Annotated in this window: 97 protein-coding genes (2 of these 97 cut by a window edge); 32 read left to right on the top strand and 65 right to left on the bottom strand. The window is 47.2% G+C overall.

The features are described 5' to 3' along the window. The 3 genes from U9J37_RS00760 to guaB form a co-directional block, all read right to left on the bottom strand. Nucleotides 1-1184 carry the 5' portion of a chitinase gene (locus U9J37_RS00760; protein WP_005471493.1) on the bottom strand. Its footprint begins 514 nt before the window's first position, so the window shows 1184 of its 1698 coding nt (coding positions 1-1184); it begins with the start codon at nucleotides 1182-1184; the stop codon falls past the left edge of the window. Between the two features lie 208 nt (nucleotides 1185-1392). Further along, the gene (gene guaA / locus U9J37_RS00755; RefSeq protein WP_005471582.1) at nucleotides 1393-2946 is read right to left on the bottom strand and encodes a glutamine-hydrolyzing GMP synthase; all 1554 of its coding nucleotides are present in this window, start codon (nucleotides 2944-2946) and stop codon (nucleotides 1393-1395) included. A gap of 115 nt (nucleotides 2947-3061) precedes the next feature. Beyond that, a complete protein-coding gene (guaB, locus tag U9J37_RS00750) occupies nucleotides 3062-4525 on the bottom strand; it encodes an IMP dehydrogenase (RefSeq protein ID WP_005471456.1) in 1464 nt (487 codons plus the stop codon). A 232-nt stretch (nucleotides 4526-4757) separates the two neighbouring features. Between guaB and xseA the strand changes: the two genes are divergently transcribed. After that, the gene (gene xseA / locus U9J37_RS00745; protein ID WP_005471551.1) at nucleotides 4758-6089 is read left to right on the top strand and encodes an exodeoxyribonuclease VII large subunit; all 1332 of its coding nucleotides are present in this window, start codon (nucleotides 4758-4760) and stop codon (nucleotides 6087-6089) included. Nucleotides 6090-6099: 10 nt separating this feature from the next. On the opposite strand, the gene U9J37_RS00740 is transcribed toward xseA, so the two are convergent. The 3 genes from U9J37_RS00740 to U9J37_RS00730 form a co-directional block, all read right to left on the bottom strand. Beyond that, complete coding sequence (locus U9J37_RS00740) at nucleotides 6100-6321, bottom strand: zinc ribbon domain-containing protein (RefSeq protein WP_005471497.1); 222 nt, start codon at nucleotides 6319-6321, stop codon at nucleotides 6100-6102. Between the two features lie 332 nt (nucleotides 6322-6653). Further along, the gene (locus tag U9J37_RS00735) at nucleotides 6654-7325 is read right to left on the bottom strand and encodes a response regulator (protein WP_005471477.1); all 672 of its coding nucleotides are present in this window, start codon (nucleotides 7323-7325) and stop codon (nucleotides 6654-6656) included. Further along, the gene (locus U9J37_RS00730) at nucleotides 7318-8904 is read right to left on the bottom strand and encodes an ATP-binding protein (protein ID WP_005471527.1); all 1587 of its coding nucleotides are present in this window, start codon (nucleotides 8902-8904) and stop codon (nucleotides 7318-7320) included. The genes U9J37_RS00735 and U9J37_RS00730 overlap by 8 nt, the downstream gene beginning before the upstream one ends. A gap of 270 nt (nucleotides 8905-9174) precedes the next feature. Between U9J37_RS00730 and U9J37_RS00725 the strand changes: the two genes are divergently transcribed. Further along, nucleotides 9175-10581 carry a DASS family sodium-coupled anion symporter gene (locus tag U9J37_RS00725; protein WP_043886829.1) on the top strand — a complete coding sequence of 469 codons (1407 nt, stop codon included), beginning with the start codon at nucleotides 9175-9177 and terminating at the stop codon, nucleotides 10579-10581. 38 nt (nucleotides 10582-10619) lie between these two features. Here the strand turns inward: U9J37_RS00725 and U9J37_RS00720 are convergent, their stop codons facing one another. The 12 genes from U9J37_RS00720 to U9J37_RS00665 all read right to left on the bottom strand — a co-directional run bounded on the left by U9J37_RS00720 (nucleotide 10620) and on the right by U9J37_RS00665 (nucleotide 23008). Then, nucleotides 10620-11495, bottom strand: coding sequence for a hypothetical protein (locus tag U9J37_RS00720; protein WP_005471498.1), 876 nt, complete (start codon nucleotides 11493-11495; stop codon nucleotides 10620-10622). An 88-nt stretch (nucleotides 11496-11583) separates the two neighbouring features. After that, nucleotides 11584-13068, bottom strand: a complete 1485-nt coding sequence (gene der, locus U9J37_RS00715) for a ribosome biogenesis GTPase Der (RefSeq protein ID WP_005471526.1) — start codon at nucleotides 13066-13068, stop codon at nucleotides 11584-11586. Nucleotides 13069-13236: 168 nt separating this feature from the next. Further along, nucleotides 13237-14400 (bottom strand): outer membrane protein assembly factor BamB, encoded by a 1164-nt coding sequence (bamB, locus tag U9J37_RS00710; protein WP_005471467.1) that lies wholly within the window; start codon nucleotides 14398-14400, stop codon nucleotides 13237-13239. A gap of 10 nt (nucleotides 14401-14410) precedes the next feature. Further along, nucleotides 14411-15025: a YfgM family protein gene (locus tag U9J37_RS00705; protein ID WP_005471593.1), complete on the bottom strand. Its 615-nt coding sequence runs from the start codon at nucleotides 15023-15025 to the stop codon at nucleotides 14411-14413. Between the two features lie 57 nt (nucleotides 15026-15082). Then, the gene (hisS, locus tag U9J37_RS00700; RefSeq protein WP_005471530.1) at nucleotides 15083-16351 is read right to left on the bottom strand and encodes a histidine--tRNA ligase; all 1269 of its coding nucleotides are present in this window, start codon (nucleotides 16349-16351) and stop codon (nucleotides 15083-15085) included. A gap of 46 nt (nucleotides 16352-16397) precedes the next feature. Next, on the bottom strand, nucleotides 16398-17516 hold the full coding sequence (ispG, locus tag U9J37_RS00695) for a flavodoxin-dependent (E)-4-hydroxy-3-methylbut-2-enyl-diphosphate synthase (RefSeq protein WP_005471599.1): 1119 nt from the start codon (nucleotides 17514-17516) through the stop codon (nucleotides 16398-16400). 8 nt (nucleotides 17517-17524) lie between these two features. Beyond that, nucleotides 17525-18469 (bottom strand): cytoskeleton protein RodZ, encoded by a 945-nt coding sequence (rodZ, locus tag U9J37_RS00690; RefSeq protein ID WP_005471460.1) that lies wholly within the window; start codon nucleotides 18467-18469, stop codon nucleotides 17525-17527. 323 nt (nucleotides 18470-18792) lie between these two features. Then, a complete protein-coding gene (locus U9J37_RS00685) occupies nucleotides 18793-19917 on the bottom strand; it encodes a dual-specificity RNA methyltransferase RlmN (protein ID WP_005471486.1) in 1125 nt (374 codons plus the stop codon). Nucleotides 19918-20088: 171 nt separating this feature from the next. Next, nucleotides 20089-20517: a cysteine desulfurase sulfur acceptor subunit CsdE gene (gene csdE / locus U9J37_RS00680; protein ID WP_005471553.1), complete on the bottom strand. Its 429-nt coding sequence runs from the start codon at nucleotides 20515-20517 to the stop codon at nucleotides 20089-20091. A gap of 18 nt (nucleotides 20518-20535) precedes the next feature. After that, nucleotides 20536-21345, bottom strand: coding sequence for a tRNA cyclic N6-threonylcarbamoyladenosine(37) synthase TcdA (tcdA, locus tag U9J37_RS00675; protein WP_005471489.1), 810 nt, complete (start codon nucleotides 21343-21345; stop codon nucleotides 20536-20538). An 85-nt stretch (nucleotides 21346-21430) separates the two neighbouring features. Then, nucleotides 21431-22534, bottom strand: coding sequence for a murein transglycosylase A (gene mltA, locus U9J37_RS00670; RefSeq protein WP_005471473.1), 1104 nt, complete (start codon nucleotides 22532-22534; stop codon nucleotides 21431-21433). Between the two features lie 69 nt (nucleotides 22535-22603). Continuing rightward, nucleotides 22604-23008, bottom strand: a complete 405-nt coding sequence (locus U9J37_RS00665; RefSeq protein WP_005471439.1) for a DUF2850 domain-containing protein — start codon at nucleotides 23006-23008, stop codon at nucleotides 22604-22606. A gap of 236 nt (nucleotides 23009-23244) precedes the next feature. Between U9J37_RS00665 and argA the strand changes: the two genes are divergently transcribed. Together argA and U9J37_RS00655 are read left to right on the top strand one after the other, a co-directional pair. Continuing rightward, complete coding sequence (gene argA / locus U9J37_RS00660) at nucleotides 23245-24582, top strand: amino-acid N-acetyltransferase (protein WP_005471480.1); 1338 nt, start codon at nucleotides 23245-23247, stop codon at nucleotides 24580-24582. A gap of 204 nt (nucleotides 24583-24786) precedes the next feature. Further along, on the top strand, nucleotides 24787-24966 hold the full coding sequence (locus U9J37_RS00655) for a hypothetical protein (protein ID WP_038139940.1): 180 nt from the start codon (nucleotides 24787-24789) through the stop codon (nucleotides 24964-24966). Between the two features lie 42 nt (nucleotides 24967-25008). On the opposite strand, the gene recD is transcribed toward U9J37_RS00655, so the two are convergent. From recD to U9J37_RS00635, 4 genes are all read right to left on the bottom strand, one after another. Beyond that, nucleotides 25009-27102 carry an exodeoxyribonuclease V subunit alpha gene (gene recD, locus U9J37_RS00650; protein WP_005471459.1) on the bottom strand — a complete coding sequence of 698 codons (2094 nt, stop codon included), beginning with the start codon at nucleotides 27100-27102 and terminating at the stop codon, nucleotides 25009-25011. Then, nucleotides 27102-30722 (bottom strand): exodeoxyribonuclease V subunit beta, encoded by a 3621-nt coding sequence (gene recB, locus U9J37_RS00645; RefSeq protein ID WP_043886832.1) that lies wholly within the window; start codon nucleotides 30720-30722, stop codon nucleotides 27102-27104. The genes recD and recB overlap by 1 nt, the downstream gene beginning before the upstream one ends. Nucleotides 30723-30986: 264 nt before the next feature. After that, complete coding sequence (recC, locus tag U9J37_RS00640; RefSeq protein WP_005471524.1) at nucleotides 30987-34433, bottom strand: exodeoxyribonuclease V subunit gamma; 3447 nt, start codon at nucleotides 34431-34433, stop codon at nucleotides 30987-30989. Nucleotides 34434-34588: 155 nt separating this feature from the next. After that, the gene (locus U9J37_RS00635) at nucleotides 34589-35566 is read right to left on the bottom strand and encodes a TDT family transporter (RefSeq protein WP_005471442.1); all 978 of its coding nucleotides are present in this window, start codon (nucleotides 35564-35566) and stop codon (nucleotides 34589-34591) included. Nucleotides 35567-35670: 104 nt separating this feature from the next. Between U9J37_RS00635 and U9J37_RS00630 the strand changes: the two genes are divergently transcribed. From U9J37_RS00630 to ppk2, 4 genes are all read left to right on the top strand, one after another. Further along, nucleotides 35671-36573: a LysR substrate-binding domain-containing protein gene (locus tag U9J37_RS00630; RefSeq protein WP_005471506.1), complete on the top strand. Its 903-nt coding sequence runs from the start codon at nucleotides 35671-35673 to the stop codon at nucleotides 36571-36573. A 124-nt stretch (nucleotides 36574-36697) separates the two neighbouring features. Then, on the top strand, nucleotides 36698-37003 hold the full coding sequence (locus U9J37_RS00625; RefSeq protein ID WP_005471483.1) for a YebG family protein: 306 nt from the start codon (nucleotides 36698-36700) through the stop codon (nucleotides 37001-37003). Nucleotides 37004-37142: 139 nt separating this feature from the next. Beyond that, on the top strand, nucleotides 37143-37895 hold the full coding sequence (locus U9J37_RS00620) for a copper homeostasis protein CutC (RefSeq protein ID WP_005471491.1): 753 nt from the start codon (nucleotides 37143-37145) through the stop codon (nucleotides 37893-37895). Nucleotides 37896-37962: 67 nt separating this feature from the next. Then, complete coding sequence (gene ppk2, locus U9J37_RS00615; RefSeq protein WP_005471453.1) at nucleotides 37963-38739, top strand: polyphosphate kinase 2; 777 nt, start codon at nucleotides 37963-37965, stop codon at nucleotides 38737-38739. A 5-nt stretch (nucleotides 38740-38744) separates the two neighbouring features. On the opposite strand, the gene phoU is transcribed toward ppk2, so the two are convergent. Genes phoU through U9J37_RS00595 form a run of 4 tightly spaced genes read right to left on the bottom strand, consistent with a single transcriptional unit; the run spans nucleotide 38745 to nucleotide 44146 of the window. Beyond that, nucleotides 38745-39443, bottom strand: coding sequence for a phosphate signaling complex protein PhoU (phoU, locus tag U9J37_RS00610; protein WP_005471437.1), 699 nt, complete (start codon nucleotides 39441-39443; stop codon nucleotides 38745-38747). A gap of 27 nt (nucleotides 39444-39470) precedes the next feature. Continuing rightward, entirely contained in the window at nucleotides 39471-40289 is an 819-nt protein-coding gene (pstB, locus tag U9J37_RS00605) for a phosphate ABC transporter ATP-binding protein PstB (RefSeq protein WP_005471455.1), read from the bottom strand. Nucleotides 40290-40292: 3 nt separating this feature from the next. Continuing rightward, nucleotides 40293-41936, bottom strand: coding sequence for a phosphate ABC transporter permease PstA (gene pstA / locus U9J37_RS00600; RefSeq protein ID WP_043886833.1), 1644 nt, complete (start codon nucleotides 41934-41936; stop codon nucleotides 40293-40295). Nucleotides 41937-41962: 26 nt separating this feature from the next. Then, nucleotides 41963-44146, bottom strand: coding sequence for an ABC transporter permease subunit (locus tag U9J37_RS00595; protein WP_005471555.1), 2184 nt, complete (start codon nucleotides 44144-44146; stop codon nucleotides 41963-41965). Nucleotides 44147-44345: 199 nt separating this feature from the next. On the opposite strand from U9J37_RS00595, the gene ppk1 reads away from it, so the two are divergent. Beyond that, nucleotides 44346-46463, top strand: coding sequence for a polyphosphate kinase 1 (gene ppk1, locus U9J37_RS00590; RefSeq protein ID WP_005471573.1), 2118 nt, complete (start codon nucleotides 44346-44348; stop codon nucleotides 46461-46463). Further along, nucleotides 46438-47937, top strand: coding sequence for an exopolyphosphatase (gene ppx / locus U9J37_RS00585; RefSeq protein ID WP_005471508.1), 1500 nt, complete (start codon nucleotides 46438-46440; stop codon nucleotides 47935-47937). The genes ppk1 and ppx overlap by 26 nt, the downstream gene beginning before the upstream one ends. A gap of 25 nt (nucleotides 47938-47962) precedes the next feature. Here the strand turns inward: ppx and U9J37_RS00580 are convergent, their stop codons facing one another. The 3 genes from U9J37_RS00580 to phoB are packed head-to-tail and all read right to left on the bottom strand — an operon-like array spanning nucleotide 47963 to nucleotide 50939. After that, nucleotides 47963-48919, bottom strand: coding sequence for a PstS family phosphate ABC transporter substrate-binding protein (locus U9J37_RS00580; RefSeq protein ID WP_005471450.1), 957 nt, complete (start codon nucleotides 48917-48919; stop codon nucleotides 47963-47965). After that, on the bottom strand, nucleotides 48919-50217 hold the full coding sequence (gene phoR, locus U9J37_RS00575) for a phosphate regulon sensor histidine kinase PhoR (RefSeq protein ID WP_005471446.1): 1299 nt from the start codon (nucleotides 50215-50217) through the stop codon (nucleotides 48919-48921). The genes U9J37_RS00580 and phoR overlap by 1 nt, the downstream gene beginning before the upstream one ends. 32 nt (nucleotides 50218-50249) lie before the next feature. Further along, nucleotides 50250-50939 (bottom strand): phosphate regulon transcriptional regulator PhoB, encoded by a 690-nt coding sequence (gene phoB, locus U9J37_RS00570; protein WP_004747931.1) that lies wholly within the window; start codon nucleotides 50937-50939, stop codon nucleotides 50250-50252. Between the two features lie 207 nt (nucleotides 50940-51146). Here phoB and rdgC point away from each other — a divergent pair, with 207 nt between their 5' ends. The 3 genes from rdgC (at nucleotide 51147) to U9J37_RS00555 (ending at nucleotide 53880) form a co-directional block, all read left to right on the top strand. Continuing rightward, on the top strand, nucleotides 51147-52061 hold the full coding sequence (rdgC, locus tag U9J37_RS00565; protein ID WP_005471494.1) for a recombination-associated protein RdgC: 915 nt from the start codon (nucleotides 51147-51149) through the stop codon (nucleotides 52059-52061). A gap of 164 nt (nucleotides 52062-52225) precedes the next feature. Further along, nucleotides 52226-53623: a prephenate-dependent tRNA uridine(34) hydroxylase TrhP gene (gene yegQ, locus U9J37_RS00560; protein WP_005471458.1), complete on the top strand. Its 1398-nt coding sequence runs from the start codon at nucleotides 52226-52228 to the stop codon at nucleotides 53621-53623. A gap of 2 nt (nucleotides 53624-53625) precedes the next feature. After that, nucleotides 53626-53880 (top strand): YfhL family 4Fe-4S dicluster ferredoxin, encoded by a 255-nt coding sequence (locus U9J37_RS00555; RefSeq protein WP_005471547.1) that lies wholly within the window; start codon nucleotides 53626-53628, stop codon nucleotides 53878-53880. Between the two features lie 48 nt (nucleotides 53881-53928). Here U9J37_RS00555 and U9J37_RS00550 read toward each other — a convergent pair whose 3' ends face one another. The 10 genes from U9J37_RS00550 to queA all read right to left on the bottom strand — a co-directional run bounded on the left by U9J37_RS00550 (nucleotide 53929) and on the right by queA (nucleotide 64179). After that, the gene (locus tag U9J37_RS00550; protein ID WP_005471445.1) at nucleotides 53929-54921 is read right to left on the bottom strand and encodes a cytochrome d ubiquinol oxidase subunit II; all 993 of its coding nucleotides are present in this window, start codon (nucleotides 54919-54921) and stop codon (nucleotides 53929-53931) included. 2 nt (nucleotides 54922-54923) lie between these two features. Further along, nucleotides 54924-56255, bottom strand: coding sequence for a cytochrome ubiquinol oxidase subunit I (locus tag U9J37_RS00545; RefSeq protein WP_005471513.1), 1332 nt, complete (start codon nucleotides 56253-56255; stop codon nucleotides 54924-54926). A 322-nt stretch (nucleotides 56256-56577) separates the two neighbouring features. Further along, entirely contained in the window at nucleotides 56578-57435 is an 858-nt protein-coding gene (gene mepA / locus U9J37_RS00540; protein ID WP_005471495.1) for a penicillin-insensitive murein endopeptidase, read from the bottom strand. A gap of 48 nt (nucleotides 57436-57483) precedes the next feature. Beyond that, on the bottom strand, nucleotides 57484-57816 hold the full coding sequence (locus U9J37_RS00535; protein WP_005471597.1) for a DUF1904 domain-containing protein: 333 nt from the start codon (nucleotides 57814-57816) through the stop codon (nucleotides 57484-57486). Between the two features lie 106 nt (nucleotides 57817-57922). Next, nucleotides 57923-58414, bottom strand: coding sequence for a hypothetical protein (locus U9J37_RS00530; RefSeq protein WP_005471540.1), 492 nt, complete (start codon nucleotides 58412-58414; stop codon nucleotides 57923-57925). 65 nt (nucleotides 58415-58479) lie between these two features. Then, nucleotides 58480-59427 carry a protein translocase subunit SecF gene (gene secF / locus U9J37_RS00525; protein ID WP_005471464.1) on the bottom strand — a complete coding sequence of 316 codons (948 nt, stop codon included), beginning with the start codon at nucleotides 59425-59427 and terminating at the stop codon, nucleotides 58480-58482. Between the two features lie 14 nt (nucleotides 59428-59441). After that, nucleotides 59442-61298 carry a protein translocase subunit SecD gene (gene secD, locus U9J37_RS00520; protein WP_083794649.1) on the bottom strand — a complete coding sequence of 619 codons (1857 nt, stop codon included), beginning with the start codon at nucleotides 61296-61298 and terminating at the stop codon, nucleotides 59442-59444. A 20-nt stretch (nucleotides 61299-61318) separates the two neighbouring features. Further along, the gene (yajC, locus tag U9J37_RS00515) at nucleotides 61319-61648 is read right to left on the bottom strand and encodes a preprotein translocase subunit YajC (protein WP_004747918.1); all 330 of its coding nucleotides are present in this window, start codon (nucleotides 61646-61648) and stop codon (nucleotides 61319-61321) included. Nucleotides 61649-61823: 175 nt separating this feature from the next. After that, entirely contained in the window at nucleotides 61824-62960 is a 1137-nt protein-coding gene (tgt, locus tag U9J37_RS00510; RefSeq protein WP_005471490.1) for a tRNA guanosine(34) transglycosylase Tgt, read from the bottom strand. A gap of 166 nt (nucleotides 62961-63126) precedes the next feature. After that, nucleotides 63127-64179 (bottom strand): tRNA preQ1(34) S-adenosylmethionine ribosyltransferase-isomerase QueA, encoded by a 1053-nt coding sequence (gene queA / locus U9J37_RS00505; protein ID WP_038139897.1) that lies wholly within the window; start codon nucleotides 64177-64179, stop codon nucleotides 63127-63129. 308 nt (nucleotides 64180-64487) lie between these two features. Between queA and U9J37_RS00500 the strand changes: the two genes are divergently transcribed. Next, a complete protein-coding gene (locus U9J37_RS00500) occupies nucleotides 64488-64928 on the top strand; it encodes a CBS domain-containing protein (protein WP_005471529.1) in 441 nt (146 codons plus the stop codon). Nucleotides 64929-65244: 316 nt separating this feature from the next. Beyond that, nucleotides 65245-67185, top strand: a complete 1941-nt coding sequence (locus U9J37_RS00495; protein ID WP_005471566.1) for a HAMP domain-containing methyl-accepting chemotaxis protein — start codon at nucleotides 65245-65247, stop codon at nucleotides 67183-67185. Nucleotides 67186-67317: 132 nt separating this feature from the next. Here U9J37_RS00495 and aceA read toward each other — a convergent pair whose 3' ends face one another. From aceA to U9J37_RS00480, 3 genes are all read right to left on the bottom strand, one after another. After that, nucleotides 67318-68631 (bottom strand): isocitrate lyase, encoded by a 1314-nt coding sequence (aceA, locus tag U9J37_RS00490; RefSeq protein ID WP_005471528.1) that lies wholly within the window; start codon nucleotides 68629-68631, stop codon nucleotides 67318-67320. A gap of 120 nt (nucleotides 68632-68751) precedes the next feature. Beyond that, nucleotides 68752-70398, bottom strand: coding sequence for a malate synthase A (gene aceB, locus U9J37_RS00485; RefSeq protein WP_005471531.1), 1647 nt, complete (start codon nucleotides 70396-70398; stop codon nucleotides 68752-68754). Between the two features lie 620 nt (nucleotides 70399-71018). Further along, the gene (locus U9J37_RS00480; protein ID WP_005471575.1) at nucleotides 71019-71924 is read right to left on the bottom strand and encodes a hydrogen peroxide-inducible genes activator; all 906 of its coding nucleotides are present in this window, start codon (nucleotides 71922-71924) and stop codon (nucleotides 71019-71021) included. A 199-nt stretch (nucleotides 71925-72123) separates the two neighbouring features. On the opposite strand from U9J37_RS00480, the gene U9J37_RS00475 reads away from it, so the two are divergent. Together U9J37_RS00475 and dapD are read left to right on the top strand one after the other, a co-directional pair. Then, complete coding sequence (locus U9J37_RS00475; RefSeq protein WP_005471449.1) at nucleotides 72124-72732, top strand: peroxiredoxin C; 609 nt, start codon at nucleotides 72124-72126, stop codon at nucleotides 72730-72732. Between the two features lie 330 nt (nucleotides 72733-73062). Next, the gene (gene dapD / locus U9J37_RS00470; RefSeq protein ID WP_005471438.1) at nucleotides 73063-74094 is read left to right on the top strand and encodes a 2,3,4,5-tetrahydropyridine-2,6-dicarboxylate N-succinyltransferase; all 1032 of its coding nucleotides are present in this window, start codon (nucleotides 73063-73065) and stop codon (nucleotides 74092-74094) included. A gap of 114 nt (nucleotides 74095-74208) precedes the next feature. Here the strand turns inward: dapD and glpT are convergent, their stop codons facing one another. Further along, entirely contained in the window at nucleotides 74209-75573 is a 1365-nt protein-coding gene (gene glpT, locus U9J37_RS00465) for a glycerol-3-phosphate transporter (protein ID WP_005471482.1), read from the bottom strand. 356 nt (nucleotides 75574-75929) lie between these two features. Further along, complete coding sequence (locus U9J37_RS00460; RefSeq protein ID WP_005471444.1) at nucleotides 75930-76439, bottom strand: DUF2867 domain-containing protein; 510 nt, start codon at nucleotides 76437-76439, stop codon at nucleotides 75930-75932. 308 nt (nucleotides 76440-76747) lie between these two features. Between U9J37_RS00460 and U9J37_RS00455 the strand changes: the two genes are divergently transcribed. The 5 genes from U9J37_RS00455 (at nucleotide 76748) to glpD (ending at nucleotide 82797) form a co-directional block, all read left to right on the top strand. Continuing rightward, nucleotides 76748-77272, top strand: a complete 525-nt coding sequence (locus U9J37_RS00455; protein ID WP_038215435.1) for a TetR/AcrR family transcriptional regulator — start codon at nucleotides 76748-76750, stop codon at nucleotides 77270-77272. Nucleotides 77273-77696: 424 nt separating this feature from the next. Next, a complete protein-coding gene (locus U9J37_RS00450) occupies nucleotides 77697-78548 on the top strand; it encodes an MIP/aquaporin family protein (RefSeq protein WP_005471468.1) in 852 nt (283 codons plus the stop codon). Nucleotides 78549-78604: 56 nt separating this feature from the next. Then, the gene (glpK, locus tag U9J37_RS00445; protein ID WP_005471471.1) at nucleotides 78605-80125 is read left to right on the top strand and encodes a glycerol kinase GlpK; all 1521 of its coding nucleotides are present in this window, start codon (nucleotides 78605-78607) and stop codon (nucleotides 80123-80125) included. Nucleotides 80126-80289: 164 nt separating this feature from the next. Then, the gene (locus U9J37_RS00440; RefSeq protein ID WP_038139885.1) at nucleotides 80290-81057 is read left to right on the top strand and encodes a DeoR/GlpR family transcriptional regulator; all 768 of its coding nucleotides are present in this window, start codon (nucleotides 80290-80292) and stop codon (nucleotides 81055-81057) included. Nucleotides 81058-81243: 186 nt separating this feature from the next. Next, nucleotides 81244-82797 carry a glycerol-3-phosphate dehydrogenase gene (glpD, locus tag U9J37_RS00435; RefSeq protein WP_005471556.1) on the top strand — a complete coding sequence of 518 codons (1554 nt, stop codon included), beginning with the start codon at nucleotides 81244-81246 and terminating at the stop codon, nucleotides 82795-82797. Between the two features lie 70 nt (nucleotides 82798-82867). Here glpD and U9J37_RS00430 read toward each other — a convergent pair whose 3' ends face one another. Further along, complete coding sequence (locus U9J37_RS00430) at nucleotides 82868-84052, bottom strand: NnrS family protein (RefSeq protein WP_005471441.1); 1185 nt, start codon at nucleotides 84050-84052, stop codon at nucleotides 82868-82870. A 251-nt stretch (nucleotides 84053-84303) separates the two neighbouring features. Between U9J37_RS00430 and U9J37_RS00425 the strand changes: the two genes are divergently transcribed. Next, nucleotides 84304-84864 carry a gamma-glutamylcyclotransferase family protein gene (locus tag U9J37_RS00425; RefSeq protein ID WP_005471538.1) on the top strand — a complete coding sequence of 187 codons (561 nt, stop codon included), beginning with the start codon at nucleotides 84304-84306 and terminating at the stop codon, nucleotides 84862-84864. Between the two features lie 87 nt (nucleotides 84865-84951). Here U9J37_RS00425 and U9J37_RS00420 read toward each other — a convergent pair whose 3' ends face one another. Further along, nucleotides 84952-85833 carry an aldo/keto reductase gene (locus U9J37_RS00420; RefSeq protein WP_005471598.1) on the bottom strand — a complete coding sequence of 294 codons (882 nt, stop codon included), beginning with the start codon at nucleotides 85831-85833 and terminating at the stop codon, nucleotides 84952-84954. A gap of 193 nt (nucleotides 85834-86026) precedes the next feature. On the opposite strand from U9J37_RS00420, the gene U9J37_RS00415 reads away from it, so the two are divergent. The 5 genes from U9J37_RS00415 (at nucleotide 86027) to U9J37_RS00395 (ending at nucleotide 91267) form a co-directional block, all read left to right on the top strand. After that, complete coding sequence (locus U9J37_RS00415; protein WP_005471433.1) at nucleotides 86027-86965, top strand: LysR family transcriptional regulator; 939 nt, start codon at nucleotides 86027-86029, stop codon at nucleotides 86963-86965. A gap of 3 nt (nucleotides 86966-86968) precedes the next feature. Further along, the gene (locus U9J37_RS00410) at nucleotides 86969-87313 is read left to right on the top strand and encodes a ribosome recycling factor family protein (protein WP_005471448.1); all 345 of its coding nucleotides are present in this window, start codon (nucleotides 86969-86971) and stop codon (nucleotides 87311-87313) included. Nucleotides 87314-87381: 68 nt separating this feature from the next. Further along, entirely contained in the window at nucleotides 87382-88224 is an 843-nt protein-coding gene (locus U9J37_RS00405) for an SGNH/GDSL hydrolase family protein (RefSeq protein WP_005471503.1), read from the top strand. A gap of 254 nt (nucleotides 88225-88478) precedes the next feature. After that, nucleotides 88479-89822, top strand: a complete 1344-nt coding sequence (locus tag U9J37_RS00400; RefSeq protein ID WP_005471549.1) for an MATE family efflux transporter — start codon at nucleotides 88479-88481, stop codon at nucleotides 89820-89822. A gap of 362 nt (nucleotides 89823-90184) precedes the next feature. Further along, the gene (locus tag U9J37_RS00395) at nucleotides 90185-91267 is read left to right on the top strand and encodes a phosphatase PAP2 family protein (RefSeq protein ID WP_157607825.1); all 1083 of its coding nucleotides are present in this window, start codon (nucleotides 90185-90187) and stop codon (nucleotides 91265-91267) included. Here the strand turns inward: U9J37_RS00395 and U9J37_RS00390 are convergent. Continuing rightward, a complete protein-coding gene (locus U9J37_RS00390; protein ID WP_005471487.1) occupies nucleotides 91264-92172 on the bottom strand; it encodes a LysR family transcriptional regulator in 909 nt (302 codons plus the stop codon). The genes U9J37_RS00395 and U9J37_RS00390 overlap by 4 nt on opposite strands. A gap of 104 nt (nucleotides 92173-92276) precedes the next feature. Between U9J37_RS00390 and chrA the strand changes: the two genes are divergently transcribed. Continuing rightward, nucleotides 92277-93422 carry a chromate efflux transporter gene (gene chrA / locus U9J37_RS00385; RefSeq protein ID WP_005471570.1) on the top strand — a complete coding sequence of 382 codons (1146 nt, stop codon included), beginning with the start codon at nucleotides 92277-92279 and terminating at the stop codon, nucleotides 93420-93422. A 42-nt stretch (nucleotides 93423-93464) separates the two neighbouring features. Here chrA and U9J37_RS00380 read toward each other — a convergent pair whose 3' ends face one another. The 15 genes from U9J37_RS00380 to U9J37_RS00310 form a co-directional block, all read right to left on the bottom strand. Then, on the bottom strand, nucleotides 93465-94475 hold the full coding sequence (locus U9J37_RS00380) for a tetratricopeptide repeat protein (protein ID WP_005471492.1): 1011 nt from the start codon (nucleotides 94473-94475) through the stop codon (nucleotides 93465-93467). A 2-nt stretch (nucleotides 94476-94477) separates the two neighbouring features. Then, nucleotides 94478-95422: a type II secretion system F family protein gene (locus U9J37_RS00375; protein WP_005471436.1), complete on the bottom strand. Its 945-nt coding sequence runs from the start codon at nucleotides 95420-95422 to the stop codon at nucleotides 94478-94480. A 1-nt stretch (nucleotide 95423) separates the two neighbouring features. Continuing rightward, nucleotides 95424-96392, bottom strand: coding sequence for a type II secretion system F family protein (locus U9J37_RS00370; RefSeq protein ID WP_005471463.1), 969 nt, complete (start codon nucleotides 96390-96392; stop codon nucleotides 95424-95426). Nucleotides 96393-96404: 12 nt separating this feature from the next. Further along, entirely contained in the window at nucleotides 96405-97874 is a 1470-nt protein-coding gene (locus U9J37_RS00365; protein WP_005471544.1) for a TadA family conjugal transfer-associated ATPase, read from the bottom strand. Between the two features lie 26 nt (nucleotides 97875-97900). Then, nucleotides 97901-99127, bottom strand: coding sequence for an AAA family ATPase (locus tag U9J37_RS00360; RefSeq protein WP_005471481.1), 1227 nt, complete (start codon nucleotides 99125-99127; stop codon nucleotides 97901-97903). A gap of 9 nt (nucleotides 99128-99136) precedes the next feature. Then, nucleotides 99137-99622, bottom strand: a complete 486-nt coding sequence (locus U9J37_RS00355; RefSeq protein ID WP_005471469.1) for a TadE/TadG family type IV pilus assembly protein — start codon at nucleotides 99620-99622, stop codon at nucleotides 99137-99139. Beyond that, nucleotides 99619-100050: a TadE/TadG family type IV pilus assembly protein gene (locus U9J37_RS00350; protein ID WP_039482788.1), complete on the bottom strand. Its 432-nt coding sequence runs from the start codon at nucleotides 100048-100050 to the stop codon at nucleotides 99619-99621. Before U9J37_RS00350 ends, U9J37_RS00355 begins: the two co-directional genes overlap by 4 nt. Continuing rightward, nucleotides 100047-101264, bottom strand: a complete 1218-nt coding sequence (locus U9J37_RS00345) for a Tad domain-containing protein (protein WP_043886838.1) — start codon at nucleotides 101262-101264, stop codon at nucleotides 100047-100049. Before U9J37_RS00345 ends, U9J37_RS00350 begins: the two co-directional genes overlap by 4 nt. A 16-nt stretch (nucleotides 101265-101280) precedes the next feature. After that, nucleotides 101281-101547: a hypothetical protein gene (locus tag U9J37_RS00340; protein ID WP_005471443.1), complete on the bottom strand. Its 267-nt coding sequence runs from the start codon at nucleotides 101545-101547 to the stop codon at nucleotides 101281-101283. An 8-nt stretch (nucleotides 101548-101555) separates the two neighbouring features. After that, entirely contained in the window at nucleotides 101556-103019 is a 1464-nt protein-coding gene (locus U9J37_RS00335) for a type II and III secretion system protein family protein (RefSeq protein ID WP_005471514.1), read from the bottom strand. Nucleotides 103020-103027: 8 nt separating this feature from the next. Further along, the gene (gene cpaB, locus U9J37_RS00330) at nucleotides 103028-103771 is read right to left on the bottom strand and encodes a Flp pilus assembly protein CpaB (RefSeq protein ID WP_038189671.1); all 744 of its coding nucleotides are present in this window, start codon (nucleotides 103769-103771) and stop codon (nucleotides 103028-103030) included. Continuing rightward, nucleotides 103768-105114, bottom strand: a complete 1347-nt coding sequence (locus U9J37_RS00325; RefSeq protein WP_005471543.1) for an ATP-binding protein — start codon at nucleotides 105112-105114, stop codon at nucleotides 103768-103770. The genes cpaB and U9J37_RS00325 overlap by 4 nt, the downstream gene beginning before the upstream one ends. A gap of 25 nt (nucleotides 105115-105139) precedes the next feature. After that, nucleotides 105140-105646 (bottom strand): A24 family peptidase, encoded by a 507-nt coding sequence (locus U9J37_RS00320; protein ID WP_005471580.1) that lies wholly within the window; start codon nucleotides 105644-105646, stop codon nucleotides 105140-105142. Between the two features lie 22 nt (nucleotides 105647-105668). Next, entirely contained in the window at nucleotides 105669-105833 is a 165-nt protein-coding gene (locus tag U9J37_RS00315) for a Flp family type IVb pilin (protein WP_179944629.1), read from the bottom strand. Nucleotides 105834-105954: 121 nt separating this feature from the next. Further along, nucleotides 105955-106119: a Flp family type IVb pilin gene (locus U9J37_RS00310; protein ID WP_005471504.1), complete on the bottom strand. Its 165-nt coding sequence runs from the start codon at nucleotides 106117-106119 to the stop codon at nucleotides 105955-105957. A gap of 469 nt (nucleotides 106120-106588) precedes the next feature. Here U9J37_RS00310 and U9J37_RS00305 point away from each other — a divergent pair, with 469 nt between their 5' ends. The 3 genes from U9J37_RS00305 (at nucleotide 106589) to U9J37_RS00295 (ending at nucleotide 110140) form a co-directional block, all read left to right on the top strand. Beyond that, the gene (locus U9J37_RS00305) at nucleotides 106589-107326 is read left to right on the top strand and encodes a helix-turn-helix domain-containing protein (protein ID WP_005471435.1); all 738 of its coding nucleotides are present in this window, start codon (nucleotides 106589-106591) and stop codon (nucleotides 107324-107326) included. Between the two features lie 128 nt (nucleotides 107327-107454). Continuing rightward, entirely contained in the window at nucleotides 107455-109140 is a 1686-nt protein-coding gene (locus tag U9J37_RS00300; protein ID WP_005471590.1) for an AMP-binding protein, read from the top strand. 94 nt (nucleotides 109141-109234) lie between these two features. Then, nucleotides 109235-110140 carry a LysR substrate-binding domain-containing protein gene (locus U9J37_RS00295; RefSeq protein WP_005471562.1) on the top strand — a complete coding sequence of 302 codons (906 nt, stop codon included), beginning with the start codon at nucleotides 109235-109237 and terminating at the stop codon, nucleotides 110138-110140. Between the two features lie 40 nt (nucleotides 110141-110180). On the opposite strand, the gene U9J37_RS00290 is transcribed toward U9J37_RS00295, so the two are convergent. The 3 genes from U9J37_RS00290 to U9J37_RS00280 all read right to left on the bottom strand — a co-directional run. Then, the gene (locus U9J37_RS00290; protein ID WP_005471520.1) at nucleotides 110181-111215 is read right to left on the bottom strand and encodes an ABC transporter substrate-binding protein; all 1035 of its coding nucleotides are present in this window, start codon (nucleotides 111213-111215) and stop codon (nucleotides 110181-110183) included. A 221-nt stretch (nucleotides 111216-111436) separates the two neighbouring features. Next, nucleotides 111437-113524, bottom strand: coding sequence for an elongation factor G (fusA, locus tag U9J37_RS00285; protein WP_038139855.1), 2088 nt, complete (start codon nucleotides 113522-113524; stop codon nucleotides 111437-111439). A gap of 646 nt (nucleotides 113525-114170) precedes the next feature. Continuing rightward, on the bottom strand, nucleotides 114171-115343 hold the 3' portion of the coding sequence (locus tag U9J37_RS00280) for a GGDEF domain-containing protein (RefSeq protein WP_322413851.1). 459 nt of this gene lie beyond the right edge of the window; only the last 1173 of its 1632 coding nucleotides appear in the window; its start codon lies off the right edge, out of view — the gene reads right to left on this strand; its stop codon occupies nucleotides 114171-114173.

The following is a 115343-nucleotide window of genomic DNA, read 5'->3' as shown; positions in this document are numbered from 1 at the left end:
AAGGCAGAGTATGCCGTTTGGAATCCAACCAATTCACATTCAAATGAGTAACCACCAGGGCGATCAGCGTAGTACTTCCAGTTGCCATCCCAGTTGGTGTAAAGCACATCGGTCGCACCATTTAAGTTCAAGCTACCGTATGGAGTTTGTTGCCAACAGGTGTTCTTTTCATCTGCGCCAATAGGGATTTGGTAATGCGCTGCCAAGCCTTCCCAGTAGCGAATTCGGTTAACTGGCTGGCCTTTATCTTTATTTTGCTCACCACACTCGATACCGCCGTTGATGATATTGATTGTGGTACCAAAACCGTAGCCGATACCTGCATCAATTTCGCGTTGAGAAGGGGTCCACGTTTTATCAATCACGTGCAGCATCGCTGGTTTTGGTGCTTGCGGAGTTAAAAAGAACCACACCGCAGAAGCAAGGTTCAACCATGAATCTGCGACCAAACCCGGGTTGTTTAGTAACACAGATGCGTCTCCGTCAAACATTACCTCAGAGAACGCGCCGTAGTTAAAGTGGTAAGAAAGCTGTTTTGCCCCACGCCCAAAGTAGCCCTGCCCTGCGGCACATGGCCATTTTCTGTTTTGCCAATCGTTTTGACCGCAGCCAGTGGTGTAGCCTTCTTGACCTTCAGACCAACCCATTTCACGGACATGAACCAAAGCTTGTTGCCACTCTTCTAGTGCCTGAGGGTTATCTGAGGTGTTGTCTTTGGCAATGTGGCCGCCCGTCTCTTGCGCAAAATGAGCAAAAGCAGTCACGATAGAGCGCTTACAAATCGCATCAGAATCACGGCCATCGGTATACTCCGCACAAAACGCTGGGAACTTACCAATCGCTTTTAAAAATCGAGTATAGGTGTATTCTGGAGCGGCCATCTGAGTAAGAAAATCCCACTCAGCTCGTGGAAAAACGCGTTCTGCGCGCTTAACGTTATCTGGGTTGGTGGCGAGCCCAGCATCGATCGCATCGACCACGGTATTTGGTGCCGTTCTTAGTGCTTGCGACCATATGCCGTACATCGGGTTTGACGTTTTTTGCTGCTCCGCTGCCGTAATGTCTGCGCGTGAGACCACGTAGCCTGTAGGGTTCTGTGGATCAGGTTGAATATTCATTGCCGCCCAAGCAGAAGAGCTCATACTCAACGCGCTGGCTACAGCAATAATAGGTAGGGTTTTCATTATTTTACAACTCCTTTCGTTTCGAAGTTGTATGAGAATAGTTGAGGAGAGATCCGAATAGACTCAATCAAAAGTCAACTTGCGAGGCAAGGCCAAAAGCAACGTAATAAACCTTTACCTGTGTCGTAAGAATCGATAGCTGGGTTCAAAAAAACCAGCCCGAGGGCTGGTTTCATATGTGCTTAATTACGTTCAATTTTCAGCAGAATTATTCCCACTCAATTGTCGCTGGTGGCTTACCAGAAATGTCGTAAACGACACGGGAAATACCGTCAACTTCGTTGATAATGCGGTTAGAAACCTTACCTAAGAAGTCATATGGTAGGTGCGCCCAATGCGCTGTCATAAAGTCGATTGTTTCAACTGCACGTAGCGATACAACCCAATCGTACTTACGGCCATCGCCCATTACGCCAACCGAACGTACTGGTAGGAATACCGTGAACGCTTGAGAGACTTTGTTGTACAGGTCAGCAGCATGTAGCTCTTCAATGAAGATAGCGTCTGCGCGACGTAGCAAGTCACAGTACTCTTTCTTGATTTCGCCAAGAACGCGAACACCTAGACCTGGACCTGGGAATGGGTGGCGGTAAAGCATGTTGTAAGGCAAGCCTAGTTCTAGACCGATCTTACGTACTTCATCTTTGAACAGCTCGCGTAGCGGCTCAACAAGGCCCATTTCCATATCGTCTGGCAGACCGCCAACATTATGGTGAGACTTGATGACATGCGCTTTACCTGTCTTAGATGCTGCTGACTCGATAACGTCTGGGTAGATAGTGCCCTGAGCAAGCCATTTAGCATTTTTCAGCTTCTTAGACTCTTCATCAAATACATCTACGAATACGTGACCAATTGTCTTACGCTTCTCTTCTGGATCAGATTTGCCTTCAAGTGCTTTTAGGAAGCGCTCTTCTGCATCTACTTTAATGATGTTTAGACCGAACTGGTCGCCAAACATATCCATTACTTGCTGACCTTCGTTCAAACGAAGTAGACCGTTATCAACAAATACACACGTTAGCTTGTCGCCGATTGCGCGGTGAACCAACATAGCAACAACCGATGAATCAACACCACCAGAAAGACCTAGGATCACTTCGTCGTCACCCACTTGTTCTTTAATACGAGCAACCGCATCTTCGATGATGGATTCTGAAGTCCAAAGACGCTCACAGCCACATACGCCAAGAACAAAGTTCTCTAGCATTTGCAGACCGTTTTTAGTGTGCGTTACTTCTGGGTGGAACTGAACGCCGTAGTATTTCTTCTCTTCGTTCGCCATCGCAGCGTAAGGACACGTGTCTGTCTCGCCAACTTTCACGAAACCTTGAGGGATTTCTACTACTTTATCACCGTGGCTCATCCAAACGTCTTGTGATGCTTCTAGATCTTTAAAGATCGAAGACTCACCAGAAACCTGAACCGCTGCGTAACCGAATTCACGCTCATCAGACGTTGAAACTTTACCACCTAGCTGCTCTGCCATGGTTTGCATGCCGTAACATACACCAAGAACAGGAACACCTGAGTCAAATACATATTGAGGAGCGCGTGGAGAGTTGTCTTCTGTAACACTCTCAGGCCCACCAGATAGGATGATGCCATCTGGGTTGAATTCACGAATATCCGCTTCTTCTACATCCCAGCTCCAAAGCTCACAGTAAACGCCGATTTCACGTACGCGGCGTGCTACTAGTTGAGTGTACTGAGAACCGAAGTCCAAGATCAGAATACGTTGGTCATGGATATTTTTAGTCATTTTGAGCAGTCTTATAAGCTAGGTTATTAAAACGGAGGCGAGTGTACTCGCCTCTTCTTAATGCTTCAAGGAAAAAAGCAAACGTTTACGTTAGGTGTATAAATCTCTAGCGAGATTAACCTAGACGGTAGTTTGGTGCTTCCTTGGTGATTTGAACGTCGTGTACATGAGACTCTTTCATGCCTGCACCTGAGATACGTACAAATTCAGCTTTAGTACGCATATCTTCAATAGTTGCAGAGCCTGTTAGACCCATGCTTGAACGTAGACCACCCATTTGTTGGTGAACGATCTCTTTTAGGCGACCTTTGTATGCGATACGGCCTTCGATACCTTCTGGTACTAGCTTGTCTGCTGCGTTGTCAGACTGGAAGTAACGGTCAGAAGAACCTTGAGACATAGCGCCAAGTGAACCCATGCCGCGGTAAGCTTTGTATGAGCGGCCGTTGTATAGAATTACTTCGCCTGGTGCTTCTTCAGTACCTGCGAACATTGAACCAACCATGACACAAGATGCGCCCGCTACGATTGCTTTACAGATGTCACCTGAGAAACGAATACCACCGTCAGCGATCACTGGAATACCGTACTCGTTTGCCACTTCTGCAGCATCTGCGATTGCAGTAACTTGAGGAACACCCACACCCGTTACGATACGAGTTGTACAGATAGAGCCAGGGCCAATACCCACTTTCACTGCGCTTACGCCAGCTTCGATAAGTGCTTTGGCACCTGCGCCTGTCGCAACGTTACCACCGATGATGTCTAGATCTGGGTATGCTGCGCGAGTTTCGCGGATACGGTTAAGAACACCTTCAGAGTGACCGTGTGAAGAGTCGATAAGTAGTACGTCAACGCCTGCTTCAACTAGAGCTTTAACACGTTCTTCGTTACCAGCGCCAGCGCCAACTGCTGCGCCGACGCGTAGACGACCTTGTGCATCTTTACATGCATTAGGCTTACGCTCTGCTTTGTGGAAATCTTTTGCGGTGATCATACCGGTTAGTTGGAACTCATCATTCACAACCAGTACTTTCTCTACGCGCGCTTTGTGCATTTTCTCTTGAACTTCTTCGCGAGTTGCACCTTCTTTTACCGCTGCAAGGCGCTCTTTTGGCGTCATTACAACTTCAACTTTCTTAGAAAGGTCTGTAACAAAGCGAACGTCACGGCCAGTAATGATACCAACAAGTTCATTGTTGTCCGTCACTACTGGGAAGCCTGCAAAACCGTGCTTTTCTGTAAGTGCAACAACATCTGCAATTGTCGCATCCGGATTTACGGTTACTGGGTGAGAAACCACGCCCGCTTCGTAAATCTTCACCTGGTGAACCATCTGAGCTTGCTGCTCAATCGACATGTTCTTGTGGATAAAGCCAATGCCACCCTCTTGCGCTAGCGCGATTGCTAGACGAGCTTCAGTAACAGTGTCCATAGACGCTGAAATCATTGGGATGTTTAGGGTGATGTTCTTAGTAAGCTGAGTGCGAAGATCAGCTGTGTTTGGGAGAACGGTGGAGTGTGCTGGCACAAGGAGTACGTCATCGAATGTCAGCGCTTCTTTGGCAATTCTTAGCATTTGCAATATCTCACAATTAGAGGAGTAAAAAGAACAATCCAATCTCATCGTTTCGCATAATGAGGGTAACCAATTTTAGGTTGTTGGCTACATTTGGATTAGATATTGCGGACGGATTATACGGCTTACGTAATCGCTTGACCACAAATTTTTTAATTTTTTTCTTGCATTTACCCCCTTGCTATGTATTATATTGCCGCTAATTTCCATACTCACGTCTACGGAATTAGTCTTGTCTTCTCTGACCAATCAAAATATCTTCACGGTTTCTCGTCTTAATTCTGAAGTACGCCTGTTACTAGAAAATGAAATGGGTATCGTTTGGTTGGTGGGTGAAATCTCTAACTTCTCCGCTCCAGTTTCTGGACACTGGTACCTGACTCTTAAAGATTCTCGCGCTCAAGTAAAATGCGCCATGTTTCGTGGTAACAATCGCCGTGTAACCTTCAAGCCGCAAAATGGTAATCAAGTATTGGTTAAAGCCCGTTTATCGCTTTACGAGCCTCGTGGTGACTACCAACTGATTATTGAAAGCATGCAGCCTGAAGGTGATGGGCGATTACAACAGCAGTTTGATGAGCTAAAAATGAAGCTAGCGGGAGAAGGCTTGTTTGCTCAAACCAATAAGCAGCCTTTGCCAGAGCATCCAAAATGCGTGGGTATTGTCACCTCTAAAACTGGGGCGGCACTTTTCGATATTCTTGATGTACTTAAACGTCGCGATCCTTCTCTTCCTGTCGTCATCTACCCGACCATGGTGCAAGGTGAAGAGGCGGCTATTCAGATTGCTCAAGCAATTGGTTGTGCCAATAGCCGAAATGAATGTGATGTATTGATTGTCGGTCGTGGTGGAGGCTCCTTAGAAGACCTTTGGTGTTTCAATAATGAAATCTTGGCACGAACGATAGCAGCGAGCCAAATTCCAATCATCAGTGCCGTTGGGCATGAGATTGATGTCACCATCGCCGATTTTGTTGCCGATATGCGCGCACCTACGCCTTCTGCTGCAGCAGAGTTAGTTAGCCGCGACAACAGTCATAAAGATCAAGTCATTACAAGCCACCAGCATAAGCTCGCCAGTGCAATGCGCCACTACCTATCGCAACATAAGCAAACCAATGCAAGTCTACTGCATCGCTTAGAAAAGCAGCATCCTCGTCATCAGCTGCAACGCCAAAGCCAGCAACTGGATGATCTGGACATGCGCCTACAGCGAGGGATGGAGCGCTATCTCAGCGGCCGAGCTCAGAAGATTGAACGCCAGCAGCATAAACTGCAGCTTCATTCACCTATCAAGCGCCTCAATGAACAAGCCTCTTCACTGCAAAGGCTCGAACAAAAACTGTTGGATGCGATGGATAGAAAACTGCTGAACACGCGCCATCAACTGGCTTTGGCTGCAGAAAAACTGGATACGGTTAACCCACTCGCTACACTCAAGCGCGGCTATTCAATTACACAAAATCAACAAGGCGACGTCATTACTAAGGCGTCACAAACCAAAACGGGCGACACCTTGGTCACCCGTTTGTCTGATGGTGAAATTCGTTCCACCGTCCATTAAGCGCCGCTCTCTAATTAGCTTGAAACTCGAAGCGCACTCGAGATTTAGACTTCAACTCGTTGCAAGTATTGCAAAAATAGTTCGCCGCACCACACGCTTGCAGTTTTTCTAGCTGCGCATTGCAGTCTGGGCAAAAACCGACTTTTGTATAATCGATATCGCATTGATTACAGTGGTAATGCCCTTGCCACTCCAACTCTTGCTCACATGTTGGACAATGATTTTCGTTCATTGGTGACCCCTTAATTCTTTATTTACTTGTCACTTTAAGGTTTTGTACCCTTGATACTATGATCTGGCTCATAGGCAAATCAATCACTCTCCTCTCTAACTCACACAGAATTAAAGATCGAAACAAGATCATCGGCTAAATCCATTTTGATCAGCGATCTGCCTCAATAAGAATATTTATATCACCACACACCGAAAGCATAAGTTACATGTGCTGCATTTGGATTTAAAAAAGAATAAAACACTAATTACAGTTACACTGGAAGAAAAATTAGAATTTAATAAAAAGATCGTATTTTAGAAACCTTGATTTACAGATACCCGTAATTCAAGTTATAGCTCGAAACGTATCCGGCGGTAAATCCGCGTAGGGCGCCCTACCTTTCCATGAGCCAAAAAGGCTTCAAGCTCGCCTTGCTCTACACCTTTATCTAGATAACGTCTTGCGGTGCTCTTGCTGATAGAAAAACTCTCAGCGATCGCACTAACGCTGAGCTCCACATTAGCATGATAAAACTCATCCAAAATCTGCTTCAAAGTATGGGCATCGGTTGACGACTTTTTGTTACTCGGCACTCCTTTCTGAAACAACGCATCAAGCTCTCCTTGCGCAAGGCTTATTCCATGACTCAAGGTGTGTTGAACCAGCGCGAACTTCTCTAAACTTTGTGCAAAGCGTTGATAATCGAGTGGTTTGACCAAATAATCGAGTGCGCCGCAACGCAACGCTTTTTGCACGGTTTCAACATCGTTCGCCGCAGTCACTAAAATGCTTTCCGGCGGGTTGGGAAGTTTGCGCATCTGTTGCAGAAAATCAATTCCTAAACCATCCGGAAGGTAATTATCGATAATCACGAGATCGAAAACGGTTTGCGCCAGTTTGGAGTGCGCTTGGGCAAGATTCTCCGCAATCGCTAACACCTGAAACCGATTATCTCGGCTAATAAATTGGCTGTGCAACGCAGCGATATTTCGGTCATCTTCAATAATCAGTACATTAAACACCTTGTTCCTCCGGAAAATAGACCGTAAACACGGTTTCATCACAATCACTATCCATTTCCATGTATCCACCAGCTTCTTCGACAATCGACTGGACCAAATGCAAGCCAATGCCATGATCACGGAACTCACCTTTCGTGGTGTATCCAAGCTGGCATAAAACATCCAGCCCAACATTAATCACTGGCCCATTATTGGCAACAGCCAGTATGCGCTCGTATTCCGTTTGATACATTGCAATGCGGATTTGCCCATTATCTACCCGATGAAGTGCCTCTATGCTGTTGCTGACCAAATTTCCGACTAGGGTACTGAGCAGTTGTTCATCCAGCTTGCTAGGCAGTGAACGCCATCCATTTAACTCGTTGAGATCAACATGAATACCACGCTCTGACGCTTTACCTAAGTTGGCAAGTAACAATCCCGACACCAAAGGTAGAGACTGCAACTGAGCGAGTCTATCCATATTGGCTTGGCTTTCTTGCGCCTGTGACAACAATACTTCTAACGCTTGTTCAGCGTGGCCAAGTTGCAATAACCCCGTCACCGTCGATAACTTGTTCTGATATTCATGCCGAGTAACGCGAATTGAGTCTAGATAACTGCTCACTTGGGAAATTTTGTTCGAAAGCAGCTGCAACTCTTTTTGCGCCCGCAAGCTAAACACCGCCCCGTCACTACGATGATCGACTTGCAGGGTGACTCTTGTTAGCACCAGGTTCATGCCATTTACCCGAACAAGCTGGTCGATAAAGTCCTCTCCCGACAAGGCAAATGCAGCGCTATCAGGAATGTAGAATTCAACAGGCAGAGGAAGCGTCGCATCAGGTGGAATACTCAGTAGCTGCCTTGCGCTGTCATTTGCGAGATAAATCTCCCCGCGACAGTTAACCGCAACCAGTCCCTCATGAGCAGCTTGCAAGACACCTTGATTGGTGCGTAATGCTTGCTGTAGCTGCCAGGGCTCCAAATGCTGCATTTTGTCACGCACATAGCGTGAGAATCGCCATGCGGCTAGGCCTGAAACAAGTAAACTGAAGCCAGCAAATAAAAGGAGCGGAGAGAGCATTTGATCGTTGAGAACCGCGATGGATTGCTTCAAGTAACCCACTTTGATCATCCCAATAACTTCACCTTTGTGGCCAAAAAGCGGAGTAATGTAGCGCACCGAAGGGCCAAGTGAGCCAACGCTATGTGATAGATAAGACTCCCCCGTTTCAAGAGCATGTTCGATGTCGCCACCGACAACTGGAAAACCGATTCGGCTTTTTACGGGGTGTGCTAAGCGAATACCGTTTTTATCGCTCACGGTAATAAAATCAGCATCGGTCGCTTTTTGCAGCTGCTCCACAATACTTGTCACCGCAGCGGCGTCTTGCCTAGCCACGGCATCAAGCAGTGATGGCAGACGCGACAGTTGTTGAGACTGAACTTGCGCTCTGAGCGCGACTTGCTCTGCCAACACTTGGTTCAAGCGCTCCGTGCTCATTAGCCACCATCCAACAGAGCCCAAAGAAAGTGCGCCGCACAACAGCAGAGTCAAATGCATGGTAAAAGAGCGAGGGAATAGTTGTGTTGCCATGAGATCTTTTTCTTACTCAATAATTTCATAGAATACGGTCAAATCGACACAACTTCAGCGCTATTGATGGTGAAGTTGAACAAGATCCCAGTAATAACGTTAATGGCTTTTATTATTTTAATCACCCTTATCTCACCCTTTTTTCAAACAGAGTTAGGACTCGATTTGATAGTTTAAAAGCCAAAACCTCGAGCGGTCAGCTTTTTGATTTACAACAGGTTTCCATCTTCTACCACTGAGTAAGTTAGCAAAAAAACTAAGGAGTTTATTATGCTGACTTCAAGCAATATACGGCTACTCATGCTGGTCATTATCGGCGCTATTTTATGGTTTAGCCCAGTCCCTGAGGGGCTTACGCTTCAGGCTTGGCACATGATGACCATCTTCGTGGTCACGGTTCTGAGTTTGATCATCGCTCCACTGCCACTTGGAGCGATGGCTTTGATGGGATTGACCGCCGCGACACTATTGGATGTGCTCCCGATACGCACCGCATTAACCGGGTTTGCTCATCCAACGATTTGGATGATCGCCGCGGCATTCTTCATTTCGCGTGGCTTCATCAGCACAGGGTTTGGGCGACGCGTCGGCTATTGGTTTATCGCTAAACTGGGCAACAGTTCACTCGGATTAGCTTACGGACTGGTGTTGACCGATTTGCTGTTTGCACCTGCAACACCGAGTACCACCGCTCGCTGTGGCGGGATCATCTCTCCCCTATTTCGCTCAGTAGCCAGCGCTTACGACTCGGATCCTGAAAAAGGCACAGAAAACAAAATCGGCGCATTTCTTGTTCAATGTATTTTCCAATGTAATGCGATTACCTGTGCCATGTTCTTAACGTCTATGGCAGGCAACCCTCTGGCTGCTAACTTTGCTAAAGAGCAAGGTGTCGAAATCACTTGGGCGGGTTGGGCAATTGCCGCCATCGTACCTGGGCTTGTGTGTCTGTTTTTAATCCCGTTAGTGATGTACTACGTCTTTCCACCTAAACTGAAGAAAACCCCGGAAATGCGCCTGATTGCGCGCCAAAAACTGCAAGAAATGGGCGCAATGACACGCGATGAATGGATGGTGTGCATCACCTTTATCGGCATGGTGAGTCTTTGGGTTTTAGGTCCTACACTTGGTATTCACTCAACGGTAACCGCACTACTCGGCTTGGTCTTTTTGTTGATCACTCGAACCATCACTTGGGATGCAGTTCTTCAAGAGAAAGAAGCGTGGCATACCATCACTTGGTTTGCGGTCTTGGTGATGATGGCCGCTCAGCTCAACAAGCTCGGCTTTATCGCTTGGTTTGGTGACATCGTGGGTAATTCTTTGTCAGGATTTGAATGGGGGATGACCTTAGTCGTGCTGCTGCTGGTCTACTACTACAGCCACTATTTGATGGCCAGTGCCATGGCGCACATCAGTGCCATGTACTCGGCGTTCCTAGCCATTGCGATCGCAGCGGGTGCACCGCCAATGCTGGCTGCCATTGTGTTGGGTATTTTTAGTAACCTTTATATGTCAACCACCCATTACTCCTCTGGCCCTGCACCGATTCTGTTTGGCGCAGGTTTCTTGAGCCTAAAGAACTGGTGGAAGATAGGATTCGTTTTCTCGCTCATCGTTATTCCTGTGTTCTTATTCATCGGCGGGGCTTGGTGGAAGCTTCTAGGAATGTGGTAATCACGCAAAGCCCGCTGATGAAACAGCGGGCTTTTCCTTTACGACGCCGCTTTCGCCATCACGCGTGTATCCATTTCAATGTTCTGCTCATCTAATTGAGTCAAAGTTACTGAGATTTGCTCATAAACATCTAACGATGTTGCGTGGGTTCCGCCACAAGGGATCTCTGCCAACTGAGCTTCGTTAAGATCGCAGCGCCAGTAGCGCGAATCAGTGAGCGCATCCCCATCGCAGAAAACCTCAATACTCGATGGCAAGGTAAGCCACAACCGAACTTGCTCATTAACTCGACTCTCGATTGACTTCAAATCAGCCACGACATCCGCACTATTGAGGCCGCGCTTACGCAGTGTCTTTCCTAAGCGGTACTTGTCGAGGCAGCGATCTTCGGTCACAAAACTGGTTTCTTGTGCGTAACTGTTGAAGTCGTAGTAACCATGAGGATCTTTTCGGTCTGCATCCTTTCGCCAATACTGGCCTTCAACCAAGACTTTATTGAGTGCTAAATAGGCAATATGACCCGCACTGTGGCCTCGGCTCAGCGCATCTTGATAATGCTTATCAACGTTAAGCTCAACGTTTTCACCAACAGATAACTCCAACACGCCTTTATTTAAACAGTGGACGACCACAAACGCCCAACCTGCTTCGTTTCGCTTCACAGGGATCGCTTGACCGACATACAGCTCATTAGTCGCAAGCTCTACCGCCCCGACTTGGCAATCAACGACTGGACAACCGTTGAGTTGACCGCGATCGGCAGGATGGTCTGGCCAAATATGACTTACTGGGTGAAATGGCGTTTTATCAGTCACCACGTAGAGCAACTCCTCCTCTTGCTTGAGCAATTGAACCTTAGCGTCAAGCTGCCAGAGGTTGTGACAAAATTGGGTTATGGTTGGAGTAACTTGCATGCATTAACCTTTAAATACAAAAAAGCGCCACTGGAGAACAACGGCGCTTTTTACAATATATAAAATCTCTAGAAATTATCCGCTAGAGTTACTTCTTACGATTCTTCATCACACTCATTAGGCGCTTGCGTTTGCGCTCTTGAGAGAGTGTCATCTTATTCGACTTGCCTTCAAACGGGTTATCGCTGTTTTGGAAGATGATACGAATTGGCGTGCCCATGATCTCTAATGACTTACGGAAGTAGTTCATCAGATAGCGCTTGTACGAATCAGGCAGATCGTTTACTTGGTTACCGTGAATAACAACGATAGGCGGGTTGTAACCACCAGCGTGTGCATATTTCAGCTTAACACGGCGACCACGAACCATTGGCGGTTGGTGATCTTCTGTTGCCATCTTCATGATACGAGTTAGAACAGACGTACCAACACGTGTCGTCGCCGACTTATACGCTTCTTGTACCGATTCAAATAGGTGACCAACGCCTGTACCGTGCAATGCTGAGATGAAGTGAATACGCGCGAAATCAACGAAGCCTAAACGACGGTCGAGTTCCTTTTTCACGTGCTCTTTCACGTCCATATCCAGACCATCCCACTTGTTGACCGCAATAACAATTGAACGGCCAGCGTTTAGGGCAAAGCCAAGTAGGCTTAAGTCTTGATCTGAGATGTTTTCACGAGCATCGATAACAAGAAGCACGACGTTCGCATCTTCTACCGCTTTTAGCGTTTTAACAACCGAGAACTTCTCTACCGTTTCATTGATACGGGTACGACGACGAACACCTGCAGTATCGATCAGTACGTACTCACGGCCATCACGTTCCATCGGAATATAGATAGAATCACGCGTTGTGCCTGGCATGTCGTAGACAACCACTCGTTCTTCACCAAGAATACGGTTAGTAAGTGTCGATTTACCTACGTTTGGACGACCGATGATTGCTAACTTGATAGGTTGATCCTGCAGACGAGTAAACTCTTCTTCAGCTTCTTCTTCGCTGTAATCTAGCTTCTCTTCTTCGTCTTCAAACTCAGTCAAATCTTCGAGTTCGCCTTTGCTCTCATCCAGTAGCTTCTCGGCAAACGGATTCAAGGCTAGCTCGATCAATGCGGTCACGCCACGTCCGTGCGCTGCGGCAATTTGATACATGTTCTCTACACCAAGTTGCCAGAACTCTGCACTTGCTGCGTCAGCATCGATACCATCAACCTTGTTCACCACAAGCATGGATGGCTTTTCAAGTTTACGCAGGTGCTTGGCGATCGCTTCATCCGCAGCCGTTAAGCCAGCGCGACCGTCCACCATAAATAGCACTACGTCAGCTTCATCAATTGCTGCCAGCGACTGCTGTGCCATTTTGGTTTCTACACCTTCTTCCGTACCATCAATACCGCCGGTATCGATAACGATAAATTCGTGTTCACCAAGCTTGGCTTGGCCATATTTACGGTCACGAGTTAAGCCAGGGAAGTCCGCAACCAAAGCGTCACGAGTGCGAGTCAGTCGGTTAAACAACGTTGATTTACCAACGTTTGGACGCCCTACTAGAGCAACAACAGGTACCATAACAACCTCTACAATATACTTTTCTTTATGTAGTTATAGGTAACAATTCGCCTAAAATCATACTTACAGCAATTTACCTATAACCACACATAACTTCTTGTTTTCAAAACAAACAAACGGCTCCCAACTGTTACCAGCTAGGAGCCGAATGTGAATTATATCACACGATTACTCGTTGATCGTCAGTTTCTTTACATTGCCGTCACGCGTGGTAAGCACATAACCACCAGGAATAACCACTGGCGGTACAGCAAAACCACTGCTGTCGACAAGCTGCTTAGAAACAAACTCACCACTGTTGCGATCAATCCAGTACAAGTACCCTTCATTATCACCCACAACCACATAACCGTTAATCACTGTTGGTGCGGTTAATAGACGGTGCTCGAGACGCTCATTTTTCCACAGCTCAGTACCGCTTCGAGCATCAAATGCCGCGAGGTGATCTTTGTCTGTGACGACAAACAAACGGCTGCCGTCACTGGCAATATCGGTTGCTGATGAGTAATTGCGCTTCCAAGCCGGTTTACCCGAGCGCAAATCGATCGCAGTCAATTGGCCGTTATAGCCAATGATGTACAACGTGCTGCCCAATACAAGTGGCGTGGCATCAACATCAACTAGACGATCAATTTCGGTCGCACCTTGCGGTAAGCCAATAGGTTGTTGCCAAATTAGCTGACCACGTTCAGCAATCGCGGCAGCAAGACGACCATTTGCCGTGCCCCAGAATACCCCACCAGAAACGGTAACAGGAGCACTGTTGCCACGTAGAGTCAGGTTTGGAACTTCGGTACTAATGGCCCATTTTTGATTGCCGTCTTTTTGGTCAAGCGCGAGTACCGTACCTTCATTGGTATGAACAATGACAAGGTTGCTGTCTGTGGCTGGCGCAGCGAGTACTTCACCATCTACCGCAACACGCCAATTAAGTTCACCGGTTTCTTCATTTAGGGCAATCACTTCACCGTTTTCGCTACCGATAAAGAGTTGGCCGTAACCAGCAGTGATACCACCCGCAAGACGCGGAGAAACACCCTCAGCTTTGATGGTTTGCTCCCACAGCGTTTTCCCTGTTTCTGGGTCTAGCGCTTTAACCTTACCGTCACGACTTGCGACAAACACTTTGCCATAAGCATATTCTGGTGAAAGCTTGGAGTAGTAAGTGTCAACACCATTTCCAATGGAGTTGCTCCATACACCGCTTGGTGTGAACTCACTGTCTACCTGAGGGACAGGCGCCATGACAATGGTATCTTCTTCACTTGCACAACCTGCAAGAACACCGGTCAATACGGCCACTGCAAGTGCTTTTTTCAGCATTTCCTTCATGCTTTCGCCCTTACTTGGCTAGGTCATCCAACTTCATCTGTAGCGTCTGGCTCGCATCACCTGACTGCTGTGCTTCGGTGTAAGCTGCGTAAGCCGCTTGCTCGTCACCCTTGCGCAGTAGAATGTCGCCTTTTTGCTCTGCCACACGACCAGCCCAGCTTTCATCTGTAATAGCAGCAAGTTCACTTAATGCCGCATCAAAGTTACCTTGCTCAGCTTTCAGACGTGCTAGACGGTAATTGATCACCGACAGTACTGCCTCATCTTTGGTTGCCGTTTTTGCCCACTCGAGCTGCGCAAGCGCTTCGTCTAGATTGTTCGCTTCAACTTGTACTTTAGCCAGTTGCAATGCTGCTAGTACGGCATATTGCGTCTCTTTATTTGCATCAATAAAGCTCTGTACTGCTGCTTCACCCGCCGCACCGTTCGCAGCCAACTCTTGAACCGCTTGAGTGTAGCTTTCAGATGCCGCTTCTTGAGCCGCCGTCACCGAATCTTGATAGTATCGCCATCCGAACAGGCCACCAAGGCCAAGAACCGCGCCGAAAATAACGGCTTTACCGTTCTCTTTCCACCAATCTTTGATTGCTTCTACTTGTTGTTCTTCAGAATCGTAGAGTTCCACTTCCTGTCCTCTTACATCAAAAGTGGCAGCCTTAACTGCCACTCAAAAATCAAAAAATTAAACCAGTTCAGCCAGTTTAGCGACAACATCTGCTTGGCTCAGGGTATCTTGCGTACCGCCAATCAGATCCTTAACCACGACGGTATTGTCGGCAACTTCGTTCTCACCAAGAACGAGCGCAACCGCAGCACCTACTTTATCAGCGCGCTTAAACTGCTTCTTAAAGTTACCACCACCAAAGTGGCTCATTACACGTAATCCTGGTACTTGCTCACGTAGCGTTTCAGCCAGCTTCATACCCGCTAGCATGGTGCCTTCGCCCGCTGTAACCATGTACACATCAACACTGCGACGAACGTCAGTCAGTTCAAGCGTTTCTAGCATAAGCACCAAACGCTCTAGACCCATTGCGAAGCCAACCGCTGGTGTTGCTTTACCGCCAAGTTGCTCAACCAAACCGTCGTAACGACCACCGCCACATACTGTGCCTTGAGCACCTAGGCTTTCTGTGATCCACTCAAATACCGTGCGGTTGTAGTAATCCAAACCACGAACTAAACGCTCGTTAACTGTGTATTCGATACCTGCAGCGTCCAGAAGTTCACAAAGACCAGCAAAATGTTCTTTTGACTCTTCGCCTAGGTAATCAGACAAACGTGGCGCATCGCCAAGGATGGCTTGAACGTCTGGGTTCTTGGTATCCAAAACACGCAGCGGGTTTGTGTGCATGCGACGTTTGCAGTCGTCATCAAGGATATCAATATGCTGCTCAAGGAACTCAATCAATGCGGTACGGTAGTTAGCACGATCTTCTAGAGAGCCTATCGAATTCAGCTCTAAGCGAACATGCTTGTCGATGCCCAGCTCACGCCATAGACGAGCTGTCATCATAATAAGTTCTGCGTCAACATCTGGCCCCTCTAGACCAAACACTTCCACGCCACATTGGTGGAACTGACGGTAACGACCTTTTTGCGGACGCTCATGACGGAACATTGGTCCCATGTACCATAGACGTTGCTCATCACGGTTGATAAGGCTGTTTTCGATGCACGAACGTACACAGCCCGCAGTGCCTTCAGGACGTAGCGTTAGGCTGTCACCATTGCGGTCTTCAAACGTGTACATCTCTTTTTCAACCACGTCGGTCACTTCACCGATAGCGCGGCTAAATAGATGTGTCATCTCAACGATTGGCATGCGCACTTCGTTATAACCGTAGGCGCTGATTACGTTTTTCACTGTGTTTTCTAACTTTTGCCACAGTGGTGATTGAGTTGGGAGGCAGTCATTCATGCCTCGAATTGCTTGGATTTTCTTTGCCACAGTTGTTTACCGTAAAGTTGTCACCGTAATTTACGTTACGTTGAGATTAATCTTGTACTTTGATGTCAATACGATTCGATTCATCAAGCGTTGACGCTTTCGCTCGAATTTTTGCTTCCAGTTGATTGACGAGATCGTTGTTGTCAAAACGTTCTTTTTGACGTTTGCCATCTTCGTAGAAAGCACTCTTTTTATTGCTGCCCGCTAAACCAAGGTGAGAAACTTCTGCTTCACCAGGGCCATTCACGACACATCCGATAATAGAAACATCCATCGGGGTAATGATGTCTTCTAGACGCTCTTCAAGTGCGTTGACCGTGCCAATAACATCAAACTCTTGGCGTGAACAACTTGGACAAGCAATAAAGTTAATTCCGCGAGAGCGAATGCGCAGCGATTTAAGAATATCAAAACCGACTTTGATCTCTTCAACCGGGTTTGCCGCTAGCGAGATACGCAGCGTGTCACCAATGCCTTCCGCGAGTAGCATTCCTAAACCAACCGAGGATTTCACAGCGCCAGCACGAGCACCACCGGCTTCGGTAATACCTAAGTGAAGTGGCTGGTCGATCTTTTTGGCGAGCAAGCGGTATGAATCTACTGCAAGGAAAACATCCGATGCTTTGACACTCACTTTGAACTGGTCAAAGTTCAAACGGTCAAGAATATCAACGTGACGCATTGCTGACTCAACCAACGCTTCTGGTGTCGGCTCACCGTATTTCATCTGGATATCTTTCTCCAGAGAGCCACCATTCACGCCAATTCGGATGGGGATGTTTTTGTCACGAGCACAATCGACAACTGAACGAATTCGATCTTCGTTACCAATGTTGCCAGGGTTGATACGTAAACAGTCAACGCCGTATTCAGCAACTTTAAGCGCAATTCGGTAGTCAAAGTGGATGTCCGCGACTAACGGTACGTTCACTTGTTGTTTGATCTGCTTAAACGCTTCAGCGGCGTCCATGGTCGGTACGGAGACACGAACAATGTCCGCACCCACATTTTCCAGTGCACGGATTTGAGCAACAGTTGCTTCCACATCTGTTGTTCGAGTGTTTGTCATAGACTGCACCGCGATAGGTGCGCCGTCACCAATAGGCACATCGCCCACATAGATACGAGTCGATGGGCGACGTTTGATAGGAGATTCGTATTGCATAGTAATTTCTAAGGTAAGGTGAATCTTGCTACTTTGCCTGAAGTATACCCAGAAAGGTCGACAGGTTCACTTGCTAATGTCATTGAAACGTTTTCAGGCGCGCCTAAAACCAGTTTGTAAGGTAATTCGCCGCTCAACTCCAACGTTTCGCCTGCTTTCTTAACCCCAGTCGAAACGGTTTTGCCCGATTTGTCTTTTACTTGAATCCAGCAGTCACCTTCAAAAGTCATGACCAATAGGTTGGCCGCAACTTGAGGAACAGATTCTTCGACCGGCTCAGCTACTTCAGCGATTTCCTCCGCAGGCGTTACTTGCTCTTGTTGAGCCGTCTCTTGCGCGGTGTCAACGGTTTCTGAAGCTGGTACTTCAGCTACTGGCTCCTGAAGATTTGGCTCTTCAGCGACATTGAGTTCTGTTTCGTGATCGACCTCTGGAATGATTGAAGCAGGCAGCTCTGTCATTTGAGCGTTTTCAAGTTGCTGCTCGAGCTCAAGTTCTTGCTCAGTAACTTCCGTTAAATCCACAATGGAAGACTGTTGATTCTGCCACCACCAAACGGAGGAGATACCAACGATAACAAGAAGGATTCCCCAAGTAATGATCATGATTCTGCTGTCGTGTTTTTCACGCTTGGTCTGACGCGAAAAACTCTGCATTGGCTGTTCTTCGGTCTCAACCTTGTTGTGCTGCGCATACGCTGCAAGCACTTCTGACTCATCAAGTCCGACGGCCTTAGCGTAAGAGCGAAGGTAACCCTTAGTGAAAGTGGCAACAAGGTCGGTAGTAAACTGGTTACTCTCGATACTTTCGATGATCGAGACACGCAAACGCAAGCGATCGGCGATTTGCTTTTGGCTAAGTCCTAGTTGTTCTCGTTTTTGTTTTAGCAGCGTCCCTGCTTCGACGGCAGACTGAGTCTGCTCTGGTGCTGTCATGTCTTTTTCAGCTGTCATGGTCGTAATGGTTCTCTTGACTGAATGAGCGCGGTTTTCATCACTTTTGTTATTCGTTATGGGTAGTGACACATTGGGCCGACTCAATAATTATTCGCTGGAGCCTAACGCTCCGAATCAAACAACACTCCACAAAATTTCAAAGATGACTCTTTAGAGCGTTAACTATCAATTCTAATAGATATCAAGGATGAAACAACACAAGAGATGTGCATAATTTACAGTCAGCTCAAGGTTTTTCCGTAATTTGACACAATATCTGTGTCCCGATGTAACAAAAAAGCCAGAGCTAGGCTCTGGCTGTACAACTTTAGACTTAAGTATTACACCGCTTTTACTTCGATGGTGTCACCTTTCGCCGCTTTGATCATCGCAGTTCGTTTAGTACGGTCAATGACATCCCCGACTAATTGACCACACGCTGCATCGATATCATCACCACGCGTTTTACGAATCGTCACTGTGTGTTCGTATTGCATCAATGTCTTTTGGAAGCGATCGATTCGTGAATTACTTGGCTTCTTGTACGGTGACCCAGGGTATGGGTTAAACGGAATCAAGTTAATCTTACAAGGCGTATCTTTCATCAGCTCAGCAAGTTCGCGGGCGTGATCCATATCATCGTTAACGTGATCAAGCAGTACGTATTCAACCGTCACTTTACCACGGTTCGCATTAGAAGAGGCGATGTAACGACGCACTGACGCAAGGAAATCTTGGATATCCCAACGATCGTTGATAGGCATGATCTCACTGCGAAGCTTGTCATTTGGCGCATGAAGAGAAATCGCCAGCGCGACGTCAATTTTGCCTGTCATTTGATCTAGGCCAGAAACAACACCCGATGTTGATACGGTCACGCGACGCTTAGATAAACCAAAGCCTAAGTCATCGAGCATGATTTCCAGAGCGGGAATCAAGTTCTTCATGTTAAGCAGTGGCTCACCCATCCCCATCATTACGACGTTAGTAATAGGACGGCGGCCCGTCTCTTTCTCTAGACCAATTTCACGTGCAGCACGCCAAACCTGACCAATGATTTCTGACACTTTTAGGTTACGGTTGAAACCCTGTTGCGCAGTTGAACAGAATTTACATTCAAGAGCACAGCCAACCTGAGATGACACACACAATGTCGCACGGTCATCTTCTGGAATGTAGACCGTTTCAACGTCTTGGTCGCCGACTTTCATCGCCCATTTGATGGTGCCATCCGAAGAATGCTGAGCTTCAGCAACCGTTGGCGCTTTGATTTCGCAGCGGTGTTGCAACTTCTCACGGAGCTTCTTGTTAATGTTGGTCATGTTGTCGAAGTTATCGACCCCGAAATGGTAGATCCACTTCATAACCTGATCTGCACGGAACGCCTTCTCGCCGAGTTCATCAGCAAAGAACTTACGCATACCTTGGCGATCAAAGTCGAGTAGATTGATTTTTTCAGTGGTCATGTGGCCTCTCAAGCGACGGAACATTAATTAAGGGCGCGAATTGTACAGCCTTTATGCAGGGACAACAAGGGTTGTAAAGCCACGTATTTTTTAAGACTTTAATATCAAAGCGATTAAATTTCGTACAGAAACAAACAACCCGCCAATTCGGCGGGTTGTGGTGATCAATCGTTACTGGGCGATCTGTTGAATTTGCTCCACAATCGCTTTCAAGCCATTACCTCTTGAAGGGCTTAAGTGAGCGATCAAGCCGAGCTTGTCAAAGTAGTCGTCTACATCAAATGCCTGAATCTCTTGAACACTCTTACCATCGTAGGCGGCCATCACCAATGCAATTAAGCCGCGAACAATTCGCGCGTCTGAATCAGCGCAGAAGTACCATTTACCGTCCACTTGTTGGCTAACAAGCCATACTTGGCTCTCACAGCCAGATACTGTCACTTGATCTGACTTCAACGCATCCGACATGATCGGCAGCTTTTTACCCCATTGAATCACCTGGCGGTAGCGGTCTTCCCAGCCTTTAAAACCTTGCATGGTTTGAACGATATCATCAGCGCTAATTTCTTGACCAAATGGCGACTTTGCAAAGGGGGACATTCTTTTCTCCAAACTCGATTACTTACTGTATTTCTGAATCAGTTTTTCTACGATGCGTGAAACCGCGACAAAACCAAATGTCGCCGTCACCACTGTCGCAGCACCAAAACCGCTGGCACAATCCATACGCTTCGGTCCTTCTGCCGTAGATTTCACACCGCACACACTGCCATCTGGCTGTGGATACTTAAGTTGTTCGGTCGAGAAGACACAGTCGATCCCAAACTTACGTGCAGGATTGGTTGGAAAGTTATGATGGCGACGCAAAGTATCTTTGATCTTTTTCGCCAACGGGTCTTGAATGGTCTTGGTTAAATCGGCCACTTTTATCTGTGTTGGGTCGATTTGTCCGCCAGCTCCACCAGTTGTAATCACTTTGATTTTATTGCTGCGGCAATACGCCAATAGTGATGCCTTGGCTTTTACACTATCTATCGCATCAAGCACGTAGTCATATTCTTTACTCAAATACTCATGCTGGTTATCAGGCGTAATAAAGTCATCGATCAAATTCACTTTGCACTCAGGGTTGATAAGCTTTACACGCTCTGCCATGACTTCAATCTTGCTTTGCCCTACCGTTCCAGACATCGCATGAATCTGGCGGTTAATATTGGTCACGCAGACGTCATCCATATCGATAAGGGTTAGCTCACCAACGCCTGTTCTAGCTAAAGCTTCGACCGCCCAAGAGCCCACTCCACCAATACCAATGACACAGACATGCGCTGCGCGCAGGATGTCTACCTCACTGTGACCATAAAGGCGGCGAGTACCACCAAATCGTTGGTTGTAGTTGTCAGAAGCTGGAGTGTCGAGTTCGCGCATGGTGCTATCTTCCGCTAGGTTCGAGTACAAAAACAAAGAGTGCGATTTATACGCACTCTTTATTGAAAAGTCTAGATGAGAACGCCTATTGTAGATTCTCTGGCGGCAATGCCCAAGGCGCTTGCGTGGCAGTGCCCTCTAGGCCTAATTTCCACACTCGACCAAAATGCTTGTAGTGACCAGCTTCAGTGCCCGCTCTTGGCCCCATTCCATGGTAGAGGTCAAGGTGGTTCTGTTTCACCGCACCACCGGTATCAAGCACAATCAGTAAGCGTAATTGGTGAGCACCGCTCCAAGTGCCATCCGGTTTGAGTAACGGCACCTCGGCTAAAATAGGGGTGCCCATCGGGAAGATAGAACGATCGCCCGCCACCGACGCCATAGGCAACAGTGGGATCCCTGCGGAACCTGTCACAGGTGCATCAGCTCTAGGGCTAAAGAATACATAAGACGGGTTTTGCTCTAACAACTCACGGACCGTCGCTTCATCATTGGCAAGCACCCACTCCTTTATGGCTTTCATCGACATTTTCTCGCGTGGGACTTCACCACGCTCAATCAGCACTCGACCAATACTAACGTAGGCCTTGTTGTTTTTACCGCCGTAGGCAAAGTATTCAAGTGTGTCGTCATCTTCAAAATGAACAAAGCCACTCCCCTGAACTTCCATTAAAAAGGGATCGATCATGTTGGCTGCATAACCGAGCTCAAGCCCTAACCCTTCCAATGCACCTGAATAGATTTCAGCGCGAGTTGGGCACTCGACCTCACAGTTGGGTTTGCGATACACAGGGTATTTATATGTTTCGTTCGGTTGGTGGCGCAGCTCCATAACTGGCGAAAAGTAGCCTGTAAAAAGCACATTACCTTGTTTGTCACCGCCACCTAATTGCGCGGTTTGAATACCAAATTGGCTTAGCTCGCTTGGCTCACCACTTAGCAACACCCACTCATTGAGCTTCTCGTAGAGCGGTTGATACAACGCAGCCATGGACGGGGAATTCACAACCACTTGCTCGGCTTGACGGTGGAACTCGGTAAAATCACGCGGCTTGTCGGACTCGACCACTGCCGTTTTATTCAAAATCGAATTGAATTCACCATCACGATATTGTTGAGCTCGCTCGGTTGGTTGTGCGCAGCCAAATAGTACGGTGGCTGCAACGATAGGAAGATATTTTTTTAACACAGGTTAGATTCCTCTCCAGCAATGGGCTCAGCATGACAAACTGAGCCAAATTGCGCAATCAAAGAGAGGTTAACGAATGTTATTTTTGAATTTTTCTGACAAACGAAACACGGGTTGATAATGCGCCTGGGAGACTAACTTCATCTCACTAAAGGATTCATTGAGCATTTTATAACGGCGAACGGAGTCTCCGACGCGATACTCAACGAACTGACCATCAAAGCTGAACTCTGTATCGACAATACCGCCGTTGATGGAAACGCCATTCGGTCCCAAGGTGAACTCTTCGGCAGAATAGAGCGCTACATCTTGCTCAATCCAAGTGCCAAATACGCTCGACTTAGGAAACGTGACCGAAAGATAGTGTTGATACAGAGGAATAGACAGCGCGACCACTGCAGCGAATACCGCGATAAAAAGCAGTTGAATCGTACGCTCGACTATTTTCTTTTTATAAGAACTCGAATTGTCCACTTTGTTCTTGACCGTTGCGCTACTGATAAGCTCACCTTCTACTAGTGTACGACGAAATCAGGCCATAAGTTGGTTCAATACCAACATACCGGACATGTTGGGTCATTCTATACCACTTAACGATAAACAGAACCACTCTCTGTAAATAGCTTTTTGACAATTGTTCCAAAATACCGCTTGCCCAAAAAGGAATAAAATTGCAGTATTATTAAATATAAATTCACTCAAGTCGTACCATGAAAATAAGAAACACAGCACTCGTAAAAGGATTCAGACAGTCCGTTCCTTATGTTAACGCACACCGCGGTAAAACCATGGTCATCATGCTGGGCGGTGAAGCGGTCGCAGATGGGAATTTTTCAAACATTATTAGCGATTTAGCTTTGTTACATAGCCTTGGGGTTAAGATCGTCTTAGTCCATGGTGCTCGCCCGCAGATCAATGCCATCTTACAGCAAAATAACCACAACTCACCCTATCACAAAGGCATTCGAGTGACCGATGAAACGTCACTCAACTATGTCATGCAAGCGTCTGGGCAACTTCAGCTAGCCATCACAGCGCAACTTTCGATGAGCTTAAGCAATACGCCTATGGCAGGCACTCAACTGAATGTGGTGAGTGGAAACTTTATTATCTCTCAGCCATTGGGCGTTGATGACGGCATTGATTACTGCCACAGTGGTCGTATTCGTCGCATCGATGTGGAAGGCATCAACAGAATGCTCGATCAAGGCTCTATTGTCTTGCTCGGTCCAATCGCGAGCTCGGTAACTGGGGAGTCATTTAATCTCCTCTCTGAAGAGGTTGCGACTCAAGTCGCGATCAAACTCAAAGCAGACAAACTGATCGGCTTTTGTTCTGAGCAAGGCATTATTGATGAAAACGGAGATGCGGTCGCGGAGCTCTTCCCTCGCGAAGCCGAGCAAATACTGCAAAAACTAGAACAAGATATCGACGCAAGCAGCGATAACTCTTCAGGTACATTGCGCTTTCTTCGAGCGGCCATCTCAGCATGTCATGCTGGTGTACCTCGTAGCCACTTAGTCAGCTATAAAGTCGACGGAGCCTTAGTACAAGAGCTGTTCTCATTAGACGGAATCGGCACCCAAGTGGTTCAAGCCAGTGCTGAACAAGTCAGACAAGCGGATATTGATGATATCGGGGGGATTTTGGATTTGATTCGCCCATTAGAAGAGCAAGGCATTTTGGTGCGCCGCTCTCGTGAACAGCTTGAGCAAGAGATCCACCAGTTCACCATTATCGAGAAAGATGGTTTGATCATTGGCTGCGCAGCACTCTACCCGTACCCTGAAGAGAAAATGGCGGAAATGGCTTGTGTCGCGATCCACCCGGAATATCGCGATGGGAACCGTGGTTTGCTGCTGTTTAACCACATGCGTCTACAATCAAAAGCGCAAGGCATTAAGCAGATATTTGTGTTGACGACACACAGCCTACATTGGTTCAGGGAACAGGGTTTCCATGAAATGGATGTCAACTTTCTACCTTCACAGAAGCAAAACTTGTACAACTACCAAAGAAAGTCCAAAGTGCTTGCGATCGAGCTCTAGGTTATGAAATTCTCACATTGGAGACATAATTTCATAAAATTGACATAAAAAACCTACTTTATTCCCTTTATTTCATATCTTCATTTGGTTAAAATTTCGGCTCCTTGTTCAAGGAGCCCATGGGACTCATCTCTACTTAACTTTTCAAGTTAGGTTGCACGGATTGCTTTAGGTTGATAACAACGTCACTAAGAGCACTATTCGATGAAAACTATTATTTGTAACTCAGTCCAGAGCTTTTGGGATATGGCGGACAATGAACTGCTAGAAGGCTTAGATGTACACTGTGTCTTTCCCGTTACGGAAGGTTTGAAAGCCTTTATCTTGAACTACCAAGAAAAGTATCAAATCCGCAGTATCTCTTTTTCAACCGCTCTTGCTTAAACGCTGCACACTCATTTCGCTAACCAGGGATGGTTAAGCGCCTCACTCACTCAGACGCTTTATTAGACCACTCGCCCGTTCAGTTTGAACTCGAATACCTCGCTTCATCACTCGCTCATCGATATACAAACTCAAACGCTTTTTAGCTCGGGTAATACCGGTATAAATAAGTTCTCGAGTCAGTATTGGCGTAAAGTCTGGCGGTAGGATCATTAGCGTATGCTCGAACTCACTTCCCTGAGATTTATGGATCGTCATAGCGTACGCCGTTTCATGCTCGGGCACTCGGCTCGGTAACACCGCTTTGACACTGCCATCAGGTAACTCAAAGAAGACTTTCAGCTTGCCCTCTTGTTCATCGCGAATGCACAGCCCAATGTCACCATTGTACAGACCCAGCGCGTGATCGTTTCGCGTCACCATCACTGGCCTACCGTGATACCAAAGCTCGTCTTGAACTTGAATTAGCTTGCGATTAAGTAACGCTCGCTCAATGCGCTGGTTTAATCCAGATACGCCAAAGTCACCTTCGCGAATCGCGCACAAAAGTCGGCATCGGCTAAAGGCGTCCAGTGCCGCTTTCGCCATTTGCTTGGTAGTTTCAAGCTTACCGGTTTCAGGATGAGGCAATGTCTGCTCAATACGCTTTAAGTAAACGCGATACTCACTCACCAAGCTCTGAACCATCTGACTGTAGTGTTGGCTATCAATGGGGAATTTAGCGATGTCAGTAAACTCTTTTTGCCAAACCCAATCCACTTGCTGTGCCGAGCCCGCATTGATCGCTTTCGCTAGCTGACCGATCCCCGAACGAGCGTCAAATCGGTAGCTTTTTTGTAGCATGCATAAGCTATCGGCAATGGTCGCGGCGTTATGATGGCTATGTGCCAAGGTTTGATATCCCGTCAGTTGGCTGATCTGCTGAGCTTGAGCACTGCCATAGCCAAATTGATGGAATGAGCAGATATCACCAAGCACCGCCCCCGCTTCCACTGAGGCCAGCTGATCCTTGTCCCCTAGCAATATCAGTCGCGCATGTTTGGGCAGAGCGTCGACCAATTTGTACATCATAGGCAAATCGACCATTGACGCTTCATCGACAACCAAAATATCGAGGTGTAACGGGTTGTTTTGGTTATGGCGAAATTCAGCGCTGTTTGGCAAAGCGCCCAACAAGCGATGAAGCGTGCTTGCATCGGTTGGAATCGCCTCTTTGAGCTTAGGGTCAACGGGTAACTGTGAGATGGCTTTACCTATTGACTCAGTCAATCGCGCTGCGGCTTTGCCCGTTGGCGCAACCAGTTTGATGGTCGGCACATCGCCAGATTGTTTAGCCTGTTCGATAAGCGCTGCCAGTAATTTGGTCACCGTCGTCGTTTTGCCCGTACCAGGTCCACCCGAAATAACTGCGAATTGACGCGTTAATGCCACCGCCGCCGCCACTTTTTGCCAGTTTACACACGCAGCCTGTGGGACAAGTTCATCGAGCACTGATAATTGCTCGATGGTTCGCACCTCTGCGAGCTTTTGGCCTATGGCAGACCAATCGATCTGTTCCTCTGCCACCACGTCCAAATGGTCACACACTAACTGCTGCCTTTGAACTGCAGTCAGAGAAGGGTAATTTTTAATACTTTCATACAAATAGCGATAATTTCTGGCAAACAAATGATTAAGAAGTTCAGTCAGCTTTTGCTGTTCAGCGGGCTTTAGGATCATGGGTGTCCCAAAGCTATTTAACCGCTCAGCCAACGTCACTTCGTAATGCCAATAACGATGCAGATAAAGCCGTTCGCCATCAAAGACCAATGGCAGGGCTTGGGCACTTTTTGCCACCCATGGCGAGCTTTCTAGCAGTTTGATCCAGTCAACACCGACTAATAATAAGTTCAGCGCCATTGCACCGTCACCAAACAAGCCCAGTTTACTCGCCAAGTCGACAGCTTGACCTTCCCCATCAAACAGCGGCAAACAGACATGGCCTTTGCCCAATTCGCTACTGACCACACCGGATATAAACGCCAACGCTTCATCATTGGATTGAGCGTAAATAAATCGCGCAAACTGATAGTCCAATTGACGTAATGAACCTTTGTGAGCAAGCTGTTCTAATGTTGAAATGAGTGGTGATGCCATCAGATTAACTCCCCCTGACCTGCACTGTTGTATTTGGTATCAATGGGTAAGCCGTCAATCAAGCGATCCATATCATCGAGAAACTCCAAGCTCGGTTTTGCCGAGAAGATACCATGGCTGCTCTCGCCGTCCATACCACGTAAAAATAGGTAGTAAACGCCACCAAAATGTTGCTGATAATCGTAGTTGGGCAAGCGGCTACGCAAGAAACGGTGCAGCGCCAATGCATAAATCTGGTACTGCAAGTCGTAGCGGTGATCGGCCATCGCGGCTTTTAGCGCCTCGCCATGATAGTAAGAAACATCGTCCCCCAAATGGTTCGATTTCCAGTCCAAGACGTAGTATTTACCCTTGTCTTCAAAGACCAAATCGATAAAGCCCTTTAGCATCCCTTGTACGTTTTGAAAACCAAGATCCCCCGCTTTCGCCGAGAGCGGATCGTGACGTTGAATAACGCGATTTAAGGCGGGTGCTGATAACACTTCAATCGGCAGTAAAAACTCCATCTCAACCAGTCGTTGTGATGGCTTTTTCTGATTCAAGATGATCGATTTGCCGTCTAACGGTGTGGCTAATACGGTATCAATCAGCGACTGCAAAATAGGTAGCCAACTTGGATCTAATTGCTCACTCTCCATTAACGTGATGATCGCTTGTTGATTCTCTTCACTGCTGGCTGGCTGAGTGAATTCAATCTCTTCAAATAAGCTATGCAAGAACGTCCCCGGCCTTGCGCCACGTGGGAAGGTAAAGATCGTCTGCTCAGGCTCTAAAAGCTCGTCTTCGTCTTGCTCACCGGATGAGTCCACATCCAGACGCATCAAATCACTTAGCGCATCATCACCATGGTGGCTGTGTCCTTGCTTCACTAAGCCAGAATAACTGGTGATCCGCCAGTTTCGGTCGATACTTTGCGCCAAGGTGCGAGCGTGAAGCGTCTCTGTTTCTGTCGCCACAACGTGCAACGGCGCCTCATGCTCATCAGGTAACCCTGTGCAAACCACTGGCTCCAACGCTTCAACCTGAGCTTGAATCGCTTGCGCCAAATCATTGATTCCACCTTCTTGCCCGTCTTGAAGAAGATAGCCCATCGCACTGTGGTGAACGCCGGTTGGCTCCTTGGTTGAGCGTCCATTTCTCAGCGGTGCAGCGCCAATAAAACAGCCATAGACCGCACGCGTCAATGCAACATAAATCAAGCGGAGATCCTCCGCTAAACGCTCTTTATCCGCTTGCTTGAGGGATGCTTCATGCTTAGTAATATCGAGAATGGTTCTGTCTTGAGTCGCGTCGTAGTATTTGGCCTCGCTTGCTTCGCGGTAACTGAGCACAAAAGGTAAAAAGACTAAGTCATATTCCAAACCTTTCGACTTATGAATCGTCACAATCTGGACGAGGTTACGTTCAGATTCTAAGCGTTGGATTTGGTCTTCGCTGCCCCCGAGCCCATTTTGTGCATCGCTGATCGCTTGCGCCAACCAACGCAGTAACCCATGGTCACTGTCCAGTTCTGTACTGGCTTGCTGCAACAATTCGCCGATGTGCATCAAGTCGGTCAGGTTACGCTCACCGTTGTCTTCTTCGAGAAGTCGTTCTGCAATGTGACGTTTGCTCATCACACTACGCAGCATAGGTAGCACACCTCGCTGAACCCAAAGCTTACGATACTCTTTGAACTCATTGATGGCGCTTTCCCACTCATTTTCATCGTTGTTGAGCTTGTCTAGGGTTCCGGCATCTAAGGCAAACAGTTCAGACGCCAAACTCGCTCGCAGCGCCCGATCATTTTCCGGCGTCAGCACCGCTTGCAGCATACGTTGTAAGTCCGCCGCCACCACCGAGGTGAATACGCTGTCTCGGTTAGAAAGGTAGACACTGGCGATCCCTTGTTTCGCCAATGCCTCCTTCACCATTCGTCCTTCGCTGCCAGTTCTCACCAGCACCGCAATGTCGCCGGCTTGAACTGCATGCGCTCCTTTACCATCTTCAAAGTGGGCTTCACCAATTTGCGCCGCTGAAAGAATGGTTTGAATTTGGTCCGCCGTTGCTTTCGCCATTGCCGACAAATATTCCCCTTTTGGCAGTGGCTTTTCGTCGGCATCTTGCAGCCAATACGTCAGCGCGGGTTGCTTTTGGCCTGCCATAGTCCAAACCCTTTTTTCAGCGTTTGGACTGTGGTTAACAGGAAGAAAGGGAATGTCTTGGTCGTAGATAAATGGACTTGTTGGCAAAGAGAAAATTTGGTTGACCGCCGCGACCATATCCGCGCTCGAACGCCAGTTAGTGCCCAAGGTGAAATGGGAAGAGACCTGATTTCTTGCTTTGATGTAAGTAAAAATATCAGCGCCGCGAAAACCATAGATGGCTTGTTTCGGGTCACCGATCATAAACAAGCCAAACTGAGGATAATCGAGGTAGATTCGGCTAAAAATGCTGTATTGTAGTGGATCGGTATCTTGAAACTCATCGATCATCGCTACCGGATACAAGGTGCGAATTCGCTCAGCAAGTAAGCCCATTTCATCACCGTCTATCGATGCCGATAGCTGGGTGAGTAAATCGTCAAATGATAGCCACTGCTTCTGCTGTTTCGCGCTGGCAAGCATTTCGCGGCAATGTTCAATCGCGTGCGCCAAGATCGGCGCTTTTAAGCTGATTGGATTGGCAAGAAAATCGTCAATCGCGATAAAAGTATCGTGCTGCGGCGCACTGCCTTTCGGCGTTTTTTCTATCAATACGGTTTGGGCAAACTTTTCCAGCTTATCAGGATAGTCATAACTGACCGTCTCAGTGCTGGCCCAGACATTGACGGCCTCTAGCCATGCTGGCAGCGACTTTTTGCTGTAGCTACGCTTGTTGATGTCAGACTCACTGATCAACGCTAAATAGTCATCTTGTCCAGATCGCCACTGCGCTTTAAGCGCATCAATCGCCGCAAGGTTTTGTTGATGAAGGTCCGCTAAACTGCCCTGCATGGCTTTCACCGACAATGCAAGCGGCGCTCCGGTTAGGTAATTGGACACTTCCGACAGCAATGCAGCTGGCGATCCCCAAATTCGGCGCACTTCACCTGCCAATTGAATCGGCAGAGGATAAAAATTACGTCGCCAGTAGTCGGCAACAATTTGCGCTTTTAGGTGGCTTTCATCGGTCACAAATTCGTTGTTAAATCGACTGCCAGATTCAAAGGCGTTTTGAGTCAACATTCTTTGGCAAAAGCCGTGGATGGTGTAGACCGCCGCTTCGTCCATCTGCCGTTCTGCTTGCAGAAGAATGTTAGCCGCCTGCTTGTGATCGTCAATCTCTTCAAGCAAGGGCTGAATCACAGGGTCATGAGTTTGGCCTCGGGCAAAGGCTAATCTAGCATCATGGATTCGCGCTCGAATTCGATCTCGTAGCTCCGCGGTTGCCGCCTCGGTAAACGTTACAACTAAAATTTGATCGACCGTTAACGGAGTTTGATGTTGGGTTTCTGAACTACCGTGCCCCAATAACAACCGCAAATAGAGACCCGCGATGGTAAAGGTTTTACCTGTACCCGCAGAAGCCTCAATCAGACGTGCGCCATGAAGAGGAAAAGTCATGGTATTTAGCGGAGTCACCATAGACGATGCAGTCATAGAATATTTGCCCTTTGAATGTAAAGCCGACAACCAACTGTGATCCCGGCTTAAAAATGCGACTTATTAATAAATATCCTTTAAAAGTGAGAGTTTTATGCGATCCCTCTCACAGCAGAATATTATTCTAACCGTTAGTATGCGCCCCACGTGTTGAGCAGCCATCTGTGCTGCAAGAGACCAACCGAATCATGGTCCCTCTGACCTGTGGCCGTACAGCGAACGCCCTACACTATAATGATTTACTGGCGGCCACCTACTTTCTTATTCCAACTCATCATTTGATTTCACCATGAGCCTTGGTGCTTGAATCACCCTTACTGATATGTCTCGAGCTTTGGTCGCCAACTCTTCGTTCCAAGCGGGCCAAATCCGGGAAATGTATGCATTGTTGCCTTCACCAGTCGCCATATAACTGTCGTTGAAGACGTCCGCCATTTTCTTGCGTGACTTTTCTTCATCGTCCACCCAATTCCCTCGACTAAATCCAGCCTCAATACAAGCCAATGCCGTTTTCGGGAAATAGCACAAAGGCTCGGTCATCCCTTGGTAGAACAGGCCAATGAGCTCAGCCAGCAGAGCTTTCGCTTGCTGTGCATCTTCCATTGCTGGGTAAACTAAATGCACCACGCCTTCTTTGCGATCGTATCCGATCATATGCGTTCGCTTGGCATGCCCCATTGCAGACATAGCAAGGTGATCAATCCATGCCGACAGGTAATCTTGTGAGCGGATTTGACCACTGCGAAAACGAATCAGCCCCGACTGATAAAGCTGGGTAAGCCAACCAGTAAACAGCACGGGCTTGTTCTCTCCTAACACATCAAACTCAAGCTTGACTTCAAGATCGTCAGCGGCAGATTGGCACAAGAAGCCAATCTTCTCGACCAACTCTTCGGTTTGGACACGGTTGGTTTCAAACTCGATATCGCCAAATGCGCCAACGGGCAATTTGCCTTGCGCACGTTGGGTAGCGATAAATTGCTCTATCACGGTTTGGCTATCTTGTTGCGGCTCTAATAACGCAGCTAGCAAGCTGTCTCGAATTTGGTAGCTCTCTAGCCCTCCAAGCACGAATGGCTCATCATCTTCCATAACAGGTAATGGCGGCTCAAACATCACTTTTAGACGGCGGTTAAAGAAATATTGCACAGGCAATCGCCAGAAACGCTGCAACTCAACGAGATCCAGCTCCAGTGGGTAAGTGGCATCCAGAAGATAATCTTCAAGCTGGCGATTAAACAGACCACTTTGCTGCCCTTGCCGATTGGCCGCGGGTAACCACTCTTTCGCATAGCTTGGCTGCGTGCCAATAAATGCGGTTGGGCTGAACGGCACCATCGAATGATGGGAGATTAAGGAAGCCAACAAACGATCACCCGATTCATCGCACGCCAGTGCCTGATCGCCTTCTAAGCAGTAGTTTTGATGGCAATACTCCAACAACTCTGAGACCAGCACCGAAGGGACGCGCTCAGTGTTGTCTTGAATCGAGCGTCCCACATAGCTGATGTATAACGTCTGCTGCGCAGAGAGCATCGCTTCTAAGAACAGATAGCGGTCATCATCTCGGCGAGATCGATCGCCGGGCTTTGCTCGCCCTGTCATCAAATCAAAACCTTCAGGTGGCATTGAACGCGGATACACACCGTCATTCATGCCCAGCAAACAGACCGTTCTAAACGGTATTGAGCGCATCGGCATCAAGGTACAGAAGTTCACTTGACCCGCGAGGAAGCGCTGGCTCACTCTGGTCCCCGAAAGCTTGTTTTGCAAATACTGAGTGATAACCGAAGGGGTTAGATCTTGTTCAAACGCGGCGTCACTTAATTGTTCTTTTAACGCCGATAACGTATCGCGAATAGACTTTAATGCAACTTCACCTTCTAATTCTACCGAGAAGAAATCATCGAGAAGATGCGTTAAGGTTTCCCGCCACGCGTCAATCGACTGAGTCAGGCTGAGTTGGGCCCGGTATGCCTCGATACACTGAATAAAGTGCGCCAGTTTCCCTGCCAACTCAGCGCCCATTCCTTGCACTTCGTTATAGGGGGCAAGCGCGCCATTCGCCCCATTGAACAAACCCGCCGATTCAGGCATTGCGTAGCCAAGCAGCATACGCTCGATGCCAAACTGCCACGTATTTTGCTGAGTGTCTGGCAACTCAAATTCGCGCCCTGTGGCTCTATTTAGCCCCCAGCGAATCCCCGACTCCTCGACCCACTGCTTAGCCTGAATGAAGTCATCTTCCGTCAAACCAAAACGAGCCAAAATAGCGGGTGTTTCTAACAGCTCCAATAGTTCAGAAGCAAGACAACGTGTGTTGGGCAAGTTCACCAGTTGCATGAAAGCGTTGAGAATGGGGCTCTCTTGATCGGCGGTTCGGTCAGAAATAGAGTAAGGAATAAAGCGCTCACCCGGCGCATTACCAAACACCGCCTGAATCGCAGGACTGTAAGCATTGATGTCTGCCACCATCACGATGATATCGCGTGGTTTCAGCGTTGGATCCGCATCAAACATCCCTAGCAACTGATCATGAAGCACTTCTACTTCGCGCATTGGGCTATGGCAAGCGTGCAAAGATACGGAGTTGTCCCCACCAATAACGACTTGCTTATGCTGGCTGGTTTCAAGCTGCTCATCGTCTTGATGCTCTTCTAGATTGAGAATGTCGGCTTGCAGTTGATGGAGCAGAGAATCTCGCTCAACATCAACAAAGGCTTCAATCTCGTTCGATTCAAGTTGCGATAGTAAGTACATGTTGTCACGGCCAAGTTTGCCCATGGACGCCAACAAACTGTTGCCGACAACGTCAGTGTGCAGCTCATCATCTAGGTTATCGTCAATCCCGCCTTTTAGCTGTGCGGACTCACCTTCCAGTTCAGAGTGGTTCTCTTTCCAAACCAGATGTTTACGATGTTTCGCCGCCAAACGCGCAAGGTATTTTCTGTCTCGCACTTCCCCCCAGTAATAACGGCACGGGTTGGTAAACATAAGGTGGACGTCAATGTGCTCACCAATCGCTTTCAAAGCATCCATATAACGGGGTGGAAGCGAAGTAATACCGAAGACAAACAGACGCTTAGGCAGATGTGAAAAGTCACCGTTATAGTTTTCCAAGGTGTCGATAAAATGCTCGTACAGATTGGCGCGATGGTAAGGTGATTGGTCTAACGCGATGGTATGGTCATACAGCGCTTGCCACAAAATGGGCTGCCATGGGTGCTCCTCTTCCAGTTCTAGAACAGGCTGACCTGCTTCCCAACTGGCGATCCACTCCGGTCTGTACACCAAATAGCCATCAAAGATATCGGCAATTTTCTCGGACAGTTGATAGAGCTTGCTGCTGTCTTGATCCTTGTCCAAGTAGCGGCGCAGCGGTTCAAATTCCGCTTGTGCCAGCATGTCAGGCAAGATACGCATCAACTTCCAAGTCATCGCTTCTTTATTAAAGGCACTGCGTTTGGGAACGTCAGGCAACACTTCAGTAAACATGTTCCAGATGAAGGTCGCTGGCAGCGGAAACTCAATGTTGGCAGCAACACCAAACTCTTTGGCAAGCTCCATCTTCAGCCACTGCGACATACCCGGGCTTTGCACCAGAATTTGCTCGGCTTCAAAAGGGTTTTCTAGTGGATTGAGTCTTACCAGCTCAACGAGGAGTGACTTTAAAACATCGACTTGATTGGAATGGTAAACAGTAAACAAAATGTACTCACGCTGATCTTGCCCTAATTAGGATTGAGACTAGCACAAGCAAGACGGTTAGCAGAGCACTATAAGCGTATGATTTGGCTCGAATCAAAATAGCCGCTCAACCCTTGAACAAGTTGAGCGGCAACTCAGATCCTACAAAAGCTATTCTAAGGGCGGGCAGTCAAACCCAAAGCCTGACTGACTGGTCGATAAAAGGCCAAGTAACGCAGTGCCACGTAGCTCACCACCGCGGTCGCGATGACCAGTTCAAACCCAGCAAGCCAGTGAACTTGGCAAACATACTCTGCCGCTACGCCAACGTGTTCCATCCATGCTGCAAGTTTATAGAGCGCCGTTGAGCCGATCACCATTGGGAAGGTAAACGCCGCATAGCCAGGACTAAATGGCAATCTCAGTAGTTTAAAGAAGGCCAGATAGATAATCGCAGTCATTAATACCGCAATACCAAACAGCAGGCCCACGATCACTGGTGAAGGCTCGCTACTCACCGTTAGGTAGCCCGCCAATGATAAGCTAGCAGGCGCCGCAAGAATTGCCATTGTCGGTTTAGCCGCATCAGGAATTTCCTGACTGAACATAAAGCGATAAATCATCATGGGTAGCATGACCGCATACGCCAACATACCAAACATCAAGGCACCATTAGCAACACCGCTCAGTGCAGGGTTACCTGAAAACGATACATCGGCAACGATAATGCCTACCGGTGGTACAAACCAGCTCGGAACCATATGGTGTAGCTCAAAGTCCTTAGCGCGGTGGTAAAGAAAACTCACCAAAAAGACAACGTGTAAACCAACGGCCACCAGCCACAGTCCATCTCCTAGCATCGGATGAAAGTGCCCCAAAGAGTTAGACACAACCATGGTGCCCATCGCGAAGGTCGGCACCACACTGCCCACGACAGGGTGCGCTAAATCTTCACGCAACAAATGACGGTGAAAAAGAAATTTAACGGCTAGCACAATGAGCAACACACTCGCTAGCGTAGCTCCTGTCCATTGCGCATAACCATTAAACGACGCGGCGTTTTCCCAACACCAACCTAAACTGGCAATCCCTAGCGCTAAGCCAGCCATTGGGGTTGGCGCACCCATCACTTTTGCTTTTGCTGCTTTAATCATTGTTGCCTCACACACTCTTTGTTTAGGCGTTCAGTTTACGCTTGCCAAACGTTCGAAAACATCTAATTATTTAAAACACTCGTTCAACCAAACTAAACGACCTTATGGCAGCCAATATTTCGCTCAAACAACTCAAAGTGTTTATCACGATTACTCAGCACGAGACGCTCACCTCCGCGTCTGAAGCGCTGTTTCTATCCAAAGCCGCCGTCAGTATGGCGCTCTCAGAGCTCGAGAAACAGATCGGCCACTCCCTATTTGACCGGGTAAACAACCGTCTTATTCTCAATCAAGAGGGGCAGAAGTTACTGCCATTGGCTGATGAGCTTATTGAGCGAGCGCAAGATATTGAACAGCTCTTCGATAACGACCAAACCTTGTCGGGCGAGCTGAAAATTGGCGCCAGTGACACCATAGGCAACCAAGTCGCGCCTTATCTGCTTAGTGATTTTCGTCAACAGACACAACACAGGTCGCAAAGCTTGTTTATCTCCAACTCAGCGTTGATCTGCGAAAAGTTGGTCGACTATGAGCTCGATCTCGCGTTAATCGAAGGGAAGACCTTGCATCCGCAATTAATCTCTCAGCAGTTCAGTGAAGATGAAATGTGCGTAATCTGCCCACCAGATTCCCCGCTCGTGAAACAAACTCACGTTCGCGTGGGCGACTTAGAAAGCAGCGAGTGGATACTCCGAGAGCCAGGCTCGGGCTCAAGAGAGTTTTTCCTTCGCGTGATAGCGCCTCGCCTTGAGCATTGGCATGAGTCCTTTCAGCTCAATACCACCGAAGCATTGATTAATAGTGTTTCAGCAGGGTTGGGGTTGGGCTGTTTGTCGAGGTTATCCGCTGAGCCCGCCATTCAAGATGGCCGCGTTGTTGAGCTCAAGTTGCCTCTCGATATGAAAAGACGCTACTGGTTGCTGGTTCATAAAGAGAAGTATCAAAGCCCACTGCTGAAAACCTTTATCGAGTTTTGCTATCAGTGGCGGAAAGACTCAACAAGTTAGACAGCGCGGGCACAAAGAGTAGCCACTTGGATCTCAGAATCACCGCATCATCTAGACTTAATTGGTCAAAAACTGTATAAAAAGCCAGTAATGATTTTGATAAATTTTGACTAGAGGACCAACCATGGCTGTAATCGTCAAGTACGTGGTAGAACGCAATGGAGAAGAGAAAATGACTTTTACCTCTAAAGCGGAAGCTGACGCATATGACAAAATGCTTGATATGGCGGATGAGCTGTTCGAGCTACTGGGTAAAAGTGACCTGCTAGAAGACGAAGGCAAGCAAGAAGACTTGGCGATGTTCCTAGCTCAAAACAAAGAAGAAGTGCTATATGCACTTGGAGCGAAGCGCAAGCCAGCTCCAAAGAAAGCAAAGAAAGTTGAAGCAGTCGAAAATACTGCTGACGAGCCGCAAGAAGACGCCGCTTAATCAACCTCCAAAATGCACTCAAGCCTCAGCACTACGCTGGGGCTTTTGTTTTAGGGAAAGTAAATTCTTCAGCTTTACCCTAATACCTGATGAGTCCTCGCGCTATGATTGAGACAGTTTCCTGCTATCGAGAATCCCGATGAACCATCATATCGAAGTCTGTATCGACAACTTAGAATCCCTCAATCAAGCCATTCAAGGTGGCGCAACTCGAATAGAGCTCTGCTCCTCCCTTGCTTTAGGCGGACTGACGCCGAGCTTTGGTTTTATGAAAAAAGCAGCGCAGATTTCCACCGTTCCGGTCTATGCCATGATTCGTCCTCGCCAAGGGGATTTTCTTTACGATCAAGACGATATTGATGCCATGCTACTCGACATTGAAGCAGCGGCAGAAGCGGGCTTACAAGGCATCGTGTTTGGTGTGTTGAATGCCGACGGCACAATCAACATCGCTTTGTCTCAACAAATCATGGACCGCGCCAACCTGTATGGCTTAGGAACAACCTTCCATCGAGCCATTGATCAATGCAGTAATTACCGCGAAGCCATTGAGCAAATCGCAACACTAGGCTGTGAACGTATACTCACCTCTGGACTCTCGGAAAATGTTGAACAAGGCATTGATGTGCTCGCAGAAATGGTGCGCTTAGCCGACGGGCGTGTCTCTATCATGGCAGGCGCCGGATTAAACGATAGCAACGTGGTTCAAATCGTTACGAAGACTGGCGTGAGAGAGGTTCACCTTTCAGGTAAGTCGACTCGTCGCAGTCACATGGCGCACGCCGACAGTAAAGCCAAGATGGGTGCTAATGACGTGGATGACTTCACCATTCCGGTTACCTGCGCAGACAAAATTCAAAAGGTCGTAAAGGCTCTCAGTTCTCAGCGGTAATTCTTATCTTACTCGGCTCTAGTGCTAACATATTGATAGTTAGAGCAGCCGCAGTAGGGAGAAGCAGATGGCGAAACTGGATAAAAAGTTTTACGAGAACGAACTCGAGAAGCTTCAAGTCGAACTGGTCAAGCTACAAGAGTGGGTTAAGCAAGAAGGTCTGAAGGTCGTTGTTATCTTCGAAGGACGAGACGCTGCCGGTAAAGGCGGTGTCATTAAACGCATCACCGAAAAACTCAACCCACGTATTTGTCGAATTGCCGCGCTGCCCACTCCAACCGAAAAAGAGAAAACCCAATGGTACTTTCAACGTTACGTGGCACACTTACCTGCCGCTGGAGAAATCGTATTGTTTGACCGCAGTTGGTACAACCGCGCGGGTGTAGAGAAAGTGATGGGCTTTTGCAGTGATGATCAATACGACGAGTTCCTGCGCTCATGCCCTGAGTTCGAACGCATGTTGCAGCGTTCTGGGATTATTCTGCTCAAGTATTGGTTTTCCGTATCCGATGAAGAGCAAGAAAAACGCTTTTTAGGACGCATCAACACCCCAATCAAGCGCTGGAAGTTCAGCCCCATGGACTTAGAGTCACGCAACCGCTGGGCTGAATACTCAGAGGCTAAAGACAAAATGTTCGCCTATACCGATACCAAGCATTGCCCTTGGTGGGTGGTCCCTTCTGATGATAAAAAACGCGCTCGCCTCAACTGCATCAGTCACCTTTTGAGCCAAATTGATTATCACGAAGTAGAATACCCTGCCGTAGAACTACCTGAATTAAACAAAGAAGGGTATATTCGAGCGCCTATTGAAGACCAAACGTTTGTCCCCGAAAAGTATTAGAAATTTTATTTCAACGCATCATCAATACTTTGTTCGCCCAAGTGGCGAACATCTTTGCCTTTGACAAAGTAGATGATGTACTCACAAATGTTTTGACAACGATCGCCCACGCGCTCAATCGCACGCGCAGACCACATGACCTGCAAGATATTCGGAATGTTCTTAGGATCTTCCATCATGTAGGTCATTAGCTGGCGAATGACCGCTTCATATTCCGCGTCTATCTTGTCATCAAGCTTATACACTTCAGCGGCGGCATCGACATCCATTCGTGCAAAGGCATCCAGCACTTGGTGTAACATGGCAATGGCTTGGCGACACAAGGGTTCAAGCGACACTTGAAACTGACGCTCTTTAGAAGATGGGCTCTCTATCGCAACATAGGCGATTTTCGTCGCCACATCCCCAATACGCTCAAGGTCGGTGATGGTTTTGATGATCGCCATAATGAGGCGCAAATCTTTGGCCGTTGGCTGACGCTTGGCAATGATCCGAGTGCAAGCTTCGTCAATCGACACTTCCATCGCGTTCACTTTATGATCATCGCGGACCACTTTGCGCGCTAACTCAATGTCTTCTTTGTGCAGAGCTTGCATCGCAAACGACAATTGCTGCTCTACTAATCCGCCCATAGTAAGAACATGGGTTCGAATGGATTCGAGTTCGACATTAAATTGACCTGAAATATGGCGCCCAAAGTTCATTAATTATCCTTAAATCCTATAAGTGTATTAACCGTATCTACCTGTAATATAGTCTTCGGTCTGCTTTTTCAATGGTGAGGTAAAAATAGAGTCAGTATCTGAGTACTCTATCAACTTACCCATGTGGATGAACGCCGTATGATCGCTCACACGAGCTGCCTGCTGCATGTTGTGCGTGACGATCACAACCGTGTACTTGGTTTTTAAATCATTGATCAGCTCTTCAATGGTTAGCGTCGAAATCGGGTCCAACGCGGATGTTGGCTCATCCAATAATAAAACCTCGGGCTCAATCGCAATCGCTCTTGCAATCACCAAACGCTGCTGCTGACCGCCAGACAAACCAAACGCATTTTCGTGTAATCGGTCTTTAACCTCATCCCACAAAGCGGCGGATCGGAGCGAACGCTCTACTGCATCATCCAAGACTCGGCTATTTTTAATGCCTTGAAGACGCAAGCCATAAACAACGTTTTCATAGATCGATTTCGGGAATGGATTCGGTCTTTGAAACACCATGCCAACTCGGCGACGTAAGGTGGCGACATCAACGTCAGCGTCATAGACATTTTTATTGTGCAGTTTTACTTTGCCAGATACCTGACACCCTTCCACTAAGTCGTTCATACGATTGATGCAGCGAAGCAGCGTCGACTTACCGCAACCTGACGGGCCGATAAACGCAGTCACCTGACCTTTCGGGATTCGCATCGAAATATCGGTGAGCGCCTGAGCATTTTGATAGAACAAGTTAAGCCCCTCGATCGAAATCGAGGTCTGCTCATCGCTCAAATTATTTACATCTAATGGCGGCTGATAGCCCAATGTTTGATCGACTGAAAACATGCTCTAATCTTGTCCTAATGTGCGGTATTTTTCACGCAAGTTATTACGAATACTGATTGCCGTTAAGTTAAGTCCAATGATGACCGTCACGAGCAAGAAAGAGGTCGCATAAACCAACGGTCTTGCTGCCTCAATATTGGTGGTTTGAAAGCCAACATCGTAGATATGAAAGCCTAGGTGCATAAACTTTCTTTCTAAGTGTAGAAACGGAAACTGACTATCAACAGGCAGTGTCGAAGCCAACTTAACCACACCAACGAGCATCAATGGCGCCACTTCGCCCGCTGCGCGAGCAACCGCAAGAATAAGTCCGGTGATAATTGCAGGGCTTGCCATAGGCAGAACGATACGCCACATGGTTTCAAATTGCGTCGCACCCAACGCCAGTGAACCATGTCTAACGGAGCTTGGGATTCGAGTTAACCCTTCCTCAGTCGCGACAATCACGACAGGAAGTGTCAACACCGCAAGTGTCAATGCCGACCACAACAGACCCGGAGTACCAAAGGTCGGCGATGGTAAATGCTCGGTGTAAAACAACGCATCAATTGAGCCACCTAAGGTGTAGACAAAAAAGCCCAAACCAAACACACCGTATACAATCGATGGGACACCTGCAAGGTTAATCACTGCCACACGGATGATTCGTGTAAATGCGTTGTTCTTCGCGTACTCATGAAGATACACCGCCGCAATAACCCCTAACGGCATCACAACGATCGACATGATCAGTACCATCAAAACCGTACCAAACATTGCAGGGAAAACCCCACCTTCAGAGTTGGACTCACGAGGGTCGCTAGACAAGAACTTCCACGCTTGCTGTGCCCAATGGCCAATTTTATCCAACATCGACATCTGATTCGGATACCAAATATCGAGAATATCGCTCAAAGGAATTCGGTATTGATCGCCATGCATATCTTCAATCACCAGCCCTTGTTCGAGCAGTTGCGATCTCAATCGATCTAACTCGGCTTCCATATCAACAAGTTGCTGGCTGATGATACGGGTCTGCGTGTCGTAGCGGGTGATAAAGGCTTGATCGAGTTTTCCATTCAACTCTCGTCGGCGTTTCTCCAAGCGCAATTGCTCAGCTTGACCACTCAAGACACGAATTTGCTTGGTGACCAATCGATCAATGTCGTCACGCAGCTCACCTGCAAAAGCCAAACCGCGAGTAATATAGGTTAAATGATCGCCAGAAACCTCTTCACCGTGATAGTAGCCACGAGGGATACCAAAGAAGTCTCCCCCACGCGTCCGCTCCACTACAGCCCAGCCTTGCGGTCGCGTTGCTTCGAGCAAGTCTAATTCCAACAGTGAGATAAAATCCGCAGGGTAGATATCTCGGTTGGCCACCTTGATACTGAGACGTTTGACCTGCCCTTTTTCTTCTACCGTCGCGGGCAGAATAATGTCCATCTCTCGCAAGTGGCTTATAGGTACATACTCTTCGGCGTAGAGTTGACCCACTAGACTATCCCCTTGCTGGGTTTGCCATTGATAAAGTGGCGCTGGCCAAAAGTAAGAGAGCCCCTTCCAGCCAATCAGCAATAACAGCCCCAACACAGACAACAAGCTGATGCTCACCGCACCGCCTGTTAACCATATCCAAGGTGAACCCGATTTTAGCCACTTAAACACAAATAACGCTTCCCACAAAAATTCGATTACAACGCACGGTATTTCTCTCTCAATCGTTGTCTTACCCACTCAGCGATTGAGTTCACTGCAAAGGTGAAAATCAGCAAAATTAACGCAGCCAAAAATAGAATTCGATAATGGGAGCTTCCAACCTCAGACTCAGGCATTTCTACCGCGATAGTCGCAGACAAGGTACGCATCCCTTCAAGAATATTCCAATCCATAATTGGTGTGTTACCTGTCGCCATCAGGACAATCATGGTCTCGCCTACTGCACGCCCAAGCCCCATCATGATGGCTGAAAAAATTCCCGGACTGGCTGTAAGTAGAACAACGTGAATGAGGGTCTGCCAAGGCGTCGCTCCCAAAGCGAGGGAGCCATCCGACAAGTGCTTTGGCACAGAGAAAATGGCATCTTCGGCGATGGTAAAAATCGTGGGAATCACAGCAAAACCCATCGCAAAGCCAACCACCAAAGCGTTGCGCTGATCAAAATCAATGCCGTGCTCTGCAAGATAGACGCGCACATCGCCAGCGAAAAGCCACTGCTCGATGTTGGCACTTTGAGAAAGAATGATGACAGCCAACACGACGATCACTGGCATCAAGATCATCGCATGCAATCCATTGGGAAAACGTCCTACCCAAGCGCGTGGCAACTTGTGCCAAATCGCACCAACAATAACGGTCGACAGTGGTAAAAACAGCATCAAAGCAATAACTGCAGCAAGATTGCGCTCAACGATGGGCGCAAACCAAAGCCCGGCTAAGAAGCCGATAATCACCGTAGGCAGTGCCTCCATGAGTTCAATCGAAGGTTTCACGACGCGGCGCATTTTCGGCGTCATAAAATAGGCGGTGTAGATCGCGCCAAATACTGCAATTGGCACAGCAAACAGCATCGCAAACGCCGCCGCTTTCAAGGTACCAAACGCTATCGGAACCAAGCTGAACTTAGCTTCGAACTCATCGTTGGCGGAAGTGGTTTGCCATACATACTGTGGCTCAGGGTAGCTTTCATACCAGACTTTCTGCCAAAGCGACGAAACTGAAATTTCAGGAAACGGATTATCAATACCTGCTAACGAAATGGTCGAGCCGGTAATCGCAACCAGATACTTTTCATTGCTCGACATCGCCGCGAGATCGGGCGCTTTATCGTAGGCGCGGTTGAACATCACCAGTTTTTCGCTCGTGGTGTAATGGCTTTGCACCGTGCCGTTGATGTAGAAACTGTAAAAACCTTTGCGATAAATATCGGGCAGGAGAAATTGCAGCTCAGATGCCAACTTAAATTCGCGGATATGGGTTAAGTTTCGCTGGCCATCTTCGAGCACATCAAACCATTGCGAGACCAGCCCATCAGCATGACTGACCAACAAAGAATACGCTCCGCTGAGTAGGTTAATATCGGTCACCGCGTGCTTTTCTTGACCGAGGCTTAAGTCTACGACCTCACGAGTAATAAACTCAGATTCTGTCTTTTTCGCGACCACCAGCTCAGAGCCGCTACGCAGATACAGGGTCGAACCATCCGGAGTCAATAAAATTTGGTCTAAGTTAGGAAAGGGGACATTGAAACGATAGCGCTGCTCTTGACCTTGTGCGTTGAGCCACTGCACTACCACCGACTTGTCCGCAAAAAAGCCAGCCAAGGTCGGAGAAGCGTCAACGGAGAAACTCAGAGCGGTCAGTGGCGAGGATTCATTAAAGCGTAAAGCCGTCTTAAACGTTTCAACTCTCGGCTTAAAAACACGCGCTTGCCCTTCTAGGGTGCTGTTCATTTCTGGACGAAAGATTTGAACTTCTCCAGCTTCATTGGCAAAGGCAAACCAGCCTTGAGAAGCCACCGACTGAGCAAACAATGGAAAGTCTGAAGCAACACTCTGACGAAATTCCGGCGAGTCAGATTGGGCATCTAATCGCCAAAAGTCCACATTGCCGTCACGCGACACCACAAACGCATGCTCGCCATAATCGTCCACGCCCAGCGCGAGTGATTGAGTGTGGTGAATGTTTTTGCGGGCGATATTTGGGGAAAATTGGGCATCAGCAAACAGAGGCAAGACCATCATCGCCAGATAGACGAAGATCAAAACGAGAGCCGCCAAAACGCCGACTCCTCCGGTCGATACTGCAAGCCGAACAAAACGATCTTTAATTAGTCGCTTACGATCACGTTCTCGCAATGAAAATTCGGCTTTAGCCATTTGTCCCACTTAACTAGATTTGCCCAGACGTATAATATTTAATTTAGGTGACAATTATATTACAGATCGCATTAAACTGCTGAAAACAATGCAATAAAAAATTGCAATAAAAATGTCACACAAAGATCTTAATTTGCTTACGCTTAAAGGGAATCGCCCCCCTCACTCTCTTCGTCAGTCAGGTTAAAAAGGTACGTTCATGAGCGCAGAAAAACTCTACATCGAAAAGGAATTGAGCTGGTTATCATTCAATGAGCGAGTCCTCCAAGAAGCGGCAGACAAAGACGTACCCTTGATTGAGAGAATTCGTTTTTTAGGCATATTCTCCAATAACTTAGATGAGTTCTATAAAGTCAGATTCGCCGACGTTAAACGCCGAATTTTGATTAACCAAGAGCGTGGCGGCAATGATAATTCCAAACACCTGCTGACGAAAATGCAGACCAAAGCGCTGCGACTCAATGAACGTTTTGATGAGCTCTACGCAGACTTGATCAGAGAGATGGCGAGACGTCGAATCTTTCTCGTAAACGAGACGCAGCTGGATGAAGTGCAACAAAAGTGGGTCAAAAAATATTTCAGTAATGAGGTGCTTCCGCATATCACCCCACTGTTACTCCGTGAAGATATCGATGTGCTGCAGTTCCTCAAAGATGAATACGCCTACATCGCTGTCGATTTACATAAAGAAGAACAGAGCGATTACGCGCTTATTGAAATCCCCACCGATCACCTACCGCGCTTTGTTATGGTTCCAGAACAAAAGGGCAAGCGGCGCAAAACCATCATCTTACTCGACAACATTATTCGTTACTGTTTAGACGAACTGTTTAGTGGCTTCTTCGATTACGACGAGCTCAATGGCTACGCCGTGAAAATGACTCGCGACGCCGAATACGATCTGAGCCATGAAGTGGAACACAGTCTGCTTGAACAAATGTCTGAGGGGTTAAGTCAGCGCCTGACCGCGATGCCAGTGCGTTTCGTTTATGAACGTGATATGCCAAGCGAAATGCTCGATTTCTTATGTGATAAATTGCAAATCTCCAACTACGACAGCTTGATCCCTGGTGGTCGCTACCACAACTTCAAAGACTTTATCGGCTTCCCTAACGTTGGACGTGACTACCTCGAAAACAAACCTCTGCCGCCGATGAAATGCGCCGACTTCGACGGCTATGCCAACAAGTTCGATGCGATCAAAAATCAAGATATTCTGCTCTACTACCCGTATCACACCTTTGAACATATCTCTGAATTGGTACGCCAAGCTTCATTCGACCCTAAGGTTCTGAGCATCAAAATCAACATTTACCGTGTCGCAAAACACTCTCGTTTGATGAACTCGCTCATCGATGCGGTTCACAACGGTAAACAGGTCACCGTGGTAGTTGAGCTGCAAGCTCGTTTCGACGAAGAAGCCAACATCGAGTGGGCGCGAATCCTCACCGACGCTGGAGTACACGTAATTTTCGGCGCGCCCGGTTTGAAGATTCACTCAAAACTTCTTCTCATCAGCCGCCGTGAAGAAGAAGAGATCGTACGCTACGCTCACATTGGTACGGGTAACTTCCATGAGAAAACCGCTCGCATCTACACTGACTTTGCCCTGCTAACCGCGGACCCAGAAATCACCAATGAGGTGCGTAGCGTCTTCGGTTACATTGAAAACCCATACCGCCCCGTCAAGTTTGAACACCTGATTGTGTCACCACGCAACTCGCGCAAGCAGTTATATCGTCTTATTGATGCAGAGATTGCAAACGCGAAAATCGGCAAACCGGCGTCAATCACCCTAAAAGTGAACAACTTGGTGGATAAGGGGCTTATCAACAAACTCTACGGCGCGAGCGCTTCTGGAGTTGAAGTGAATATGATCATTCGCGGAATGTGTTCTCTGGTTCCGGGCGTCGAAGGGATCAGTGACAACATCAAAATCATCAGTATTGTTGACCGCTTCTTAGAGCATCCTAGGGTGCTCGTCACACACAACGATGGTGACCCGCAGGTTTACATTTCTTCCGCCGACTGGATGACTCGCAACATCGATCACCGAATTGAAGTAACCGCGCCAGTTCGTGACCCACGTCTTAAACAACGCATTATTGATATCATTAACATTCACTTTACCGATACAGTAAAGGCGCGTTGGATAGACAAAGAAATGAGCAATACCTATGTTCCGCGTGGAAATCGCAAGAAACTTCGCTCACAAATTGCCATTTACGACTATCTTAAACAAGTAGAGAAACAAACGAAAAATCAAAAACGTAAACAGCAGTCGGAGAGTTATGACTCAAGCACAGGAAATTCGTGATGTTGCTGCGATAGACCTTGGTTCCAACAGTTTCCATATGGTGGTAGCTCGTGTCGTCGACCAAGATTTGCAACTCGTTAGCCGCCACAAACAGCGTGTTCATCTCGCTTCAGGCCTTGATGCGCAAAAAAATTTAGACAATGCCGCCATTGAACGTGGGCTTGAATGCTTAACCATGTTTGCTGAACGCCTACAAGGGTTTGACGTCGAAAACGTCCGCATAGCCGCCACCCATACATTGCGCCAAGCAAACAACGCGCACATTTTCCTCCAACGAGCGAAAGAGGTATTGCCCTTCCCCATCGAAGTGATCCCGGGTGTCGAAGAAGCCCGTCTGATCTATTTAGGTGTCGCGCATACCCAACCAGAATCCGACTCCAAACTGGTCGTTGATATCGGCGGTGGCAGTACGGAGATGATCATAGGCAAAGGGTTCGAGCCAGAGCTTATCAACAGCAAACAGATGGGCTGCGTGAGCTACACCAACCGTTATTTCGCAAACAGCAAACTGTCCAAAAAGAACTTTGCGCAGGCCACCCTTGCCGCCGAGCAGCGTCTTGAATCCATTGCATCACGCTATCGTAAAAAAGCTTGGGACATCGCTTTTGGTTCTTCAGGAACCATCAAAGCTATCCGTGAAGTGTTGATTGGCATGGGCCATGACGATGGCATTGTCACCAGCAAACGCCTAGACAAACTGATTGAAAAGTTGTGTGAATGGCAAACCATTGATGAGATCGAACTTGATGGTTTAACACCGGAAAGAAAACCGGTTTTTGCTGCTGGCGTCGCCATTTTGTCTGCCATATTCAAAGCGCTCAAGATTTCAGAAATGCATTTTTCTCAAGGCGCATTGAGAGAGGGCTTACTGTTTGAGATGGAAGACAACTTCAAGCGTTCGGATATTCGTATGCGAACCACCGAAAATCTGGCCAGTAAGCATCTAGTGGATTTAGAGCATGCTGCGCGCGTCAAAGGACAAGCGCAAGAGTTTCTGCAACAAGTCCACCAAGTCTTGGGTATTAAACGCAGCTCTGAGCTGTTTGACTTGCTAGACTGGGGAGCATTACTGCACGAAGTCGGCTTAAGTATCAGCTTGCAAGCGTTTCACCGTCATTCCGCGTATATTTTGCGCCATACCTATATGCCCGGCTTCAACCAAGAACAGCAACGCGTGTTGGCGATGTTAGTACGATTCCAACGTAAAGCCCTTAAACTTCACGAGATGGAAGAGTTCTCTCTATTCAAGAAGAAAGATGTTATCGGCTTAATCCGCGTCTTGCGACTGGCGATTTTGGTCCACGGTCAGCGCAATGATGACCCACTTCCGGAGCTTGAGTTGTCGATTGAAGGAGATACTTGGACACTCACCTCAAAAGATGAGCAGTGGCTGCAAAACAACCTTCTGCTTCACGCTGACCTAATGACAGAACAGCAGCAGTGGGAAAATGCTGGGTGGGCGTTAAACTTTTAAACCTGAGTGGCCGCTAACTGATCGGTTAGCGGTCGCGCTTAATACCTACTTTCTTGAGCTCTTGCTCCGCTAATTCTGCGGAAATAGGGATGTAGCCATCCTTCTTCACCAACGCTTGACCCTGCACCGAGAAAATGAAACGAATGAACTCTCGTTCGATGGGAGAAAGCGGTTTAGAGGGATGTTTATTCACGTAAACATAAAGGTAACGTGAAAGTGGGTACTTACCTGAAAGAATATTCTCTTGGCTTGCTTGTATGTAGTCGGCGCCATTTTTGGCTACTGGCAGTAACTTTACTCCCGACACCTGATAGCCGACCCCAGAATAGCCAATGGTGTTGATAGCAGAAGCCACCGACTGTACCACAGAAGCCGATCCAGGCTGCTCATTGACGCTGTTCTTAAAGTCACCACCACACAAAGCATTGTTCTTAAAGTAACCATACGTTCCTGATACGGAATTACGGCCAAACAACTGAATGCTACGCTTGGCCCATTGATAATCTAACCCCAACTCTGACCACGTCTCGACGGGCGCATTAGCACCGCAACGCAGCGTGGCAGAGAAAATACTATCGAGCTGAGAGAAGTTCAGCCCTTTGATCGGGTTGTCTCGATGAACAAAAATGCCGATCGCATCGATCGCGACGCGTAACTCTGTCGGCTTATAACCATGCGCTCGCTCGAACGCTTCGATTTCTCGATTTCGCATTGGGCGACTCATCGGGCCAAATTGTGCCGTACGTTCGGTCAAGGCTGGCGGTGCCGTCGATGAACCTGACGCTTGAACCTGACCATAAACGCTCGGGTACTGCTGCTTAAACTCTTCAACCCAAAGCGTTGTCATGCCTGCTAACGTGTCGGACCCTACACTGGTCAAAGTGCCTGTGACGCCCGGCACTTTTGTGTACTCAGACAATTCAGCAGCATGAGCAGAAAGAGCCAAAACAGAAGATAGAATCGTAGTAAGCACTAACTTCATTAACTCACCACCAAACGCTGTGGCAAGATAAATGAGAACTTACTCCCCACTCCCACTTCGCTCTGAATTTCTAGATGAGAATCGTGGTGGGTCAACGCATGCTTCACAATGGCTAGGCCAAGACCACTACCACCAGTATCGCGAGAACGTGCTTTATCAACACGGTAGAAACGCTCTGTTAAGCGATGCAAGTGTTGGGGCTCGATACCATCACCCTTATCTTCCACTTCTAAATGCGCGCCTTGAGGCGTTTGATACCAGCGAACGTAAACCTCAGCGCCTGCGGGCGTATACTTCACGGCATTGTAGACAAGGTTGGAAATCGCACTGCGCAGTTGGTCCTCATCGGCAAACACTCGCAATCCAGTATCTACTTCAAATCGGAGTTGGTGCCCCTGTTCGCCACTAAGGCTCGCCGCCTCTTTTTCAAGCACATCGAGCATTGCAGGAACATTCACGACTTCATCGAGTTCGTGCATCGGCGCCGCTTCAATCTTGGATAAGGTCAGCAGTTGGTTCACCAAACTGTTCATTCGGTTGAGCTGCTCCGTCATCACACCGTGAGCTTTCGGCCACATAGGCCCAACGACCATATCTGGGTCTTCCGTCATCTCGAGATAACCTTGCAGTACCGTCATTGGTGTGCGCAGTTCATGGGAGACATTGGCAAAGAAGTTGCGACGCATACCCTCAAGCTGCTTAAGCTGAGTCACATCACGTACCACCATCAGGTGCTCGCCTTCTGTGTAAGGCACAATACGCAACTCGAGCATACGCTCAACATTGAGTGGCGAACGCATTTCGAGTGGCTCGGCGAAATTCTGTTTATTGAGGTACTTAATAAAGTCTGGCGTGCGGATCAAATTTGAGATGGGCTGACCCGTATCATCGGGCCATTTAAAGCCTAAGAGATGCTGTGCGAGCTTATTACACCACACAATGTTGCCTTCGCTACGAAAAACCACGACTGCATCGGGCAGAGATTCAGCACCGTTGCGAAAACGGCGAATAAGATTGGTCAGCTCTTTGCGCTTTTTGCGTTGGCGCTGCTGTAAGCGGTAGATGCCATTAAAAAGCGACTCCCAGTTTCCAGACCCTGAAGGTGGCGTTAGGCGCTTTTCATCCCACAACCAAGCGGACAAGCGCATTTGATTATGCAAGTGCCATCCAAGCTGCAATACCGTTGCTGCCAACAGCAACCAAGGCATGTAACCAAAAATCCAGCCCACGATAACCCAAGGGGCGTAAAAAAAAGCCAGCTCCCAGGCTAGCTTCTTCCAAGTTAACCGCTCTACCACCTAATACTCCGTGTTTCGAATTCGTCTCTCAATTACGCTTTGGTCGAGAAACGGTAGCCTGCACCGCGCACTGTTTGGATCAGCTTATCATGACCGGCGGCTTCTAAGGCTTTACGTAAACGACGAATGTGAACATCAACAGTACGATCTTCGACATACACGTTGGTGCCCCATACGTTGTTAAGCAATTGCTCACGACTATACACGCGCTCTTGGTGCGTCATAAAGAAGTGCAACATTTTAAATTCAGTCGGTCCCATATCGAGCGCTTCATCATTCGCGGTCACGCGGTGAGAAACTGGGTCTAATTTAAGACCTTGGACATCAATGACGTCTTCTAGCGCCGTAGGTGTAACGCGACGAATCACCGCTTTTAGTCGAGCCACCAGCTCTTTCGGTGAAAATGGCTTAGTAATGTAATCATCCGCACCCACTTCCAAGCCGCGAACTTTGTCTTCCTCTTCACCACGCGCAGTCAACATCACGACTGGGATATTACGCGTCAGCTCTTCACGCTTCATGTGCTTAATGAAGTTGATACCACTGCCACCAGGTAGCATCCAATCTAGCAGTACTAGATCTGGGAAGGGTTCAGCCAATTTAGTTACCGCAGAGTCGTAATCTTCCGCTTCTACTGCTTGGTAACCTTTTTGCTCAAGAACAAAGCATAGCATTTCGCGAATTGGCGCTTCGTCTTCAACAACCAGAATCCTTCTAGACATAATTGAATAACCTTTGTTTTAGTTGAATTTAATCGGGCATTAACCCTTTGCAACGATAAGCATTATTACTAGCAATTATGACACTTTTGTGACCTTTGAAAACAAATTTTCATATAACTTTCATCCCACTATTGTGTGTTTGCAGTAAGACAAACTCGACAAAAGTCTTTATGATTAGCTGCAATTTTAAAGGTATAGAGAAAGAGTATGTGGTTTAAAAACTGTCTGGTATATCGTTTTAACCGTGAAATCGAATTCAATGCAGATCAACTAGAAAAGCAGTTAGCTGAGTTTCGTTTTACCCCATGTGGCAGCCAAGATAAGCAAAAATTTGGCTGGGTTACAGCGATGGGTAAACATGGCGACATGATGACTCACGTCTCTGAAAACCGCATTCTTGTGTGTGCCAAAAAAGAAGAAAAAATGCTGCCTGCGTCAGTGATCAAAGATTCATTGAACGCAAAAATTGAAGCGATGGAAGCACAAGAAGGTCGCCCTCTTAAAAAGAAAGAGAAAGACAATCTAAAAGACGATATCGTGATGGATCTTCTGCCACGTGCATTTAGCCGCAGCAGCCATACTTACGTGCTCATCCTGCCAAAAGAAGGCTTTATTCTGGTTGATGCAAGCAGCTCGAAGAAAGCTGAAGATGTACTAGCTCTGCTGCGCAAAACCATGGGTAGCCTACCTGTTGTGCCTGCAATCCCTGAAAAGCCGATTGAAAACACGCTGACAGAGTGGGTCAAAACGGGTGAAACTCCCGTTGGCATCCAAATGCTTGATGAAGCTGAACTTAAGTCAGTACTCGAAGAAGGCGGCGTGATCCGTTGTAAGAAACAAGAACTGACCGCCGATGAAATTCGCAGCCATATCGAAGCAGATAAGATGGTGACCAAGCTGGCGATTTGGTGGCAAGAGCGTATCGAGTTTATTCTGGCAGAAGATGGCAGTATCAAACGCCTGAAATTCTCAGATGAACTGAAAGATCAAAACGATGATATTCCTCGCGAAGATCAAGCAGCTCGCTTCGATGCCGATTTTTCTCTAATGTGTGGTGAGTTCAGTGCGTTCTTACCAAACTTGTACGAGTGCTTAGGCGGTTTGCCTCACCCTAACGCTTAACTTCTCTTTAAGGTGCTCGACCCGTCGGGCACCTGCTTGCCAATTCCCTCACCGTAGTCATGGACTTTTTCCTAGTCACAAGTCACATTTTGGCGTAAAATTTGCGCCCCCGATCCCATCTGGTGGGTTCGGCCTGACTTGAGATCAGATTAAGAGAACTACACATGACTGAGAAAGCATTCGTACCTGAGCTACTGTCACCTGCAGGTAGCCTTAAAAACATGCGTTACGCATTTGCCTACGGCGCAGACGCGGTATACGCAGGCCAACCTCGTTACAGCCTTCGCGTACGTAACAACGAGTTCAACCACGAAAACCTAAAGATTGGTATCGATGAAGCGCATGCCCAAGGCAAAAAGCTTTACGTGGTATGTAACATCCAACCGCACAACTCCAAGCTAAAAACTTTTATCCGCGACCTTAAACCGGTTGTTGAAATGGGCCCTGACGCCCTAATCATGTCTGACCCTGGTCTTATCATGATGGTTCGCGAAGCCTTCCCTGAAATGCCAATCCACCTGTCTGTTCAAGCGAACGCAGTAAACTGGGCAACAGTGAAGTTCTGGGCGGCAAACGGCGTTGAGCGTGTGATTGTATCTCGTGAGCTTTCTCTAGAAGAGATCGAAGAGATTCGTCAGCACTGTCCTGAGACTGAACTGGAAGTGTTCGTTCACGGCGCTCTATGTATGGCTTACTCTGGCCGCTGCCTACTGTCTGGTTACATCAACAAACGTGACCCTAACCAAGGTACATGTACTAACGCATGTCGTTGGGAATACAAAGTTGAAGAAGGCAAGGAAAACGACACTGGCGACATCGTAGAGAAGTTTGACCCTACCCAAGCTCAAGCTGTTGAGGTTCAAGACGAGCGCCCTGAAACGACGATTGGTCGTGGCAAACCTACTGATGAAGTGGTTCTGCTTTCGGAAGCGCACCGTCCAGAAGAGAAAATGGCGGCTTACGAAGATGAGCACGGCACTTACATCATGAACTCAAAAGACCTACGTGCAGTTCAGCATGTTGAGCGTCTGACTAAGATGGGTGTTCACTCACTGAAGATCGAAGGTCGTACTAAATCATTCTACTACTGTGCTCGTACTGCTCAGGTTTACCGTAAAGCGATTGATGACGCAGTTGCAGGCAAACCATTTGATGAGAGCCTAATGGGCACACTAGAGAGCCTAGCGCACCGTGGTTACACGGAAGGTTTCCTACGTCGTCACACGCACGATGCGTACCAAAACTACGACTACGGTTACTCGGTATCTGACGCTCAGCAATTTGTGGGTGAATTCACTGGCAAACGCCGTGGTGACCTTGCTGAAGTTGAAGTGAAGAACAAATTCGTTGTCGGTGACAGCCTTGAGCTGATGACACCAAAAGGCAATGTAATCTTCACGCTTGAAGCAATGGAAAACCGCAAGTCAGAAGTTATCGACGACGCAAAAGGAAACGGCCACTTCGTATTCATTCCAGTTCCACAAGACATGGACCTAGAATACGGCCTATTAATGCGTAACTTAAATGCAGGTCAGGATACCCGTAACCCAACAGGTAAATAAGCATGGCTTTACTGATCACTGACAAGTGCATTAACTGCGATATGTGTGACCCAGAGTGCCCAAACGGCGCGATTACTATGGGTGACACTATCTTTGAGATCGACCCCGATCTCTGCACTGAGTGTAAAGGTCACTACGAGAAGCCAACGTGTCAGTCGGTGTGTCCGATTGCTAAATGTATCATCACCGATCCAGACCATGTTGAGACTGAAGAAGAACTACTCGAAAAGTTCGTTATTATTCAGGGCTTAGCTTAATAAATAAAACGCCGCTCATCCTCGAGCGGCGTTTTCGTATCTGATGTTTTACTTGTAGCTCAACTCCGTCGCTTTCCCCTTAAAAATTCGATACACCGCGAAGGTATAAAGCAAGATCATCGGCATCACGATCATTACACCATACCCGACAATCATCAAAGTTGCAGGAGAAGACGCCGCCTCTTTTGCTGACATGGTGCCCGGTACCACCTCAGGGAAAAAGCTGTACGCTAAGCCAAGGAAGCTGAGAGCAAAAATCAGAGTAACGCCAAAGAATGGCCAGCGGACACCGAAGTCATTGACCATAGGGACTTGACGCAAATAACGGTCGACTAGAAATATCGTCGCCAGAACCACAAGCGGTACAGGGGTTAATAGCAAGATTTCTGGGAAGCTGAACCAGCGAAGAGCAACCTGCTCGTTGACGATAGGGTTAATCACACTCACAGCCAAAATGCCCAGAGCAGCAAGCCAACCCGCACGCCTTGACCATCGCGCTGAACGGACCTGTAAATCCCCTTCCGTTTTGAGTACCAGCCAAGCACCACCAATGTAGACATACGCAGCAGCGACACATAAAGCACTTAACCAAGCAAAACCAAACGCCTCACTGCTGTGCTCAAAGCCCATGATGTATCGGCCAACCATGTAACCTTGAGTCAGCGCGGTCACCAATGATCCGATCCTAAAACACCAATCCCAGCGCGGTTTGTGGTCAGCGTTTGCTTTGGCTCGGAAATCAAACGCTACCCCACGCATGATCAGCGCAATCAGCATAATCGCCGTTGGTAGATAAAGCTCAGTAAGAATCAAACTGTGTGCGGTCGGAAAAGCGATCAACAAAATACCTACTGCGAGTACCAACCAGGTTTCATTGGCATCCCAAAATGGTCCGATCGAGGCAATCATCCTATCGCGTTGAACTTCATTATCACTAGGCAACAAGATCCCCACGCCCAAATCGTAGCCGTCTAGCACTGCATACATAAAGACCGAAAAGCCAAGCAGCAAAAGATAAATTTCTGGTAAATAGTCGAGCATGATTAGGCCTCTTGTTGCTCTAGGGTAACTTGATGCGCTGCCACGTCTTTACGTGCCAAATAGAACAGAGTGTGAATGTACGCCACCAGCAAAATCGCGTAGATCACTAAATACATAACCAGCGAAATCATGACTTGGCTGCTCGCAACTGGGGTCACGGCTTCAGAGGTTCTCAGAACTCCACTCACAAGCCATGGCTGCCTGCCTATCTCTGTCACGTACCACCCAGCCAATGTTGCTACCCAGCCGGAAAACGTCATCGCCAACACGGTATAAAGATAGGGCTTCGGCAGTGCATTTTTGCGAGCCAACCTAGCCGCCCCAAACCAACTGACCAATAACATCAACACACCGACCCCAACCATGACTCTGAAACCAAAGAAAAGCGGCTTAACCGGTGGGTGATCCGGCGCAAACTCATTTAACCCCGCAATCTCCCCGTTAAGGTCATGCGTCAATATCAGACTCGCGAGCTTAGGAATACCAACAGCAAAATCATTGCTTCGCGTCTCTTCGTTCGGCATTGCAAACAACAGCAAAGGTGCACCTTGCTCCGTTTCCCAAACCCCTTCCATCGCCGCGATTTTGGCAGGTTGATGCTCTAGGGTATTCAATCCATGCAAATCCCCAACGAATATCTGCAGCGGTATAAATCCAGCTGCCGCAAATAGAGAGACTTTCAAGCCCAATTTAGCGGCTCGATGATTCGGCTGCTTAATCACTTGATAAGCTGAGATACCGGCGATCAAGAAACTTGCCGTCAAGGCGGAGGCGAGCAAAGTATGAGCAAAGCGGTAAGGCAGCGATGGGTTGAGAATCACTTCTTTCCAACTGGTGACGTGCACGATGCCATCGACCACTTCGTAACCACTTGGCGTATGCATCCAACTGTTGAGTACTAAGATCCAAAACGCTGACATAGTTGTCCCCACCGCAACCAATACCGTCGCAAGGGTATGAAACCAATCAGGGACGCGGCCTCGACCAAACAACATCACCCCAAGGAAAGTCGCTTCCATAAAGAATGCAGTCATCACCTCATAGCCCAATAGCGGTCCTGCGACATTGCCGACTCGCTCCATAAAACCAGGCCAGTTGGTTCCAAATTGAAAACTCATCGTAATGCCCGACACGACGCCCAAAGCGAATGTCAGGGCGAAAATTTTGACCCAGAAATAATAAACATCGAGCCAAACAGGTGCTTGAGTGCGATTGTAGCGCCACTTAAAAAAGACCAGCATCCAAGCCAAAGCGATAGTGATGGTCGGAAAAAGAATGTGAAAGCTGATATTGGCCGCGAACTGAATCCGCGACAGCATGAGGGTATCTAACATCTCGGTTCCTCAATAACGTGTCGTGCTTAAAACGTAGTTAACTGTAATTTTTTTACGAAAAAAGAGACCGTTTGGATTTATGGTCAGAGAAAATCAGGGGCTCTGGTTCTCTACAGCCATGATTTATATCAACTCAAGTGATAAAAAGAGCCGTAAAAATCGTCACAGAAGACGTGAAAGCGTAGCGAAAATTGAAAAAGAGAAAAGAAATGTAACGAGATAGAGACGAAAAATCAGAGTTCGAATTATTCGTACTTAGAGTTCGGGATATATGAAATAAAATTACAAAAACAAGAGTAACTGTGTGGCTATTATGAATTTATCAACGACCATTTACAGCCAGAAGTTGTCGACACTGTTCGGGCATCACTTTTGGTGATTTCTTCTTCGCTTTTACAGAAGCGGCTTTTGGGGCTGCCGGCTTAGGCTGTGGTTTCCAACTCGCCAACTCAGCACCACAACCATCACCTTGTGGTGGCGCTGCTTGTGGCTTACAGTGACGGCTATCTTGCGGGCACTTTAACCTCACGTGCATATGGTAGTGATGACCCCACCACGGGCGCACTTTGCGTAACCAAGCCCGATCACTCGCTTGTTCACTGGCACATAACTTCTCTTTAATCACAGGGTGAACAAAAATTCGCGCCACCTGCTCATCGCTTGCAGCCAGTTTAACCAGCTCAAAATGTCGCGGGTTCCAATTGTTTTTCAGCAGTTGGTATTGCTCGATGTTAACGACACTAAGCGGTTTAGGCTCTGCCAACTGAGTCTGTGACAACGGCTCATCGGCCAGTTTTAACCAGATATCAATATCTAATCCGGTTTGATGGCTGGAATGCCCTGAAGAGAATCGGCCGCCTTGAGGCAGTGACATATCACCGATCAAAATATGTGTGGAGAGCTGCTGCTGAGACAAGGCACCAAGACGCTGGATAAAGCCAATTGCGTCAGGGTGACCATAGTAACGAGCCCGCTGACTTCGAATCACTTGATAACCATCGCCACTTAACGGTAGAGAGGCACCGCCAGCAAGACACCCATTAGCATAACTGCCGATTGACTGAGGCGCTTGTGATGAAGGCTGTGTGACTTGCTCCCAAGGACTGGCGTGTGCTGGTGAGAACACTAAAATAAGCAACAGAGCCCAAAAGCCTTTTCGATAACCGAACGTGATTTTCATTCCCTTGAGCTCCCTTGCTTGCGCCGATTGAAACCGCTCTTATCGGCTCTAGTAGTGTGATCCGTTGTCGTAATAACCTTGCGCATTCAACGCCGTAAAGATAACCGCAACATCGACATCTTCACCGATAATCCCACGAACTTGAGAAGTAATGATCTTAGCCACAGCATCTTGCGTCTCTTGGCCGCGGTCAAACCAAAGCACTTCGACAAATGGGTATGCAGCGCTAACTTCCCCCTCATGGAAAAAGGTACTGTAGATATACTCAAAGGTAAAATCCTCTCTTGGGCAATCCATATGAGGCTGCAACCCGTCAATGAGAGATTGAGAAAGAGTTTGAACCGTTTGTGGTTCGACTGCACGAAAACGTAAATGTGGCATGACTTGCTTCCTATTTATTATTTTCAACCATCATAACAAGTTATGACTTAAAGTTTGTAGCCAATAAGAAAAGTGTGCGGCATCTAGAGAAGTTTATTTTTGCGTTTCACCGCGGAATTAAACTCAGCGAAATGAGCTCGCCATCACTCACCAACTTGGCTTTCCATAATCGGCTTTGCCAAGTTAAAACTCTTGGCTGCGCAGCCGGAAAAGCATTAATGAACTCAATGAGCGCTTTATCGGCCTCTTCAGCCCCTTTAACGGTTAACTGCTGGATCACATCAAACTGCTTCCCAGCAATATCAACGTGGATCAAGGAAAACCCATCACTACGCAGATTCAATTGAAGATCTGAGAATCGATGGTTCGAATACTCACTGAACAACTCCAGCACCCACTGCTCATGAATGCGTTCAGCTTGCCCATAGTAGTCATGGCGATAATAAGTTAACGCGTCCTGACACCAGACTTGCTCCTCACATTGCACCCAAGACGATTGCACATCAGAGACAAACTCTTGGATAGGCGTTGTGAGCAGCAAAGTCGTCGCCGATGCGTGACATGACAATAAACCAAGCCATAAGACGAGTATGCGCATTCTCTGCCCTCCAAAAACAACAAAGCCGCTGACAAGCAGCGGCTTTACACTCTTATTCGAGATGATTATGGCATCTCGTCGAACTCTGCACCCTCTTTTTCTACTTGAGGTGGCATTAGGTGTTCTTTGGTAATACCCAGTTTCAATGCTAGCGCTGATGCTACGTAGATTGATGAGTAAGTACCAACCGTAATACCCAGTAGAAGTGCGGTTGCGAAGCCATGAATCATAGCCCCACCCTGCGTAAACAGTGCAATAACTACAAACAAGGTCGTACCAGAAGTAATCAGGGTACGGCTCAATGTTTGAGTGATTGAGCTGTTCATGATGTCTGCTGGTTCGCCTTTACGCATCTTACGGAAGTTCTCACGGATACGGTCGAAGACAACGATGGTATCGTTGAGCGAGTAACCGACCACCGTCAATAATGCCGCTACGATGGTCAGATCCACTTCGATTTGCATCAAAGAGAAGATACCAAGCGTAATGATAACGTCGTGAGCAAGCGCCAATACCGCACCCGCTGCCAAACGCCATTCGAATCGCACCGATACGTAGATCAAGATACAGATAAGCGAAACAAGGATCGCAAGACCACCCGCTTCAGTTAGTTCGTCACCCACGTTAGGGCCTACGAACTCGATTCGACGCATTTCTACGCTTTCACCGGTACCATCTTTGATAGCGTTTAGGATCTGGTTGCCCAGCGTTTCACCCGCAACATCATCACGTGGACGAAGACGTACCATCACGTCACGAGCACTACCAAAGTTCTGTACCGTTGCATCGCCAAAGCCTTTTGCTTCAAGCGCGCTACGAATGTCTTCAAGGTTTGCTGGCTGCTCGAAACCCACTTCGATTAGCGTACCGCCTGTAAAATCTAGACCCCAGTTCAACCACTTGGTTGAGAGAGTAAAGATAGACGCACCAATCATGAGGATTGAGAACACGAATGCCAGCTTCGACCAACGCATAAAGTCGATCGTATTTTCTGCTTTTAGAATCTGAAACATACTAATTCCTAGCCTTAGATCGACAGTTTGTTGATTCGCTTACCACCGTATGCAAGGTTCACGATACAACGTGTACCCACAATGGCTGTAAACATAGACGTTAAGATACCGATAGATAGCGTGACCGCGAAACCTTTGATCGCGCCCGTACCCACTGCAAACAGGATGATCGCTGTGATTAGGGTCGTGATGTTCGCATCGGCAATGGTACTGAATGCGTTCGCATAGCCTTGGTGAATCGCTTGCTGAGGGCTGCGGCCATCACGAAGCTCTTCACGAATACGCTCAAAGATCAGTACGTTCGCATCGACGGCCATACCAACGGTAAGAACGATACCCGCAATACCCGGTAGGGTCATGGTTGCACCAGGGATCATCGACATCACACCAATGATCAACACTAGGTTCGCCATTAGCGCGACGTTAGCAATCAAGCCAAACTTGCGGTAGTAAACCAAGGTAAACAGCATTACCGCAACCATACCCCAAATCATCGCTTGGATACCCATATCGATGTTTTGCTGACCCATAGATGGACCAATGGTACGCTCTTCAACAATCGAGATCGGTGCAATCAGAGCACCTGCACGAAGTAGAAGTGCTAGGTTGTGGGCTTCTGCCGCAGAATCAATACCAGTGATACGGAAGTTACGACCTAGCGCAGATTGAATCGTTGCTTGGTTGATCACTTCTTCGTGCTTGTTCAGAATCACACGGCCTTCAGGAGTTCGGCGACCGCTGTCTTTGTATTCAGCGAAAACCGTTGCCATTAGCTTACCGATGTTCTGGCGTGAGAACGCAGCCATCTTGTTACCACCTTCGCTGTCTAGCGAGATGTTAACTTGAGGGCGACCATATTCATCAACACTTGAACTTGCGTCAGTAATGCTTTGACCGCCTAGAATGACACGCTTCTTAAGCACAACTGGGCGACCATCACGGTCTTGCTTGATTTCGCTGCCAGCTGGCGCGCGGCCATTAACAGCTGCAGCAAGATCCGCTTGAGAGTCCACTTCGCGGAACTCAAGCGTTGCGGTTGCACCAAGAATTTCTTTCGCACGTGCGGTGTCTTGAACACCAGGTAACTCAACTACAATTCGGCTTGCACCTTGACGCTGCACAAGAGGCTCAGCAACACCCAGTTCGTTTACACGGTTACGCAGAATCGTAATGTTCTGTTCTACCGCATAGTTGCGAATTTCAGTTAGACGTTGCTCAGTAAAGGTTGCGGTCAATGCAAAGCGGCCATTCGAATCTGAATCAACAAAGATCATATCCGGATGATTTTTCTTTAGTAGTGCTTCGGCCTCAGCAAGTTGCTCGGCGTTGCGAAGTAAAACTTCTACGCCGTCTTTCCCTGCAGGGCGAATGGCACGGTAACGAAGTTTCGCTTCACGTAGCTCACTGCGGAACGCTTCTTCCTGTTGACCAACCAATTTCTCCATTGCAGCGTCCATGTCGACTTCCATCAGGAAGTGAACACCACCACGTAGGTCAAGACCAAGCTTCATTGGATTTGCACCAATAGACTCAAGCCAGTCAGGGGTTGCAGGAGCAAGGTTCAGAGCAACAATCTTGTCTTTGCCAAGCGCTTCATTGATCACGTCACGAGCACTAATTTGCGTATCAGTGTCGTTAAAACGTACGAGAATAGATCCATTTTCTAAAGCAATGGATTTATGAGATAAGCCCTGTTTATCAAGAGCTTGTGTGACAGAATCCAGCGTTGACATATCAACAGAGGCGCCACGCGCCCCTGTAACTTGAATAGCCGGATCTTCACCGTAAATATTTGGAAGTGCGTACAAGGCCGCAACGGCGATGGTTAACACCACCATCAGATACTTCCATAATGGATAGCGGTTTAGCACAGCGGAGATCCTTTAGCTGTTTATAGAGACTTAAGCGTACCTTTTGGTAGCACTGCAGTAACGAAATCTTTCTTGATAACAACTTCGTTATTTGTGTTTAGCTCGATTGAGATGTAGTCGTTGTCTTCTGCGATTTTAGTGATTTTACCCACTAGGCCACCGCTTGTTAGCACTTCATCACCTTTACCCATCGAGCTCATTAGGCTCTTGTGCTCTTTTACACGCTTAGCTTGTGGACGGTAGATCATGAAGTAGAAGATCACCGCGAACATACCTAACATGATTAGCATTTCGAAACCGCCGCCTGCTGGTGCGCCTTCTGCTGCTGCGTGAGCTTGAGAAATAAACATTAAAACATCCTCTAGTATTTTTTATTAATGTCCAAGTTGGGCTTTCGCAATTTAGTTTCAAGTCTGAGAGTGACTAATATAGATCGCTCTCTCAAAAATAGCTTGCGTTTGCCTACTTTATTAGCAAAAGCCTCTGGCAAAATGCCAAAGGCTTTGAATCTTTATATCGTGTCAATTACTGCTCTTTCGATAGTGGCGGTACTTCACGGCCACGACGCTCATAGAACTCTTTCACGAACTCATCGAAACGATCTTCGTCAATCGCCGTACGGATACTTTCCATTAGGCGTTGGTAGTAACGAAGGTTGTGGATCGTATTTAGACGAGCACCCAAGATTTCGTTACAACGCTCTAAGTGGTGCAAGTACGACTTCGAGTAGTTTTGACAAGTGTAACAGTCACAGTGCGGATCCAGAGGGCTTGTATCCGTTTTGTGTTTCGCATTACGGATCTTGATCACACCACCAGTCACAAATAGGTGACCGTTACGTGCGTTACGCGTTGGCATTACACAGTCAAACATGTCGATACCACGGCGAACACCTTCAACCAAGTCTTCAGGTTTGCCCACACCCATTAGGTAGCGAGGCTTGTCTTCTGGTAGCTGAGGACATGTGTGCTCTAAGATGCGGTGCATGTCTTCTTTAGGTTCACCAACTGCAAGACCGCCGACAGCGTAACCATCAAAACCGATTTCAGTTAGGCCTTTTACAGACACATCACGCAGGTCTTCGTAAACACCACCTTGAACAATACCAAATAGGTTGTTCGGGTTTTCTAGCTTATCGAAGTGATCACGAGAACGCTGTGCCCAACGCAGTGACATTTCCATCGATTTCTTCGCTTCATCGTGCGTCGCTGGATATGGCGTACACTCGTCGAAGATCATTACGATATCCGAACCTAGGTCTTTCTGGATTTCCATCGACTTTTCAGCGTCCATGAAGATCTTGTCACCGTTTACAGGGTTGCGGAAATGTACGCCTTCTTCAGTGATAGTGCGCATTTTACCTAGGCTGAATACTTGGAAACCGCCTGAATCCGTAAGAATAGGACCGTGCCAGTTCATGAAATCGTGCAGGTCGCCGTGCATTTTCATGATTTCTTGACCAGGACGTAGCCATAGGTGGAATGTGTTACCAAGCAGGATTTCAGCGCCTGTGCCTTTTACTTCTTCAGGAGTCATACCTTTAACGGTACCGTAAGTACCTACTGGCATAAATGCCGGCGTTTGAACTGTGCCACGTTCGAAGGTCAGTTGACCACGACGTGCAACACCGTCTTTTTTCTTAAGATCGAATTTTAACTTCACGAAGCCTCCGGTTGTCAGAGAAACAGTCTGACGATATTTTCGGGATTATCCCATTGTAGGAGCGGTCGCCTTCCGTGCGAGATACCAACCAGCCTTCTGGTCAGCCTCCTAGCATACTGCTAGCACTCGTAAATCATAAATGGTGAAAAAGCTAACTAGCACAAGGCTAGTCAGTTTTTTTCTTGATGAACATCGAGTCACCATAAGAGAAGAAACGGTACTTGTTCTCTACAGCGTGTTTGTATGCGTTCATCGTGTTTTCATAACCTGCGAATGCGCTGACCAACATGATCAGTGTCGATTCTGGCAGGTGGAAGTTAGTGATTAGACAATCCACTAACTGATATTCGTAACCTGGGAAGATGAAGATCTCAGTATCACCGAAGAAAGGAGCCAACTCAGTGCCCTTTTTGATCGCATCTTGCGCGGCACTTTCTAGAGAGCGTACAGACGTAGTCCCCACGGCAATAATACGGCCGCCACGAGCTTTAGTTGCGTTAATTGCATCCACCACTTCTTGTGGTACTTCAACGTACTCAGCATGCATGTGGTGTTCATTAATATTGTCGACTTTCACAGGTTGGAACGTACCTGCACCCACATGCAAGGTAACGTAGGCAAACTCAACGCCTTTTGCTTTGATCTTTTCAAGCAAAGGTTCATCAAAGTGAAGACCTGCCGTTGGCGCCGCAACCGCACCCGGTTTTTCATTGTAAACCGTTTGGTAGCGCTCTTTATCTGAATCTTCATCAGGGCGGTCAATATACGGAGGAAGTGGCATGTGGCCGATTTCTTCCAATACCGCCAATACATTTTGTTCTGCGTTAAACTTCAGCTCAAACAGCGCATCATGACGTGCCACCATTTCCGCTGAGTATTCATCGTTTTCACCAATGAAAATCGTCGTTCCCGGCTTTGGAGATTTAGAGCAGCGAACATGCGCGAGAATGCTTTTCTCATCAAGCACGCGTTCTACAAGCACTTCCAGCTTACCGCCCGACTCTTTTCGACCGAACATACGTGCAGGAATCACTCGCGTGTTGTTAAACACCACCAAGTCGCCTGGCTGGACTTGCTCTAAAACATCGGTAAATGTGCCATCAACCAGTTCGCCGGTATTGCCATCCATTTGCAATAAACGGCTCGCAGTGCGTTCTGGCTGTGGGTAACGAGCAATAAGCTCATCCGGTAAGTCAAAATGGAAATCAGATACTTGCATGTTACTAAATCTTTTGTCGTGGTTTTTCATGTGAGTCGAACTGATTCTGTCACAAACAGACGACGAGTTTTTCGCAGCCGACTAGTATATTCTGCGTGCTCGCAATATCAAGGAAAGAGATGTGAATTATTGTAATCATTTGCCCCATTTAACCCTTCATTTGCCTCCCGCTCTCGCCGAGTGAACTCACCATTGATTTACCGCAAAAAAGTTGCGGTTATCGGGACAAAAACGCGTTCAGCTCTCAAACTCAAGTGAAGAAAATCACTATATTTAAAGAGCAAAAAAGAATAAATCAGGAGGCAGCCATGATTAAGGTAGAAGATATGATGACGCGTAACCCGCATACGCTTCTTCGCTCCCACAATCTCGCCGATGCCAAAAACATGATGGAAGCGCTCGACATCCGTCATGTTCCTATCATCGATGCGGATAGAAAGTTATTGGGCGTCGTCTCACAGCGTGATGTACTCGCCGCACAAGAATCAAGCCTACAAAAACTTCCCGAAAGTCAGTCCTATACTCTCAATACTCCGCTTTATGAAGTGATGAAAACCAGCATTATGTCCGTCGCGCCACAAGCAGGGTTGAAAGAGAGCGCAATCTACATGCAGAAACACAAAGTGGGCTGTTTACCTGTGGTAGATAAAGGCCATTTGGTTGGCATTATTACCGACAGCGACTTTGTTTCAATCGCCATCAATTTACTTGAACTGCAAGAAGAAGCCGAACCAGAAGAAATGGAGTAGATGCGAACGTCTACATAACAATGGAAGCGCACGATATCGCTAGCGCTTCCATCACCCTCGACATCGTAATTTGCCATAACACCGACAAGCTATTGTCGCGGCTAGAGAATATTACTCTCACCGTCGGGTATATACCGATTTCCCTCTACAAAGCCACCAGCAACAAGGCATTTTTGCCTAAAGGTCACTCCATCAGATTATTTCTCTGAAAAAACGCCAATCTGTCATTATAATTTAGTTACAAAACTATAAATATAGATACATACCCACGTCAGTACACACCAATTGAAAAAGTCAGCTTAACAGGAACATTGGTATGAGCCTTAAAAAATTATTAACCCTTGGTTTTGGGGTAATCTTAGGCCTAATTTTGGTCATCTCCGTTGTCGCTTCATTTCGATTCTATCAATCCAGTGGTGGGTTCAATACCTACCGTGCGCTGGCATTAACCAGTGTCTCTACGGGGCGTATTCAAGCCAATATTCTTGAGGCGCGTTTAGCCGCCTTAAAGTACATTCAGAACCATAATCCAGAAAACATCGCTGCGCTAAATGAGCGCATCAACACCGCTATCTCTTTGATAGAAGAGGTTCTCGACTCCCATATTGATGATGGTCACAAGTCAGAGTTTGTCTCGATTGAAAATCAGTTAAAACAGTATAAGCAAGGCTTCAACCAAGTGATACAACTGGTCAATCAGCGTAATCAGTTGGTCAAAGAGCAATTGGATCCTGCTGGCTTAAATATGCGTGTGTCAGTCACTAATATTATGAACCAGGCTGCGACTGAGGATGATTTAGATGTGGCAGTCAGCGCGGGCACACTTCAGCAACATTTGTTGTTGTCGCGCCTTTATGCTTCTAAATTCCTTACCAGTAATGCACAAAATGATGCAGAGCGCGCCAACGAAGAGTTTGCCAAAGTGGCACAAATCGCTGAGCAAGTTGAATCTCAGTTGATGACGTCAGAGCAAATTTCCCATCTCAATGCATTTCAAGCGTCATTTAAGCAGTACCGTGAAACGTTCAATAACGTAGTAACGACGATCAATTCCCGCAACCAAGTTATCTCTGGCACGCTAGATGTCATGGGCGCCTCTGCGGCGGCAACCATTGAAGAGATAAAACTCGCGACAAAAGAAAACCAAGACAGCGTTGGTCCTGAGATGGTCGATCGCTTCTCAAATGCTCAGTGGACCATTTTTGTACTTTCTGCAATCGTGATCATTATTGCGCTGGGCATTGCCATTGCTATTTATCGTAGCGTGCTAAAAGTGGTCGGTGGCGAACCAAGTGATATTGAAAAAATTGTCGCAGACGTATCCAAGGGTGACTTATCTAACCATATCCAAACGACAGGCAACGAAACCGGGATCTACGCCAACATATTGCAAATGCGCACTGAGCTTCGCCGAATCATTGATGGCTTCCACCAGATCTCAGACAACGTTTCATCCGCTTCAGTTGAGCTAACCGCCGTCATGGGTGAAACGGAAAACAATGCTCGCCAAGAGCTGAGCCAAATGGAGCAAATCGCAACGGCGATCAATGAACTTTCAAGCACCGCAAGTGAAGTGAGCCAAAATGCCGCGAACGCTGAAAACGCAGCATCTGAAGCGTCTACCAATGTGCAAAATGGCGGTAACTCTCTCGATTCCTCTGACCAAATTGCAAGCAAAGTGGACAGCTCGATTGGCGAAACGTCGAAAATTGTTAACCAACTGCAAGAGTACTCTGTCGAGATTGGCACGGTCGTGGAAGTGATTAACTCTATTTCAGAGCAAACGAATTTGCTGGCGTTGAACGCAGCCATCGAGGCCGCTCGTGCTGGGGAGCAAGGACGTGGATTTGCTGTTGTTGCTGATGAAGTCCGCTCTCTTGCAGCGAAAACTCAGCAATCAACCGTCGATATTCAAGAAATCATCTCGCGCTTACAGGCTCAAGCAAAAGATGCCAATCAGTTTATGCAATCTAACTTAGCGCTCGCTGAAGAGTCACGTAAATACAGTGACGAACTCAGATCAGCATTTACCTCGATTACTGAGTCGGTTGGTTTGATTTCTGATATGAACACTCAGGTTGCGACTGCATCTGAAGAGCAGTCTGGCGTGACACAAGACATTTCACAAAACGTCTCTCTTACCTTCGATCTGGTCAACCAAAACGTCTCCGGTATTCAGCAAAGTAAGAGCGCCAGTGAAGAGCTTGCCTCTTTGGCGGTTAAACAAAAAGATCTGTTAAGCTTTTTCAAACTTTAAGGCATAAAAAAGAGCGGCCTGCGCCGCTCAAAGCATGTCAAAGTTTATGCCTAAACAGAATATCTGTACCTAAAATCGAGAGAGTTAACGCCTGACTATTAACTCTCTCGAGCGGTACGAATGGCTAAGGGATTAAAATTGGTCCTCTTCGGTAGAGCCAGTTAGTGCCGTCACTGAAGAGTTACCACCTTGAATGGTGTTAGTCATCTTATCGAAGTAACCGGTACCCACTTCTTGTTGGTGTGCAACGAATGTGTAGCCTTTCTCTGCCGCTTGGAACTCAGGACGTTGTACTTTCTCAACGTAGTGACGCATACCCTCACCTTTCGCATAGTCATGCGCAAGTTCGAACATGTTGAACCACATGTTGTGGATACCCGCCAACGTGATGAACTGGTACTTGTAACCCATGTCAGAAAGCTCTTGTTGGAACTTCGCAATGGTTTCTGCGTCTAGGTTCTTCTCCCAGTTGAACGATGGAGAACAGTTGTAAGCAAGCAGTTGGTCTGGGTATTCCGCGTGAATCGCTTCTGCGAACTTACGCGCTTCTTCTAGACAAGGCGTTGCCGTCTCACACCAAATTAAGTCAGCGTATGGTGCGTAAGCCAGACCGCGAGAGATTGCTTGGTCAATACCAGCACGTACACGGTAGAAACCTTCTTGAGTACGCTCACCAACGATGAAGTCTTTATCGTATGGATCACAGTCTGATGTTAGTAGGTCAGCGGCGTTAGCATCCGTACGAGCAATTACCAGCGTTGTCGTGCCTGCAACGTCTGCTGCTAGGCGCGCAGCAACCAATTTTTGCACCGCTTCTTGCGTCGGAACAAGAACTTTACCGCCCATGTGACCACATTTTTTCACTGAGGCAAGTTGGTCTTCGAAGTGAACACCCGCTGCGCCCGCATCAATCATCGACTTCATTAGCTCGTAAGCATTAAGTACACCACCAAAGCCTGCTTCCGCATCCGCAACGATAGGTAGGAAGTAATCAATACCGCCTTCATCCGCTGGAGACTTACCCGCTGACCATTGAATTTGGTCGGCGCGACGGAATGAGTTGTTGATACGCTTAACCACAGACGGTACTGAGTCTACTGGGTATAGCGATTGGTCAGGGTACATGGTTGACGCTGTGTTGTTATCAGCAGCAACTTGCCAACCTGAAAGGTAAATCGCTTCAATACCTGCTTTTGCCTGCTGCACTGCTTGTCCACCCGTCAGTGCGCCCAGACAGTTTACGTAGCCTTTCTTTGCATCACCGTTGACTAGTGACCACAATTTATCCGCACCACGCTGTGCAATCGTGTTAGCAGGAACCATTGAACCACGAAGTTCAACAACTTCTTCAGCAGTATATGGACGCTTTACCTGTTTCCAACGTGGGTTGGTAGCCCAGTCTTTTTCCAGAGCTTCAATTTGTTGGCGGCGAGTTAAGTTAGTCATCGGTCTATCCCTCTTTGATGAGCGCTTCTATTTGTATCAACACGAGCGCTGTTATTGCTTTTCATTGGCGGTACTTCCTGCTCCGCCGCAGACATTCACGTTATTGTTTCGTTGTTTGTTCTAGTCCAAGTAGTCATAACCTGGAATAGTAAGGAAATTGGTGAGTTCATCACTGGTGGTCAGCTTCGCCATTAAGTCAGCGGCTTCTTCAAAGCGCCCTGATTGATAACGTTCGTTGCCCACTTCTTGCTTCACAACTTCGATCTCTTCTGTCAGATATTGTTCAAATAGCGCTTTAGTCACGGTTTGTCCGTTGTCTAAAGATTTGCCATGTTGAATCCACTGCCAAATCGAAGCGCGAGAGATTTCAGCGGTCGCCGCGTCTTCCATCAGGCCATAAATAGGCACACAACCATTGCCTGAGATCCAAGCCTCGATGTATTGCAGCGCAACTCGAATGTTGTGACGCATCCCCTGCTCTGTGATGCCTCCATCACACGGGGCGAGCAGATCTTCTGCCGTCACAGGCGCATCTTGCTCACGAGAAACATTCAGTTGGTTGCTTCGCTGACCTAACGCTTGGTCAAACACAGCCAGTGCCGTATCGGCAAGTCCTGGATGCGCGACCCAAGTGCCGTCATGGCCGTTGCTCGCTTCGAGTGATTTGTCGTTGTAAACCTTATCAAGCACCTGTTGATTGGTTTGCGGGTCTTTCGCTGGGATAAAGGCGGCCATCCCTCCCATTGCGAAAGCACCTCGCTTGTGACAAGTACGAACAAGTAAACGCGAATAAGCATTTAGGAACGGCTTGTCCATTGTCACCACCTGACGATCCGGCAGCACGCGATCGGGGTGTTTTTTCAAGGTTTTAATGTAGCTAAAGATGTAATCCCAGCGGCCACAGTTAAGACCAACGATGTGCTCTTTGAGTGAGAACAAAATCTCATCCATCTCAAACACTGCGGGCAAGGTTTCAATTAATACAGTGGCTTTGATGGTGCCAGTATCCAAGCCGAAATAGTCTTCGGTGAAGTGGAATACCTGGCTCCACCACTGCGCTTCTTTGTGCGATTGCAGCTTCGGAATATAAAAGTAGGGTCCGCTGCCTTTTTTCAACAACGATTTGTGGTTGTTGTAAAAGTAAAGCGCAAAGTCAAACAGCGCCCCTGGAATGATCTGTCCGTTGAAAGTTACGTGTTTTTCTTTTAGATGTAAGCCACGCACGCGGCAGATCAAAACGGCTGGGTCGTCATCCAGCGCATAGTGCTTGCCATTGACCGGATTGGTGTAACTGATGGTGCCTTCAACCGCATCGCGCAAGTTGATTTGTCCATCGAGCACTTTATCCCAAGCGGGCGCCATCGAATCTTCAAAATCCGCCATGAATACTTTTACATTGGCATTCAATGCGTTGATAACCATTTTTCGGTCAGTTGGACCGGTAATCTCAACGCGGCGATCTTGTAGATCGTGTGGTATCCCTTGGATCTTCCAGCTCCCTTCACGAATATCTTGCGTATCCTCTAGGAAATCCGGCAACTCACCAGCATCGATGCGCGCTTGCTTCTCTTCTCGAGCAGCAAGCAACTCATCGACCTGGCTAGCGAATTTGTCACACAGCAGAGATAAAAAGGTTTGGGCTTCAACAGGGAAAATCGCTTGATGGTCTGGTGAAAGGGTACCAATCACATCAAGCATGCCTTCTTTACGTAGGGTTTCTTGGGCTTCTACTGTTGTTTTGTCTCTATCTGGTGTATTGGCAAGCATAATTCGTTCCTTCCAAAGCTCGTTTTATCCGGATTACATTTGTAACTATCAAACAACAAGACCACATCCTCACTCTTTGCTATTTGATTCCGGTTTTTCTGTTTTGTGGCTCTACTTTCGCCAACCTTGGATAGGTTTGCAATCTAGACATAAGTCTTACTAGGCCTGCATTTAAGCTATACCAACATGCGTTAGAGTAAAAGACCTAAAGTAAACAAAACGTTAAATTCAAAGTTTTGTTCCGCTCAATGCAAGTTGTTGATTTTGATCACCAAACCGTAACCAGTTACGTAATTTAATTACAGTAAAATTGGCAATGTAAAATCGTTTCAAACAAGTGTTTAACTTTAGAGATGAGAGGAGTAAGCCTTGTTGAGCAAGGCTGAAGGGCGATATGCAACCATTGGGTTAAACAGGCTGTTTTTTTACAGCTGTAAAATTCACATTGTGAAATTTCACAATTTAATGAAATCTTCATCAAAATTTCGTTGTGAAATTTTACAAGTCAAAGTTTACCAACAGAATAAAATGCTAAAAAGCACACTAAAACTAGTGTGCTTTTTGAGGTGATATTGGGGCGCTCAGCTAATACTAAGCGCTAAAACCGGATGAAATAAATATCAAAGCAGTTCAGAAACGACATCTGCAAGCTGATTAAAGGTACTGACTCGAGAAGAACTCGGACGCCAAACCAAGCCAATATGTCGATGTGCTTGCTGCCCAGGTGCATCAACAACAACCAGGTTTTGGTTATCAATCAAACCATGATCGATCGCCATTTGGGGAATAAAGGTGGTGCCCATCCCGTTCGCCACCATTTGCACTAAGGTATGAAGGCTCGTCGCTGAAAACGGATTGATCTTCTCTTTATCAGTCAATTGACAGGCAGAGACGGCATGTTCAGTCAAACAGTGCTCTTTCTCTAATAAAAAAACAAACTCATTCGGCAAGTCTGCATACTTTATGGGTGTTTGAATCGCGTCAGCTTGATTTTGACTGATGATCATTCGAAACGGGTCATTGCCCACAATGCGACTGTCCATGCCATCGATATCAACCGGCAATGCCAAGATAAGAACATCCAGTTCGCCATGACGCAGCGCTTCGAGAAGATTCGTTGTCGTGTCTTCTCTTAGTAGTAAATTTAATTGAGGAAAGCGCTGATTCACCTCTTGTACGAGGTCACAGAGTAAGAAAGGCGCAATGGTCGGTATACAACCCACTCGCAACTGGCCTTCCATCTCGCCGCCTTGGCACAAACGGCCAAGTTCAACTAAGTCTTGACCTTTGGCCAATAAATCGCGACCGCTTTGGACAACAAGCTCGCCCGCTTGAGTAAATACCAGTGGGCTTTTCTTGTCTTTTTTCTCATAGAGAGGACAGCCAATCAGTTCTTCTAGATTTTGAATGCCTTTACTTAAGGTCGATTGACTCACGAAGCACTTTTCCGCCGCTTCGCTAAAATGACGCGTTTCATGCAGGGTGATCAGGTAATGTAACTGTTTAAGACTAGGCCACTTATTCATAGAACTATTTATAACTAACAGGTAGAAGTTGACCAAGTTAATGAATTCGAACTTATCGCTTTTTTCGATTAACTTAATCTATTTAATTCGCTTTTTCCCATACTACAATCTGTACTATAGTTTGTCGCGTACAAACACGGACTGAGTTGATAAAACTGACATCAATTCGGAACTAACCATACTTTTTAGGAGCAAAAAAATGGTACTAGTAGGTCGTCAAGCCCCAGATTTTACTGCTGCAGCTGTTCTAGGTAACGGTGAGATCGTTGATAACTTCAACTTCGCAGAGTTCACTAAAGGTAAGAAAGCAGTTGTTTTCTTCTACCCACTAGACTTCACTTTCGTTTGCCCATCAGAGCTAATCGCTTTTGACAACCGTCTAGCTGATTTTCAAGCTAAAGGCGTTGAAGTAATCGGTGTTTCTATCGATTCTCAATTCTCTCACAACGCATGGCGTAACACTGCTATCGAAGATGGCGGTATCGGTCAAGTTAAGTACCCACTAGTTGCTGACGTTAAGCACGAAATCTGTAAAGCATACGACGTTGAGCACCCAGAAGCAGGCGTTGCTTTCCGTGGTTCTTTCCTAATCGACGAAGACGGTCTAGTACGTCACCAAGTAGTTAACGACCTACCACTAGGCCGTAACATCGACGAAATGCTACGCATGGTAGACGCACTTAACTTCCACCAGAAGCACGGCGAAGTATGTCCTGCACAATGGGAAGAAGGTAAAGCAGGTATGGACGCATCGCCAAAAGGTGTTGCAGCGTTCCTATCTGAGCACGCATCAGACCTAAGCAAGTAATTGCTTAAACACACCTAAGCTCAAAGGGTGTGATGGTTGGACGATATAAAGCTATAAGCACTAAGCGCGAAAAGCGCAACGCCAATCAGTTATAAGTAAAGTCTTAATCGAAAACCCGAAGCCATGCTTCGGGTTTTTTTATACCCATTTACGGGCCTATCCCTATATAGGCAGAAAGACAACATATCGCTAAAGAGACAAAAAATATCGGCTTAAAGACTTTCTCGATTTCAGCCCTTTAAAGTCCCGATAGCTCTCTTTATGATGACTCTAACTTAATTTGAGAGAGCAACGACGCCCTCTAAGCAAATACAAACACGGAGATTCAACATGGCTTACTTTTCTCTTGCTTTTGGTACCGCGACTAAAAACCGCGACGGCAAAATCATTGAAGCATTTTTCCCAAACCCAGTACTAAACCCTGCAGATGCACTTGTTGACGCAGTAGCAAAAGTGGCAGGTTACGAGCAAGGCAACCAGGCGATCGAAATCTCTGCAGCGCAAAGTGCTGAACTTGCCGCAGCGTTTGAAGCAAATGGTGATAGCGCAAACGCGTCATTCGCAGCGAAAGCCGCAGAATCGGCTCAACCACTTGTGCTTGTTGTTCTTGCAACTGATGAAAAGCCAGCATCGGTTGCTGAAGGCTTCCTAAAACTACAACTTATCTCTAACCGTCTAGTTCAGCCACACGGCACAGTACTGGATGGTATTTTTGGCCTACTGCACAACATCGCGTGGACGAACGAAGGCCCAATCGACTTACCTGAACTTGCTGATCGTCAAATCGAAGCTCGCCTAGCGGGTCGCGCACTGTCTGTAGACTGTGTCGACAAGTTCCCTAAAATGGTTGATTACGTGGTACCAGCTGGCGTTCGTATTGCGGACACGTCTCGCGTTCGTCTTGGCGCACATGTGGGTGAAGGTACAACGGTGATGCACGAAGGCTTCATCAACTTCAACGCGGGCACCACTGGTGTAAGCATGGTTGAAGGTCGTATTTCTGCAGGTGTTGTGGTTGGTAACGGCTCAGATATCGGTGGCGGCGCATCTATCATGGGCACACTATCTGGCGGTGGTACCGTGGTTGTGTCTATCGGTGAAAACTCACTGCTAGGTGCAAACGCAGGTCTTGGTTTCCCTCTAGGCGACCGTTGTACGGTTGAATCTGGTCTATACGTAACTGCAGGCTCAAAAGTGCGCATGCTAGACTCTTCTGGCCAAGAAGTAGAAGTGGTTAAAGCGCGCGATCTTGCTGGCGTGTCTGATCTTCTATTCCGCCGCAACTCTGTGACGGGTCAAATTGAATGTCTTGCAAACAAATCAGCAGTTGAACTGAACAGTGAGCTTCACAGCAACAACTAATTCAGCATATCAGCACTAAAAAATCCCCCTTCAGTGATCTGTTGGGGGATTTTTTGCTTAAGCCTCACGCTATGACGATAAGCGCAATTGCCGATGACGTTGTTTTATCTTCCATTAGGCTAATGCCGCTTTCTCGCGTGCTTTTTGCTCATGGTGAGCACGCTCGCCTAAAAACGCATACGTCAGACACACAATTGAGGTAATACAAGAGCCGACTAGAATGATAAATCCACCATCCCAACCAAAGTGATCAACCGTATAACCCAAAATGGCGTTCGCCGCGACCGCACCACCAAGATAACCAAATAGCCCCGTTAAACCTGCCGCTGTCCCTGCTGCTTTTTTCGGTGCAAGCTCAAGCGCATAAAGACCAATCAGCATCACTGGTCCATAAATTAAGAAACCAATCGCTACCAATGCCATCATATCAACAGTCGGGTTGCCTGCTGGGTTAAACCAGTAAACCAAGACAGCAAACGTCACTAACACCATAAACAAAATACCTGCAGGTGCACGACGGCCTTTGAATAGTTTGTCTGAGATCCAACCACAAAGAAGTGTTCCAGGAATCCCCGCCCATTCGTACAAGAAGTAGGCCCAAGATGATTTATCGACCGAGAAATCTTTCGCCTCTTTTAGGTAAACAGGCGCCCAATCCAAGACACCGTAGCGAATCAAATAGACAAACGCATTGGCAATCGCGATCGACCACAGTAATTTGTTAGAGAATACGTATTTGAAGAAGATCTCTTTTGCCGTCATCTCCGTCTCATGTGACTTGTCGTAGTCATCTGGATAATCATTTTTATGTTCTTCAATAGGAGGAAGTCCGCAAGACTGAGGTGTATCGCGAACCGTGAGCCAGATAAAGACAGCAACGAGAGTGGCAAAGAAGGCGGGAACATAGAAAGCAGTACGCCAATCATCGTTGAAGGCCCAAAGACCAAGAATAAACAGTGGACCAATCAAACCACCACCGACGTTATGAGCAACGTTCCAAACCGATACAATCTCGCCCCGCTCTTTACGTGACCACCAGTGAACCATAGTTCGTCCACATGCAGGCCACCCCATGCCTTGCACCCAGCCGTTGATAAAAAGCAGAATGAACATCGCAGTAATGCTGCCCGTAGCCCATGGCATAAAGCCAAAGCAGAACATAACCAAGGCCGACATTAACAAGCCACCACTCAAGAAGTAACGCGGATTCGAGCGATCAGACACGCTGCCCATTAAGAACTTTGACAAGCCATAAGCAATTGAAACGGCCGCCAGAGCCACACCAAGATCGCCGCGACTAAACCCTTGTTCAATAAGATACGGCATCGCCAAGCTGAAGTTCTTCCGTACTAGATAATAGCCTGCATAACCGACAAAAATGCCGATAAACAGTTGCCAGCGTAGGCGCGAGTAGGCGCTATCGATCTTGTCAGCGGGCAAACGATCGATATGCGCCTTAGGTTTAAAGATTCCAAACATAAAGGCCTCATTATAATTTTGAGCGATGGTAGGAGATTAAAACTCGAACGAGCAAAAGAAACTTTCGTTCGAAAACATGCGCATTCTATTTGAAAATCAATCGCTTTCTGTGACAAATGTTGCATAACAATTAAATTTAAGTAAAAACAGAATGTTAAGTACCTCTTTTAAGGGCAGCATTCCACTTCTAACAGAATTCGTTACTATGTTTACTCATCGAAAGCGAGCAAACGAATCCTTTCTCTGCGAATCATCATCAATAATGCGCATCTAAAGCACACGTAAGAAAGCAAAAAGGCCTCATGGTATTGAGACCTTTCACTCGCAGCTTGCGGTTTAATTCGCTCTATTGGGTGCTAATCTATCGATTCTAAACGTGAAAGCGCTCCTCTCACGCTGGCTAGCGCTATCACCTTATGAAAGGGAATGATCGCCATTAAGTAGACGCGACCAACCAAACTGTTCGTATTGACTAATGTAGTTAGGGTGAAGTGCCCAGCATCACTTTTCAGCAGCGATAGACTCACCTGCATATGTTTGTCTTCACTGGTGCAAATCACCTCCTCTTCAGACAACCACTCAACGCGGTGTAAGCCATTCGTGCATTGCTGCTCAAGCATCTCGACAGTGAGCGTTTCCGAGCGTGGTGAAACCGCAAAACCCAGTGGCTTGACCAAGCGGTTTCTTAACGCCATCAAGGTTTCAACAAATTGAGGAAGACGACCAAAAATATCGACATAAACCTCGGCGGGGCTGCGATCTTGGTCGGTGAGCGTAAAACTCAAACTATCGCTAAAACCATGTTTTTCCTGCCGCCCGAAGAGGCGACTTTTGCTTGGAATATCTCCTGAAACGATACAACTCATACGCTTTCCTTAGCCATTTTCATGATCGCAGATCGTACTTCTGGGCCACCAATAATGGCCAAAAACATCAGAGCCCCCGGGATCAACACCAACATAAGCAACGGACGTAAAAGATAAGAAAAACAAAAAAGCCCAGGGATAAAGATCAGCCACCGACACAACAAAATGGCAAACGTTCGAAGCATACTTTCCATGAATCACCTCAACAAAAAATGAGCACGCTCAATTTTATAAATGAGCACGCTCAGTTTGTCAATAACCAGCACAAAGCGTATGATTCAAGCAAACGAATTAATCCTGAGATCATGATGAGCAAACGCGAGCAAACGAGACAAAAAATTCTTACATCAGCATGGCAACTGTTTGAGCAGCAAGGCTATCAGGAGACGTCTACCCGACAAATTGCTCGGCACGCAGGGGTGGCAGATGGCACGGTGTTCAGCCACTTTGAGACCAAATTGGCGATTCTACGTGAAGGGATGGTCAATCAACTTGCTGCCCTATCGCACCAAGCGCTGCCTTTGCCGAGTCAAGATCCGATTGAGTTAGGAATGCAGTTTGCGAAAGCCTATTACAGCTACTATTTTGCCAACATTAATCTCAGCAAAGCACTGCTCAAAGAAGTGATTTGGGACATGGACTACTATCAATCATTTAATCAAGCGCTGTTTGACCAAGCAGAGCTTCCTGAATCTGTCCAAAGTAAGATCCCACTTATCCTCGATTGTTATTTTATGACCTTGATAAAACACTTGAGTAAGCCAGCACCAAATGTGGAGATGGCACTCAACGAACTTCGCACTAAATATCAGCAGTTGATTGATTATCGCTAAGCCTCCTCCCCTTCGCTTTCCATTACGCTCGATTGCACTCTCTTTGGTATGACCAGTTACCACCATTTTCTGGTCAAACTTTTTCCAAACGGCTTTTGTTCTTGTAACCAAGGTCACAAGCAAGCAACAGTTATTCCCATTCAAGGTTAGAAAAATGTAACATATACAGCATGTTACATCTTAACTACTCGTTAAGCACACCCAAGCCAAAGCCTAACCGCATTGACTTACCGGTCAATTTCCTGCCCGAAAGTAAAATGTTCGAAAACACCAACTTCATTAACAAAAAAACCACTTTAATTTATCAAAATGATGTTCGAACGCTCATTTTTGAAGATTGTTTATTTTCGAATTGTTCTAAATGTGCAGAATGTGCGTTGTGCCAAACGATTACGCACACAAATGGAACAAAAGGACTCTTACTATGAATAATAAACAACCCTCTCTACTTGGAGAGTGCCTGTCCGAGTTTATCGGCACAGGATTACTGATCTTTTTTGGCGTTGGCTGTGTTGCTGCTCTGGTTCTAACCGGCGCACAATTCGGTCAATGGGAAATAAGCATTGTATGGGGCTTTGGTGTTGCCATTGCGATTTACTGTACAGCGGGCGTCTCTGGGGCTCATATCAACCCAGCGGTCACCATCGCACTTGCTGCCTTTCATGGCTTTGATAAGGCGAAAGTCGTGCCTTATATCATTTCACAACTGCTAGGCGCATTTTGCTCAGCGGCATTGGTCTACGCTCTCTACAGCAACCTGTTCACCGACTATGAAGTAGCGCACGGCTTCGCACGAAGCAGCCAAGAAGCGCTCTCTACCGCAGGCATTTTCTCGACATACCCACACGCTTCACTCTCTTTCTTTGGCGCTTTTGCTGTGGAATTTGTCATCACTGCTGTTCTTATGTTCGTGATTCTTGCGTTGGGCGACGAAAGCAATGGTGCTTCACGTGGTGCGATGAACCCGTTACTGATTGGTATCCTCATCGCGGTGATTGGCGGCTCGCTTGGTCCACTGACTGGCTTCGCCATGAACCCAGCTCGTGACTTTGCTCCTAAGTTATTTGCCTACTTCGCTGGTTGGGATTACGCACTATCAGGTGCGAAGGACATTCCATACTTTATTGTCCCTATCCTTGCTCCTATCGCGGGTGCCTGTTTTGGTGGTTGGTTGTATCCAAAAGCAATCGCGGCATACCTTCCTCAAGAAGGCCATGGCTGTACCATTCCAAACCAATGTGACACAGAAGAAGACGCACAAGAAGCTCGCGCGTAACCTATCTGCCCTGTATTAACTAAAATAGAAATAATGAAACAAAAAGGATTCTTACAATGACCGAGCAAAAGTACATTGTCGCCCTAGACCAAGGCACAACAAGCTCTCGCGCCGTAATCCTAGATCACGATGCGAACATCGTCAGCGTCGCGCAGCGTGAATTCACACAGATCTACCCAAAAGCAGGCTGGGTAGAACATGACCCTCTTGAGATTTGGGCAACCCAAAGCTCTACCTTAGTCGAAGCACTGGCTAAAACGGGTATCCGCTCAGATCAACTCGCAGGTATTGGTATTACTAACCAACGCGAAACCACCATTGTCTGGAATAAAGAGACAGGCAAACCGGTTTACAACGCCATCGTATGGCAATGTCGACGCACAGCAGATATCTGTGAGTCGCTCAAAGAGAAAGGGCTAGAAAGCTACGTTCGAGACAACACGGGCTTGGTGCTCGACCCGTACTTCTCTGGCACCAAAGTGAAATGGATTCTTGATAACGTTGAAGGCGCACGTGAAGATGCGCAAGCAGGCAAACTTCTGTTTGGTACTGTCGATACTTGGCTTGTCTGGAAAATGACCCAAGGCCGCGTGCACGTAACCGACTACACTAACGCATCGCGTACTATGCTGTTCAACATCAATGACTTGTGTTGGGATCAGAAAATGCTCGACGAGCTGGACATTCCAATGTCGATGATGCCAGAAGTTAAACGCTCGTCGGAAATTTACGGTCAAACCAACATCGGTGGTAAAGGAGGAACACGTATCCCTATCGCCGGTATTGCAGGTGACCAACAAGCTGCCTTGTATGGCCAAATGTGTGTTGAAGCTGGCCAAGCGAAAAACACCTACGGAACAGGTTGCTTCTTGTTAATGAATACAGGCCAAGAAAAAGTCACATCCAGCAATGGACTCCTTACCACCCTAGCTTGTGGCCCAGCTGGTGAACCGGCTTATGCATTAGAAGGCGCGGTATTTATGGGTGGTGCATCCATCCAGTGGCTACGAGATGAAATGAAGCTGCTTGCCGATGCGAAAGACTCTGAGTATTTCGCGACAAAAGTAGACTCTTCTAACGGCGTGTATGTTGTACCTGCGTTTACAGGACTAGGCGCACCATACTGGGACGCGTATGCTCGCGGAACCATTGTTGGCCTAACTCGTGGAGTGAGCTCTAATCACATCATTCGTGCGACGCTAGAAGGCATTGCCTACCAAACCCGCGACGTACTAGATGCGATGCAGGCAGACTCTGGGATCAAGCTCGCTAACCTTCGCGTTGATGGCGGCGCAGTGGCCAACAACTTCTTAATGCAGTTCCAATCCGATGTGTTGGATACCGAAGTACACCGACCAGAAGTCACCGAAGTCACCGCACTGGGCGCAGCTTATCTAGCGGGCTTAGCAGTGGGCTACTGGAACAACATTGATGAGCTTAAAAACAAAGCGGTGTTAGATCGCACCTTTATCCCGCATCACGATGAAGAGAAGCGAAACCGCCGCTATAAAGGTTGGAAGCGTGCTGTGAAATGTGCGCAAGTATGGTCAGAAATGCATAGCGAAGACGACGAGTAACCCTCCTTTTCATTCAGCAACAGCGACATTGGGTACCTTAAGGGTGCCCTTTTTTGCGTCCTCCCCCCGATTCCACTCATGCTTCGCTTCTCAGAACGAAAGAATTCGCGCACAATAGCGCGAGTTATTATTTTCGAATCAAGCTCGAACACAGGGAGCGACGAGTGAAGCAAATACCCAGGCATCAACAAATAATTGCCCTAGTTCAAAAACAAGGCTACGTGAGCACTGATGAACTCGTGGAAAAGTTCAATGTCAGTCCGCAAACCATTAGGCGAGATCTCAACGAACTTGCCGATGAGAACAAAATCCGCCGCTATCATGGCGGTGCGACCATTCCTTTGAGTTCAGAAAACACCTCTTATTCCGCGCGTAAGAACATGAACTTCAATGAAAAGGACGTGATCGCCGAAGAAGTGGTTAAGCACATTCCAGATGGCGCAACGCTGTTTATCGATATCGGTACCACACCTGAAGCCATCGCGCGTGCACTGAGCAAAAGCCACAAACAGCTGCGTATCGTGACCAATAACCTTAACGTCGCGACCATCCTACTGCCTAACCCAGAGTTTAAAGTCATCCTTGCCGGTGGCGAGGTTCGTAATCGTGACGGTGGCATCGTCGGTGAAGCGACACTCGATTTCATTAAGCAGTTTCGACTTGATTTCGGCATTCTCGGCATCAGTGGTATTGATTTCGATGGCTCACTGCTCGATTTCGACTACCACGAAGTGCGAGTCAAGCAGGCGATCATCGAAAACAGTCGCAGCGTATTTCTCGCGGTCGATCACACCAAATTTGGCCGCAACGCAATGGTCAAACTGGGCAATATTTCTCAGCTGCATATGCTCTTTACTAACAAGCAACCACCAAAAGAGATCCTCACAATACTCCAGGAAAACGCAATCCCGCTTGAAGTGATCAGCGAGTAAGCACATTTCACACAGACTCATTACTTTTTAACCTTATTGAAACCTTTGTCGGCAGACGAAGGTTTTTTTTGTGTTTAAATCACACAAACGAACATAAACGAAAATAAAAGATGATCAAAAACGAAAGCTAAGCTAAGATTCGTTTAGATTCAAAAATGCTCGTTCGCTCAACATAAGGTCATATTTATGAGTAACAATTCGAATGCGGCTAATTCGCAAAACATTTTAGATTTGATCGTTATTGGTGGTGGTATCAATGGCGCTGGTATTGCAGCTGATGCAGCAGGACGTGGTTTATCTGTTGGTCTTTATGAAGCAAACGACTTTGCTTCAGCCACTTCTTCAGCGAGCTCAAAACTCATTCACGGCGGGCTACGTTACCTCGAGCACTATGAGTTTCGATTAGTTTCGGAAGCGCTCGCAGAACGAGAGGTGATTCTGAATAAAGCACCGCATATCGCCCAGCCAATGCGTTTTCGCCTTCCTCATCGCCCTTTCCTGCGTCCAGCTTGGATGATCCGCTGCGGTCTGTTTTTGTACGACAACTTAGGAAAGCGTACCACTTTGCCTGCAAGTAAAGGTGTCGATTTAGCCAAATCAGGGATCCTCAAGCCTGAAATGAAAAAAGGCTTCGAGTACTCAGATTGCTGGGTCGATGATGCGCGTTTAGTGCTACTCAATGTTCTGGCTGCAAAAGAAAACCAAGCGGAAATCCGTAATTATTGCCGAGTTGAAAGCGCGCAGCGTGAAGGGGCAATGTGGAACGTCACCATTCGCAATGAATTAACAGGGCAAACCTTCGAGCGTAAATCGAAAGCCTTGGTCAATGCCGCTGGCCCTTGGGTGAAACAGTTCTTTGATGATGGGTTAGAGCAAGTCTCTCCAAGAAACATTCGTTTGATCAAAGGCTCGCATATTGTGGTTCCAAGAATCCATGATGAACCTCAAGCGTACATCCTACAAAACAAAGACAATCGCATTGTGTTTATGATCCCTTATTTGGATAAGTTCTCGATCATTGGCACAACGGATGTCGAATACAAAGGCGATCCGCGTGAAGTGGCAATCTCTGAAGATGAAGTCGATTACCTTATCGATATTGTTAATCAGCATTTCGTTCATCAACTAACACGTGATGACGTCGTTTGGACCTACAGTGGCGTTCGTCCATTGTGTGATGATGAATCAGACTCTCCACAAGCGATCACTCGCGACTACACGTTAGAACTCGACGCTGAATACGACCAAGCGCCACTGCTTTCAGTGTTTGGCGGCAAACTCACCACTTACCGTAAATTAGGTGAAGCCGCGCTCGAAAAACTAAAACCCTACTTGCCAGAGATGGGGACAGGATGGACAGCCAATCATGCGTTGCCAGGTGGTAACTTCAGCTGTTCACGGGAGCAACTCGCGCGCAAAATCCACGCTGCGTATCCATGGATCCGTGAGTCTTTGCTACTGCGTTACGTCACTCAGTTTGGTACCTACACTTGGAAGCTGCTTGATGGTGTAGAAAGCATCGAAGATCTCGGCATGCAATTTTCTGAGGCTGCGGAAGGTGTCTATCAACGTGAAATCGATTATTTAATTCAGCAGGAGATGTCGGTCACCGAAGAAGATATCCTGTGGCGCAGAACCAAGCTCGGACTCTATCTAAATAGCGAAGAACAGTCGGCGCTAAGTGATTATCTAAAGCGTCAACAGCCTTCTGAAGTGGTGACCCTTTCTAGAGCAAGCTAAGGTAGGTTATCCCCTATTTTCCTACCCTACAAAAAGGCTTGGCGAATACGCCAAGCCTTTACTTTTCCCTCTACCCCGGATGCCCGTCAACTCTGGCTTTTGTCAGCATCGCGCCAAATTTAAAGACGAATAAGCCAAACGCCACCGTCCAGAGCGCTGCACTCACATTGATCCAAAGCAACATGTGCGCAGGGTCAAATGCAACCCCAAGACTGCGTACCAGCGCAGCACCAATGATGGCAACAAACGCTACAACCATATTGGGTCCTTGGTAGATTGCACGCCCAGTGTGGCCCATAGTCACACGAGCAATCATCGCAAGAATCACTCCGCCTATCGCGCCAATGGCAAACAGATGCAGCATGTTATGAGTTGCAAATGGATTATCAATCAAACCACGAAGGAGCAGGCTAATGGGAATGCACAGATAGGTCGCATGTAGAGACCAAACAAGCGGTTCGCTCAAGGTTTTCCACGGTTTCCAGCGCATTACTCTTATCAAGTGCGCCATACCCGAAATCACCATGAGAGGCGCACCGAGCTGAGCAAATGTCATCGGAAAGAAACTTAAAATGAACAATCCAACCAATGGGAGGTTTGCCGCCCAATCAAACCATACAATAGGTTGCGGCTTGTCGAACTGAAAGCGACGCGCCGTAAAGAAGGGGATCACCCGACTCCCCATGATCGACAACAGCAAGGTGAACCACCAAAGCATCGCTTGCCAAACAGCAGAAGCCGGAAAAGGAGGCATTCCTTTAATCGCCGCATAGCTGGCAAAGTTAGCCACCACCGCGAGAACAAATAAAGGGACAAAAAATAGGTTTCGCCATCCCTTCGCTTTAACCACTCGAGAGCCGACTTCGTAAGTTGTCATCAGTAGAAACAGCGCCTCAATGCTCGAAATGAGCCACAGTGGTGTCGGTGTCCAAAACAACACTCTTGGTAGCAACCACAGCAAGACCAGCAGCCCAAGGCGATAGTGCTTGGTACCGTTGATGCCCGTCCAGTTTTGTACCGCCGTCAGCACAAACCCCACCACAATCGCCATCGCAAAGCCAAACAACATTTCGTGGACGTGCCACCACAACGCAGGCACTTGCAGCGCTGAAGGTTGACCTGCTTGAAACATCCATACCCAGACAACAATTGAAACGACGGCGTACAGTGCGCCAAGCAAAAAGAAAGGTCTAAAACCTAGTCGCAACAAAGGCACAATCGCCTCTTCGACTTTTTTGTCGGTAATATTGAGCACAGAGTGACTCCTAAGTCATTCACATTGAAATACCCCCAAGACATCGCAAGAAACATTCCAAGTTGTAAAACCCCGTCATCGCTTGTTTTCAAGCAATTCTCGCGACAAAAGAACGTCAAAAAGACATAAATTAAAAAGGTCATTTCGACTCATTGAAGTCATTTATTTATCTTTCAATTGCAGTTGAAACTCGGTAGTTTTAGAAGAATAAAAATGGCCATACACTCAAGAGCCAAACAGAGGAGAGACGGATGACCCACTACATTTTCGGCTATGGCAGCTTAATGAACTCGGCTTCACGTCAATTAACGGGCCAAACATCAGCGGCGATCCCTGCGACTACCCATGGGTTTAAACGCTATTGGGGAAAAGTGGATGACAGCTACATCTTATCGCCACTTGTGGTCGACCGTGGTGAAGGCAGCGTCAACGGCGTTGTTCTTCAAGTCAGCGATTCCGGGTTGGCAGAATTTGATCGCAGAGAAAGAGGCTACCACCGCGTAAGTATCGCCCCTGAGAAACTGGACTGTGAGCAGACATTCACGTCGCAAGATACGGTGTGGGTCTACATCAAAGATGCGCCCGAGCCACCATGTTCACTCAGCCCAATCATGCAAACTTATGTCGATACCGTACTCGCTGGCTGCTTAGAAATTTCTGAACAATTTGCCAAGCAGTTTGTTGAACAAACGGTTGGATGGCATTTCCCATTAGAGAATGATCGCCACCAGCCGAAATACGGCAATTTGGCGGGAGTAAAGCCAGAGCACCACAACACGATTGATGCTCTGGTGGCTGAAGCGAGAGCCTGAGAAGCCCAGCCGAAGATAGACCAACATTTCCACGTTGGCGTGTTCAAATAGAAAAGGCGAGACTCACTCTCGCCTTTTTTGCATCGATTACGCGACGCCATGACCTTTAGAGGCAGTCCAGATGCGATACCACTGCTCTTTGGTTAGGGTGAGATCCATTGCCGCAACGGCGGTTTTGACACGCTCAATTTTGCCACTGCCTATAATCGGCACGGGTCTCGATGGTAAGCGCATAACCCAAGCGTAGACCACTTGATCAATCGAAGTTGCTCCCACCTCTTGTGCAACTTCATCAAGAGTGGCACGTAGACGCGTCAACTGCTCACTCTGCCCATTAAACAGCTCTCCTTGCGCCAAGCAAGACCACGCCATTGGGCGAACACGCGCCTGTTGAAGCTGTTCGAGCGTGCCATCTTCTGTCACATGCAAGTTCACTGGGTTAATTTCAACTTGGTTAGTGAGCAGCGGTGTATCCAAACGAGACTGCAACAGCGCAAACTGAGCTGGGGTAAAGTTCGACACGCCAAAATGCTTCACTTTGCCCGCCGCTTTTAGCTCGGCAAACGCTTCTGCCGCCTCATCCGCATCCATCAATAAGTCTGGACGGTGAAGTAAAAGTACATCCAAGTGATCAGTGTTTAGACGCGTAAGTGATTCATCCACCGATTTTACGATTGCCGCCTTACCGCTGTCGTAGTGATTAACTTGGTTGCCATACCCACGATAAATACCACACTTGGAGACAATCTGGATTTGCTCACGTAACTGGCTATCCAACGCCAAGACTTCACCAAACAGTCGTTCACACGCTGAATCTGGTCCGTAAACAGGGGCGTGATCTACCGTGGTAATTCCTAATTCAACATGCTGTTTAACAAAAGCGTGTTGCTCTTGAGTGGTCATTCCCCACTCAGCCATTCGCCAATAGCCTTGGATCAGCGGCGAAAACACAGGGTGATCGTTTTGCATGGTTAATTTCCTATTTCAAAAGGCCTTGGTGCGTTGGCCAATAATTTCACTGCCTTCACTATACGCCCGACCTATGGCCTGATTAACCCCAACTTTGAGAAAATATAATTCGATATAGCAAACAATCATCAAGTTTTCATTTTCTATATTGAATTATAATTCGCGCTCTAGGATGACGATTGGGTAATGAACCATGCACAAAATGCATAAAAGATTTGAGCGCTACGCCCTGTTTAGTGAGGTTGCTAAGCAGCTCAGCTTTTCAAAAGCCGCCGACCAGCTCGGTATTTCACGAAGTTACCTCTCCTCCCAGATCCAAGAGCTCGAACAAGAGTTAGAAACCAGCTTACTGATTCGCTCCACTCGCAGCGTGCGTTTGACCTCTGCGGGAGAAAAAATCCTCACCAAGATGCAAGGCGTCAACGCATCAATCTTGCAGTTGGAAAAAGAGCTCGACCACACCAAAAGTGAAGTCACTGGCGCTTTGAGGATCACAGCCCCAACGATTTTTAGCCACCGATTTTTGATCAATATTTGCCGAGAGTTTCAAGCGCTCCATCCGCAAATCGAGTTTGATCTCGACATCGGTTACACCCGCGAAGATCTGACCAAAAGCAACTTTGACCTCGCCATTCGCGCAACCAACTCACCTCCCGAAAACATGGTGGCGAAAAGGTTGATGTCTTATCAACACATTTGCTGCGCTTCTCCCGCTTACCTTGAGCAAAATGGCCGCCCGCAACATCCCGAAGATCTTAAGCAACACAACTGCTTGTCTGATCCACATTTGACTCACTGGTCGTTTTCCGACGGCAATAACACCATCGTCATCGACACTGATGGCGATATGTTTATCAACGATAATTTGTTATTGCTTGAAGCGGCCAAACAAGGCAAAGGGGTCATAAAAATGCCGGACTATTTGGTTCAGCCGGCGATTGATAATGGCGAGCTGATTCGCATCCTTGATGGCTATTTTATTGTCGAGAGTGGCATCTATTTAATCTACCCACCAGAGCTTCGTGGCAGCACCAAACTCTCTGCCTTTACTGAGTTTGTCGTGCATTGGTTTAGCCGCAAGCACACTAACGAGCGCTCCTCTGTTGATGCCTTAAATCAAGGGATTGCCTAAGCCATGCTTTCTATTACTCTGAACAGTTTTGTCCATCGAGTCGGCGACAAATCCGCAGTGCTTGCACTCGCCTGTCAGCTCAACTGCCAACTCAAACGCATTCGGCGCTCTCGACACTGGCAACTGACGGGGGAAGAAGACGCGTTACGCACACTGATGACCCAGCTCGACTCAGAGGCAAACCTTTGGATTATCAAAGCGATTGAAAAACACCTTCCGGCTCCGAGCATCACGCCAGAGCAGCTATTGGAAAACTATCCAACCATGAGCGTCAGTCAATTGGTGAGCGAGAGCGGCTGTTCGTTAGCTCAAGCACGTGAAGCCATTGATAAATTTGAAGGGTTCTAGACATGTTGACCACCAGCGAACTGAGAAAGCCAATCCACACCACCAGAATACGATAGAGAACACATTCGATGACCCAAGAACAACTCCTGCAAGCTCTCAAAGAGAATCAATGCCTCGACCTATTCGAGCTGTACTACGCCAATCAGCACCGCTCCTTCTACCAGTTGATTGACGAACTCTACCAACTGCGCGATGAACACGGCCTTTCTACTCGCATCTCTGCATTGCGTTCAGAAATTGAAGCGCTCACCGAACATCTAGACACAGAATCCATAACCCCTGAGCAATTCGCACAAATCTGCCGAAACCTAGACCTAAATCAACGAGCACACAAAATGAGCCGATTCATCCTGACCCAAGACAATCACTCCGCCTTTGCGACAACAGTCGATCTTGTGATGTTTGGTGATTCAATCACAGAATGGGGCCCGTGGCATGACGCTCTCTCCAACATAAAACTGGCCAATCGCGGCCTTGCTGGTGACACTACATCAGGCATGGTTCGCCGCCTGAGTACAACCACCGCCTGCCAGCCAAAACTGGTCTGTGTCATGGCGGGGATCAACGATCTCTCGCAAGGCTACTCAGTTCAAGAGGTTTTGGATAACTATCGTCAAATGCTCGAACACTGGGAAAGCCACAATATTGAAGTCTGGGTTCAGTCTACGCTCTACGTCGGTGAGCGAATCGCGTCACTCAATCCTCAGGTGACAGAACTCAACCAAAAGCTAGAGCAACTCTGCGGCGAGAAGAACATGCGCTTCATCGATTTAAACACGTCACTTTCACCAGAAGGATTTCTGCCGTTGACCCACAGTTGCGATGACCTGCATCTAAACTCGAACGCCTATCGACTCTGGATAGACACATTAGCCCCACAACTGGACGCGTTCTTCCAGCATCAAGATTGATCGCAGCTCTATTCGGCAGCCTTTAGATACATTATTAGGCTGCCATCTTTGCAACTTTTCACCTCGCTCTAAAATGACTGAGCTCACTGCGTCACGCGCAGCAACGACGCTAAGTTGCTCACTCAATAACTTAACAACTAGCCCTACAAACTGAGATCTTGTCGCCTTTTTTCTCACTCAATAAGAATACCTTTACCCTTACTTTTGGTGCGCTTATATAATTACTCACTTATCTCTCTCTTTTTTCATTCACTATGCCAAACCCAACTTCTTCCATCGACAATAGAATGAGCATTGTCGCGCTGACTTGGCCTCTATTTGTCGAGATCTTGCTGCGAACCGCGCTCAATACCAGCGATGTATTCATGCTAAGCGGCTACTCTGATAAAGCGGTATCTGCGGTTGGGGTGATTTCTCAGTTGTCGTTCTTTCTGATCATTGTCTCTTCAATGGTCAGCAGTGGCACTGGCATACTTATCGCTCAGTACAATGGCGCCAATCGACATCAAGATTCTGCCTATGTGGGCGTGGCCAGTATTGCGCTGTCGTTTGTGGTTGGCTTAGCGCTGAGCGTTATCGCGCTCGTTGGTGCGTATCAGTTCTTGCCACTCTATGGTTTGGAAGCACAGGTCGAGCAATATGCGCATGAATATCTAGTGATCAGTGGCGCCCTCACCTTTAATGTCACCATGGGCATCGTCTTAACCACCATTTTGCGCAGCAACGGCTACTCTCGCTCTCCGATGGTGGTCAACCTAATCAGCGGCGTGATCAATATCGTCGGCAACTACATTGCGCTCTACCAGCCTTTTGGACTGCCCGTTTACGGTGTTGAAGGCGTCGCGATCGCAACCGTAATTAGCCAAGTCATCGGCACACTGATTCTTTGCGTCGTCGTCAAACGTTCCGATATCGCCCTTCCATTCGCCGAATTGGGTCAAATTCCGAAACTCATCTACTCACGTATTGTGAAAATTGGCGTGATGAATGCAGGAGAAGTGCTTTCATACAACATGGCGCAAATTTGCATTACCTTTTTTATTGTCCAAATGGGGACGGCCTCTCTCGCAGCGTTTACTTATGCACAAAACATTGCTCGCCTCTCGTTTGCTTTTGCGCTCGCGCTTGGGCAAGGCAGCCAAATTCAAGCAGGCTACTACATCGGGCGTGGCTGGATTGACTCCATTCTGCAACTGGTTCAAAAGTACTTTGTGATCGGTTTTATCGTCTCCACCATAGTGACCGTTTCCATCTACTTGCTCCGAGACAGCATCATCGCGATTTTTACCACCCAACCAGAAATTGCGGCGTTAACTGCAAGTTTGATCGCAGGTTCCATCGTTTTGGAAGCGGGACGGGTCTTTAACCTGATTTTTATCTCCGCCCTGAAAGCGGCTGGAGACATCCAATTCCCTGTCAAAATGGGGATTCTCAGCATGTGGGGATGGGGCGTTGGAATGAGTTACCTATTCGGCGTTCACTGGGGGGCTGGCGTATTAGGCGCTTGGATGGCCATCGCCCTCGATGAGTGGTTTCGCGGTCTGATTATGGCTCACCGTTGGCGCTCAAAAGTTTGGACGCGATACACACTCAACTAGCTGATTCAAAATCATAAATCCCCCAAGATTAGTTTAGGGTCTGTTGACCTTTCGCGGTTAAATTTTGTTCGAGATAAAATCGTTTTAGGCGCGGCAAGGGGTATGTAGCCTAGTCATTCTAAGTAAATACCCCTTAACAAAGCATAAAACGATTTTAGCCGAACCCTTCGGGCAGCGTTTGTGGTTCATTTCTACTGCGTTATCGGCTTTTCATGTAGGCTAGCTACACTTCAAAGCCTCTGTCTGCTCTTGTTTATAAAGAAATAGAAATTTCCCACAAACTGCTGCAAAAATCAGCTCGAAAGATCAACAGACCCTAATGTTCTACACTTTTAAAAAGTATGGAGAAGACCAAACTGGCTATGGATACCCCAAGCGCCTCACCAACGCAGTGGCAACGAGTAAAGCAAGATATCTTTGATGACAGGCTTTTGTATGGCTATGTGATCGTGACGAGCGCTTTGCTTTATCTCGCCTCACAATGGTTTGTTGAGCAGTCACAACTCAAGTATGACCTCACAACCTACCTGCGGGCACTCTTTACCATTTGCTACATTACGTTTCTTGCTTGGAGCTCGGGCTATTACCTCTACTTGGCCTATCACAAAACGCCTCACCCTTTGTTGGTCTATTTAAAAACCATTACTGGCTTCTTCCACCCCATCGCTAAACCGATCAGTTTTGTTTTGTTGGTCTTATCGCTCAACTTGACGTTTTCTTGCTACACCTATCTCAAATCGATCATTCCGGATATCAACCCATTTCAATATGATTTGCTCTTCTATCAGCTCGATCAATGGCTCCACTTTGGCAATGATCCTTGGCGTCTCACCCATCAATGGTTCTCTTCCATCTACAGCTCTTTTGTGATCAACTTTCTCTACAATCTGTGGTTTTTATTGATGTGGGGCAGCGTCTTATTCTTTATTGTCCGCCGAGATATGGCCATTTTGCGTAATCAGTATTTGATTACCTTTATGGCTAGCTGGCTGGTGATTGGCGGAGTGACCGCAACTCTAATGTCGTCCGCAGGGCCTTGTTACGCCCACTTGGTAGACGTCAATCAAACCCAATATCTGCCATTAATGGACAGGCTTACTACCCAAAGCCTAGCATTAGAGAAACTGGGGTTCCCCCCGCTGTGGGCGCTCGATGTTCAAGATCTGCTGTGGTTAAAATACCTAGGCAGAGAAAGCGGCATTGGCACGGGGATCTCGGCAATGCCTAGCATGCATGTCTCCATCGCCGTGTTGATGGCATTGGGCGCTTATCGATTGAACAAGCGACTCGGGTATCTGATGTGGGGATATATGGTCGCGATTCAAATTGGCTCGGTGCACCTCGCGTGGCACTACGCTATTGACGGGTACTTAAGCACGTTCTTAACGCTACTACTTTGGAAGCTAAATGGTCTTATTGTACGCAAGCTGCACCCCGAACATTAATTCACAACTTCGCTCACCACATTACGAATACAGATGTTCTTCTCTTCGTACTGGTTGGCTTTTAAGTAAATCAAACGTATATCAAAATCAGGCACGTCAATGGGAGGAAGAGTGGCCATCAAACCGTGACTCACGCTTTCCATTTCAGCAAAACGCTTGGGCACAATACAAACCAGCTCTCGACCAAGCAATAAACGACGTATGGTAAGGAAGTGACGCGATGCGACACCGACTCGCCGCTCATAACCGAGTTTGGTTAAGCGCTTATCAACTTGGGTGTGCAAGCTGCCATCTGGACTCACCAATGCGTGCTCAAGTGAGACAAACCGCTCCAGCGTCAAAGGCAAATCGACATCAACGCTCTGTGGGTCATACATACACAAGTGCTGCTCAGTATAAAGATGCTGGGACAGAAAACGGCGATTGAGATTTTCAATACTGCCGATGACTACATCCAGCTCTTCACTGTCCGCGATATCAAGATAATTGCTGCGATTAACGTTGTAAAAACTGACCTGAGATTGAGGCGACACCGCTTTGAGCGCATCGTAAAGTTGTGGGGCAAAGAGTTGCTCTGCGTAATCCGTCAACCCGATACGCCACGCTCCTTGGTAGTCTTGCGCAGAAAAATGCTTTTTACTGAGTAGATCGTTTTTGATGCTGGCGAGCAGCTTATCGATCAAAGGGGCGACCTCATGAGCCCGAAGTGTCGGCTCCATTCGAATCCCGACGCGTTCAAATAGAGGATCCTCAAACAGCCCACGCATCCTTTGCAAGGTATGGCTCATTGCAGACTGGCTCACAAAGCATTGCTCAGCAGCTAAACTGACACTTTTGGTTTGGTACACCGCTTGAAACGCCACCAGCAAATTGAGATCGACCTCTTTCCAGTTAAACTCTTTCACCGCCTCATCCTGTTTGATTCATAATCTCTATTAAAACTATCAATTTGAGTCATTTTAGTCGATTTTGTACATTATCGGCACTATTTACCCAACGAGTATTTGTCATGCTGTCGATTTTTAAGACCTTTTTCTGGTTAGGCTGGATTAGCTTTGGTGGCCCCGCGGCTCATATCGGCTACTTCCGAAATACCTTTGTTGAGAAACTCAAATGGCTAGATGACAAAGAGTATGGCCAGATCGTCGCCTTGAGCCAGTTCTTGCCTGGCCCAGGGTCAAGCCAAGTCGGTTTTGCGCTCGGTTATAAGCGTGATGGATTGGGCGGCGCCTGTATGGCGTTTCTTGGTTTTACCTTGCCATCTGTGCTGATCATGTTGGTTTTGGCGGTGTTAAGTAGCCAACTGACTGAAACAAGCGCGTTTCAAAACATTGTTCATGGGCTCAAGCTACTCGCGGTCGTCGTGGTTGCAGATGCCACTTGGGGCATGTACAAAAATTTCTGCAAAGGCAAGCTTTCTGTCGCTTTGTGTTTAGCGACGGCTATTGCGCTCTTGGTGTTCCCCGGAATTGCCACACAGATGTTGGTGCTCATACTTGCCGGTCTCATCGGAATGCGCTTTTTGGGCGTGCAATCACCAAGCGAACCAACCTCGTTTGAACCCTCAGTGCTGCCTTTGGTACTGTTCGTCGTGCTACTCGTCGGCTTACCTGTTGCCGCCAACGTGATACCTGCGCTTGGTCTATTTAATGACTTTTTCCAAGCGGGGAGCTTGGTGTTTGGTGGTGGTCATGTGGTTCTTCCTCTTTTGCAGAACATTGTTGGCGATCAACTGACTCAAGATGCCTTCTTAACCGGGTATGCAGCCGCACAAGCTGTTCCTGGGCCCATGTTTACCTTTGCCACCTACATTGGCTATGAGTTGATGCCACAAGCGCCAATCTCTGGGGCGCTGATTGCCACGCTTGGGGTTTTCTTGCCGGGGTTCTTGCTGCTACTGGGCGTGTTGAAAAACTGGCAATCGCTGGCACAAAACAGCAAAGTCTCTGGCGCGGTTAATGGCGTGAACGCCTCTGTTGTCGGCTTACTGTTGGCGGCACTCTACGAGCCCGTATTTACTAGCGCGGTATTAAGCCCTATCGACCTATCGCTGGTGCTAGTTGGCTTCTATCTGCTTAAACAGTTATCGCTACCGATTGTCTGGATGGTCGCCTTCTTTATGACCGCTGGGCTTGTATCCGGTTACATCGTCTAAGCGACAAACTCGAAGGAGAGCCGAGGCTCTCCTTGTTGATTCTCACTGCTCCGATTGACTTTCTTCTTCTCTGACCAAAGCCAGCGCGCGCTCTAGGTTCTCATTGGCAACTTTGTAATAGGTAGGCTTACTGTCTATCGCCTGTTGAAGGTACGGGATTGCCTTGTCTGGCTTGCCTTGCAATATCAAGAAGTAACCAACGTTATTCAGCGCTTCCGGCTTCTCCATATGACGTGTAAACACATTCAGTGCGCGGTTTATTTCACCTTTTCCCAAGTAGATAAGCGCAAGGTTATTGAGTGCCTTTTCATCGTTTGGATCTTGATCCAGCGCCTGCAAGCTGAGTCTCTGAGCCTGAAGGTAGTCCCCAGACATGTAGTATGAGTAGCCGCTGTTCGTCAGCGTTTTAACCGAATCTGGCTTAATACGTAAAGCATGCTGATAGTAGGCCTGAGCTTGCTCATGTTTTGCCTCAAGATCTGCTAGAACGCCCATCCCCATGTACGCATAGTCTGGTGAACTGACGTCCGTTTTGAGCGCAGCTATGGCTTCGACGGTCAGCAAATCTTGATCGGACAATGGCTTCTTGCTGCCAAAACGAAGTTGATCGGCGTTGATCGCTTTCAAAAAGTAGCTTTCCCCCTGCTTGGGATCCCCAGAACGACTGTAAAGAATGCCCAGCTGTTCTAGGGATTGAATGTTGTTTGGGTTGCGGTCAACCGACAAGGTGTAAGCTCGCTCGGCCAATGCTAAGTTGCTACGGCTTTGGTGAATACGGCCAATATTGTACAAAGAGCGATCTTGGTATTGACCATTTTCAAACGAGAGCGAGCGTATGTACTCATAAAGAGCAAGGTCGACATTGCCTTGACTCAATGCGATATCGCCCCGCGTGATGGCCTCTTTTTCCGTCTTGGGTGGCTCTTCTAGGGAGAGGGTATCGATGGGTTTACCATCATAAAGAGAGGCATCAAAGGTATTGTCATCACTTGTGGCGCAGCCCACCAGCAATGAAAGCGGCAATAACCAGACGGCGAGTTGTTGTTTGTTCATAGTTAGTTCCCCAGCGTCGAGGTAATGGAAAGCATTGATGGCCCGATCGCCACAATAAAGAAGCACGGCCAAATAAATAACAGCAATGGAAAGATCATTTTGGTCGGAATTTTCGCAGCAATCTCTTCGATCTCTTGGTTGCGCTTGTCGCGGAAATCTTCCGTATACTCACGCAGAGTTTGAGATAAACTGCCACCAATTCGCGATGCATGGGACAACATGGTCACCAACCCAGCAAGCTCCTTGATACCGGTTCGTTCCACCAAATCATCGAACGCATCCGACATCTCTACCCCTGCTTTAATTTTTACGCACACGGTATCCAGTTCGTCAGCAAAGTCGGGGTGAGAGATCATCAACTCATCAGCGACTCGGCGCAGCGCGGCACTAAAGCCTAACCCCGATTCGGTACACACCACCAAAAGATCGAGCGCATCTGGCACACCGCCACGAATTCGAGACTGACGTTTATTCACAAAATAGTTCAAACCGATATTGGGCGTGTAAAGCCCCACCGCAACACTGGCGACCATCGCCAACTTAAGATTCGACATATCAGGGACAAAGAAGTAGAGCATTGCTGCAATACCAACGCCAACCAAAATAGCCATCCCTTTAATGGCGTAAAATACGGTGAGAGCATTGGCATCATGGTAGCCAGCATGCATCAATTGTTGACGCAAACTCTGGCTCTCTTTTGAGTTTGACGGCGTTAACGTCGGCGCAATCGAATCAAGGGTATTGCCAAGCCGGCGGCCTTTTTTGAGTTTTTCTCCGGGCGCTGTTTTCTTCAGCTCTTCGAGTCGAACCTTCATAGGCGCCCGCGTCCCCAACACCACCAAAAACAGAGTAAACATCACCAACACGGTCGCAATCAAAATGACACTGAGAAAGAATGTCTGCTCATTGATTTGAAAGCTGTCTAAGAACTGCAATAAGGTCTCCATATTACACCTCGAAGTTGATGATGTTTCGGATCCATATCGAGCCAATAAACAGACTGATAATACCCCCACTTACGAGCGTCATCCCTCTTGGATCGGTATAGAGCGGCTCAACGTAGCTGGGATTAATAAAGGTGAGAAACAGAAACAGTAGAAACGGCGACAATACCAAGATCCACGCAGATAAGCGGCTCTCTGCAGACAAAGTTTTGATTTTTCGCTGCAATTTAAATCTTGATCGTAGAACTTTACTCACTTTCTCTAAGTTCTCAGACAGGTTCCCCCCCGTCTCTTTTTGCAGCAGCACAGCACTGGAAAACGCTAACATTGATACCGTTGGGGTACGCTCTGCCATTTGCATGATGGCCATGCGCATGTCATAACCGAAGTTGAGCAAGTTAAAGGTGTTTTTAAACTCGGTGCCGATGGGATCGGGCATCTCATTGCCAACCTCATTGAACGCCTGCGTGACGGGTTGTCCGGCTTGAAGCATACGACGCATAATGTCCAGCGCCTCAGGCAATTGCTCTTCAAAACTCGCTAAACGATCAGAAATGCGCTTATTGAGCCAAAAGTACAGAATGAACCAAATCCCCACCGACGCGGCTAATCCGATATAGAAAGGTTGCCCTAACAGCAGCACAATAAGAAAAGCACACACAGATAAAATCAGCGTCACCGCCAGCGTTTGACCAAGACTCCAGTCGTAACCTGAAAGCTCGATGGTTTTCTTTAGCGAAGAGAAGAGAGGCACTTTCACCAAACGCCTATCCATCGGTGTCAGACTTTTCATGTAGTGCTCTTGAAGAAGTGAACGAGCCTCTTCATCGAGTTTGGCTTGAGATTCTTTCAGTCGTTGCGACAGTTGCTTGTGCTTCGCCTTGCTACCCGCCGCAGGCAAAATCAGCGCTTGTGAAATAAACACCACAGCGAAAAAAAGTAAAATATAGAAAAGCGTCGCATCCTGTTGCATGACATCCCCCTTCTACGAATAAGATTCGTTAAATATATCGAAAGGAAGGTGCAGACCTTTTTTAGACAATTGGTCGTGACATTGTGGGACTACCCCCGTTGCCGTGTAGTAACCCAGCACATTCCCTTCTTCGTCCATCCCTTGGCGGTGGAACTTAAAGATTTCCGACATGGTGATGATTTCCCCTTCCATGCCGTTGATTTCACAAATACTCACCATACGACGCTTACCATCCTCTTGGCGCTCCATTTGCACTACAAGGTGAATCGCCGAAGCAATTTGCGAGCGGAGATTTTTAGCACTCATGTTCCACCCCGCCATGGCAAACATGTTCTCAACCCTCGACAGTGCATCTCGGGGAGTGTTGGCGTGAATGGTGGCAAGTGAGCCATCGTGACCTGTGTTCATTGCCGCCAACATATCGACCGCCTCGGCACCACGCACCTCCCCAAGAACGATGCGATCAGGGCGCATCCGCAGTGAGTTTTTCACCAGATCTCGCTGAGTAATTTCCCCTTTCCCTTCCAAGTTAGCAGGGCGGGTTTCCAAGCGAACGACGTGGGTTTGTTGCAGTTGCAGCTCCGCCGAGTCTTCAATGGTGACAATACGATCATCGTGAGGAATAAAGTTGGAGAAGATATTCAGTGTGGTGGTTTTGCCTGAACCAGTACCACCAGAAATCAAAACGTTGAGCGCCCCTTGCACTGCCGCTTCAACAAATTGAGCCATCTGCGGAGAGAGTGAATTAAAGGCAAGTAAGTTGTCCATATTGAGCTTTTCGACCGCGAATCGACGAATCGACACCGAGGAGCCATCAAGCGCAAGTGGTGGAATAATTGCGTTAACACGTGAACCGTCTGCCAAACGCGCATCCACCATCGGGGACGCCTCATCAATACGTCGGCCCACCTGACTCACAATTCGGTCAATGATATTTCTTAAATGGCGCTCATCAAGAAAGGTGTAGGGCGTTTGCTGCAACTTACCGCGTCGCTCCACAAACACATGCTTTGGACCATTGACCAAAATATCCGAGACGGTTGCATCGTGCAGCAGAGGCTCTAATGGCCCAAGACCAAACACTTCGTCTTCGATTTGTTGTATCACCCGCTTGCGCCCTTCCGCGCTCAAGGCGTGCGTTTGGTCGTCTGCCATCAACTGGACAATGGCATCGTGGAGATCATTTTTGGCTCTTTCGGGCTCTAAGCTCGCCAAAAGTCCTAAGTCGAGAGTTTCTAACAAGCGCTGATGGTAGTAGTGCTTCACTTCTTGTTCTTGCTCAAGCTGCTTTCTGGCGTCCCCCACCGCTTTGTCGTTGGCTGCCTGTTCTTTTTTCTTCTGCTCTTTCAACAAGCTAGCAGACTCTTCACCAGAAGATTTGGCGTCAGATTGACCACTTTCTTCGGCGTGCTGTTGATGCTTATCCGCCTCCATCACCTTTTTTTGCAGCTCAGGATTGATATTTTTTCGTTTAAAAAACATAGCAATATCCCTATCAGTTCACCTAGCTAGGAGAAAAGCTTACTTAGCCAGCTTTGTTTCTTTTTCTTTTCTGGTAGCAGCGCGGTTGCAAATTTACCGACCGATTTAGAGAGAGCACTGCCTTTGCGCGATTCCACAAACGGACGCCCTAAATTGGCACTTTCGAGCGCGACTTTGAAATCATTGGGAACGGTATGAACCGCCACATCTCCCACGGCTTCTTTGATATCTTTAAGTTTGATTGACTGACGTTTCTCGTAGCGATTGACGATGATCTCAACCTGATCGCGATTAATGCCAAACTCAAACGACAAGGTTTTGATGATTTGATTACAGCTTTTAATCGAAACGAGGCTTTGCTGCGTCACCATGTATAGCTTAGTTGCAGGCGAGATAACCGGAGCGAACATGCGATCCAATCCTCGCGATAAATCAACAATCACGTACGGATACTGCTCTCGCAGAAACGGCAGCAGCTTATTGAGATAAATCGCTTTTTCATGGTTTTCATGGCTGTTCTCGCGTTTAAAGGCGAGGATATGCAAACCTGAGGCATGCTTGGTCACTAAGCTCCCTAATGACACTTCATCCAAGTCAGAAACGTTTGCCAGCGCATCCACTAGGCTGTACGTCGGTTGGATGTTTAGATAATCATTAATCACCCCAAACTGAATATCGAGATCAAGCAACATCACTTGATCTGGGTGAGATTGCGCCATCTTGATCGCAGTGTTGAGCGCTAACATAGAGGCGCCACACCCGCCTTTGGAGTTCATAAATACCAGCAATTCACCAAGGTTTCGGTTCGCGACTTTCTCTTCTGCCATGTTGTTTAGCAGAGGAGCAAGCTCTTGAATTTCAGCTTTGTCCGAAACAAAATCTGCCGCCCCAATGCGTAGGGCGATCTTAAGCGCTCCACTATCATGCTCGTTACCAAACACAATCAATGACGCTTCATGACCATCATTGGTTTCATGAGGAGATTCAAATTGCTGCAGCTCGACGATTTTCTGCGCCCAATTAGGGCCAGTTTCCACAAAAATAAGATCAGGCGGCGTAAATTGAGCAAGATTGGCAATCACCAGCCCATGAAATGAGATCATTTCGTAGCTGATGCTCTGGCATTTCGACAACTCATGGCTAATGTGCAAATGAAAGGCGTCCGACGAGTAAAACACCCAAACGCTTAAATTTGTTTTTAGTCGAATTGGAGGGCTACTGCCCCCTGGTGCAATTTGCACAGCTTCGCCCATTCATTCCTCCTAGCAGTCAGTGCTGTTGTCACCGCTTGTGTCCGTCCAGCGATGGTGCCCCAAGTTTTCCCTCGGTCGAATCGTTTCAAACTCGGGGACTTGTAAGAGCCCAGTTAAGTTCACAAAGGTCAATAACCCTGTGAATTGATAGCTAAAGTTCACTACTCGTGCCCTTACATATCTAATTGTAGAAAACACATCGTCATCTGTCAGAGTTCCTGTTACCACACTCCCAGAGTCATCAAGATAGTCCACGACCAAATTGGCCGTAGTTAGCCCGCCCGGAGCGTAATCAGGCATCGCCAATGCGGGAATGTCATTTCTGTCTTCAACACGACACACAACCGCTAAACGGGCCGCGACACGTGTAATGTCATTGATGACCTGCAAGGAATAAACATACCTTCCGACTTCGATCACCGAGAAAATCACCAGCAACAAGGCTGTTGAGATGATGGTAAATTCAATCACAGACACACCGCTTTGCTTTTTCATGGCGCTGTCCTCATCATCGCAGAGGCATTCAGTGGGAAACTGAAGTTCATTCCACTTCGAAACGATCCCATCATGGGCGTGTAAGTATGATTAATCGTCACCGTCACATAACCACCAGCGTGATTCACATTCACATCGGACGTCGTCAGCCCATCCACCATGGCTTTAGCCCCATCACCAACGGTTGAAGAGCCATAAACAACGATGTTCTTAATCGCATTTACATCCGCGATTTGGTCATAGCTCGCGGTGCCGGTAATTTCTGTGGTGGCATAGCGAATACCATTTTGAGCCATTTTATTGAGCGTGTTGTAACGGATAAACGCGTTTCCTACTTCCGTAATGGCCATTAAAATCAATAGCAAAACGGGGATAGTGATGATCATCTCTACCGCCGCTAGCCCTTTCTGCTTACGACAAGTTTTCATGATTCTTCTCCGTGTGGGTCCCGATACAACACAATTCGGTAAGGTCCGTCATTATCTGAATCTTGACCTGGCGTTCCACTTAGAGAAGAGCAATCTTCGATGAACTCACCATAGACAGGATCTTTACTGCTGTTATTTGTTGGCGCTTGCTGCAGTAAGAAAAAACAACCAAGAGCAGTGACTGTAAAAGAAGATGTCCCCCCAGAAGCCCCCGAGCAATCAACAATTGGGACAATCAGTACTCGCCTATTTTGTTGCCCCCCTGAACCGATATTGCAATCACTATCCCCTGTACAGTCAGGAAGGGCTGCAAGGTAATCTGAGTAGGACCATGGTTGACCACCCGCCCCACTTGTATCTGAGTACGTAATGTTGCCGCTACTATCGATTGAAGGTGATTTATTAGGCTCTTTGACGTAAATGTCCGGCGCATAGTCAGTAGAGGAAAGACCGCCTCCTTTGTACACGCCAAATCGAGTATTCAAGCCCTGCCCAACAGGACCAATTGTATTGCCGGGCTTCGTTGTTACCTGATCGCCAACCCCAACAGAGATTGCATAATCACCTGCAAGGGCCGTCCTAACCGTGCTAGCCCCAGAACCAAAATCGAGTAATTGATAGTTGCCAGATCCCATGCTACCCAGTTTTTGATCGGCAATTTTTAACGCATAAAGATCGCCCGGTACATATCCTGCACTTCCCGAAGAATCACCTTCGCAAACCGCCATTGGAACAATGTTATTACTATCAATAACACTCGGACTTGGCCCAGCAACGGCCGTTGATGCTAGGTTTTTATCGACACTGAACACATGCGCGAAAAAGTTACTCAACGCAAAGTTGCTCACCGCAACTCGCGCGTAGCTGTCTTCGTCTGGGTCAAAACCAGAAAATGGAAACGTGGCCGGATCGTTAGAGAACTGCACCACAACTTGCGCCGATGTGAAGTCCATCTCTGTATTGCCAGTGGCATTGGCAACATTGGTCAATGTCGTTTTGGCGGCAGCGGTGGCTTGGGCTTCGCTACCGCCATTATCGAGCACGATCGCAGCAGCCAGTGCCGCGGCATCAACACTATTTTGCAGTCGGGTTTTGTTCAACATCGCGTGGTTCACATCTATCGAGAGCGCCGCGACGCCGATCAAAGCCAGCATGGCTGCGGTGACTAAAACCAACGTCATGCCGCGTTGTTTAAGCTGATTACCCTTTGTCATAGTGTTGTCCTTAAGGCTACTTCGAAAAGCCTTCCAAGAATTGACTGTCAATGCCGCCCAAATCGGTATCTTGTTTACCGGTATAGACTTGGTAGGCACCTTCCATTCGTTCACCACTACCTTCAGGCACTACCCCCAAATTTTCACTTGTAGCATTCGGGTTGTAGACCTGTTCTGTTTTTAGTTTCGCCACATGCTGACCTAAACGCTCAGCGTTGTTGACGCAGCCAAGCAGTAGAGCTTGTGTACACAACAGCGCGACTATGATTCGTTTGTTTTCCATATTGCCCCCTATAAGCTGTGCCCGAACGTGCCTTCGGTGCCACCTTTGGAGTAATCCACAAAGTTGGTGTCTTGCACATCTTGAGGTCGAGATTGGTTTGAGGGCGCGATATAAGCGCCGCGGCCGAGTAAGTAGTACTCAAAGTCATTCGGCTCAACGAACGAGTCGGTTGGCAGTGACACTCGATTTCGGTCAATCGGCTTCGCCAACCTTGGCGTCACTAAAATCACCAGCTCAGTTTCACCGGAAATGTACTCTTGGCTGTTAAACATCTGGCCAAGGACTGGAATATCACTAAACCCGGGCATACCACTCACTACATCGCGCACGTTTTCACTCAGTAGCCCCGCAATACCGATGGTTTGCCCATCCGCTAGCTCTAAAGTAGATGAGGCGCTGCGACGCGTGATGGGTGGAATCACATAGGTGCTGTTGGTGCCACCAGGAGATAAAGTTAACGAGGACGTATTGGCAATCTCACTGACATCCACCGCCAGATTGAGGTTGATGTTTTTATCGCTCAACACGGTGGGAATAAACTTGAGTCCGACACCATATTCTTTGTACTCGATGGTAATGCCGTTTTCATCGGGCACAGGAATTGGAAATTCACCACCCGCCAAAAACTCAGCTTTCGCTCCGCTCAATGCGGTGAGATTTGGCTCGGCCAAGACTTTCGCTGTGCCGTTTTGTTTAGCGATATCGAGAGCAAACGTGAATAAGGTATCGCCATCAATAAAGGTACCTAGCAAGCCCGTGCTGTCGATGCCTGGCGTATTGAAAATTGGCCCAATACCGCCGCCAACGTCATCAATAATTGCCCCTGCCGAAGTACCGCCCCATGAGAAACTTCCGTTGCTCTCAAAGAAGTGAAAGTTAGAGTCAAATTTTCTGACTAAACTGCGCTGCACTTCCGCCACCGTGACTTCAAGCATTACTTGCTGTGCGCCGCCGATGGTCATCAAATTGATTACGCCCGTTTTTTGCACTTGTTCACTGAGCGATTTGTTTTCTTTGTCGACCTCTTGCCCTGCTGAGTAGGTTTCAGCCACTCGCAACGCAATATTCATTGCTGATTGGCTGCTAATCTGGCCACTCAAAATCAGGCGATTCTGCGCGCTATGAACCTTGATCTCTTCATTGGGCAAGAACTCATACAACTTCGCTTTCAAGCTGTTGAGATCGTGGGTCACCTCAATATTGATCGATTCGATTAACTGCCCTCGACGGTCCCAAGCCATCAAGTTTGTCGAGCCGAGTTTCTTACCAATCAGAAACACTTCATCCGATTTCAACATCACAATATCAAGCACTTCAGGGTCACCAAGCGAGACCCGTTTTGCTTTCCCTGCCAATGTGACATGGGTGGATTTGTGATGGGGTACTTTGACAATTTTTCCAGATTGAGTGGCGGCCGTGGCGCTCCACGCAAAACTTAGACTGACTAAAATAACTAAAATCCGTTTCAACATAGCTCACCTCAATCCCTGACTCTGATATTGCTCGACTCGGTGCCTTTCAAAATCGTGACACTTGGTGCGACGTATTTTTTGACCACTTTTTCTTCTTCATGAGGGTTTCGAAGTGTTAATTGAATCTCCCCTTTACTCCTTGCGGTTAACAGCTTTTCCGCATCTTTTGGCGAGACTTCAAGGGTCACCGCACGAACAATGATCGGTTTGTTTTCTTTGGTTCTTGCCGTTTGATCAACCGCCAGTACTTTGATGTCTTTAAGTACGGTGACCGTATTGGCAGAGGTCGCGCTGTATTTAATAGTATTGAGCACATCGACACGGTTTCCCGGCAATAGGAAGCCTGCCACACCAATCACATCATTGACGCGAATGGTGACTGCGCGTTTGTTTTCAGGAATTAATGACGCCAGCGTCGACCCTTCTCCCGGAACAGTCAGTCTGTTTTGATGCAAGACTTCACCGGGGAATATGGTGGTCGCGACAACTTGCCCAAGAATGGCATTTTGATCGGTAAACTGCCCCTCGTTTCGCCACTCAACTTCCAGTAATTTGGTGGTGATGTGCTGCTCTTCGATGGGCGTGCCCGCTGGAATTTCCTGGCTGGCGATGATCACTGGCTCGCGCTCAACAACCTCCAGCTCGGTTTGGGGTTGCAGTTGTCTATCCATCCACTGCTTAGCAAAAAACACAGCTCCTAAGCCAAACACTATGGATAGCAAGAATAGTAATATGACTTGATTTCGGCTCATCGTTCTCCTCCTCCTTTTCCGTCAGCGGTGAAATACACTTCCCAGGCGCGGGTGACTATTTCAGGGGAGATAACTGGCTCTACTTCTTCAAAAACAATGATATCTCGGCTGATACCGACAATATCCTTTGGAATACAAGGATAAAAACCAACGCTATGCTGACTATGCAAATCGAACAGTTGTTGATAACTTTCTGCACTCACCGTTAGGTTTTTGGACTGGGCGAAGGTGTCCCAAAGTGAGTGGTACTCTTCTTTTAGTAGTGGGCCAAATTGAATCTTGTAGCCCAAGCGACGCAAAAATGCGGGGTCACTGATCTTTTCCGGATCTAAGTTCGTAGAAAAAGCCAGAGTTAAAATAAAGGGAATCGTGATCTGCTGGCCGTTCGGCAAGTTGAGATAGTCATAGAAATACTCCATGGGCACAATCCAGCGATTGAGCAAGGTATCGACTGGCATGGGTTGTCTGCCCAAATCGTCAATGATGAAGATACCGTTATTGGCCATCATTTGCAGAGGAGCCATCCATACTCGGTTGTGCTCAGAGTGATTGACCTCTAGCATTTCCATCGTGAGTTCGCCGCCCACTTGAATACTCGGGCGCTCACACAACGCCCAACGGCGGTCAAACTGCTCTTTAAATGTGATGGACTTAATTTCTGAGCTGGCCACTTTTTTGTGGTGCTGAGGTGAAAACACTTTAATGATGTTACCCGCAGCATAAACCGCATACGGAATGTAGACCGATGTATTGAGAGCATTAAGAAGCCGCGTTGCGACGAAGGTTTTACCCGTACCCGCATCTCCATACAACAACAAAGCACGACCAGAGTTGATGGCAGGCCCTAGTACAGAAATCATTCTTTCTGCACCCAATACTTCGGAAAGCGCAAAACTTACATCTCGACGGTTCACCATGTGTGCTCGAACGTCCTGAGCTTTTACCATGCTTTCATAGTCGGGTAATGAGACAGGTGCCGGACCTAGGTAAGCATCTTTCGCAAACGCATCATCCGCTTCTTGCATTCCCATTTCTGATAAGCCGTAACGCACATTCCCGGTCGAAACAGAGCCAAACCCCGACGCCGGCGCTTGAAACACCTCGACGTGTGATTTAGCCCTGAGATCGGCGAGCATATCCTCAATCATGTGGCTATTGATGCACATAAGTTCGGTTAGCTTTAATATGTCAGATTTTGGATAAGCTGCGAGATGCTTAAGCAATAAGTTTTCAAGGACGGCTCTTGGGATTTTTAAAGCATCAAAAGAGGTGGGCACCGGAGGGGCGTCTGCTTGAGGGGTGAGTTCGACTCTGTGTTTCACTGCATTGTTTGATTGCACCATAAACACTCCTTTGTTTACGTCATCACTAGAAGTAGTGATGTAATGCCACGCCGATTACGACTATGGGAGCGAAAGGCATTCTCAATTTTTCGGTTGAATTCTCTTCTAAAGCCTTAGTGCCTGCCCGGCCATATGCAAACAATAATTTGTAGCGTGAGAGTTGCTCTCTCATCTTGTGTTCTTTTCCTGCGACACGGACCAACGCGTAAGTGAGCCCGACCATAATGCTGGTCGCCGCAATCCATAGAGTGGCATCAAAAAGTTGCCCCCAACCAAGCCAAAAACCGATAACCGCTAACAACTTAACATCACCCGGCGCCATCACTCTCAGCAAATGGAGCATGAGAGATCCTGCGAACATAACCGCAAACCCTGTTGCAGCCGCACTCCAGCTCGGCGTGAGATCCGGTTCAACGATCATTCTTGCAACACAAGCGATTAAGGTGAGAAGAAGTAGTGCATTAGGAATCCGATGCTCTTTAGCATCTGAGACCGCTACGATAAACAGAATGAACCAGATAACATACTCCACAGTAGCCTACCTCATGTTCATTTTAGTCGCTGAACAACGAATCAAACTCTTCGGAAAGTACGTCTCTAAAAGCAGCAAAAAGACCCGAAAGTCCAACTAACATTACGCTCGCCCCAACCACGTATTCAACGACGGTCAAGCCTGATTCATCTAAAAAAAAGTTTCGTGCTTTATGATGTAGTGACATGGTTAACTCCTACTTGTTGCATAGGCTTGGTTCTTTCGTTGAATCAAACCTATACAACTATATTAGTAGGAATTGGGAATAATGCCTGTTTTCTGTAAGGGTATAAATTACGCCTGTTCGACTAGCTAAACACGCTATTAAGTTCTGCTTCCAATACTGAGCTGAATGCCCCGAAAATACCGGACAAGCCAAGTACTAGAAGGCCTGCGCCTACTACGTATTCAACCACTGTCAAACCTTCTTCGTCCTTTAGAAATGCTTTGATGTTATTTAGTACCTTGCTCATAATTTGTCTCCTTTCTAACAAGTACCCTGCGTCTTGCTTACTTATAAGTTAGGAGTTTTCCATCGCTACTAGTTAGGACTTTCTTAGCTATTTTTGGTACTTTTTTGCCACGATAAAACTAGCACTTTTGTTTATTTTGAACCCTAAAGCCATTTATTTGAGTCTTACCAAGCGCTATAAAAACAAGAAAATGTTACAACAGACCACATAAGAGATTGATTAATTTGAATTATACTTCCCGAACAAAAAATGCAAGTTTGACATAAAATAGAGATGAACACCTGTATCACTTTTGATACTTGACAAGATTAAAAATCAAATAAAAACAGATCTTACTCCCAAAAATCAATCGAACAATCAACAGTAATATCAAAAACAAGTCCACGAGCACTCAGACAAAAGTTGAGGTTCAGAGAAGCCTAACCTAACCTTATGTATACAAATTAAAACTAAATTAGGGTTAACTTATTTGAATGTACTCCACAGTGGTTACTGGCTTGGTCAATCGACCTCGTTTATTCCCAAAGACATTCTTCGCGATCTAGACGAGTTTTTTGATATAAAAGATTACGGCTACGACGTATCTGTATTGAGTGAGCCCAACATTCACTTTTGCTTTTTCCACTACCAACCTTCTTTCGATGCCTTGTTCGTGACAGCAGCCAAGCTATGCCAAAACCTCGACAAAAGCTTAGTGGTATTGCACAACGGCCCCTTAAGTGACGAGATCGCATCCCTTGACGTGGTGATAAAAACGTACGATGTCTCAGCTTCCCTTGAAAACCAATGGGCTAAAAACCTCAGCCAACAAATCCACTATCAATTTACTAAACACCAAGAAATACTCGAAATTCATAAACTGACTTCAATGATCAAAAAGCAGAATGTGAGTAAAGATCTTATCGAAATCTTACGCTACATCGATAAGAACCTATCACGCACCATTCGAGAGGAAGATATTGCAGAATACTGCCACTATTCAGTGACTTACTTTTCAAAATTCTTTCACAAAAACATCGGTGTCAGCTTTCGAGACTACTTGGTACTGAAGAGAATTAATCTTGCAAAACAATTGCTTGTAAAAGAAAGGAAAGAGAAGATTTCGTTCATCGCTTTTCAGTGTGGCTACCATGACGTTTCGTACTTTTCGCGTATCTTTAAAAAGAAAACAGGGTTAAGTCCCGCAGTGTACCGTCAGCTACACTAATATCAGCGTCACACCTTGGGTATATTCTTATCGCAATGCTTCACTCTCTTTCTTCTTCCATGCTAAAGTTAACAAGCTGTTAACAATAAAAATAAATCATTATTTTGCCAATAACATGGAGTTAGAGAATGATTCAGCCTAACGAGTTAAGCAAACCAACTTGTGCTCTCCCACCACCGAACGAAATGATCTTGAAATGGGCCGAGGAACGTCCCAATGAGATCTACCTAAAACAGATTATTAATCGTCAGTTTGTCGAATACACATACGCAGAGGTTGCCGATAAAGCCCTAAGGCTGGCTGCAGCGTTAAAAGAGTTTGGCTTACAACCCGGCGATAAAGTCGCGCTTGTATCCAAGAACTGTGCGGAATGGTTTATTTGTGACTTGGCCATGATGCTTGGTGATTTTGTCAGTGTGCCGATCTTTCCCACAGCTGGTGCCGACACCATCGAATACTGTGTCACCCACAGTGAAAGCAAAGTGCTGATTGGTGGTAAACTCGATGATGCCGCGGCAACGCAGCAGGTCATTGATTCTCAGGAAAATTTGATCACGGTGTCATTACCTTATGACAGCGCGCCAAAGTGTCAGCACAGCTTCAATGATCTGATTGAAAAGTTCGAGCCCAGCCAAGACAGACCTCAACACCATGACGACAAACTGATGTCACTGGTGTACACCTCTGGAACTTCTGGCTTGCCAAAAGGAGCGATGCTCACTTACGGCGCCTTTAGCTGGTCAGTACAACAGTTGATCAATCACATCGGAATTCAAGAGAACGATCGGTTGTTCTCCTATTTGCCGCTGGCTCATATCACCGAGCGCGTTTATATCTTCGGTTCTTCCATTCAAGGAGGCGTTCAAACAGCCTTCCCAGAATCTCTAGACACCTTTATTGAAGATGTAAAAATGCAGCGCCCAACGTTGTTCATCTCTGTCCCTCGCTTATGGACCCTGTTCCAGCAACGCATTCAAGACAAACTGCCACAGAAAAAACTCAACATCTTACTTAAGATTCCGTTTGTGAACTCCTTAATCAAGAAGAAGCTCGCAGATGGTCTAGGTTTAGATCAAGCGCGTGTGCTAGGTTGTGGCTCAGCCCCAGTTTCACCGGCATTACTCGAATGGTACCGTAGCGTTGGCCTCAATATTACTGAAGCATGGGGGATGACCGAGTCGTTCGCGTACAGTACGTTGAACTACCCATTCCGCGCAGACAAGATTGGTAGTGTGGGTAACGCAGGCCCAGGGATTGAACTCAAAATCGCTGACGATGACGAGATTATGGTTCGCGGCAAAGGGCTTTTCTCGGGTTACTACAAAAATGACATCGCCACACAGGAGTCGTTTGATGCTGAAGGCTGGTTGCATACCGGTGATATTGGCTCTCTCGATAGTGACGGTTACTTAACCATTCAAGGGCGTAAGAAAGACAACTTCAAGACGGCAAAAGGCAAGTTCGTTGCACCGGTTCCTATAGAGAAGAAGCTCTTTGAGTACAGCCGTGTCGAGATGATGTGTCTGATTGGCCTCGGATTACCTGCCCCTATCTTACTGGTTGTTCCTCATGATTTTCCGAACTTTGACCGAGCTCGTTACGAGCGTACCACCAAGAAAGTTATCACTCGAATGAACCAAGAACTGGAGTCACACGAGCAGATTAAAGGGGTATTGATGATCAAAGACCCTTGGAGTATTGAGAATGGTATCTTAACACCAACGTTGAAGATAAAACGCCATGTGCTGGAACAGAAGTACCACGATATGGGACAAAACTGGCCAAAAGGTCAGTTGGTCGTGTGGGAAGAGTAGTAAACACAACCAAGGAGAGCGCCCGCTCTCCTTTTGCTTTTTAATCAAAGCCATTATGATTGCACTCCCCTTCTAGTTTATACAGGATGTATTTATGGATGCTAGGCTGCATCACCTACCAGGACTGCGCTACTTTGAAGTTGCTGCACGGCTAAACAGTTACAGTCGCGCCGCAGAAGAGCTGTTCATCAGCCAAGCAGCTGTCAGCCAGAAGATTCGCCAGTTAGAAGATGGACTTGGTTGCAAACTTTTTGTCCGTGATGGACGGGAAATGCGCCTAACTGAAGCTGGGAAAGTTCTATATCGGCATGTATCTCAGGGGCTTGAGATCATCGTCAGTGGTCTCAATCAAATCCAAAGCGAACCTGTAGAAGGATTGCTTTGCGTCAGCTCTACACCGTCTTTTGCATCTCGCTGGCTGCTTCCAAGGCTATGGAAGTTTTCAACTCAACATCCGAATATCCCAATTCGTATTTTGACCAGTTGCGATGCTCCCAATTTAAAACAAGGGGATGCCGACTTAGCAATTTGGCAAGGAGACGAATTAGACATCAATAGCAACAGTAAACTGCACAAAGAATTTCTGTTTGAAGAGACCATTTACCCGTTCTGCTCCCCTCATCTGGCCAATAGCATTGACCTTTCCAACCCCGAACAGCTACTCAATACTTGGTTGATTCACTACGAGTCCGGCGGCTACCCTTGGCAAAGCTGGTTTGCCCAAGCAGGTGTGACAATGAACAAAGAATCGGTTCAGTGGATGGACGTCAGTACCTTTGATCACGCTATGAATGCCGTTATGGCAGGTCATGGGGCTTGTCTGGCTTCTGATTCGTTAGCTAGTGACTACGTCGAAAGGGGGTTATTATTTAAACCTTTCGATATTGGAATGACTCCGGGCATTCAGTTTAATCTCTTCTATGACGACAAATCGCCGCGTCGCCAACGCATCTCAGCATTCGCGAACTGGTTACATAGTGAGATTTCAACATCAGACTAAATTGCCCCTCATCGATAAGGGGCAATCTAAACTTTTGATACTATTGAGCTCTTAGGCGTTGCCAGTACTTTTCATAAACCGCTAGGGTCTCACTGCCAACATCATTGATAAACTCACCTTTTTGGATATCTTCCACTGATGGGAAAATGGTGGCATTGTTTTTTAGCTCATCCACCAGCAGAGCTCGACCAGACTGAGTGACAGAGGCATAGCCCAAGCTGTTTACGATCTCAGCCTGTTGCTGCGGCTGGTACATAAAGCGAATAAACTGGTGGGCAAGTGCCTTGTTTTGACTTCCCGATGGAATGGTAAAGTTGTCCATCCACAACACGGCCCCCTCTTCAGGCATCACAAACTTCAGCTCCGCCATTTCAGCTTGCCCTTGATACGCATTCCCATTCCACTGCATGCCCAGTGCAGTTTCACCAGCAACGTAAGGCATTTGAGGCGCGTCTGAATTGTAAAGCAGCACATTGTCTTTTAGTGCTACCAACGATTCGTAAGCTTGCTTAATTTCCTGCTCATTGTTGCTGTTAATGCTATGCCCATTGAGTTTTAACGCCATTCCAAACACGTCTCGAATATCATCAATCAACATGACTTGCTGTGCGTATTTGGCATCCCAAAGCTGGGCCCACTTTGTAATAGGTTCTTCAACCAAACTCTCATTGTAGCTAATGCCAGTCACGCCCCAAATATAGGGCAGTGAGTAGCGGTTGCTCGGGTCGTGAGATTGACCAAGTAAGCCTTCCATCGCATCAGACAAGTTCGGGATTTGCGAGTGGTCAATCTCTGAAAGTAAGCCTTCTCTGCTCATTTTCTCGATAAAGTAAGCAGAAGCAAAAACCACGTCATACCCCTTGCCTTTCACAAGCTTCAACTTAGTGTACATAGACTCATTGTTTTCAAAGGTTGAGTAATTAACTGTGACACCATGCTGTTTTTCAAATGCTTTCAGTGATGCTTCTGGCAGGTAGCCTCCCCAAGCGTAGACATTAAGAACGTTTTCATTGGCCAGTGTAGAGAGACTAAACAACAAAGCGCTCAGTCCGACAGCTTTGGAAATTGCTTTCATAGTATGCGATCCAACTTATCCAGCAACGCGCTGGGATTCGCACGCATAGTTATCCAAATGTTACCTAATTGAAAGGCAATTTATTTTATCGTTTCGAGCGTTAATTGTTATCAGAATATTCATAACTCAAAGCAATACAATAAACAGCAAATAGTAGACAACAAAAAGCCCCTGAAGCTTTCACTTCAGGGGCTTTTAAAGCTATCTAGCTAAAGCAAGAATTACTTCTTAGCTTCGCGCTCTTTAACTTCTGCGATAACTTGCTCAGCAACGTTTGCTGGACAAGGTGCGTATTGACCGAACTCCATAGAGAACTGACCACGACCAGAAGTGATAGTACGTAGGTGACCGATGTAGCCAAACATTTCTGATAGAGGAACGTCTGCTTTAATACGAACGCCTGTAGTACCAGCTTGTTGGTCTTTGATCATACCGCGACGACGGTTAAGGTCACCGATTACGTCACCAACGTTGTCTTCTGGAGTGAACACGTCAACTTTCATGATTGGCTCAAGAAGTTGCGCACCTGCTTTAGGCATAGACTGACGGAATGCGCCTTTAGCAGCGATTTCGTAAGCGATTGCTGAAGAGTCAACTGCGTGGAAACCACCGTCGAATAGTTCAACTTCTACGTCTAGAGTTGGGAAACCAGCTAGAACACCAGTGTCCATCATAGATGCGAAGCCTTTCTCTACTGCAGGCCAGAATTCTTTAGGTACGTTACCACCAACAACTGTTGAAGAGAACGTGAAGCCAGAGTTTGGCTCACCTGGGCGGATACGGTAGTCGATCTTACCGAACTGACCAGAACCACCAGACTGCTTCTTGTGCGTGTAGCTATCTTCAACTGCTTGAGTGATAGTTTCACGGTAAGCTACCTGTGGAGCACCTACTTCAAGCTCAACACCGTAAGTACGCTTAAGGATGTCTACCTTGATGTCTAGGTGAAGTTCACCCATACCTTTCAGGATAGTTTCGCCTGAGTCTTCGTCAGTCTCAACTTGGAATGATGGATCTTCTGCAACCATCTTACCAATCGCGATACCCATTTTCTCTGTAGAACCTTTGTCTTTTGGAGAAACAGCAATAGAGATTACTGGTTCTGGGAAGATCATAGCTTCTAGAGTACATTCGTGCTTAGGATCACATAGAGTGTGACCAGTTTGAACGTTCTTCATACCTACGATAGCGATGATGTCACCAGCTTGAGCTTCAGTTAGCTCGTTACGCTCGTCCGCTTGCATCTCACACATACGGCCGATACGCTCTGTTTTACCAGTCGCTGAGTTAAGGATAGTGTCACCCTTCTTCAGACGGCCAGAGTAGATACGTACGAATGTTAGGGCACCAAAACGGTCATCCATGATTTTGAATGCTAGCGCTTTTAGTGGCTCATCTGCAGATACAGTTGCAACTTCGCCAGTTGGCTCACCAGTTTCTGGATCTGTTAGAGGCTGAGGATCAACTTCGTTTGGAGCTGGTAGGTAATCTACAACAGCGTCAAGGATAAGTTGCATGCCTTTGTTCTTGAATGCAGAACCACAGAACGTTGGGAAGAACGCTAGATCACGTGTACCTTTACGGATACAAGCTTTTAGCTGCTCGATAGTTGGCTCTTCGCCTTCCATGTAAGCTTCCATTAGGTCGTCGTCTTGCTCTACAGCAGTCTCAACTAGCTCTTCACGGTACGCTTCTAGGTCATCAAGCATGTCCGCTGGAACATCTTGAATTTCGTAGTTTTCTGGTAGACCAGTTTCGTCCCAAACGTAAGCTTTACGGTTTAGTACGTCTACAACACCAACGAAATCGTCTTCACGACCGATTGGCAGAGTCATAACTAGTGGGTTAGCGCCTAGTACGTTCTTCACTTGGTCAACAACGTTGAAGAAGTCTGCACCCATACGGTCTAGTTTGTTAACGAAGATCAGACGAGCAACTTCTGAATCGTTCGCGTAGCGCCAGTTTGTTTCTGACTGAGGCTCAACACCACCAGAACCACAGAATACACCGATACCACCGTCAAGAACTTTAAGTGAACGGTATACTTCTACTGTAAAGTCAACGTGTCCCGGAGTATCGATAACGTTTAGGCGGTGGCCATTCCACTCACAAGTTACGGCAGCAGACTGGATTGTGATACCACGCTCAGCTTCCTGCTCCATGAAGTCAGTTGTAGACTCACCGTCGTGTACTTCACCAGTTTTGTGGATTTTACCAGTAAGCTTAAGGATACGCTCAGTGGTGGTAGTTTTACCCGCATCAACGTGCGCGAAAATACCAATGTTTCTGTACTTTGATAAATCTGCCATTGTCTTACTCTGTTTATAAGGTATAAATTGCGCGCAGAGTATATCACAATCTGTCAAGACTGATACCCTTGCGTGCGCTGTATTTAAAAAAAGTTTGGGCTGCTGCCCTCACATGTAGGATAGGTAATAAAGCCTGTTTCTGCCTAACGCTAGAACCAATCAACCACCCCTTTTGATCGCTTTCGATGAAGTGTACGCCCTACCTGCTCAACCTTCAAAAATCGAACTCCAGTGACGCTTCATGGAAACAATATAGCTGTTTATACGCTCATTTTCGAGTTCCAACCTCAACAATGAACAAAAAGGGGTTACGAACTCCCTGGCTATGTCATTCAAATGCTATAGGTTCACAAAGTTCTCTATTCGATTAAATCCCGACGCGACACTCACCAAAGCACTCACCAGTAACATTACGGATAGCACTTCGACAGCGTATGGAGCTAGACTCACTGAGACACATACAATCAAACGCGACCTCCCTCTAGGCGAGATGATGCAGTCAGGAGTATTTGATAAATCGGCTGCAAAGCAATAACTCAATGAGAATTCTCAAGAGTTTGTAAGGAGTAGCAACTTAGCGGTGTAAGCGTCGCTCACAATCAAAAACGGTGGCATGTGTTAGAGGTCGAGTATTGGAACGATTATCTTAAATTTCGTATTCGGTGAGTTGCTGGTACTTTCTTTTCTTGTTGTTGAACATATTTTTGTCAGCCTCTCTCACCACGGCTTCATAGTCGCCATTGGTTTGGAAATGGGCTGCTCCGTAACTCACACCAACACTTGGTAAGAATTGAGTTCTTAATGTTTGGTCAAGCTCATCTAATGCAGTCTTAATGCGAGAGACATTACTCTCACTAAATACCAAGCCAAACTCATCGCCGGATATTCGATAAAGCTCGGCATTGTTAGGCAGTGCGGCCATTAAGCGTTCACTGAATGTCACCAGTAGCTCGTCGCCCATTTCGTGACCGTAGTTGTCATTGCACGACTTCAAACCATCCAAGTCGATATAGATAAAGCCTTCACCTGACGCAGCCGTTTTGAGTTTCTTTTCCATAGCATAACGGTTGGGTAATTGAGTGAGTGCATCGGTATGTGCTATTTCCAACATATCTTTCGCTTGCTTTAAAGCGCGCGTTTTTTCATGTTGAAGTCGTGTCATTTGATAAGCGATGACGCATGAAAGGAAAAGTACTTCCCAAGTCACAGCAATCAACCCAATGTGCGACATGTAGATGGTTTTGAGGTCCGCGATTTGCTCTTGCGAAATGGCTATCGACCCGAGTACAACGAACCCTGCGTTTGCCACTAAATACCAACGAGCCACGATGCTTCGTTTCAGACTCTTATATATGCCAGCGATGACACCAAATAGTAAGAATAAGCCGACAGAAAAACGGTTAAATTCGTTCTGCCAGTGAGGCATGAAAAATGAGAGCAGAACGAAGCTACTAAATAACGCAATCACCGTTGCCCCAATCCACCACATGTACTTGTCAGCCTGTCGCGAGATTTGTAACAGGGACATAACAAACACAATGTAAGCGATATTAGAAAACAGAATAGGCCAACTCGCCCCGCCATACCATTGTACTCCCATCAGCTGAGGCAGAACGTGTAACGTAGTGGCATTAAAGACTAAGTTGCCAGCAATGAACAGCGCGTAGCTTAAATCAACCAGACTTAGGCGCGTCACCGACAAGACGAGGTAATAGAAGAACAGACCAACAAACACTCCTAAGCCTAAAAGAGTAATGGTGTTACCAAGGTTAATTTCCCGAATGTACTCTTCTTCCGCCATAACAAAAGGAGTGGGAGG

Origin of the sequence: Vibrio sp. 16 (genome assembly GCF_963681195.1) — a bacterium.
Classification (GTDB): domain Bacteria; phylum Pseudomonadota; class Gammaproteobacteria; order Enterobacterales; family Vibrionaceae; genus Vibrio; species Vibrio sinaloensis_D.
The sequence above is the reverse complement of the archived record's forward strand: the minus strand, read 5'-3'. Positions and strand labels throughout refer to the sequence as shown.

Excerpts from the sequence above, each read along its gene's own strand:
- guaA (WP_005471582.1), bottom strand. The coding sequence starts at position 2,946 with ATGACTAAAAATATCCATGACCAACGTATTCTGATCTTGGACTTCGGT.
- guaB (WP_005471456.1), bottom strand. The coding sequence starts at position 4,525 with ATGCTAAGAATTGCCAAAGAAGCGCTGACATTCGATGACGTACTCCTT.
- U9J37_RS00740 (WP_005471497.1), bottom strand. The coding sequence starts at position 6,321 with ATGAACGAAAATCATTGTCCAACATGTGAGCAAGAGTTGGAGTGGCAA.
- U9J37_RS00730 (WP_005471527.1), bottom strand. The coding sequence starts at position 8,904 with ATGGCAACACAACTATTCCCTCGCTCTTTTACCATGCATTTGACTCTG.
- U9J37_RS00725 (WP_043886829.1), top strand. The coding sequence starts at position 9,175 with ATGCTGACTTCAAGCAATATACGGCTACTCATGCTGGTCATTATCGGC.
- U9J37_RS00720 (WP_005471498.1), bottom strand. The coding sequence starts at position 11,495 with ATGCAAGTTACTCCAACCATAACCCAATTTTGTCACAACCTCTGGCAG.
- der (WP_005471526.1), bottom strand. The coding sequence starts at position 13,068 with ATGGTACCTGTTGTTGCTCTAGTAGGGCGTCCAAACGTTGGTAAATCA.
- bamB (WP_005471467.1), bottom strand. The coding sequence starts at position 14,400 with ATGAAGGAAATGCTGAAAAAAGCACTTGCAGTGGCCGTATTGACCGGT.
- ispG (WP_005471599.1), bottom strand. The coding sequence starts at position 17,516 with ATGCAATACGAATCTCCTATCAAACGTCGCCCATCGACTCGTATCTAT.
- rodZ (WP_005471460.1), bottom strand. The coding sequence starts at position 18,469 with ATGACAGCTGAAAAAGACATGACAGCACCAGAGCAGACTCAGTCTGCC.
- U9J37_RS00685 (WP_005471486.1), bottom strand. The coding sequence starts at position 19,917 with ATGACCACTGAAAAAATCAATCTACTCGACTTTGATCGCCAAGGTATG.
- csdE (WP_005471553.1), bottom strand. The coding sequence starts at position 20,517 with ATGTCCCCCTTTGCAAAGTCGCCATTTGGTCAAGAAATTAGCGCTGAT.
- tcdA (WP_005471489.1), bottom strand. The coding sequence starts at position 21,345 with ATGCGCGAACTCGACACTCCAGCTTCTGACAACTACAACCAACGATTT.
- argA (WP_005471480.1), top strand. The coding sequence starts at position 23,245 with ATGAAAATAAGAAACACAGCACTCGTAAAAGGATTCAGACAGTCCGTT.
- U9J37_RS00655 (WP_038139940.1), top strand. The coding sequence starts at position 24,787 with ATGAAAACTATTATTTGTAACTCAGTCCAGAGCTTTTGGGATATGGCG.
- recD (WP_005471459.1), bottom strand. The coding sequence starts at position 27,102 with ATGGCATCACCACTCATTTCAACATTAGAACAGCTTGCTCACAAAGGT.
- recB (WP_043886832.1), bottom strand. The coding sequence starts at position 30,722 with ATGACTGCATCGTCTATGGTGACTCCGCTAAATACCATGACTTTTCCT.
- U9J37_RS00635 (WP_005471442.1), bottom strand. The coding sequence starts at position 35,566 with ATGATTAAAGCAGCAAAAGCAAAAGTGATGGGTGCGCCAACCCCAATG.
- U9J37_RS00630 (WP_005471506.1), top strand. The coding sequence starts at position 35,671 with ATGGCAGCCAATATTTCGCTCAAACAACTCAAAGTGTTTATCACGATT.
- U9J37_RS00625 (WP_005471483.1), top strand. The coding sequence starts at position 36,698 with ATGGCTGTAATCGTCAAGTACGTGGTAGAACGCAATGGAGAAGAGAAA.
- U9J37_RS00620 (WP_005471491.1), top strand. The coding sequence starts at position 37,143 with ATGAACCATCATATCGAAGTCTGTATCGACAACTTAGAATCCCTCAAT.
- ppk2 (WP_005471453.1), top strand. The coding sequence starts at position 37,963 with ATGGCGAAACTGGATAAAAAGTTTTACGAGAACGAACTCGAGAAGCTT.
- phoU (WP_005471437.1), bottom strand. The coding sequence starts at position 39,443 with ATGAACTTTGGGCGCCATATTTCAGGTCAATTTAATGTCGAACTCGAA.
- pstB (WP_005471455.1), bottom strand. The coding sequence starts at position 40,289 with ATGTTTTCAGTCGATCAAACATTGGGCTATCAGCCGCCATTAGATGTA.
- U9J37_RS00595 (WP_005471555.1), bottom strand. The coding sequence starts at position 44,146 with ATGGCTAAAGCCGAATTTTCATTGCGAGAACGTGATCGTAAGCGACTA.
- ppk1 (WP_005471573.1), top strand. The coding sequence starts at position 44,346 with ATGAGCGCAGAAAAACTCTACATCGAAAAGGAATTGAGCTGGTTATCA.
- ppx (WP_005471508.1), top strand. The coding sequence starts at position 46,438 with ATGACTCAAGCACAGGAAATTCGTGATGTTGCTGCGATAGACCTTGGT.
- U9J37_RS00580 (WP_005471450.1), bottom strand. The coding sequence starts at position 48,919 with ATGAAGTTAGTGCTTACTACGATTCTATCTTCTGTTTTGGCTCTTTCT.
- phoB (WP_004747931.1), bottom strand. The coding sequence starts at position 50,939 with ATGTCTAGAAGGATTCTGGTTGTTGAAGACGAAGCGCCAATTCGCGAA.
- rdgC (WP_005471494.1), top strand. The coding sequence starts at position 51,147 with ATGTGGTTTAAAAACTGTCTGGTATATCGTTTTAACCGTGAAATCGAA.
- yegQ (WP_005471458.1), top strand. The coding sequence starts at position 52,226 with ATGACTGAGAAAGCATTCGTACCTGAGCTACTGTCACCTGCAGGTAGC.
- U9J37_RS00555 (WP_005471547.1), top strand. The coding sequence starts at position 53,626 with ATGGCTTTACTGATCACTGACAAGTGCATTAACTGCGATATGTGTGAC.
- U9J37_RS00550 (WP_005471445.1), bottom strand. The coding sequence starts at position 54,921 with ATGCTCGACTATTTACCAGAAATTTATCTTTTGCTGCTTGGCTTTTCG.
- U9J37_RS00545 (WP_005471513.1), bottom strand. The coding sequence starts at position 56,255 with ATGTTAGATACCCTCATGCTGTCGCGGATTCAGTTCGCGGCCAATATC.
- mepA (WP_005471495.1), bottom strand. The coding sequence starts at position 57,435 with ATGAAAATCACGTTCGGTTATCGAAAAGGCTTTTGGGCTCTGTTGCTT.
- U9J37_RS00535 (WP_005471597.1), bottom strand. The coding sequence starts at position 57,816 with ATGCCACATTTACGTTTTCGTGCAGTCGAACCACAAACGGTTCAAACT.
- U9J37_RS00530 (WP_005471540.1), bottom strand. The coding sequence starts at position 58,414 with ATGCGCATACTCGTCTTATGGCTTGGTTTATTGTCATGTCACGCATCG.
- secF (WP_005471464.1), bottom strand. The coding sequence starts at position 59,427 with ATGTTTCAGATTCTAAAAGCAGAAAATACGATCGACTTTATGCGTTGG.
- yajC (WP_004747918.1), bottom strand. The coding sequence starts at position 61,648 with ATGTTTATTTCTCAAGCTCACGCAGCAGCAGAAGGCGCACCAGCAGGC.
- queA (WP_038139897.1), bottom strand. The coding sequence starts at position 64,179 with ATGCAAGTATCTGATTTCCATTTTGACTTACCGGATGAGCTTATTGCT.
- U9J37_RS00500 (WP_005471529.1), top strand. The coding sequence starts at position 64,488 with ATGATTAAGGTAGAAGATATGATGACGCGTAACCCGCATACGCTTCTT.
- U9J37_RS00495 (WP_005471566.1), top strand. The coding sequence starts at position 65,245 with ATGAGCCTTAAAAAATTATTAACCCTTGGTTTTGGGGTAATCTTAGGC.
- aceA (WP_005471528.1), bottom strand. The coding sequence starts at position 68,631 with ATGACTAACTTAACTCGCCGCCAACAAATTGAAGCTCTGGAAAAAGAC.
- aceB (WP_005471531.1), bottom strand. The coding sequence starts at position 70,398 with ATGCTTGCCAATACACCAGATAGAGACAAAACAACAGTAGAAGCCCAA.
- U9J37_RS00480 (WP_005471575.1), bottom strand. The coding sequence starts at position 71,924 with ATGAATAAGTGGCCTAGTCTTAAACAGTTACATTACCTGATCACCCTG.
- U9J37_RS00475 (WP_005471449.1), top strand. The coding sequence starts at position 72,124 with ATGGTACTAGTAGGTCGTCAAGCCCCAGATTTTACTGCTGCAGCTGTT.
- dapD (WP_005471438.1), top strand. The coding sequence starts at position 73,063 with ATGGCTTACTTTTCTCTTGCTTTTGGTACCGCGACTAAAAACCGCGAC.
- glpT (WP_005471482.1), bottom strand. The coding sequence starts at position 75,573 with ATGTTTGGAATCTTTAAACCTAAGGCGCATATCGATCGTTTGCCCGCT.
- U9J37_RS00460 (WP_005471444.1), bottom strand. The coding sequence starts at position 76,439 with ATGAGTTGTATCGTTTCAGGAGATATTCCAAGCAAAAGTCGCCTCTTC.
- U9J37_RS00455 (WP_038215435.1), top strand. The coding sequence starts at position 76,748 with ATGAGCAAACGCGAGCAAACGAGACAAAAAATTCTTACATCAGCATGG.
- U9J37_RS00450 (WP_005471468.1), top strand. The coding sequence starts at position 77,697 with ATGAATAATAAACAACCCTCTCTACTTGGAGAGTGCCTGTCCGAGTTT.
- glpK (WP_005471471.1), top strand. The coding sequence starts at position 78,605 with ATGACCGAGCAAAAGTACATTGTCGCCCTAGACCAAGGCACAACAAGC.
- glpD (WP_005471556.1), top strand. The coding sequence starts at position 81,244 with ATGAGTAACAATTCGAATGCGGCTAATTCGCAAAACATTTTAGATTTG.
- U9J37_RS00425 (WP_005471538.1), top strand. The coding sequence starts at position 84,304 with ATGACCCACTACATTTTCGGCTATGGCAGCTTAATGAACTCGGCTTCA.
- U9J37_RS00420 (WP_005471598.1), bottom strand. The coding sequence starts at position 85,833 with ATGCAAAACGATCACCCTGTGTTTTCGCCGCTGATCCAAGGCTATTGG.
- U9J37_RS00415 (WP_005471433.1), top strand. The coding sequence starts at position 86,027 with ATGCACAAAATGCATAAAAGATTTGAGCGCTACGCCCTGTTTAGTGAG.
- U9J37_RS00410 (WP_005471448.1), top strand. The coding sequence starts at position 86,969 with ATGCTTTCTATTACTCTGAACAGTTTTGTCCATCGAGTCGGCGACAAA.
- U9J37_RS00405 (WP_005471503.1), top strand. The coding sequence starts at position 87,382 with ATGACCCAAGAACAACTCCTGCAAGCTCTCAAAGAGAATCAATGCCTC.
- U9J37_RS00400 (WP_005471549.1), top strand. The coding sequence starts at position 88,479 with ATGCCAAACCCAACTTCTTCCATCGACAATAGAATGAGCATTGTCGCG.
- U9J37_RS00395 (WP_157607825.1), top strand. The coding sequence starts at position 90,185 with ATGGATACCCCAAGCGCCTCACCAACGCAGTGGCAACGAGTAAAGCAA.
- chrA (WP_005471570.1), top strand. The coding sequence starts at position 92,277 with ATGCTGTCGATTTTTAAGACCTTTTTCTGGTTAGGCTGGATTAGCTTT.
- U9J37_RS00380 (WP_005471492.1), bottom strand. The coding sequence starts at position 94,475 with ATGAACAAACAACAACTCGCCGTCTGGTTATTGCCGCTTTCATTGCTG.
- U9J37_RS00375 (WP_005471436.1), bottom strand. The coding sequence starts at position 95,422 with ATGGAGACCTTATTGCAGTTCTTAGACAGCTTTCAAATCAATGAGCAG.
- U9J37_RS00370 (WP_005471463.1), bottom strand. The coding sequence starts at position 96,392 with ATGCAACAGGATGCGACGCTTTTCTATATTTTACTTTTTTTCGCTGTG.
- U9J37_RS00365 (WP_005471544.1), bottom strand. The coding sequence starts at position 97,874 with ATGTTTTTTAAACGAAAAAATATCAATCCTGAGCTGCAAAAAAAGGTG.
- U9J37_RS00360 (WP_005471481.1), bottom strand. The coding sequence starts at position 99,127 with ATGGGCGAAGCTGTGCAAATTGCACCAGGGGGCAGTAGCCCTCCAATT.
- U9J37_RS00355 (WP_005471469.1), bottom strand. The coding sequence starts at position 99,622 with ATGAAAAAGCAAAGCGGTGTGTCTGTGATTGAATTTACCATCATCTCA.
- U9J37_RS00350 (WP_039482788.1), bottom strand. The coding sequence starts at position 100,050 with ATGAAAACTTGTCGTAAGCAGAAAGGGCTAGCGGCGGTAGAGATGATC.
- U9J37_RS00345 (WP_043886838.1), bottom strand. The coding sequence starts at position 101,264 with ATGACAAAGGGTAATCAGCTTAAACAACGCGGCATGACGTTGGTTTTA.
- U9J37_RS00340 (WP_005471443.1), bottom strand. The coding sequence starts at position 101,547 with ATGGAAAACAAACGAATCATAGTCGCGCTGTTGTGTACACAAGCTCTA.
- U9J37_RS00335 (WP_005471514.1), bottom strand. The coding sequence starts at position 103,019 with ATGTTGAAACGGATTTTAGTTATTTTAGTCAGTCTAAGTTTTGCGTGG.
- cpaB (WP_038189671.1), bottom strand. The coding sequence starts at position 103,771 with ATGAGCCGAAATCAAGTCATATTACTATTCTTGCTATCCATAGTGTTT.
- U9J37_RS00325 (WP_005471543.1), bottom strand. The coding sequence starts at position 105,114 with ATGGTGCAATCAAACAATGCAGTGAAACACAGAGTCGAACTCACCCCT.
- U9J37_RS00315 (WP_179944629.1), bottom strand. The coding sequence starts at position 105,833 with ATGTCACTACATCATAAAGCACGAAACTTTTTTTTAGATGAATCAGGC.
- U9J37_RS00310 (WP_005471504.1), bottom strand. The coding sequence starts at position 106,119 with ATGAGCAAGGTACTAAATAACATCAAAGCATTTCTAAAGGACGAAGAA.
- U9J37_RS00300 (WP_005471590.1), top strand. The coding sequence starts at position 107,455 with ATGATTCAGCCTAACGAGTTAAGCAAACCAACTTGTGCTCTCCCACCA.
- U9J37_RS00295 (WP_005471562.1), top strand. The coding sequence starts at position 109,235 with ATGGATGCTAGGCTGCATCACCTACCAGGACTGCGCTACTTTGAAGTT.
- U9J37_RS00290 (WP_005471520.1), bottom strand. The coding sequence starts at position 111,215 with ATGAAAGCAATTTCCAAAGCTGTCGGACTGAGCGCTTTGTTGTTTAGT.
- fusA (WP_038139855.1), bottom strand. The coding sequence starts at position 113,524 with ATGGCAGATTTATCAAAGTACAGAAACATTGGTATTTTCGCGCACGTT.